Source organism: Pseudomonas sp. CC120222-01a (assembly GCF_003097235.1).
In the GTDB taxonomy this organism is placed as follows: Bacteria; Pseudomonadota; Gammaproteobacteria; order Pseudomonadales; family Pseudomonadaceae; genus Aquipseudomonas.
Map to the genome: position 1 here is coordinate 1 of NZ_QEQQ01000005.1, position 114,528 is coordinate 114,528.

Annotated in this window: 99 protein-coding genes, 1 tRNA gene and 1 pseudogene (1 of these 101 only partly in view); 61 read left to right on the top strand and 40 right to left on the bottom strand. The window is 63.0% G+C overall.

Annotated elements, in window-relative coordinates; genetic code table 11:
• Positions 1-305: pseudogene (locus N430_RS08430) on the top strand (IS4 family transposase); the annotation flags it as partial.
• A 65-nt stretch (positions 306-370) separates the two neighbouring features.
• Here N430_RS08430 and N430_RS08435 read toward each other — a convergent pair.
• Positions 371-973 carry a peroxiredoxin gene (locus tag N430_RS08435; RefSeq protein WP_027918971.1) on the bottom strand — a complete coding sequence of 201 codons (603 nt, stop codon included), beginning with the start codon at positions 971-973 and terminating at the stop codon, positions 371-373.
• A gap of 214 nt (positions 974-1,187) precedes the next feature.
• On the opposite strand from N430_RS08435, the gene N430_RS08445 reads away from it, so the two are divergent.
• Positions 1,188-1,409, top strand: a complete 222-nt coding sequence (locus tag N430_RS08445) for a bacterioferritin-associated ferredoxin (protein WP_027918972.1) — start codon at positions 1,188-1,190, stop codon at positions 1,407-1,409.
• Positions 1,410-1,610: 201 nt separating this feature from the next.
• Entirely contained in the window at positions 1,611-2,084 is a 474-nt protein-coding gene (gene bfr / locus N430_RS08450) for a bacterioferritin (RefSeq protein WP_003258014.1), read from the top strand.
• Positions 2,085-2,142: 58 nt separating this feature from the next.
• Here the strand turns inward: bfr and grxD are convergent, their stop codons facing one another.
• A complete protein-coding gene (grxD, locus tag N430_RS08455; RefSeq protein WP_016395685.1) occupies positions 2,143-2,478 on the bottom strand; it encodes a Grx4 family monothiol glutaredoxin in 336 nt (111 codons plus the stop codon).
• A 91-nt stretch (positions 2,479-2,569) separates the two neighbouring features.
• Positions 2,570-4,678 (bottom strand): molybdopterin oxidoreductase family protein, encoded by a 2,109-nt coding sequence (locus N430_RS08460; protein ID WP_110636248.1) that lies wholly within the window; start codon positions 4,676-4,678, stop codon positions 2,570-2,572.
• Between the two features lie 383 nt (positions 4,679-5,061).
• Between N430_RS08460 and argF the strand changes: the two genes are divergently transcribed.
• Both argF and N430_RS08470 read left to right on the top strand, forming a co-directional pair.
• Entirely contained in the window at positions 5,062-5,982 is a 921-nt protein-coding gene (gene argF, locus N430_RS08465; protein WP_060512706.1) for an ornithine carbamoyltransferase, read from the top strand.
• Entirely contained in the window at positions 5,979-7,088 is a 1,110-nt protein-coding gene (locus N430_RS08470) for an ABC transporter ATP-binding protein (RefSeq protein ID WP_110636245.1), read from the top strand. Before argF ends, N430_RS08470 begins: the two co-directional genes overlap by 4 nt.
• A 37-nt stretch (positions 7,089-7,125) precedes the next feature.
• On the opposite strand, the gene ybaK is transcribed toward N430_RS08470, so the two are convergent.
• Entirely contained in the window at positions 7,126-7,596 is a 471-nt protein-coding gene (gene ybaK / locus N430_RS08475; protein ID WP_110636234.1) for a Cys-tRNA(Pro) deacylase, read from the bottom strand.
• A gap of 302 nt (positions 7,597-7,898) precedes the next feature.
• On the opposite strand from ybaK, the gene N430_RS08480 reads away from it, so the two are divergent.
• The 4 genes from N430_RS08480 (at position 7,899) to glpD (ending at position 12,861) form a co-directional block, all read left to right on the top strand.
• Complete coding sequence (locus N430_RS08480) at positions 7,899-8,750, top strand: MIP/aquaporin family protein (RefSeq protein WP_110636231.1); 852 nt, start codon at positions 7,899-7,901, stop codon at positions 8,748-8,750.
• Positions 8,751-8,791: 41 nt separating this feature from the next.
• Positions 8,792-10,291, top strand: coding sequence for a glycerol kinase GlpK (gene glpK / locus N430_RS08485; protein ID WP_110636228.1), 1,500 nt, complete (start codon positions 8,792-8,794; stop codon positions 10,289-10,291).
• Between the two features lie 101 nt (positions 10,292-10,392).
• A complete protein-coding gene (gene glpR, locus N430_RS08490; protein WP_110636225.1) occupies positions 10,393-11,148 on the top strand; it encodes a DNA-binding transcriptional repressor GlpR in 756 nt (251 codons plus the stop codon).
• Positions 11,149-11,322: 174 nt separating this feature from the next.
• Positions 11,323-12,861 carry a glycerol-3-phosphate dehydrogenase gene (gene glpD / locus N430_RS08495; RefSeq protein WP_110636223.1) on the top strand — a complete coding sequence of 513 codons (1,539 nt, stop codon included), beginning with the start codon at positions 11,323-11,325 and terminating at the stop codon, positions 12,859-12,861.
• 20 nt (positions 12,862-12,881) lie between these two features.
• On the opposite strand, the gene N430_RS08500 is transcribed toward glpD, so the two are convergent.
• Complete coding sequence (locus N430_RS08500) at positions 12,882-17,000, bottom strand: NEL-type E3 ubiquitin ligase domain-containing protein (protein WP_110636220.1); 4,119 nt, start codon at positions 16,998-17,000, stop codon at positions 12,882-12,884.
• A 331-nt stretch (positions 17,001-17,331) separates the two neighbouring features.
• On the opposite strand from N430_RS08500, the gene N430_RS08505 reads away from it, so the two are divergent.
• From N430_RS08505 to N430_RS08530, 6 genes are all read left to right on the top strand, one after another.
• A complete protein-coding gene (locus N430_RS08505) occupies positions 17,332-18,249 on the top strand; it encodes a glutamate/aspartate ABC transporter substrate-binding protein (protein ID WP_110636217.1) in 918 nt (305 codons plus the stop codon).
• Between the two features lie 147 nt (positions 18,250-18,396).
• Positions 18,397-19,143 (top strand): amino acid ABC transporter permease, encoded by a 747-nt coding sequence (locus N430_RS08510; RefSeq protein ID WP_110636214.1) that lies wholly within the window; start codon positions 18,397-18,399, stop codon positions 19,141-19,143.
• Positions 19,144-19,815, top strand: coding sequence for an amino acid ABC transporter permease (locus N430_RS08515; RefSeq protein WP_110636211.1), 672 nt, complete (start codon positions 19,144-19,146; stop codon positions 19,813-19,815).
• Complete coding sequence (locus N430_RS08520; protein WP_103449395.1) at positions 19,812-20,546, top strand: amino acid ABC transporter ATP-binding protein; 735 nt, start codon at positions 19,812-19,814, stop codon at positions 20,544-20,546. Before N430_RS08515 ends, N430_RS08520 begins: the two co-directional genes overlap by 4 nt.
• 69 nt (positions 20,547-20,615) lie before the next feature.
• On the top strand, positions 20,616-22,520 hold the full coding sequence (locus N430_RS08525) for an ATP-binding protein (RefSeq protein ID WP_110636208.1): 1,905 nt from the start codon (positions 20,616-20,618) through the stop codon (positions 22,518-22,520).
• On the top strand, positions 22,517-23,845 hold the full coding sequence (locus N430_RS08530; protein ID WP_110636205.1) for a sigma-54 dependent transcriptional regulator: 1,329 nt from the start codon (positions 22,517-22,519) through the stop codon (positions 23,843-23,845). Before N430_RS08525 ends, N430_RS08530 begins: the two co-directional genes overlap by 4 nt.
• Positions 23,846-24,025: 180 nt before the next feature.
• Here the strand turns inward: N430_RS08530 and N430_RS08535 are convergent, their stop codons facing one another.
• Positions 24,026-25,021, bottom strand: coding sequence for an alpha/beta fold hydrolase (locus N430_RS08535; RefSeq protein WP_110636202.1), 996 nt, complete (start codon positions 25,019-25,021; stop codon positions 24,026-24,028).
• 197 nt (positions 25,022-25,218) lie between these two features.
• On the opposite strand from N430_RS08535, the gene metR reads away from it, so the two are divergent.
• Positions 25,219-26,136, top strand: a complete 918-nt coding sequence (gene metR / locus N430_RS08540) for a transcriptional regulator MetR (protein ID WP_060512723.1) — start codon at positions 25,219-25,221, stop codon at positions 26,134-26,136.
• On the opposite strand, the gene N430_RS08545 is transcribed toward metR, so the two are convergent.
• Positions 26,120-26,533: an NUDIX domain-containing protein gene (locus N430_RS08545; RefSeq protein WP_110636199.1), complete on the bottom strand. Its 414-nt coding sequence runs from the start codon at positions 26,531-26,533 to the stop codon at positions 26,120-26,122. The genes metR and N430_RS08545 overlap by 17 nt on opposite strands.
• Before the next feature lie 90 nt (positions 26,534-26,623).
• Between N430_RS08545 and N430_RS08550 the strand changes: the two genes are divergently transcribed.
• Complete coding sequence (locus tag N430_RS08550) at positions 26,624-30,922, top strand: DEAD/DEAH box helicase (RefSeq protein WP_110636195.1); 4,299 nt, start codon at positions 26,624-26,626, stop codon at positions 30,920-30,922.
• Positions 30,923-31,067: 145 nt separating this feature from the next.
• On the top strand, positions 31,068-32,687 hold the full coding sequence (locus N430_RS08555; protein ID WP_110636192.1) for an FMN-binding glutamate synthase family protein: 1,620 nt from the start codon (positions 31,068-31,070) through the stop codon (positions 32,685-32,687).
• On the opposite strand, the gene N430_RS08560 is transcribed toward N430_RS08555, so the two are convergent.
• The 3 genes from N430_RS08560 to N430_RS08570 are packed head-to-tail and all read right to left on the bottom strand — an operon-like array spanning position 32,666 to position 35,549.
• Positions 32,666-34,222, bottom strand: a complete 1,557-nt coding sequence (locus N430_RS08560; protein WP_110636189.1) for a glycosyltransferase family 39 protein — start codon at positions 34,220-34,222, stop codon at positions 32,666-32,668. The two genes, N430_RS08555 and N430_RS08560, sit on opposite strands and share 22 nt — an antisense overlap.
• Positions 34,219-35,184 (bottom strand): glycosyltransferase family 2 protein, encoded by a 966-nt coding sequence (locus tag N430_RS08565; RefSeq protein ID WP_110636186.1) that lies wholly within the window; start codon positions 35,182-35,184, stop codon positions 34,219-34,221. Before N430_RS08565 ends, N430_RS08560 begins: the two co-directional genes overlap by 4 nt.
• A complete protein-coding gene (locus N430_RS08570) occupies positions 35,169-35,549 on the bottom strand; it encodes a GtrA family protein (protein WP_110636184.1) in 381 nt (126 codons plus the stop codon). Before N430_RS08570 ends, N430_RS08565 begins: the two co-directional genes overlap by 16 nt.
• Positions 35,550-35,735: 186 nt before the next feature.
• Here N430_RS08570 and N430_RS08575 point away from each other — a divergent pair, with 186 nt between their 5' ends.
• Complete coding sequence (locus N430_RS08575; RefSeq protein ID WP_110636181.1) at positions 35,736-36,875, top strand: OpgC domain-containing protein; 1,140 nt, start codon at positions 35,736-35,738, stop codon at positions 36,873-36,875.
• A gap of 16 nt (positions 36,876-36,891) precedes the next feature.
• On the opposite strand, the gene N430_RS08580 is transcribed toward N430_RS08575, so the two are convergent.
• The gene (locus N430_RS08580; RefSeq protein WP_110636178.1) at positions 36,892-38,310 is read right to left on the bottom strand and encodes an amino acid permease; all 1,419 of its coding nucleotides are present in this window, start codon (positions 38,308-38,310) and stop codon (positions 36,892-36,894) included.
• Positions 38,311-38,700: 390 nt separating this feature from the next.
• Here N430_RS08580 and N430_RS08585 point away from each other — a divergent pair, with 390 nt between their 5' ends.
• From N430_RS08585 to N430_RS08595, 3 genes are all read left to right on the top strand, one after another.
• Positions 38,701-41,838, top strand: coding sequence for a transglycosylase domain-containing protein (locus N430_RS08585; RefSeq protein ID WP_110636175.1), 3,138 nt, complete (start codon positions 38,701-38,703; stop codon positions 41,836-41,838).
• An 86-nt stretch (positions 41,839-41,924) separates the two neighbouring features.
• Positions 41,925-42,470: a PadR family transcriptional regulator gene (locus N430_RS08590; protein WP_110636172.1), complete on the top strand. Its 546-nt coding sequence runs from the start codon at positions 41,925-41,927 to the stop codon at positions 42,468-42,470.
• Entirely contained in the window at positions 42,463-43,221 is a 759-nt protein-coding gene (locus N430_RS08595; protein ID WP_110636170.1) for a siderophore-interacting protein, read from the top strand. The genes N430_RS08590 and N430_RS08595 overlap by 8 nt, the downstream gene beginning before the upstream one ends.
• Positions 43,222-43,341: 120 nt before the next feature.
• On the opposite strand, the gene N430_RS08605 is transcribed toward N430_RS08595, so the two are convergent.
• Together N430_RS08605 and N430_RS08610 are read right to left on the bottom strand one after the other, a co-directional pair.
• On the bottom strand, positions 43,342-43,977 hold the full coding sequence (locus N430_RS08605) for a Pr6Pr family membrane protein (protein WP_110636164.1): 636 nt from the start codon (positions 43,975-43,977) through the stop codon (positions 43,342-43,344).
• Between the two features lies 1 nt (position 43,978).
• Positions 43,979-44,200 (bottom strand): VF530 family DNA-binding protein, encoded by a 222-nt coding sequence (locus N430_RS08610; protein WP_023378991.1) that lies wholly within the window; start codon positions 44,198-44,200, stop codon positions 43,979-43,981.
• Positions 44,201-44,365: 165 nt separating this feature from the next.
• On the opposite strand from N430_RS08610, the gene N430_RS08615 reads away from it, so the two are divergent.
• The 7 genes from N430_RS08615 (at position 44,366) to cmoB (ending at position 55,442) form a co-directional block, all read left to right on the top strand.
• The gene (locus N430_RS08615; protein WP_110636161.1) at positions 44,366-46,411 is read left to right on the top strand and encodes a TonB-dependent receptor; all 2,046 of its coding nucleotides are present in this window, start codon (positions 44,366-44,368) and stop codon (positions 46,409-46,411) included.
• A gap of 222 nt (positions 46,412-46,633) precedes the next feature.
• Entirely contained in the window at positions 46,634-47,980 is a 1,347-nt protein-coding gene (locus N430_RS08620) for a carbohydrate porin (protein WP_110636158.1), read from the top strand.
• Positions 47,981-48,022: 42 nt separating this feature from the next.
• Positions 48,023-50,434: a glucose/quinate/shikimate family membrane-bound PQQ-dependent dehydrogenase gene (locus N430_RS08625; RefSeq protein ID WP_110636155.1), complete on the top strand. Its 2,412-nt coding sequence runs from the start codon at positions 48,023-48,025 to the stop codon at positions 50,432-50,434.
• A 202-nt stretch (positions 50,435-50,636) separates the two neighbouring features.
• On the top strand, positions 50,637-53,057 hold the full coding sequence (gene lon, locus N430_RS08630) for an endopeptidase La (protein WP_110636152.1): 2,421 nt from the start codon (positions 50,637-50,639) through the stop codon (positions 53,055-53,057).
• 206 nt (positions 53,058-53,263) lie between these two features.
• Positions 53,264-53,656: a protease inhibitor I42 family protein gene (locus tag N430_RS08635; protein WP_110636148.1), complete on the top strand. Its 393-nt coding sequence runs from the start codon at positions 53,264-53,266 to the stop codon at positions 53,654-53,656.
• Between the two features lie 89 nt (positions 53,657-53,745).
• Positions 53,746-54,489: a carboxy-S-adenosyl-L-methionine synthase CmoA gene (cmoA, locus tag N430_RS08640; RefSeq protein ID WP_110636145.1), complete on the top strand. Its 744-nt coding sequence runs from the start codon at positions 53,746-53,748 to the stop codon at positions 54,487-54,489.
• Positions 54,486-55,442, top strand: a complete 957-nt coding sequence (gene cmoB / locus N430_RS08645; protein WP_110636142.1) for a tRNA 5-methoxyuridine(34)/uridine 5-oxyacetic acid(34) synthase CmoB — start codon at positions 54,486-54,488, stop codon at positions 55,440-55,442. Before cmoA ends, cmoB begins: the two co-directional genes overlap by 4 nt.
• Before the next feature lie 70 nt (positions 55,443-55,512).
• On the opposite strand, the gene N430_RS08650 is transcribed toward cmoB, so the two are convergent.
• Positions 55,513-55,716, bottom strand: a complete 204-nt coding sequence (locus N430_RS08650) for a hypothetical protein (protein ID WP_085675196.1) — start codon at positions 55,714-55,716, stop codon at positions 55,513-55,515.
• Between the two features lie 241 nt (positions 55,717-55,957).
• Between N430_RS08650 and N430_RS08655 the strand changes: the two genes are divergently transcribed.
• Together N430_RS08655 and N430_RS08660 are read left to right on the top strand one after the other, a co-directional pair.
• Positions 55,958-56,632, top strand: a complete 675-nt coding sequence (locus tag N430_RS08655) for a heavy metal response regulator transcription factor (RefSeq protein ID WP_110636140.1) — start codon at positions 55,958-55,960, stop codon at positions 56,630-56,632.
• Entirely contained in the window at positions 56,629-58,011 is a 1,383-nt protein-coding gene (locus N430_RS08660) for a heavy metal sensor histidine kinase (RefSeq protein ID WP_110636137.1), read from the top strand. The genes N430_RS08655 and N430_RS08660 overlap by 4 nt, the downstream gene beginning before the upstream one ends.
• A gap of 128 nt (positions 58,012-58,139) precedes the next feature.
• Here the strand turns inward: N430_RS08660 and pdxJ are convergent, their stop codons facing one another.
• From pdxJ to rpoE, 10 genes are all read right to left on the bottom strand, one after another.
• Positions 58,140-58,862: a pyridoxine 5'-phosphate synthase gene (pdxJ, locus tag N430_RS08670; protein ID WP_371922769.1), complete on the bottom strand. Its 723-nt coding sequence runs from the start codon at positions 58,860-58,862 to the stop codon at positions 58,140-58,142.
• Between the two features lie 61 nt (positions 58,863-58,923).
• The gene (gene recO / locus N430_RS08675; RefSeq protein WP_110636131.1) at positions 58,924-59,607 is read right to left on the bottom strand and encodes a DNA repair protein RecO; all 684 of its coding nucleotides are present in this window, start codon (positions 59,605-59,607) and stop codon (positions 58,924-58,926) included.
• 124 nt (positions 59,608-59,731) lie between these two features.
• The gene (gene era, locus N430_RS08680) at positions 59,732-60,634 is read right to left on the bottom strand and encodes a GTPase Era (protein WP_016498176.1); all 903 of its coding nucleotides are present in this window, start codon (positions 60,632-60,634) and stop codon (positions 59,732-59,734) included.
• Positions 60,627-61,316 carry a ribonuclease III gene (gene rnc, locus N430_RS08685; protein ID WP_060508426.1) on the bottom strand — a complete coding sequence of 230 codons (690 nt, stop codon included), beginning with the start codon at positions 61,314-61,316 and terminating at the stop codon, positions 60,627-60,629. Before rnc ends, era begins: the two co-directional genes overlap by 8 nt.
• Positions 61,317-61,477: 161 nt before the next feature.
• Positions 61,478-62,332: a signal peptidase I gene (lepB, locus tag N430_RS08690; RefSeq protein ID WP_103449369.1), complete on the bottom strand. Its 855-nt coding sequence runs from the start codon at positions 62,330-62,332 to the stop codon at positions 61,478-61,480.
• A 5-nt stretch (positions 62,333-62,337) separates the two neighbouring features.
• On the bottom strand, positions 62,338-64,137 hold the full coding sequence (gene lepA, locus N430_RS08695; RefSeq protein WP_110636128.1) for a translation elongation factor 4: 1,800 nt from the start codon (positions 64,135-64,137) through the stop codon (positions 62,338-62,340).
• Between the two features lie 182 nt (positions 64,138-64,319).
• Positions 64,320-65,756, bottom strand: coding sequence for a DegQ family serine endoprotease (locus N430_RS08700; protein WP_110636125.1), 1,437 nt, complete (start codon positions 65,754-65,756; stop codon positions 64,320-64,322).
• 187 nt (positions 65,757-65,943) lie between these two features.
• Complete coding sequence (locus tag N430_RS08705) at positions 65,944-66,906, bottom strand: MucB/RseB C-terminal domain-containing protein (protein ID WP_110636122.1); 963 nt, start codon at positions 66,904-66,906, stop codon at positions 65,944-65,946.
• A gap of 12 nt (positions 66,907-66,918) precedes the next feature.
• Positions 66,919-67,509, bottom strand: coding sequence for a sigma-E factor negative regulatory protein (locus tag N430_RS08710; protein WP_103449366.1), 591 nt, complete (start codon positions 67,507-67,509; stop codon positions 66,919-66,921).
• A gap of 31 nt (positions 67,510-67,540) precedes the next feature.
• Positions 67,541-68,122, bottom strand: coding sequence for an RNA polymerase sigma factor RpoE (gene rpoE / locus N430_RS08715; RefSeq protein ID WP_003252049.1), 582 nt, complete (start codon positions 68,120-68,122; stop codon positions 67,541-67,543).
• 435 nt (positions 68,123-68,557) lie between these two features.
• Here rpoE and nadB point away from each other — a divergent pair, with 435 nt between their 5' ends.
• Positions 68,558-70,162, top strand: coding sequence for an L-aspartate oxidase (gene nadB, locus N430_RS08720; protein ID WP_110636118.1), 1,605 nt, complete (start codon positions 68,558-68,560; stop codon positions 70,160-70,162).
• Here the strand turns inward: nadB and N430_RS08725 are convergent.
• Both N430_RS08725 and N430_RS08730 read right to left on the bottom strand, forming a co-directional pair.
• Positions 70,149-70,610 (bottom strand): protein YgfX, encoded by a 462-nt coding sequence (locus N430_RS08725; RefSeq protein ID WP_110636115.1) that lies wholly within the window; start codon positions 70,608-70,610, stop codon positions 70,149-70,151. The genes nadB and N430_RS08725 overlap by 14 nt on opposite strands.
• On the bottom strand, positions 70,594-70,848 hold the full coding sequence (locus N430_RS08730; protein WP_008094993.1) for a succinate dehydrogenase assembly factor 2: 255 nt from the start codon (positions 70,846-70,848) through the stop codon (positions 70,594-70,596). Before N430_RS08730 ends, N430_RS08725 begins: the two co-directional genes overlap by 17 nt.
• Positions 70,849-70,981: 133 nt before the next feature.
• Between N430_RS08730 and N430_RS08735 the strand changes: the two genes are divergently transcribed.
• Positions 70,982-71,923, top strand: a complete 942-nt coding sequence (locus N430_RS08735; protein ID WP_110636112.1) for a folate-binding protein YgfZ — start codon at positions 70,982-70,984, stop codon at positions 71,921-71,923.
• A gap of 31 nt (positions 71,924-71,954) precedes the next feature.
• Positions 71,955-72,761, top strand: a complete 807-nt coding sequence (locus tag N430_RS08740; RefSeq protein ID WP_110636109.1) for an HDOD domain-containing protein — start codon at positions 71,955-71,957, stop codon at positions 72,759-72,761.
• Between the two features lie 119 nt (positions 72,762-72,880).
• Here the strand turns inward: N430_RS08740 and N430_RS08745 are convergent, their stop codons facing one another.
• Positions 72,881-74,260 (bottom strand): sensor histidine kinase, encoded by a 1,380-nt coding sequence (locus N430_RS08745; protein WP_110636106.1) that lies wholly within the window; start codon positions 74,258-74,260, stop codon positions 72,881-72,883.
• Positions 74,253-74,924, bottom strand: a complete 672-nt coding sequence (locus N430_RS08750) for a response regulator (protein WP_110636103.1) — start codon at positions 74,922-74,924, stop codon at positions 74,253-74,255. Before N430_RS08750 ends, N430_RS08745 begins: the two co-directional genes overlap by 8 nt.
• 199 nt (positions 74,925-75,123) lie before the next feature.
• On the opposite strand from N430_RS08750, the gene N430_RS08755 reads away from it, so the two are divergent.
• The 5 genes from N430_RS08755 (at position 75,124) to N430_RS08780 (ending at position 80,578) form a co-directional block, all read left to right on the top strand.
• Positions 75,124-76,413, top strand: a complete 1,290-nt coding sequence (locus tag N430_RS08755; RefSeq protein WP_110636100.1) for an OprD family porin — start codon at positions 75,124-75,126, stop codon at positions 76,411-76,413.
• A gap of 44 nt (positions 76,414-76,457) precedes the next feature.
• Positions 76,458-77,438, top strand: a complete 981-nt coding sequence (locus tag N430_RS08760; RefSeq protein WP_110636096.1) for a tripartite tricarboxylate transporter substrate binding protein — start codon at positions 76,458-76,460, stop codon at positions 77,436-77,438.
• Positions 77,439-77,577: 139 nt separating this feature from the next.
• The gene (locus N430_RS08770) at positions 77,578-78,036 is read left to right on the top strand and encodes a tripartite tricarboxylate transporter TctB family protein (RefSeq protein ID WP_110636092.1); all 459 of its coding nucleotides are present in this window, start codon (positions 77,578-77,580) and stop codon (positions 78,034-78,036) included.
• Positions 78,037-78,039: 3 nt separating this feature from the next.
• A complete protein-coding gene (locus N430_RS08775) occupies positions 78,040-79,554 on the top strand; it encodes a tripartite tricarboxylate transporter permease (RefSeq protein WP_110636088.1) in 1,515 nt (504 codons plus the stop codon).
• The gene (locus N430_RS08780) at positions 79,547-80,578 is read left to right on the top strand and encodes an AbrB family transcriptional regulator (protein WP_110636084.1); all 1,032 of its coding nucleotides are present in this window, start codon (positions 79,547-79,549) and stop codon (positions 80,576-80,578) included. The genes N430_RS08775 and N430_RS08780 overlap by 8 nt, the downstream gene beginning before the upstream one ends.
• A 111-nt stretch (positions 80,579-80,689) precedes the next feature.
• Here the strand turns inward: N430_RS08780 and ung are convergent, their stop codons facing one another.
• Positions 80,690-81,382 carry a uracil-DNA glycosylase gene (ung, locus tag N430_RS08790; RefSeq protein WP_110636081.1) on the bottom strand — a complete coding sequence of 231 codons (693 nt, stop codon included), beginning with the start codon at positions 81,380-81,382 and terminating at the stop codon, positions 80,690-80,692.
• 126 nt (positions 81,383-81,508) lie between these two features.
• Between ung and N430_RS08795 the strand changes: the two genes are divergently transcribed.
• Positions 81,509-82,618, top strand: coding sequence for an enoyl-CoA hydratase/isomerase family protein (locus tag N430_RS08795; RefSeq protein ID WP_110636078.1), 1,110 nt, complete (start codon positions 81,509-81,511; stop codon positions 82,616-82,618).
• A gap of 5 nt (positions 82,619-82,623) precedes the next feature.
• Here the strand turns inward: N430_RS08795 and N430_RS08800 are convergent, their stop codons facing one another.
• On the bottom strand, positions 82,624-83,064 hold the full coding sequence (locus tag N430_RS08800; protein WP_110636073.1) for a hypothetical protein: 441 nt from the start codon (positions 83,062-83,064) through the stop codon (positions 82,624-82,626).
• A gap of 212 nt (positions 83,065-83,276) precedes the next feature.
• Between N430_RS08800 and N430_RS08805 the strand changes: the two genes are divergently transcribed.
• The 8 genes from N430_RS08805 (at position 83,277) to nadS (ending at position 89,777) form a co-directional block, all read left to right on the top strand.
• Positions 83,277-84,767: a sensor domain-containing diguanylate cyclase gene (locus N430_RS08805; RefSeq protein ID WP_110636070.1), complete on the top strand. Its 1,491-nt coding sequence runs from the start codon at positions 83,277-83,279 to the stop codon at positions 84,765-84,767.
• Positions 84,760-84,990 carry a cysteine-rich CWC family protein gene (locus tag N430_RS08810; protein WP_110636068.1) on the top strand — a complete coding sequence of 77 codons (231 nt, stop codon included), beginning with the start codon at positions 84,760-84,762 and terminating at the stop codon, positions 84,988-84,990. Before N430_RS08805 ends, N430_RS08810 begins: the two co-directional genes overlap by 8 nt.
• Before the next feature lie 30 nt (positions 84,991-85,020).
• Entirely contained in the window at positions 85,021-85,713 is a 693-nt protein-coding gene (locus N430_RS08815) for a pseudouridine synthase (protein WP_110636066.1), read from the top strand.
• A gap of 333 nt (positions 85,714-86,046) precedes the next feature.
• Complete coding sequence (locus N430_RS08820) at positions 86,047-86,934, top strand: alpha/beta fold hydrolase (protein WP_110636064.1); 888 nt, start codon at positions 86,047-86,049, stop codon at positions 86,932-86,934.
• 111 nt (positions 86,935-87,045) lie between these two features.
• Positions 87,046-87,119: transfer RNA gene (locus tag N430_RS08825), tRNA-Gly, on the top strand.
• Between the two features lie 200 nt (positions 87,120-87,319).
• Entirely contained in the window at positions 87,320-89,020 is a 1,701-nt protein-coding gene (locus N430_RS08830) for a SulP family inorganic anion transporter (RefSeq protein WP_110636061.1), read from the top strand.
• 152 nt (positions 89,021-89,172) lie between these two features.
• Positions 89,173-89,493 carry a type II toxin-antitoxin system RelE/ParE family toxin gene (locus N430_RS08835; RefSeq protein WP_110636059.1) on the top strand — a complete coding sequence of 107 codons (321 nt, stop codon included), beginning with the start codon at positions 89,173-89,175 and terminating at the stop codon, positions 89,491-89,493.
• Positions 89,490-89,777 carry a NadS family protein gene (nadS, locus tag N430_RS08840; RefSeq protein ID WP_110636057.1) on the top strand — a complete coding sequence of 96 codons (288 nt, stop codon included), beginning with the start codon at positions 89,490-89,492 and terminating at the stop codon, positions 89,775-89,777. The genes N430_RS08835 and nadS overlap by 4 nt, the downstream gene beginning before the upstream one ends.
• 1 nt (position 89,778) lies before the next feature.
• On the opposite strand, the gene N430_RS08845 is transcribed toward nadS, so the two are convergent.
• A complete protein-coding gene (locus N430_RS08845; protein WP_110636054.1) occupies positions 89,779-90,846 on the bottom strand; it encodes a glycerophosphodiester phosphodiesterase in 1,068 nt (355 codons plus the stop codon).
• A gap of 239 nt (positions 90,847-91,085) precedes the next feature.
• Between N430_RS08845 and N430_RS08850 the strand changes: the two genes are divergently transcribed.
• Positions 91,086-92,096: a DUF4917 family protein gene (locus N430_RS08850; protein WP_110636051.1), complete on the top strand. Its 1,011-nt coding sequence runs from the start codon at positions 91,086-91,088 to the stop codon at positions 92,094-92,096.
• A gap of 290 nt (positions 92,097-92,386) precedes the next feature.
• Positions 92,387-93,298, top strand: a complete 912-nt coding sequence (locus tag N430_RS08855; RefSeq protein ID WP_110636048.1) for an EamA family transporter — start codon at positions 92,387-92,389, stop codon at positions 93,296-93,298.
• Between the two features lie 17 nt (positions 93,299-93,315).
• Here the strand turns inward: N430_RS08855 and N430_RS08860 are convergent, their stop codons facing one another.
• Together N430_RS08860 and N430_RS08865 are read right to left on the bottom strand one after the other, a co-directional pair.
• Positions 93,316-94,530, bottom strand: coding sequence for an SAM-dependent methyltransferase (locus N430_RS08860; RefSeq protein ID WP_110636045.1), 1,215 nt, complete (start codon positions 94,528-94,530; stop codon positions 93,316-93,318).
• Between the two features lie 73 nt (positions 94,531-94,603).
• A complete protein-coding gene (locus tag N430_RS08865; RefSeq protein ID WP_110636042.1) occupies positions 94,604-95,221 on the bottom strand; it encodes a TPM domain-containing protein in 618 nt (205 codons plus the stop codon).
• A 187-nt stretch (positions 95,222-95,408) separates the two neighbouring features.
• Between N430_RS08865 and bglX the strand changes: the two genes are divergently transcribed.
• From bglX to N430_RS08885, 4 genes are all read left to right on the top strand, one after another.
• Positions 95,409-97,700 (top strand): beta-glucosidase BglX, encoded by a 2,292-nt coding sequence (bglX, locus tag N430_RS08870; protein ID WP_110636272.1) that lies wholly within the window; start codon positions 95,409-95,411, stop codon positions 97,698-97,700.
• Between the two features lie 145 nt (positions 97,701-97,845).
• The gene (locus tag N430_RS08875) at positions 97,846-99,603 is read left to right on the top strand and encodes an ATP-binding protein (RefSeq protein WP_110636039.1); all 1,758 of its coding nucleotides are present in this window, start codon (positions 97,846-97,848) and stop codon (positions 99,601-99,603) included.
• Positions 99,597-100,931 (top strand): sigma-54 dependent transcriptional regulator, encoded by a 1,335-nt coding sequence (locus tag N430_RS08880; protein ID WP_110636036.1) that lies wholly within the window; start codon positions 99,597-99,599, stop codon positions 100,929-100,931. The genes N430_RS08875 and N430_RS08880 overlap by 7 nt, the downstream gene beginning before the upstream one ends.
• Positions 100,932-101,187: 256 nt before the next feature.
• The gene (locus tag N430_RS08885) at positions 101,188-102,507 is read left to right on the top strand and encodes an MFS transporter (RefSeq protein ID WP_110636269.1); all 1,320 of its coding nucleotides are present in this window, start codon (positions 101,188-101,190) and stop codon (positions 102,505-102,507) included.
• A gap of 51 nt (positions 102,508-102,558) precedes the next feature.
• On the opposite strand, the gene N430_RS08890 is transcribed toward N430_RS08885, so the two are convergent.
• The gene (locus N430_RS08890) at positions 102,559-103,311 is read right to left on the bottom strand and encodes a hypothetical protein (RefSeq protein ID WP_110636033.1); all 753 of its coding nucleotides are present in this window, start codon (positions 103,309-103,311) and stop codon (positions 102,559-102,561) included.
• Positions 103,312-103,665: 354 nt separating this feature from the next.
• Here N430_RS08890 and N430_RS08895 point away from each other — a divergent pair, with 354 nt between their 5' ends.
• Together N430_RS08895 and N430_RS08900 are read left to right on the top strand one after the other, a co-directional pair.
• Positions 103,666-103,992, top strand: coding sequence for a hypothetical protein (locus N430_RS08895; protein WP_110636030.1), 327 nt, complete (start codon positions 103,666-103,668; stop codon positions 103,990-103,992).
• A gap of 102 nt (positions 103,993-104,094) precedes the next feature.
• Positions 104,095-104,700 (top strand): flavin reductase family protein, encoded by a 606-nt coding sequence (locus tag N430_RS08900; RefSeq protein ID WP_110636027.1) that lies wholly within the window; start codon positions 104,095-104,097, stop codon positions 104,698-104,700.
• Here N430_RS08900 and N430_RS08905 read toward each other — a convergent pair whose 3' ends face one another.
• Together N430_RS08905 and N430_RS08910 are read right to left on the bottom strand one after the other, a co-directional pair.
• Entirely contained in the window at positions 104,701-104,967 is a 267-nt protein-coding gene (locus N430_RS08905) for a hypothetical protein (protein ID WP_079226713.1), read from the bottom strand.
• 12 nt (positions 104,968-104,979) lie between these two features.
• A complete protein-coding gene (locus N430_RS08910; protein ID WP_103449332.1) occupies positions 104,980-105,273 on the bottom strand; it encodes a putative quinol monooxygenase in 294 nt (97 codons plus the stop codon).
• Between the two features lie 202 nt (positions 105,274-105,475).
• On the opposite strand from N430_RS08910, the gene N430_RS08915 reads away from it, so the two are divergent.
• Complete coding sequence (locus N430_RS08915; RefSeq protein ID WP_110636024.1) at positions 105,476-106,396, top strand: AraC family transcriptional regulator; 921 nt, start codon at positions 105,476-105,478, stop codon at positions 106,394-106,396.
• Positions 106,397-106,398: 2 nt separating this feature from the next.
• On the opposite strand, the gene N430_RS08920 is transcribed toward N430_RS08915, so the two are convergent.
• Positions 106,399-108,036: a 5-guanidino-2-oxopentanoate decarboxylase gene (locus N430_RS08920; protein ID WP_110636021.1), complete on the bottom strand. Its 1,638-nt coding sequence runs from the start codon at positions 108,034-108,036 to the stop codon at positions 106,399-106,401.
• A 129-nt stretch (positions 108,037-108,165) separates the two neighbouring features.
• Between N430_RS08920 and N430_RS08925 the strand changes: the two genes are divergently transcribed.
• Positions 108,166-109,041, top strand: coding sequence for a LysR substrate-binding domain-containing protein (locus tag N430_RS08925; RefSeq protein WP_110636019.1), 876 nt, complete (start codon positions 108,166-108,168; stop codon positions 109,039-109,041).
• 98 nt (positions 109,042-109,139) lie between these two features.
• On the opposite strand, the gene N430_RS08935 is transcribed toward N430_RS08925, so the two are convergent.
• Both N430_RS08935 and N430_RS08940 read right to left on the bottom strand, forming a co-directional pair.
• Complete coding sequence (locus N430_RS08935; protein WP_110636016.1) at positions 109,140-109,754, bottom strand: NAD(P)-dependent oxidoreductase; 615 nt, start codon at positions 109,752-109,754, stop codon at positions 109,140-109,142.
• 28 nt (positions 109,755-109,782) lie between these two features.
• Entirely contained in the window at positions 109,783-110,658 is an 876-nt protein-coding gene (locus tag N430_RS08940; protein WP_110636013.1) for an MBL fold metallo-hydrolase, read from the bottom strand.
• Positions 110,659-110,760: 102 nt separating this feature from the next.
• On the opposite strand from N430_RS08940, the gene N430_RS08945 reads away from it, so the two are divergent.
• On the top strand, positions 110,761-111,669 hold the full coding sequence (locus tag N430_RS08945) for a LysR family transcriptional regulator (protein WP_110636011.1): 909 nt from the start codon (positions 110,761-110,763) through the stop codon (positions 111,667-111,669).
• Positions 111,670-111,713: 44 nt separating this feature from the next.
• Positions 111,714-111,887, top strand: a complete 174-nt coding sequence (locus N430_RS29430) for a hypothetical protein (protein WP_165837344.1) — start codon at positions 111,714-111,716, stop codon at positions 111,885-111,887.
• Between the two features lie 19 nt (positions 111,888-111,906).
• Here the strand turns inward: N430_RS29430 and N430_RS08950 are convergent, their stop codons facing one another.
• On the bottom strand, positions 111,907-112,776 hold the full coding sequence (locus tag N430_RS08950) for an oxaloacetate decarboxylase (protein WP_110636008.1): 870 nt from the start codon (positions 112,774-112,776) through the stop codon (positions 111,907-111,909).
• Between the two features lie 354 nt (positions 112,777-113,130).
• Between N430_RS08950 and N430_RS08955 the strand changes: the two genes are divergently transcribed.
• Positions 113,131-114,528 carry the 5' portion of an MDR family MFS transporter gene (locus tag N430_RS08955; RefSeq protein ID WP_110636005.1) on the top strand. It continues 54 nt past the right edge of the window, so the window shows 1,398 of its 1,452 coding nt (coding positions 1-1,398); it begins with the start codon at positions 113,131-113,133; the stop codon falls past the right edge of the window.

The following is a 114,528-nucleotide window of genomic DNA, read 5'->3' on the forward strand; positions in this document are numbered from 1 at the left end:
CAGAGATGATTGCGCAAGAACTTTGGGGCGTGCTGCTGGGCTACAACCTGCTGCGCTATCAGATGGTTCAGATGTCGAGGCAGTGCCCAGGTGTTTATCCCTGCGAAATGAGTTTTACCGCCTGCAGCTGGGCAATCTTGGGCTTGCTGCATGGCACATCACTGAATCATCCCGGCAACCTGCCAGGATTTCTGGCGGACTTGCAGGCATCAGCAGCGCAGTATGTCCTACCTCATCGGCGACCTGATCGTTGGTTCCCCAGAGCAGTGAAGCAACGACCAGCAAAATACCCGACCCGAAAATGAAAATGCCAGTCAGCTTAACTGACTGGCATTAGCCACATGGGCCGGTTTTTTCATGCGCGTGGCAATTACAGCTTGCCAGCGTTCTCGCTCAGGTAAGCAGCAACGCCTTCTGGCGAAGCGGTCATGCCTTGGTCGCCTTTCTTCCAGTTGGCAGGGCAGACTTCGCCGTGCTCTTCGTGGAATTGCAGGGCGTCGACCAGACGCAGCAGCTCGTCCATGTTACGGCCCAGTGGCAGGTCGTTGACGATCTGCGAACGAACAACACCGTTGGTGTCGATCAGGAAGGCGCCACGGAAGGCTACGCCGCCTTCGGACTCGACGTCGTAGGCCTTGCAGATTTCGTGGGTGATGTCGGCCGCCAGGGTGTACTTGACCTGGCCGATACCGCCGGCGTTGACCGGGGTGTTACGCCATGCGTTGTGGGTGAAGTGCGAGTCGATCGAAACACCGATCACTTCAACGTTGCGCGCCTGGAAGTCAGGGATGCGGTTGTCCAGGGCGATCAGCTCGGACGGGCAGACGAAGGTGAAGTCCAGTGGGTAGAAGAACACCAGGCCGTACTTGCCCTTGATGGCCGAGGCCAGGTTGAAGCTGTCGACGATTTCGCCATTGCCCAGGACGGCTGGGACGGTGAAGTCGGGGGCTTGTTTGCCAACGAGTACGCTCATTGTAATCTCCTGATGAGGGTGAAGAACCGTTTGCCGGGCCAAGGCAGGCTTGCCCGACATCCAACAAAGGCCGACCATCATACACGGCTTGTGGTGACAGGCCGAATGCAACCGTCGGTCGCTCAAGCACGGCCCTTTCAGAAAGTCCTTTGACAAGCATTCTCATTAACATTAAGCTCCAACCCATCGACTCAACCCGCGATGGTCAGCCCTTATGTATGTGTGTCTTTGTGTCGGCGTCACCGACGGACAGATCCGCGATGCGATCTATGAAGGATGCTGCAGCTACAAGGAAGTCCGAGCGGCGACCAACGTCGCCAGCCAGTGTGGCAAATGTGCCTGTCTGGCCAAGCAGGTGGTCCGCGAGACCCTCACCGAATTGCAGGTGAGCCAGCACGCCGCCCTGCCCTATCCGGTGGAATTTACTGCTGCCTGATATTACAGAATTCGAAGAACCGGACCTCGTGTCCGGTTTTTTTATGCCTGAATATCAATAAGTTAGCGTTCCAACGCGGTTCACAAACATTCTTATTCCTATTAATTTTCACTTATTATTCAAACACTTAGGTTTGACAGCCCACAGTTACAGGCTCAAACTTCCCTGTATTGGCACACTTCTACAGGGCAGGAACCCGACATGAAAGGCGACGTAAGCGTCATCCAGCATCTCAACAAGATCCTCGGAAACGAGCTGGTCGCGATCAACCAGTACTTCCTGCACGCGCGCATGTATGAAGATTGGGGGCTGAACAAGCTCGGCAAACACGAGTACAAAGAATCCATCGACGAGATGAAGCACGCTGACAAGCTGATCAAGCGTATTCTCTTCCTCGAAGGCATCCCCAACGTTCAGGACCTGGGCAAGCTGCTGATTGGCGAGCACACCAAAGAGATGCTCGAGTGCGACCTGAAGATCGAACAGAAAGGCCTGGTCGACCTGAAAGCCGCCATCGCCCACTGCGAAACCGCCGGCGACTTCGGCTCGCGTGACATGCTCGAAGACATCCTCGAGTCCGAGGAAGAGCACATCGACTGGCTGGAAACCCAGCTGGGCCTGATCGACAAGATCGGCATCGAGAACTACCTGCAGTCGCAGATGGGCGAAGAATAAGATTCTCGCCCCATAAAAAAACCCGCCTTGAGCGGGTTTTTTTATGGCTGCCTGATGATCAGGCTTCGGAAGCCTTGGCCTTGGCGGCGGCGTCCTTGATCAGGGTCTGCAGCTCACCCTTCTCGAACATTTCCAGCATGATGTCGCTACCGCCAACCAGCTCGCCGGCTACCCACAGTTGCGGGAAGGTCGGCCAGTTGGCGTATTTTGGCAGGTTGGCGCGGATTTCCGGGTTCTGCAGGATGTCGACGTAAGCGAACTTCTCGCCGCAACCCATTACGGCCTGCGAGGCACGCGCGGAGAAGCCACACTGCGGGGCATTCGGCGAGCCTTTCATGTAAAGCAGAACGGTGTTGTTGGCAATCTGCTCTTTGATCGTTTCGATGATATCCATGTAGCACCTCGGCTGAACTTTCCGACGCGGTCGTCGGCACGGTGACGCATTGTATCGGAAAGCCGAGCAGCGTGCTCGGCCTTACCGATGCTCATGCGGCCTCGACCTGCACAGGCACGCCATTGAGCGCAGCATTACCGGAAACCGCGTCGCGCAGGCGCTCATCCGTTAGGTCGTTGGCACTGACACCCGCCTGCGCCTGGGCAACCTGCAGCTGCACACCCTGGCGACCATGGCCGAAGCCATGGGGCAGGCTGACCACCCCGGGCATCATGTCTTCACAGGCCAGCACTTCGACCTCCAGCGTGCCAGTGCGCGAACGGATACGCACTTGCTGGCCATCCTGTAACTGCCGGTTGTGCATGTCCTGCGGGTGCATCAGCAGTTGGTGGCGCGGCTTGCCTTTGACCAGGCGATGGAAGTTGTGCATCCAGGAATTGTTGCTGCGCACGTGTCGGCGACCGATCAGCAGCAGCTCGCCCGGCTCGGGAGGTGCCTGCAGGGCCAACCGCTGCAGGTCATCCAGCAGCACCTGCGGCGCCGCCTCGACGGTTTTGCTGGCGGTTGCCAGGCGCGTCGCCAGGTTGGCGCGCAGCGGCCCCAGGTCGAGCCCGTGGGGGTGCTCGTCCAGCACCGGCAGCGAGAGCTTCCAGGCGCTGGCTTCGCCATAGCGCCCCTTGCGCAGGGCCAGGTCGATCATCTGCGCTGGCGGCCAGGTCGGTTTCAGTTCCAGTTCGGCACGCTTGGCGAACGCCTGAGCCAGGCCGACAAAGATCTCCCAGTCATGCAAGGCGCCCTCGGGCTTGGCCAGGATAGCGCGATTGAAACGGGTCACATTGCGCACGGCCAGCAGGTTGAAGGTGCTGTCGTAATGGTCGTTTTCCAGCGCCGAGGTCGAAGGCAGGATCAGGTCGGCGTGGCGGGTGGTTTCATTGATATAGAGGTCGATGCTGAGCATGAACTCCAGCCCGTCCAGCGCCGCATCCAGCTGCCGACCATTGGGCGTGGACAGTACCGGATTGCCGGCAACCGTCACCAGGGCGCGCACCTGGCCCTCTCCCGGGGTCAGCATCTCCTCTGCCAGGGCCGCCACCGGCAGTTCGCCAGCGTACTCCGGCAAGCCCGAAACCCGGCTCTGCCAGGCATTGAAATGGCCACCTGACGTGGTCGCCACCAGATCGACCGCAGGCTCGGTACACAGCGCCCCACCCTCTCGATCAAGGTTGCCGGTCACCAGGTTGATCAGTTGCACCAGCCAGTGACACAGCGTGCCGAACGCCTGGGTCGAAACCCCCATGCGCCCATAGCAGACTGCCTTGTCTGCAGCAGCGAAGTCCCGCGCCAGTTGGCGTATCTGGGTGGCGGCAATGCCGCAGTGTGCACTCATCGCCTCTGCACTGAACGGCAAGATTGCCTCGCGCACGTGCTGCAGGCCGCTGATCGGCAAATGCGAACCTCGCGCGAGGTCTTCATCGAACAGGGTGTTCAGCAGGCCGCACAGCAACGCTGCATCACCTCCGGGCCGGATGAACAGATGGCGGTCGGCCATGGCGGCGGTTTCGCTGCGCCGGGGATCGACCACCACCAGATGCCCCCCTCGCCCGCGCAGGGCTTTCAGGCGCTTTTCCACGTCGGGCACGGTCATGATGCTGCCATTGGAGGCCAGCGGATTGCCGCCGAGGATCAGCATGAAGTCGGTATGGTCGATATCCGGGATCGGCAACAGCAGGCCGTGGCCGTACATCAAGTGGCTGGTCAGGTGCTGCGGCAGCTGGTCGACCGAGGTGGCGGAGAAGCGATTTCGGGTCTTGAGCAGGCCCAGGAAGTAATTGCTGTGGGTCATCAGCCCATAGTTGTGGACGCTGGGGTTGCCTTGATAGACCGCCACGGCATTACGCCCGTGGACCTGCTGAATTGCCCACAGCTTTTCGGCAGCCAAGGCAAAAGCCTCGTCCCAGCCGATCGGTTGCCAATCGCGCCCTACCCGTCGGTGGGGCTGGCGCAGGCGGTCCGGGTCGTTCTGGATGTCCTGCAGGGCCACCGCCTTGGGGCAGATATGACCCCGACTGAAAAGGTCCTCAGGGTCGCCCTTGATCGAGCTGATCAGCGCCCGCCCATCGTCTTCGTGGCTGACTTCAATGTTCAGGCCGCAGATCGCTTCACACAGGTGACAGGCACGGTGATGCAGGGTCTTGGTCATGGCCGCCTCTGCCTTGTTGTCGTAAGGAATCGTCGAGCAATGACTATGCGCTGCAGACCTTGCGCCGGCCAGCGCGCTTCGCAGCGTGAATCCCGCGACATCAGGCGCACGATTCGCGACAGCCATTTGCCAAATTGCCAGCAAGCCGTGTACAACCTTCTGTAGCAAATAAAAAACAGCACGGGCGCAAGGGATACGACACCCTTTGCAACACCTTAAGAACGAGCTGCTGTTTCCCCTCTTGGTTTCAGGCGACATTTAATTATAGTATTGCGCCTTTCCCCATTTCGTCCGCCCCGTGCGGCTTACGCCGCAGGTCACTCCCGTTGTCAAAAAAAACCATACGGTCGACCTGCATACCGTTGCAGATAAGGTAGTCAATCATGAGCGCTAGGCACTTTCTCTCCCTGCTGGATTTCACCACCGACGAATTGCTCGGTGTGATCCGCCGAGGCATCGAGCTGAAGGACCTGCGCAAGCGAGGCGTGCTGTTCGAGCCCCTGAAAAACCGCGTGCTGGGCATGATCTTCGAGAAGTCCTCGACCCGTACCCGCGTGTCGTTCGAAGCCGGCATGATCCAGCTCGGTGGCCAGGCGATCTTCCTCTCGCCACGGGACACCCAGCTGGGCCGTGGCGAGCCGATCGGTGACAGCGCCATCGTGCTGTCGAGCATGCTCGACGTGGTGATGATCCGTACCCACGCCCACAGCACCCTGACTGAATTTGCCGCCAAGTCCCGCGTGCCGGTGATCAACGCCTTGTCCGACGAGTCGCACCCGTGCCAGCTGCTGGCCGACATGCAGACCTTCCTCGAGCACCGCGGCTCGATCCAGGGCAAGACCGTGGCCTGGATCGGCGATGGCTTCAACATGTGCAACTCGTATATCGAAGCGGCCAAGCAGTTCGACTTCCAGCTGCGCATCGCCTGCCCGGAGGGCTATGAGCCCGATCCACGCTTCATGGCCCTGGGTGGCGACCACGTGCAGATCATCCGCGATCCGCAGGAAGCCGTGCGTGGTGCGCACCTGGTGACCACGGATGTCTGGACTTCCATGGGTCAGGAAGAGGAAACTGCACGGCGCCTGGCGCATTTCGCGCCTTACCAGGTCACCCGCGCACTGCTCGACCTGGCGGCACCCGACGCCCTGTTCATGCACTGCCTGCCCGCCCACCGGGGCGAGGAAATCAGCCATGACCTGCTCGACGACCCTCGTTCGGTCGCCTGGGACCAGGCTGAAAACCGCTTGCATGCACAGAAGGCCCTTCTCGAATTCCTTGTCGAACCGGCTTACCACCACGCATGAGTCAACCCTTACTGCTCAACCTGCGCAACCTCGCCTGCGGCTACGGCGAGCAGCGCATCGTCCAGAACCTCAACCTGCACCTGAACGCAGGCGACATCGGTTGCCTGCTGGGCTCGTCGGGTTGCGGCAAGACCACCACCCTGCGCGCCATCGCCGGTTTCGAGCCGGTGCACGAAGGTGAAATCCAGCTGGCCGGCGAGGTCATCTCCCGTGCCGGCTTCACCCTGGCCCCGGAAAAACGCCGGATCGGCATGGTGTTCCAGGACTACGCCCTGTTCCCGCACCTGACCGTTGCGCAGAACATCGCCTTCGGCATTGCCAAGCACCCGAACCAGGCCCAGGTGATCGAAGAGATGCTCGAACTGGTCAAGCTTGGCGGCCTCGGCGGGCGCTACCCGCACGAGCTGTCGGGTGGCCAGCAACAGCGTGTCGCCCTGGCGCGCGCGCTGGCGCCTGAGCCACAACTGCTGCTGCTCGACGAACCGTTCTCCAACCTCGACGTGGAACTGCGCCGGCGCCTCAGCCACGAAGTGCGCGACATCCTCAAGAGCCGCGGCACCAGTGCGATCCTGGTGACCCATGACCAGGAAGAGGCGTTTGCCGTCAGCGATCACGTCGGTGTGTTCAAGGAAGGCCGGCTGGAGCAGTGGGATACGCCTTACAACCTGTATCACGAACCGCAAACACCGTTCGTGGCCAGTTTCGTCGGCCAGGGTTACTTCATCCGTGGCCAGATGAGCAGCCACGAAGCGGTCAATACCGAACTGGGCGAGCTGCGTGGCAACCGTGCCTACACCATGGCGCCAGGCAGCTCGGTGGATGTGCTGTTGCGCCCCGATGACATCGTGTCAGCCCCGGGCAGCGCGCTGCAGGCGAACATCGTCGGCAAGAGCTTCCTCGGTGCATCGACGCTGTACCGTTTGCAGTTGCCCACTGGCAGCCAGCTCGAAGCGATCTTCCCGAGCCATATCGACCACCAGCTGGGTGAGCATGTGGGGATTGCGGTGAAGGCCGACCACCTGGTGCTGTTCCCGGTACCAGGCAGTGTCGCGACGCAGTCGGCGCGCCAGGAGAACGGGGTTCGCCGCTACAGCTCGGCGACCTGATTCAAGATTTTGGGGCCGCTGTGCGGCCCCAGCAATCTCAGCCTTTACCAATCCCGGCAAATTTGCCCTGGGTATGCTCGGCCAGTACCGCCGCCGCCAGCTCGACCTCCAGCCCTCGCCGTCCGGCGCTGACATGGATGGTTGCAAAATTCTGCGCCGAATCATCGATGAAGGTGCGCAGGCGCTTCTTCTGCCCCAAGGGGCTGATCCCGCCCACCAGATAGCCCGTCGCCCGCTGAGCCACTGCCGGGTCGGCCATTTCGCATTTTTTCACGCCAGCCGCATGGGCCAGTGCCTTGAGGTCCAGCGTCCCTACCACCGGCACCACCGCCACCAGCAACTCGCCCTTCTCGCTGCTCGCCAGCAAGGTCTTGAACACCTGCTGCGGTTCGAGCCCGAGCTTTTCCGCCGCCTCCAGCCCATATGACGCCGATTTCGGGTCATGTTCATAGCTGTGCACGCGATGTTCGGCGCGGGCTTTTTTCAACAGGTCGAGTGCGGGGGTCATGCAGTGCTCCGGTCTGGGACAGGTCGCGGCTACTTTAGGGCAATTCCTACATCGCAGCCAGCCAATGGCTGACGCAGCCCTCTACTACGGGCATCAGCCTTTGAAACAGGCGACCAAAACGTGACTACCCGTTCACTTTCGACCTTTGACATCAGCGTTTCTTGTCTATATTTTTTCGTTTCTGAATAAATGGTGCCCTTTTAAGGTGCACTTCTTAACACCCGCCTGGGGTCTATGGGGATAGACACCAGGCTTTGCTGTCGAGCGCTTAGCGCCTCACAACAAAAACAACGAGGTCAGACATGACGACTGCTCTACGCGAACCCACACTGTCCAGCCAATGCCTGGCCGAGTTTCTCGGCACCGCCTTGCTGATCTTCTTCGGTACCGGCTGCGTTGCCGCGCTCAAGGTCGCTGGCGCCAGCTTCGGGCTATGGGAAATCAGCATCATCTGGGGTGTCGGCGTGAGCATGGCGATCTACCTCACCGCTGGCATTTCCGGCGCGCACCTGAACCCGGCCGTGAGCATCGCGCTCACCCTGTTCGCCGGCTTCGACAAGCGCAAGCTGCCGTTCTACGCGCTTGCCCAGATCTGCGGAGCATTCTGCGGCGCCGCACTCGTTTACACGCTCTACAGCAACCTGTTCTTCGATTTCGAACAGGCCCACGCCATGCTGCGTGGCAGCACCGAAAGCCTGGAACTGGCTTCGGTCTTCTCGACGTATCCGCACCCGTCACTGTCCACTGGCCAGGCGTTCCTGGTCGAAGTGGTGATCACCGCGATCCTGATGGCGGTGATCATGGCCCTGACCGATGACAACAACGGCCTGCCGCGCGGCGCCATGGCGCCGTTGCTCATCGGCCTGCTGATTGCCGTGATCGGCAGTGCCATGGGCCCGCTGACCGGCTTTGCGATGAACCCGGCCCGCGATTTCGGGCCCAAATTGATGACTTTCCTGGCTGGCTGGGGCGAAATCGCCTTCACTGGCGGTCGGGACATTCCGTATTTCCTGGTTCCGGTGTTCGCACCGATCCTCGGCGCATGCCTGGGGGCTGCGACCTATCGCGGCCTGATCGCCCGCAACCTGCCGACGGCGCAAAGCGCAAGCGCCGAGACAACCGACAATCGCCAGGGCGATACTCAAGCCAACTGATGCTGACGCCCTGAACTCCTCTTTATGCAAGGCCTACGACCATGACAGACACCCAGGATAAGAACTACATCATCGCCCTGGACCAGGGCACCACCAGTTCGCGGGCGATCATCTTCGACCGCGATGCCAATGTGGTCGGTACCTCGCAGCGCGAGTTCGCCCAACACTACCCGCAAGCTGGCTGGGTCGAGCACGACCCGATGGAGATCTTCGCCACCCAGAGCGCGACCATGGTCGAGGCCCTGGCCCAGGCTGGCATCAGCCATGCGCAAGTTGCCGCGCTGGGCATCACCAACCAGCGTGAAACCACCGTGGTGTGGGACAAGGAAACCGGCCGCCCGGTGTATAACGCCATCGTCTGGCAGTGCCGCCGCAGCACCGAGATCTGCGCCCAGCTCAAGCGTGATGGCCATGAAGCGTACATTCGCGAAGCCACCGGCCTGGTCACCGACCCGTACTTCTCCGGCACCAAGCTGAAATGGATCCTCGACAATGTCGAAGGTGCCCGTGAACGCGCCGAGCGCGGCGAACTGCTGTTTGGCACCATCGATACCTGGCTGATCTGGAAGTTCTCCGGCGGCAAGGTGCATGTCACCGACTACACCAACGCCTCGCGCACGCTGATGTTCAACATCCACAGCCTGCAGTGGGACGAAAAGCTGCTTGAGATCCTCGGCATCCCGCGGCAGATGCTGCCTGAAGTGCGCCCGTCGTCGGAAGTGTACGGCCATACCAAGAGCGGCATCGCCATTGCCGGTATTGCCGGCGACCAGCAATCGGCGCTGTTCGGCCAGATGTGCGTGGAACCGGGCCAGGCCAAGAACACCTATGGCACCGGCTGCTTCCTGCTGATGAACACCGGCGACAAGGCCGTGAAGTCCTCCCACGGCCTGCTCACGACCATCGCCTGCGGCCCGCGTGGCGAGGTGGCCTATGCCCTGGAAGGCGCGGTCTTCAACGGTGGCTCCACCGTGCAGTGGCTGCGTGACGAGCTGAAGATCGTCAATGATGCCCTGGACACCGAGTACTTCGCCAGCAAGGTCAAGGACAGCAACGGGGTGTATCTGGTGCCAGCCTTCACCGGCCTGGGTGCACCGTACTGGGACCCGTATGCCCGTGGCGCGCTGTTCGGCCTGACCCGTGGCGTGAAAGTCGATCACATCATTCGCGCCGCACTGGAATCGATCGCCTACCAGACCCGCGACGTGCTCGACGCCATGCAGCAGGATTGCGGCGAACGTCTGTCGGAGCTGCGCGTTGACGGTGGCGCAGTGGCCAACAACTTCCTCATGCAGTTCCAGGCCGACATCCTCGGCACCTGCGTGGAGCGCCCGAAAATGCGTGAAACCACCGCCCTCGGCGCCGCCTACCTGGCAGGCCTGGCCTGTGGCTTCTGGAGCGGCCTGGAAGAGCTGCGCGACAAGGCGATCATCGAGCGCGAGTTCAGCCCGCAGCTGGATGAGGCGCAGAAAGAAAAACTGTATGCCGGCTGGAAGAAGGCCGTCGACCGCACCCGTGACTGGGAAGATCACGAGGCGTAACACACAAGGGGGCCGCGATGCGGCCCCCATCGTCTACTGGCCGTACTCCCCTTCCTACGGCATCATTGCAGAATTTGTCCGGCAGCCCCAAAGGACCGCCCATGAATCTGCCCCCACGCCAACAACAAATCCTCGAACTGGTGCGCGACCGCGGCTACGTCAGTATCGAAGAAATGGCGCAGCTGTTCGTCGTCACGCCGCAAACCATCCGCCGCGACATCAACCAGCTCGCCGAGCTCAACCTGCTGCGCCGCTACCACGGCGGTGCTGCCTATGATTCGAGCATCGAGAACACTGCCTATGCCATGCGCGCCGACCAGATGCGCGATGAAAAGCAACGCATCGCCGAAGCCGTGGCGCGGCAGATTCCCGACCATGCCTCACTGTTCATCAATATCGGCACGACTACGGAGTCGATTGCCCGGGCATTGCTCAACCACAACCACCTGAAGGTCATCACCAACAACCTGCATGTGGCTGCCATTTTGGCCGCCAAGGATGACTTCGAGGTCCTGGTAGCCGGCGGCACGGTGCGTCGTGACGGCGGCGTGGTGGGCCAGGCCAGCGTCGACTTCATCAATCAGTTCAAAGTGGATTTCGCCCTGGTGGGCATCAGCGGCATCGATGAAGACGGCAGCTTGCTCGATTTCGATTATCAGGAAGTGCGGGTTTCCCAGGCGATCATCGCCAATGCCCGCCAGGTTGTGCTTGCCGCCGACTCCAGCAAGTTCGGGCGCAACGCCATGGTGCGCCTGGGCTCGATCAGCCTGGTCGACTGCCTGGTGACCGACCAGGCACCTACACCTGCCCTCACCCAACTGCTGAACCAGTACAAGATCCGCCTCGAAGTGGTCTGAGCTTACGACGGGCCGTCAAAAGGCCCGTCATTTTCGTAAATGTTCACTTTATTGTCATCTGATCAGTTTTTTCTATAAAGACTGACTGGCGACCGGCTTTCTGTTGCGCTAGTATTTTCGAAAACGAACATCAATGTTCATATTCGATGTGAACAGCCTCAGGAGGCCTTGCCCGTGTCCCAGCCCGTTTCGTCCCAGCCCCCAGTCGCCGACTGCTACGACCTCGCCGTGATCGGCGGTGGCATCAATGGTGTGGGTATCGCTGCAGACGCCGCCGGGCGCGGCCTCAAGGTGTTCCTCTGCGAGAAGGACGACCTGGCGCAGCACACCTCGTCGGCCAGCAGCAAGCTGATCCATGGCGGCCTGCGCTACCTGGAACACTACGAATTCCGTTTGGTGCGTGAAGCGCTGGCCGAACGCGAAGTACTGCTGGCCAAGGCCCCGCACATCGTCAAACCGATGCGCTTCGTGCTACCGCACCGCCCGCACCTGCGCCCGGCGTGGATGATCCGCGCCGGCCTGTTCCTCTACGACCACCTGGGCAAACGCAAGCGCCTGGGTGCCTCCCGCAGCTTGCGCTTTGGCCCGGGCTACCCGCTCAAGCCGGCAATCACCCGCGGATTCGAATATGCCGACTGCGCTGTGGACGATGCCCGTCTGGTGGTGCTCAATGCCATGAGCGCCCGCGAAAACGGCGCACGCATCCACACCCACACCCGTTGCCTGCGCGCTGAGCGTGTGGACGGCCTTTGGCAGGTTGAACTGCAGCACGCCGATGGCAGCCTGCAGAGCATTCGCGCCCGCGCCCTGGTCAATGCCGCCGGCCCCTGGGTCGCCAGCTTCATCAAGGACGATCTCAAGCTCGATGCCCCTTATGGCATCCGCCTGATCCAGGGCAGCCACGTCATCGTGCCGCGTCTGTACGAGGGCGAACACGCCTACATCCTGCAGAACGAAGACCAGCGCATCGTCTTCTGCATTCCGTACCTGGAGCGCTTTACCCTGATCGGTACCACCGACCGCGAATACAGCGGCGACCCGGCCAAGGTGGCAATCACCGAGCAAGAAACAGACTACTTGCTGAAGGTGGTCAACGAACACTTCAACCATCAGCTGGTGCGCGACGATATCGTGCACACTTACTCTGGTGTCCGCCCACTGTGCAACGACGAGTCGGACAACCCGTCCGCCGTCACCCGGGACTACACCTTGGCGCTGTCGGCCAGCGAAGGCCAGGCACCCTTGCTCTCGGTGTTCGGCGGCAAGCTGACCACTTACCGCAAGCTGGCCGAATCGGCAATGGCCGAGCTCCAGCCGCACTTCCCGCACATGCGTGGCAGCTGGACGGCCAGTGCGCCATTGCCGGGTGGAGAAAACATGACCACCGTCCAGGCGTTGGTCGATGCTGTACTGGCGCGCTGCGGCTGGCTGCCGGTGGACATCGCTAAACGCTGGGCACTCACCTATGGCTACCGCGTATGGCAGTTGCTCGATGGCGTGCATGGGCCGCAAGACCTGGGCCAGGCGATTGGCGGTGGGCTGTTCGCGCGCGAGGTGGACTACCTGTGCGACCAGGAGTGGGCGTGCGGCGCCGACGATATCCTCTGGCGCCGCACCAAGCTGGGGCTGTTCACCAGCGCGGCTGAGCAACAGGTGTTGAAAGATTACCTGCAACAACGCGCGCGGCGTCAGGCTGACATCCAGGCAGCCTGACGCCGCCTGCCGGGTGGCGCTTAGCCCACGGATCGGCGGCGAGCCCAGGCTTCGGTGGTAAGGCTGCGCATCAACGCCATCTCATCGGCCTCATGCTCGTGCATCAACGCCTGGGTCCGTCGGGCGTAGTCGCTTTCCTGGCCCGTAGTGGCCTGTACCTCCAGCGATTCCATGCGCTCGTGGAAGGGCGCAGTCAGGGCCTGGAAGCGTTCTGGGTACGTTTCGCGCAGGTAGTTCTGCCAGAAGGGCCGCTGCACCAGCGCGTCGAGCATGGCCACCGACGTATCGGCCCTCAGCACGTCCAGCTCCGCATGGCTGAGGTCGGCGTGGCTCACGTGGGCGAACGAGGCGAAATGCATCCGGTCTGCTGATGCTGGCAGGTCCAGCACGGTTGCCAGCCGTGAGCGGTAGTAGAGCCGCGTTTCGATTTCGTCGACCTCGACCAGGCCCTCCGCGCGCAAGCGTTGCACGTGGCGTGCGGCAATCTCATCGAGCAGGTCCAACCGGTGCAGCTGGCGACCCAGGCGCAGGAAACGGGCCTCCCGCACGGCCACCGGAACGCCGTCGATGCCTTGGTAGGCCAAAATGCCCACCTCCATCTGGTTGAGCATCAACAACAAGCGGTCATCGCAGCTACGGGGCGCATCAGCCTCGCGGAACAGCTGCTCGCGCAAGGCTTCGTTGTGTTCACAGGCGTCGAGGATATGCCAGACACGCCGGCGATAATGCCGCGGATGCGCTTCGAAATCCTCGCCTTCGACGAAATCGGCGAGGAAACGGAATAGCCCTGCCGAGCCTGGCTCTTCGATCAGACGGTCCCATGTAGCTTCACGGCGCGCGCGCAACGTTTCGTCCCGGCTGGCCACCCATTCAGCGCGAGTCTCGACGTCCACCGCCTCGTGCGAATACGATGCTCCGCCCCGGGCGCTGGATTCGCTGACACCGCGTGCCTCGTCAAGGTAGGCTGCGCTGCTTTCGTTGAGCGGGTTCTCGTGCAGGTTGAGCCTTTGCAGACGCAGGCGTAAACCACGCATCTCGCGCTGCAGCTCGCTGATCCGGTTGTCGCGCAGGTCGATGTGCGCACGCAATGCGACCCGCTGGTGGATCACGGCCATATCCGCCTGCCCGGTAGACCGCAGCCGCACATCGCGCACGTGGGGCAAGGCCGTGAGGTCAGGCATGCCGTTGAGCGGGTTGTAGCTGAGGATCAGCGTATCCAGCAACTGCAACCTCGCCAGGTTGCCGCTTGCAGCTTCGTCCAGAATGATCTGGTTATTGCCCAGGTTAAGCCTTCTCAGCTGGGTAAGCCTTTCGATCCCTTCAGGCACGCGGCTCAGGCGATTGCCGCTAAGGTCGAGATCGACAACATTCGGAAATAACCTGAGGAATGACGCGTCGATGTCCAGCAGGTTCATGTTGCGCAACGCCAGCCGGCGGACATGGACGTAATCGATACCGGCCGGCAGGCTGGGCAGCGCATCGACATGCTCGCCATCGAGGGTCAGTTCGTACTGATCGTTACCGTCCACCAGCTTGCGCCGCCAGCTGCGGCGCAGCGTATCGGCGACACGGCGGCGGCGGATGGCGTCTATCGGTGTACGCCAATCGGCCTGCCATTGGCGCAGCACCTCACGCAGCTGGGTGAGCTGGCGCTGCAGCATCTGGTAATGGTCCCACAGGTTTTCACCGCGCTGGCGCACTGCCTCCATGTAGGCCTCGAGCTGCATTTCGCTCAGGGTCGGGAAGATCTGGTGAATGCCTCGCCGTATCGCCTGCCGACTGCTCTCGCCATCCCCACTGAGCCGATAGGCCAGGCGTCCATCGGCAAAACGCCGGGGTGGGCGCACGCCAGCGCCCCGCGGAACGAGCCCCATCAGCTTGGCCGCTTGCTCACGGTCGTTGGCGGCGCTCTCGAGCAACGTGTCGCGTAATTGCGACATCTGCAGGTCGATGTTGCCCAACGCCATCTTCTGGTCGTCGTCAAGACACTGCACCATCGCTTGCAGCAAGGAACCGGGGCTACCTGTACCGCTGTCTAGCGCATAGGCCTGGTCATGCTTGATGATCACTCTGGTCTCGCTCGCAGCCTCGCCTTGGCTTGCGCACAGCAACAGCCCATCGCGGCTACCGACGCGTAGTTCCACCCGTACCGAGTCGGGCCAGGGCGCCTTGCGTTCGATCAACCCGAAGATGAGCTTCTCGCCATCGGCATTGAGCATTTCCGGCAGCCGCACACCCAGGCAGGCCCGATCCACGCGACTATCGCGCACATACCAGCGTGCGCGCTCGGCCATCCCAAGCGGGATCCGCGACTCGGTGAGCAGTTGTTGCTGCACGGCCGAGCTGCTGTGATCGATGATTTCCTGGGCGCCGCGGGGCGTCAGACCGCTGAATGCCTTCATCAATTTGCCTTGCTCAGGGCTGGCTGGTTGGCGCGCCTGCTCCAGCGCCGGGCCGCGCAGCCCTGGTTGGGCGGCATGCAGCTCGAGAAGCTCGTGCATGTCCAGCAAGCGGGCGGGCGCTGCACCGCGCTCAAGGGCCAGGCGCCGCAGTTGGTCGGTCTGCAGGCCCGTGGCATCCAGCAATATACGAGCCCTGGACGAGAGCATATCGGCGAAATCCCAGCCCGGTAGCCCCTGGAGCATGACTAACGGGTTGCTTTCGCGAGGCAGGAAGTGAGGGTTACGCCTGAGCCTCACACTGCCTGCGGGTAGCACTTTCGGCTCCAGCTCGCCCACCCACGACACGCGCTTGACGCCGTGAAGCACGGCGCCCGTGGCACCTGCCAATGCCAGACCCTCGACCACATTGAAGACATGATCCAATGCGCCTTGTCGATCACCCAACTGCCAGTTCCGGTAGCCCTCGTAGACTTCGTCGAGCAGTTGCACGGCGCTCACCACCAGCAGCAGCTCACCCAACACGGGCACGAAAAGCGCAGCCAGGCCCAGCAGATCCAGCCCGGCAGCCTCCATCGCCTGCAAGCGCCTGTGCCTGCTCAAGCGGTCTTCATCGTCGGTAGGGACCGCGACGTAACGCGCATCATCGTAGAGCCTGGCTTGCACCTGAGCCTGGGCATGGCTGAACAGCTCGCCATCGACCGGCAGGTTGCGCCCGTCCAGCTCCAGCGGCTTTGCCGGTGCCGCAGCGGCCAGCGCGCGCGACAGTGCCGTGTCGAAACGCTGTCGATCCCGGGCCCTGACAAAGCGGCGAAGGTAGTTTCGCAGCGGCTTGTCGCTCATGCGTGTCGCCAGGTCGGCGTATACCTGTTCCCAGGCGTCGTAATGGCGCAGGCTTTTTTCCGGATCACCCGGCAACCACAGAATCACTTCATCGATGGCCGCATCCGGCGCAGGTCGCCATTCCAGGGCGATGACCCCGACCATGGGCGTACCCAACAGGTACAACTGGCGCGCTGACAGCGTGCCGCCCTGATAGGCGGGCAGCGGCGGTCGCTCGAGCAGCGGCAACAGGCGCTGCAGATCACGCTCGTCGAGCTGGCCCTTGATCCGAGCCTCGTACAACGCAGCCTTCATTTGTGTCCGCACGCCGTCCTGAAACAGCTGGTCAATGCCTTTGCGTGCCTGGTCGACCGGTTGGCCTCGCCCTGCCTTGGGCTGCAGTACGGTCTTGAGCAGCGCCTGGTACCGACCACCGATGTCCAGCGTGCGACACAGTTTCACGAAACGCTCGAAGCTCATCTTCAAGCGTGCCTTTTTGCCGTCGACCAGATACGCCTTGCGCAGTAGCCAGGGTTCGGCCTCATGCGCTTCGAAATTGTGCATCGCCGAAGCCAGCAGTGACTGGCGTGTGGTGTAGGTAACGGTCGGGTGATGAAACTTCTCCGCCGCCGAAGGCAGAGAGAACTCTTCCGTGACCACGGTGAATGCGTGCCGCGGATCGACGTGGCCCAGCCCGGACTCGGCCAGGGCTTTTTCCAGCAGCGGCGCGCCGAAGTCCTCGACGCTCGGTATGCGGCTCAACAGGTGCCGCAACTGGTCGGCAACTTGCTGCTGTTCACGCAATGCCTTGTGGTAGGCCTCGACATGCTGCGTCTGGGCAGTGGCAATCCAATCGGGCAAACGTCGTGCAATCAGATGATCGACCGAATCGGACGGGTAGATATCGGCAGAGGGCATGGTTGTCTCCTGGTCTGTAAAGAGACGCAGGACACCATGCGGCAGCGGGGCATTGTCGGTACTTATCACTGGGTACCCCCATTGCCCTTCATTCGGATTCCCGACTGCCAGGTACTCACTCGTTCGGAAATCCGGCAATTTTCAGTTACCTGGAAATTGTCATAAAAGCTTGATGCCCAGGCTTTTCGCGACGTTATGATCGACATCAGAGCTTGGCACGACTCATGCTCTACACTTGGTAGCCGAATGCAATCGCTTCTTGCGGTATTCGTTGAACGAAAGAGTCCGCCAACGGCTCCATAAAAAAAACAAACACGTCGAGGAAAATTTGATGCGTATCGTTCGTCATCTGTTGGGTGCAACCATCGCCGCCGCGATCATCGCTTCGCCAGCCATGGCCGAAGAACTGACCGGCACCCTGAAGAAGATCAAGGACTCGGGCACCATCACCCTGGGCCACCGCGACTCTTCCATTCCGTTTTCCTACCTGGCTGGCGGTCAAACGCCCGTGGGCTACTCCCATGACATCCAGCTGGCCGTGGTCGATGCCCTGAAGAAGCAACTGGGTACCGACATCAAGGTCAAGTACAACCTCGTTACCTCCCAGACCCGCATCCCGCTGGTGCAGAACGGCACCGTCGACCTTGAGTGCGGCTCCACCACCAACAACGTCGAGCGCCAGCAGCAAGTCGGCTTCTCGGTCGGTATCTTCGAAGTCGGTACCCGTCTGCTGACCAAGGTCAAGGACGGTCAGCCTGCCTACAAGGACTTCCCTGACCTGGCCGGCAAGAACGTGGTGACCACTGCAGGTACCACCTCCGAGCGCCTGCTCAAGGCCATGAACGCTGACAAGCAGATGAAGATGAACGTGATTTCCGCCAAGGACCACGGTGAAGCCTTCAACATGCTCGAAAGCGGCCGCGCGGTAGCCTTCATGATGGACGACGCCCTGCTCGCCGGCGAAATGGCCAAGGCCAAGAAGCCAAGCGACTGGGTCATTACCGGCACTCCACAGTCGTACGAAATCTACGGCTGCATGGTGCGCAAGGATGACGCAGCGTTCAAGAAAGCGGTCGATGACGCCATCGTGGCTTACTACAAATCGGGCGAAGTCACCAAGAGCTACGACAAGTGGTTCACCCAGCCGATCCCGCCAAAGGGCCTCAACCTGAACTTCCAGATGAGCGACGAGCTGAAGAAACTGATCGCCGAGCCGACCGACAAGGCCGCGGACGAGAAGAAGTCCTGATCCTCAGTCAAATAGTGGCCTGGTGCGCATCCGCACACGATTGAACCCACAGGCCACGCTTTAGTGTCTACCCTTTCATCCGAGGGCGTTCATCGCCCCCGGATGCTCGAAGGTGCCCGTGAAACAACCGTCTGAGGGGAAATCCCGATGAATTACAACTGGGACTGGGGCGTGTTCTTCAAGTCCACCGGCGTGGGCAGCGAGACCTATCTGGACTGGTACATCACCGGTCTGGGCTGGACCATCGCCATCGCCATCTCCGCCTGGATCATCGCATTGCTGCTGGGGTCGGTCCTCGGCGTCATGCGTACCGTGCCGAACCGTCTGGTATCGGGCATCGCCACCGCCTATGTGGAGCTGTTCCGCAACGTGCCGCTGCTGGTGCAGCTGTTTGTCTGGTACTTCCTGGTGCCGGACCTGCTGCCCGAAGGCCTGCAGGAATGGTTCAAGCAAGACCTCAACCCGACTACCTCGGCACTGATCAGCGTGGTCATCTGCCTGGGCCTGTTCACCGCCGCCCGCGTCTGCGAACAAGTACGCACCGGCATCCAGGCGCTGCCCCGCGGCCAGGAAGCCGCTGCCCGCGCCATGGGCTTCAGCCTGCCGCAGATCTACAATAACGTGCTGCTGCCGCAGGCCTACCGGATCATCATTCCGCCGCTCACCTCGGAATTCCTGAACGTGTTCAAGAACTCCTCGGTGGCCTCGCTGATCGGCCTGATGGAGCTGCTGGCGCAGACCAAGCAGACCGCCGAGTTCTCGGCCAACCTGTTCGAGGCCTTCACCCTGGCCACGCTGATCTACTTCACCCTGAACATGGGCCTGATGCTGCTGATGCGCATGGTCGAGAAGAAAGTCGCCGTGCCTGGCCTGATCTCCGTGGGGGGCAAGTAAATGGACATGGATTTCAGCGAAATCATCCCCGCCCTGCCGGCCCTGTGGGACGGCATGATCATGACCCTGCAACTGATGGTCATGGGCGTGGTCGGCGGTATCGTGCTCGGTACCATCCTGGCGCTGATGCGCCTGTCGTCGAGCAAGCTGCTGTCGCGTGTAGCCGGTGCCTACGTCAACTACTTCCGCTCGATCCCGCTGCTGCTGGTAATCACCTGGTTCTACCTGGCGGTGCCGTTCGTGCTGCGCTGGATCACCGGCGAGGACACCCCGGTGGGTGCCTTCACCTCGTGCGTGGTGGCGTTCATGATGTTCGAGGCCGCCTACTTCTGCGAAATCGTCCGCGCCGGTGTGCAGTCGATTTCCAAAGGCCAGATGGGCGCTGCCCAGGCCCTGGGCATGACCTACGGCCAGACCATGCGCCTGATCATCCTGCCCCAGGCCTTCCGCAAGATGACCCCGCTGCTGCTGCAGCAGAGCATCATCCTGTTCCAGGACACCTCGCTGGTGTACACCGTGGGCCTGGTGGACTTCCTCAACTCGGCACGTGCCAACGGCGACATCATCGGGCGCTCCCATGAGTTCCTGATCTTCGCCGGGGCCGTGTACTTCGTCATCAGCTTCTCCGCTTCGTGGCTGGTCAAGCGCCTGCAAAAAAGGATCACCGTATGATTTCCATCAAGAACGTCAACAAGTGGTACGGCGACTTCCAGGTGCTGACCGACTGCACCACTGAAGTGAAGAAGGGTGAAGTGGTGGTGGTCTGCGGCCCGTCCGGCTCGGGCAAGTCCACACTGATCAAGTGCGTCAACGCGCTGGAGCCGTTCCAGAAAGGCGACATCGTGGTCGATGGCACCTCGATCGCTGACCCCAAGACCAACCTGCCCAAGCTACGCTCGCGGGTCGGCATGGTGTTCCAGCATTTCGAGCTGTTCCCGCACCTGAGCATCACCGAGAACCTGACCATCGCCCAGCGCAAGGTGCTCGGCCGCAGCGAGGCGGAAGCGACCAAGAAGGGGCTGGCCCTGCTCGACCGCGTCGGCCTCAGTGCCCATGCCAAGAAGCACCCCGGCCAGCTTTCAGGCGGTCAGCAGCAGCGCGTGGCCATTGCCCGCGCGCTGTCGATGGACCCGATCGTCATGCTGTTCGACGAACCGACCTCGGCGCTGGACCCGGAGATGGTCAACGAGGTACTGGACGTGATGGTCGAGCTGGCCCACGAAGGCATGACCATGATGTGCGTGACCCACGAAATGGGCTTCGCCCGCAAAGTGGCCAACCGCGTGATCTTCATGGACAAGGGCAACATCATCGAGGACTGCCAGAAGGAAGACTTCTTCGGCAACCCGAGCGCACGCCACGAACGCACCCAGCACTTCCTCAGCAAAATCCTGCAACACTGATTCGGCAACAGCGGCACCGCTGCCCGGGTTCGCCCGGCAGTGGATGCTGGCCGTGACAAGGCCACTGTGATGAAATGCGACCCTTCGCTTCTTCTCCCTGCCAAGCCCGCCGTGAAATCCCGCCTGATTCGCCAATTGCTGCTGCCGCCCCTGATCATCCTGCTGATGGTCGGGCTGGGCATGGCCGGCTTCCTGATCAGCGAGAGCAATGGCATCCGCACCTTGAGCGAAAGCGGCGAGCGTGCGCTGGAACTGCATGCGCGCACGGTCGAGAGCGAGATCAGCAAGTACACCTACCTGCCGAGCCTGCTGGAGCTGGAAGACAGCGTCTCGCAGCTGCTCACCGACCCTGATGGCGCCAACCGGCAGACCGTCAACGAATACCTCGAAGGCCTGAACCGCCGCAGCCGCAGCCGGGCGATCTTCGTCCTCGACACCAACGGCCGGGTGCAGGCCAGCAGCAACTGGCGCGATGCCGACTCATTCCTCGGTGAAGACCTGTCATTCCGGGCCTATTTCCAGAGTGCCGTGCGCGGCGAACCGGGCCGCTTCTACGGGATCGGCAGCACCACCGGCGAGGCTGGCTATTACCTGGCCCACGGCCTGGAAGAACACGGCAAGATCATCGGCGTGGCGGTGATCAAGGTGCGTCTGGACACCCTCGAAGAACGCTGGCAGCGCGCCCGTCTGGAAGCCTTCGTCAGCGACGAGAACGGCATCATCATTCTCTCCAGCGACCCGGCGCGGCGCCTGAAATCGGTACGCCCGCTGACCCCGCAGATCAAGGAGCGTCTGGCGCGCAGCCTGCAGTACTACTGGTGGCCGCTGAACGAACTACAGCCGCTGGCCCGCGAAACCCTCGCCGATGGCGTGGAAAAACTGACCTTCCCGGCCAACGCCGAAACCGCCCAGGGCAAGCCCCACGAAGTGAGCTACCTGGCGCAGACCCGGCGCCTGGCCGACACGCCCTGGCACTTCACCCTGCTCACCCCACTGCAAGACCTGCGCCGCGAGTCCATGGTCCAGGGCATCCTGGTCGGCGTGGCGTTCGCCCTGCTGACCATCCTCGGCATCGCCTGGAACGAGCGGCGCAAGGTGGTGGCCACACGCCTGGCCGCCCGCGAGGCCCTGCAAGAAGCCAACAGCCAGCTGGAACGGCGCATCGCCGACCGCACCGCCGACCTGCGCGCCAGCAACGAACGGCTCAAGGGCCAGATCCGGGAACGCCGGCACGCCGAACAGACCCTGCGCCATGCCCAGGACGAACTGGTCCAGGCCGGCAAGCTCGCGGCGATCGGGCAAATGTCCACCAGCATCGCCCACGAGCTCAACCAGCCGCTGGCGGCGCTGCGGACCCTGTCTGGCAACACCGTGCGCTTCCTCGAGCGTGGCGCACTGGAAACCGCCAGCACCAACCTGCGCACCATGAACGACCTGATCGACCGCATGGGCCGCATCACCGCCAGCCTGCGCTCGTTCGCCCGGCGCGGTGACGACAGCGGCCAGGCGTCGCTGGCCAAGGCCGTGGAGGCGTCCTTGCAGGTACTGAGCAACCGCATTGCCGGCTGCCATCTGCAGTTGCACAATCAGTTCGACGACCAGCAGCTGGCCATCGACCAGACCCGCCTGGAGCAGATCCTGGTCAACCTGATCGGCAACGCCCTGGACGCCATGGCCACCCAGCCGCTGCCCGAGTTGTGGCTCGAAGGCGAGCTGCAAGGCGACAAGTACCGCCTGCGGGTGCGCGACAACGGCCACGGCATCGATGCCGAAACCCGCAAGCACCTGTTCGAACCTTTCTTCACCACCAAACCGGGCGAACACGGCCTGGGCCTGGGGCTGACCCTGTCGGCGAGCCTTGCCGCCGCCGCCAAGGGCAGCCTGAACGTCGAGCACCCCGCCACCGGCGGCACGGCCTTCGTCCTCGCCCTGCCCCTGGTCATGCCCCCCAGCGAATCGGCAGAGCAACCATGAACCAAGCGCCACTTACCGTCCTGATTGTCGAAGACGACCCGCATGTGCTGCTCGGCTGCCAGCAGGCCCTGGCCCTGGAAGACATCGCTTGCGAGGGCGTCGGCAGTGCCGAGCAGGCCCTGGAACGTATCGGCGATGACTTTGCCGGCATCGTTGTCAGTGATATCCGCCTGCCGGGCATCGATGGCCTGGAGCTGCTCAACCGCCTCAAGGCCCGCGACCGCAGCCTGCCGGTGGTGCTGATCACCGGCCACGGCGATATCGACATGGCGGTCGGTGCCATGCGCAACGGCGCATACGACTTCATGGAGAAGCCGTTCTCACCCGAGCGCCTGGTCGATGTGGTGCGCCGTGCGCTGGAACAGCGCGGGCTGTCACGCGAGGTGGTGGCCCTGCGCCGGCAACTGGCCGAACAGAGCAGCCTGGAGGGGCGAATCATCGGCCGCTCGGCGGCCATGGAGCACCTGCGCGAGCTGATCGCCAACGTCGCCGATACCTCGGCCAACGTGCTGATCGAAGGTGAAACCGGCACCGGCAAAGAGCTGGTCGCCCGCTGCCTGCACGACTTCAGCCGGCGCCAGGGCCAGCCGTTCGTGGCGCTGAACTGCGGCGGTTTGCCGGAAAACCTGTTCGAGAGCGAGATCTTTGGCCACGAAGCCAACGCCTTCACCGGTGCCGGCAAGCGCCGCATCGGCAAGATCGAACACGCCAATGGCGGCACGCTGTTCCTCGACGAAGTGGAAAGCATGCCGATCAACCTGCAGATCAAACTGCTGCGCGTGCTGCAGGAACGCACCCTGGAGCGCCTGGGCTCGAACCAGAGCATTGCGGTGGATTGCCGGGTGATTGCAGCCACCAAATCCGACCTCGATGCCCTTGGCCAGACCGGGCAGTTCCGCAGCGACCTTTACTACCGCCTGAACGTGGTGACCCTGGAGCTGCCGCCGCTGCGCGAGCGTAGGGAAGACATCCTGCAGCTGTTCGAACACTTCCTGCAGCAGTCGGCGCTGCGCTTCGACCGCGAAGCACCGACGCTGGACAGCCAGACCCTGTCGCGGTTGATGGCCCATGACTGGCCGGGCAACGTGCGCGAGTTGCGCAACGTGGCCGAGCGTTATGCCCTTGGGCTACCAGCGTTCAAGAAAGGCCCGAGCGGTGGCGCCAGCCAAGGGGTCGGGTTTGCCGAAGCGGTGGAGGCGTTCGAGCGCAACCTGCTCAGCGATGCCTTGCAGCGCACTGGCGGCAACCTCAGCCAGGCCAGCCAGGAACTGGGCATGGCCAAGACCACCCTGTTTGACAAGGTCAAGAAGTACGGGCTCGGCTGATCGGCACCCGTGAAAGCGGATACGGCCATTGTAGGAGCGGCCTTGTGTCGCGAAAGGGCTGCAAAGCAGCCCCGGCAATTTATGCATTGCGCAGAAATCCTGGGGCTGCTGCGCAGCCCTTTCGCGACACAAGGCCGCTCCTACAATGGCGTGCATCACCGCGAAGCAGACGATGCCGATTCAAAGCCCGGCGATATGGGTGACATCCTGCCGGTGCGATTGCAGGTAAGGTAGCACCGCCGCCAGCAAGGGTGCCTTGAATCGCTCCTGGAAGCGGTGCGCCAGCCCCGGAATCAATCGAAGCTGGCTCCCCTGGATATGCGCCGCCAGGTGCACGCCGTGCATCACCGGCAATAGCGGGTCGGCGGTGCCATGCACCACCAGCGTCGGCACCCGCAACTCATTCAGCAACTGCACCCGGCTCGGCTCGGCCAGAATCGCCATGATCTGGCGCTTCGCACCCTCCGGGTTGTACGCCCGGTCGTACGCCACCGCCGCCTGCTGCAGCAGCACCGCCCGATCGTCATGCACCTGCGGGCTGCCCAACGCAGCCAGCAGGTCAGCCTGCTGTTCAATGGCCACCTCACGAGTCGGCGCACTGCGCCGCGCCAGCAACTGCACCAAGGCCGGATCCGGCGCTGGCAGCCCTGCCGCCCCAGAACTGGACATGACCAGGGTCAGGCTGCGTACCCGCTCGGGCGCCATGGCGGCCAGGTGCTGGGCGATCATTCCGCCCATGCTCACACCCAACACATGAAACTGACGGATGCCCAGTGCATTCATCAACTGCAGGCCATCATTGGCCATGTCGGTCAGGGTATAAGGTGCCGATACCGGCAGGCCCAACTTGTAGCGCAACAGCTCGACCGTGAGGTTGGCCGAAGGCGGTAACTGGTTCCAGCGCGACAGGCCGACATCGCGGTTGTCATAGCGAATCACCCGAAAGCCCTGGCGGCACAACGCCTCGACCACATCGTCAGGCCAGTGGATGAGTTGCCCACCCAGGCCCATGACCAGCAGCAAGGCCGGATCACGCGGCGCGCCGACGCTCTGGTAGACCAGGCTCAGTTCACCGATTTCGGCACGTTGTACCGGCACATGGGCGTCGCAGCGCGTGTCGGCGAAACTTGCCGAAGCACTGAACAGCAGAAAGAAAAACAGCAGAAAAGCCCGCATGAAAGAAACACCAGAATGCAGATCCCCAGTAGAGCGCGAGTCTGATGAATTTAATTCGGGCGCGCTGCCACAGTTCAGTGACAGTTTGATGAACCCTGCCGAGCGGTGCGGCCTATCGTCCAGTCGACAGCCTGGGTCAACATGAGTGAAACTCAACTCATTCAACGTTTACTTTAAAAATATTCTCGGAGTCAGCTGTGCTGGAAATCCGCCATCTGAAAACCCTTCATGCCCTGCGCGAGGCCGACAGCCTGGTGGAGGCCGCCGAACGGCTGCACCTGACCCAGTCGGCGCTGTCGCACCAGTTCAAAGAACTTGAAGAGCGCCTGGGCCTGCCACTGTTCGTGCGCAAGACCAAGCCGATCCGCTTCACCAGCGCCGGCCTGCGCCTGCTGCAACTGGCCGATGCCACCCTGCCGCTGCTGCGCGGCGCCGAGCGCGACATTGCCCGCCTGGCCGGTGGTACTGCCGGGCGCCTGCACATGGCCATCGAATGCCACAGCTGCTTCCAGTGGCTGATGCCGACCATCGACCAGTTCCGCGATGCCTGGCCGGAAGTGGAGCTGGACCTGGCCTCGGGCTTTGCTTTCGCCCCGTTGCCGGCGCTGGCCCGTGGCGACCTCGACCTGGTAGTGACCTCCGACCCGCTGGACCTCGCCGGCATCACCTACGTGCCGCTGTTCACCTACGAAGCCATGCTCGCCGTGGCCAACCAGCACCCGCTAGCCAGCAAGCCGTACATGGTGCCCCAGGATTTGCTCGACCAGACGCTGATCACCTACCCGGTGGAACGCGACCGCCTGGATATCTTTACCCGCTTCCTGGAGCCGGCCGACATCGAGCCGGCCGCCGTGCGCACGTCCGAGCTGACGGTGATGATGATGCAATTGGTGGCCAGCGGCCGCGGCGTGTGCGGCATGCCGCACTGGGCGCTGCACGAGTACAGCTCGCGGGGCTATGTGAAGGGCAAGCGCCTGGGCGAGAAAGGCCTGTTCGCCACGCTGTATGCGGCGGTGCGCACCGACATGCTCGATGCCCCCTATATGCGCGACTTCCTGCTGACCGCCAAGGACACCTCGTTCGCCACCCTCGATGGCGTCAGCGCGGTACGCTGACGGCCTGGCGGTACAGCGGCAGGATCAGGTCGCGGGTCAGCGGTGCCAGCTCCAGGGTTGCTGCCTGGTCGGCGGCCAACCACACCACTTCCTCAATCTCCGCCGCCGGGGCTACGGCCTCGGCGCTGTCGACACGAAACAGCTCGGCCTGCACCTCGAAGCCCGGCTCGTTGGCGGCCGGCGCGCTGAACTGGCCCAGGTGCACAGCCTGGGCAGGGTCAATGCGCAGGCCCAGCTCTTCGAACAGTTCGCGCGCCAGTGCCTGAACGGGCGACTCCCCGGCATCGATCTTGCCACCGGGCTGCATGAATGCCTGGGTGCCACGCTTGCGCACCAGCAGGGTGCGGCCTTGCGGGTCGATCAACAGGGCGGCGGCGATGCGGATGATGTTGGGCATGGGTGGGCTCGCTGAAAAGGCGACAGTCTACAGAAGATCGACGACGAACGGCCCCTTGCCAAGCGGACGCCGACCCGCCATAACCAACGTATGAACCTGCCAGCCCACCAGCACCCGGTGCTCGAGCTGTTCCACCCGGCCGTCGGCACCTGGTTCCGCCGCCACTTCGCCACGGTCACCGATACCCAGGCCCGTGCCTGGCCGCTGATCCATGCCGGCCAATCGATGCTGCTTGCCGCGCCGACCGGTTCGGGCAAGACCTTGAGCGCCTTCCTGGCCGTGCTCGACGAACTGTTCCGCGGGGGCCTTGAGCAGGGCGGCGAGCTGCCTGCGCACACTCAGGTCGTCTACGTCTCGCCACTCAAGGCGCTGTCCAACGATATCAGCCTAAACCTGCAGGCGCCGCTCGAAGGCATCAGCCAGGCACTTCAGGATCAGGGTCTGAAAGCCCCATGCATCACCACAGCCGTGCGCACCGGCGATACGCCGCAGAAGGAACGTGCGGCAATGCGCAAACTGGCCCCTCATATCCTGGTGACCACGCCCGAATCGCTCTACGTATTGATGGGCTCGGCCTCTGGGCGCGAAGGCCTTGCCAGCGTGCACACCGTCATCGTCGACGAAATCCACGCCCTGGCAGGCAACAAGCGCGGCGCCCACCTGGCGCTGACCCTGGAACGCTTGCAGGCCCTGTGCGGGCGCCCGCTGCGGCGCATCGGCCTGTCCGCCACCCAGCGGCCAGTGGAGCGCGTGGCGCAGTTTCTGGTCGGTCAGCAACGCCCTTGCGCGATCGTCGACGTCGGCCATGCGCGCCAGCGCGACCTCGCCATTGAAGTGCCGCCGGTACCACTCGGCGCCGTCATGGCCACGGACGTCTGGGGCCTGGTTTATGACCGCCTGGCGGCCCTCGCCCGCGAACACCGCACCACGCTGGTGTTCGTCAATACCCGGCGCCTGGCCGAGCGCATCACTCGCCACCTCAGCGACCGCCTGGGCAAGGAAGCGGTGGCCGCCCACCATGGCAGCCTGGCCAAGGAGCTGCGCCTGGACGCCGAACAGCGCCTGAAAAACGGCCAACTGCAGGTACTGGTGGCCACCGCTTCGCTGGAGCTGGGTATCGACATTGGCGATGTCGACCTGGTCTGCCAGATCGAGTCGCCTGGCTCGATCGCCGCCTTCCTGCAGCGTGTCGGGCGCTCCGGGCACCAGGTCGATGGCATTCCCAAAGGGCGGCTGTTTGCGACCTCGCGAGACGACTTGATCGAATGCGCGGCCTTGCTCGACTGTATCCGCCTTGGCGAACTCGATGAACTGCACATCCCCAAGGCCCCGCTGGACGTGCTGGCCCAACAGATCGTCGCCGAGGCCAGCAACCAGGCCTGGCAGGAACAGGCGTTGTTCGACTGCCTGCGCCAGGCAACGCCCTACGCAGAGCTCGACCCAGCGCATTACCAATCGCTACTGCGCATGCTCGCCGAAGGCTACAACGGCCGCCAGGGCATCCGCAGCGCCTACCTGCACCGCGATGCAGTCAGTGGCACCTTGCGCGGCCGCCGGGGTAGCCAGCTGACGGCGCTGACCAGCGGCGGCACCATTCCCGACAATGCTGACTATGCGGTGCTGCTCGAGCCACAGGCGCTGAACATCGGCAGCGTCAACGAAGACTTCGCCGTGGAGAGCATCGCTGGCGATATCTTTCAGCTGGGCAATGCGTCCTACCGCATCCTGCGGGTCGAGCCAGGCCGGGTGCGGGTCGAGGATGCCCAGGGCCTGCCGCCCACCATCCCGTTCTGGCTTGGCGAAGCACCAGGGCGCAGCGATGAACTGTCCGCTGCGGTTGCCCGGCTGCAGGCACGCATCGATGAACAGCTGGTGCTGAACGACGGTGATCTTGCTGCGGTGCAGCAGTGGCTGCAGAGCGCACTCGATTTGAACGAAGCCAGCGCCAGCCAGTTGATCGACTACCTCGGTCGTGCCCACGAAGTGCTGGGTGCCCTGCCCTCGCAACAGACCTTGGTGATGGAACGCTTCTTCGACGAGTCCGGTGGCACCCAGCTGATCATCCATTCGCCCTATGGCAGCCGCATCAACCGTGCCTGGGGCCTGGCCCTGCGCAAGCGCTTCTGCCGCACCTTCAATTTCGAATTGCAGGCTGCGGCCAGCGAAGACGCCATCGTGCTGTCGCTGTCGACCAGCCACAGTTTCGAGCTGGATGAAGTGTGGCGCTACCTCAACAGCCGCAGCGCCGAACAGATCCTCATCCAGGCCCTGCTCGACGCCCCGCTGTTCGGCGTGCGCTGGCGCTGGAATGCGGGCGTGGCCATGGCCCTGCCGCGCTTCGTCGGCGGGCGCAAGGTGGCGCCGCAGATCCAGCGCATGAAGAGCGAAGACCTGATCGCTGCGGTGTTCCCCGACCAGATCGCCTGCCTGGAAAACATCGTCGGTGAACGGCAGGTCCCCGACCACCCACTGGTCGAGCAGACCCTCGATGACTGCCTGCACGAAGCCATGGACTGCGAGGGCTGGCTGGCGTTGTTGCGGCGCATGGAAAGCGGCCAGGTGCGCCTGCTGTGCCGCGACCTGCCAGCCCCCTCGCCGCTGGCCTCGGCCATTCTCAATGCCAGGCCATACGCCTTTCTTGATGACGCGCCGCTCGAAGAGCGGCGTACCCAGGCGGTGCTCAACAGGCGCTGGAATGAAATGCACAGGGGCGATGACCTCGGCGCGCTGGACGCCGATGCGATCACCGCCGTGCAGGCCGAGGCCTGGCCGCAGCCGGGCAACGCCGACGAGATGCACGAGGCACTGATGACCCTGGGCGCCATCAGCCATGACGAAGTCCAGGACAACCCGAGCTGGGAGCTGCTGCTGCGCCAACTGGCCAAGGCCGGACGGGCCATGCGCCTGATCGATGAAAGACTTTGGCTGGCACGCGAACGCCTGAACCTGCTGCAAACGCTGTATCCGGCTTCGCGCCAGGAACCCGCGCTGGAGGTACTGCCCAGCTTCGACCAGGCCATCGACCCGGACAGCGCACTGAGCGAACTGCTACGCACCCGCTTGAGCGGCTACGGCCCACTGAGCGTGGCACAGATTGCCGCACCTCTGGGCAAGCCTGCTGCTGAGGTCGAGCAGGCGCTGGCCCGCCTGGAAGCCGAAGGCTTCGTATTGCGCGGCCACTTCAGCCCAGGGGCGCTGGACCTGCAATGGTGTGAGCGCCACCTGCTGGCGCGCATCCATCGTTACACGGTGAAACGCCTGCGCCGGGAGATCGAGCCAGTCAGCCTGCAGGACTTCATGCGTTTTCTGTTCGACTGGCAGCACCTGGCCCCTGACGAGCGTTTGCGAGGCCCCCAAGCCGTGGCCGAAGTGCTGGGGCAGTTGCAGGGCTTCCCCAGTGCCGCCGGCGCCTGGGAGGCGGAACTGCTGCCTGCTCGAATCAAGGATTACAGCCCGCACTGGCTGGACGATGCCTGCCGCAGCGGGCAGTTTGCCTGGAGCCGCCTGGCGGCGACGTTGGCCAGCAATACCTTGTCGAGCACGCCGTTGGTGTTGCTGACGCGTGAGCACATGGGCCTATGGCGTAGCCTCGCCCCCGAGCCTGCCCGGGAAGCACTTGGCGGGCGGGCACAACGAGTACTTGAAGCGCTGCAGGCCCAAGGGGCGTTGTTCTTCGACGAACTGACCAGCGATGCCCACCTGCTGCCCAGCGAGCTGGAAGCGGCATTGCAGGAACTGGTGGGTGCCGGCCTGGTGGGCGCCGACAGTTTCACTGGCCTGCGCAGCCTGATTACCCCTGCCGCCAAGCGCAGCTCCCGCAACAGCCGGCGCGGCCACCCGCCGCTGTCGAGCAGTATGGCCCATGCCGGGCGCTGGGCCTTGTTGCGGCGGGGCGGCGGCACTGTCGACGAGTACCAACGCTTGGAGCATATTGCCCGCGCCCTGCTGCGGCGCTATGGGGTGATCTGCTGGCGGCTGCTGGAGCGGGAAAGCGATGTGCTACCACCCTGGCGCGAGCTGCTGCGTTGCTATCACCGCCTGGAAGCACGTGGCGAGATTCGTGGTGGGCGGTTCATTGCCGGGCTGGCAGGAGAGCAATTCGCCTTGCCGGAAGCGGTCGGGTTGCTGAGGCAAGTACGCCGACGCGCCTTGGATGCAGGCTTGGTGGTGGTGAGTGCGAGCGACCCGCTGAACCTGATCGGGACGCTGCTGCCTGGGGCGAAAGTGCCTGCGGTGGGTGGCAACCGGCTGCTGTATCGCGATGGTGTGCCGGTGGCTGTGCGGGTGGCTGGGAGGTACAGCTATCTGGTGGAGGGGTCGGCGCAGGAGCAAGCGAGCTGGAAGGATACATTGATGCGTACGCCGACAGGATTGCAGCGCTCGATCTGATAGGCGCTGCACATCTGTCGGCGAACACCCACGGACGAGAATGATTTTCGCTACCCCGATTTTGATTTGCACTGCCACACAAGTTGGCTATGGTCGGGGTTTGCCCCAGGCCCTGAGCCTGACCGCGCCATCGCAAGGATCCCGTATGAGCCTGTCACTTCTCAGCCGCTATGCCTTCTTCACCGCCTGCGTACTGTTCACCCTGGCGAGCCTGCCGTTCCTCCACCACGAATGGCTGTGGCCGTTCACCCTGGTCACCGGGGTACTCAGCCTGATCGGGGTGTTCGACCTGCTGCAACAACGCCACGCGGTACGCCGCAACTATCCGATCCTTGGCAACATCCGCTACCTGGTCGAGGCCATCCGCCCGGAAATCCGCCAGTATCTGCTGGAAGCCGACAGCGACGCCCTGCCCTTCTCCCGTGCCCAACGCTCGCTGGTGTACGCCCGGGCCAAGAACGAAGCCTCGGACAAACCCTTCGGCACCCTGATCGACGTCTACGAGTCGGGCTTCGAGTTCATCGGCCACTCCATGCGCCCGGCGCCACTGACCGACCCGGCAAGCTTCCGGGTCATCGTCGGCGGCCCGCAGTGCAGCCAGCCGTATTCGGCGTCGATCTTCAACATCTCGGCCATGAGCTTCGGCTCGCTCAGTGCCAACGCCATCCGCGCCCTGAACAAGGGTGCCAAGCTGGGCAACTTCCACCACGACACCGGCGAAGGCAGCATCAGCCCCTACCACCGCGAAAACGGTGGCGACCTGGTGTGGGAACTGGGCAGCGGCTACTTCGGCTGCCGCACCGCTGACGGCCGCTTCGACCCGGAACGCTTCGCCGCCCAGGCGCGCACGCCGCAGGTGCGGATGATCGAGATCAAGATGAGCCAGGGTGCCAAGCCCGGCCACGGCGGCATCCTGCCCAAGCACAAGGTGACCCAGGAAATTGCCGAAACCCGTGGCGTGCTGATGGGCGAGGACTGCATTTCGCCATCGCGCCACAGCGCCTTCTCCACCCCGATCGAGATGATGCATTTCATTGCCCAGCTGCGCGAGCTGTCCGGTGGCAAGCCGGTGGGGTTCAAGTTCTGCCTCGGCCACCCATGGGAGTTCATGGGCATCGCCAAGGCCATGCTGGAAACCGGCATCCTCCCCGACTTCATCGTGGTCGATGGCAAGGAAGGCGGCACCGGCGCCGCGCCAGTGGAGTTCACCGACCACATCGGCGTGCCGCTGCGTGAAGGTCTGCTGTTCGTGCACAACACCCTGGTCGGCCTGAACCTGCGCGACAAGATCAAGCTCGGCGCCAGCGGCAAGATCGTCAGCGCCTTCGACATCGCCAGCGTGCTGGCCATCGGCGCCGACTGGGCCAACTCGGCGCGCGGGTTCATGTTCGCCATTGGCTGCATCCAGTCGCAGAGCTGCCACACCAACAAGTGCCCGACCGGCGTAGCCACGCAAGACCCGTTGCGCCAACGCGCCCTGGTGGTGCCGGACAAGGCCCAGCGGGTGCTGAACTTCCACCACAACACCCTGCGTGCGCTGGCCGAGATGCTGGCCGCAGCGGGCCTTGAGCACCCCGCGCAGCTGGAGGCCAAGCACCTGGTACGACGCGTGTCGGCCACCGAGATCAAGCTGTTCTCGCAGATGCATGTGTTCCTCAAGCCTGGGGAACTACTGACCGGCGAGGTTAACGGGCAGTTCTATTCGCGTATGTGGCAGATGGCCCGGGCGGACAGCTTCGAACCTCATGGTGACGCTGCCGCTTGAGATGCCCTTGGGTTTGCCAAGACGTACAGCAATGCTTGAGCTTGCCCCTGCGCCAGCTTTTCTTTCAGGTTCCAGGTGTTGGGCAGACGCTGCCCGACACTTGAGTTTTCCCTGACGCCCACCCACCAGACCCTGCTGGATCTGGATGCGAGCGTATTCAGGTCAGAAATCAAAATCTGCTCTGATTTCGGATAGAACAATGATTTCCAGCCAAAGGTCGAAGCAAGCTGCCCTGAATTGTCGCCCTGTTCCCCGTTCTGATAAATCAGTACTTCACTGCCAGTCTTGTTGTAGTACTGAACGGTGTAATACCAGAACACATCATCAACCACGATCACGTCACCGGCTTGCCATTGCTGACTCAGTTTTTCAACGACGACATCCAGACGGATTTCTCGCCAGTCAGTCAAACCATTCAAGTTTTGCTCTTCATTGTACAAGCGGTGCAAGCCTACCCCTTGCCAGGCCAGACAAACCAGAAGCGCCAGTAACCAAACCCGCGACTGTGCTGCCAATCTGGCCAGGATCAATGCCACGAGGATTGCCATTCCATTGGCGGTGAAGGACAAGTAGCGAATCATGAATAACGAAGCGGCATAAGACCCGAGCCATGCCAGCAACAGCGGTACATAGCTCGTTGCGAAGATCAGGGTCACAGGTTTGCAGGGATGCCTGTCACTGGCCGCCATGCTGATGGAAGCGCCGACGATTACCAGTGGAATGAGCCAGAACAACCACCGCGAATAACCTTCCCCAGCGCCGAACGCAAAAAACAGCCAAAACGTCGAGGGTAGTGTTTGCAATGTGACTTCAGGTACCCAACTCACCCACGCGGTATGCCCTAGCTGACCCCAGAAGCTGGGTAACCAGGGCACATAAGCGAGCGCAATCGACACGTTGCAGATCCACCATGCCCTTGATTGGATCGGTTGCTTGCCCTGCTTACCATTGCAGAGCTGCAAGTACAGCCAGTGCGATACCACGGCCAACATTGAAAAATAGTGGCTATACAGCGCTGCTGTCATTAGCAGACCATAACCGACCAAGTAACGCAGACGCCACGGCTGCATGACCCAGTGCATCAACATCAGTGTCGCAGCCAACAGCAAAAATCCGGTGAGCGCGTACATGCGCACTTCCTGGCTATAACGTACCGCCACCGGAAGTAAAGCCAGCAGAATTCCTGCAATCAACGCAACGCTGCGCGTGGCCAAGAGTGTTGTCATTTTGATGGCTACCGCCACAGTAAGGCAGCCAAAAAAAACACTCATCCCTCGCACAGCCAGCAGACTGTTGCCGAATGCATCCATCCAGAAATGCAGCAAGAGGTAGTAGAGCGGCGGATGTACATCACGAGCGGTATGCAAAATGATCTGCGCAAGCGGCATGGCCGCTAGCGTCACGGAATAGGCCTCGTCCAACCAGAGCACCGGATGCGTTACGTGATAAAGACGCGCCATGCATGCCAGCCCGACGACCCCCATGCACGCCAGCAGCCAACCGGTTCGAGCAGCTTTGGCAGTTGGCATGTTCATCTCACTTCCTTGACGAAGGGCGCGCCGTCATTGGCTTCGGTCCGGCGGAGCACGCGCCTGATGACGTATCGGGGGCGGTGCTTGGACTCCATGTAGATTCGCCCGATGTACTCACCCAGCACGCCAATGCCGATCAGCTGTACACCGCCAAGGAACAGAATGGCGGTCATCAACGAGGGATAGCCCGGCACCGGGTTGCCAAACAGCCATTTGTCGATAACCTGGCAGGCCGCACTCAGTAGCGCGAGCAATGCGATTACACCGCCTACATAAGTCCAGAGTCGCAACGGCATGGTACTGAACGAGGTAATCCCATCCAGGGCCAGATTCCACAATTTCCAGCCATTGAAGCGACTCTTCCCTGCCATGCGCGAAGCGCGCTCATACTCGACCACCGCAGTCTTGAAGCCAGGCCACGACAGCATGCCTTTCATGAACAGTTGCTGTTCAGGCATCGACTTGATCACCTCCACGACCTTGCGATCGAGCAGGCGGAAATCACCCACGTTTTCCTCGATGCGAATCTGCGAAATGCAGTTGAGCAGGCAGTAGAACCCCGCAGCCGTGCATCGCTTCAAGTAACTGTCGCATGAACGGTCGCGACGTTTGGCGAGCACCACATCGAAGCCTGCCCGCCATTGTTCGATCAGCTTGGGAATCACTTCGACCGGGTCTTGCAGGTCGACGTCGATTGGAATGACGGCATCGCCACAGGCCTGTTCCAGCCCGGCGAACAGCGCGGCTTCCTTGCCGAAGTTGCGTGAAAGGTCGATGAGGGCAACATCAGGATCACCGGCGATCAGTTGGCGGATCTGTTTTTCGGTTTCATCCTGACTACCGTCATTGATGAAGATCAGCTCGACCTGATCAGCTTGGTTGACAAGCGCTCTTCGCACCGCGTCATAGAACGGCCTGATCGCCTGCTCTTCATTGAATACCGGCACGATCAGCGAAATATCCATCTACGCTTCTCCGTGAAGACCCATCGTGCAAACACAAAGCCCAGCAGCGCGCTGACCAGGCAGAACAGCCCGACGGTCAACGGCGGTGGCCAGCCTTGGCTGTCGGCGAGGTACCCCAGTGACGCACTGAGGCTGCCCATCCCCGCCACGAACACGCAGTAGCGCACGAGCGAAACGGGCACCCTGAAGGTGAACCAGGCATTGGCCATGAAGGAAAAGGACAGCGCAACGATGAATGCCAGCAGGTTGCTGAGGGCCTGGTCGTTGCCAGCCACCTGCAACGCGGCAAACACCGCTGCGTGAATAATGGTGTTGAAGATGCCCACGATCAGGTACTTGAGAAATGCCGGCATTCTGCGCTGCATGCGTCTTCGAGCCTTGCTTGACTGGCTTGTGCACAAAACTAGGTGAATTACTGCAAGGGAACTACTGACAAAAATGCCAGTTGACGGTGATGGCGTAGCGGCCATCAATCAACTTGGCAGAGGCGAAGGGAACCGCCTGGTGCACCAGACGATCTTCCTTCCCACCTCCAGAGCAGGGCACTGACCATGAACAACGGCCGCGACCTTCGCATCGACTTCTTCCGTGGCCTGGCGCTGGTGTTCATCTTCTGGGATCACATCCCCGACAACCCGCTGGGCAACTTCACCGTGCGCAATATCGGCTTCAGCGACGCGGCGGAGATCTTCGTGTTCCTTGCCGGCTACGCAGCAGTGCTGGCCTATGGCAAGGTCGCCCGGCGCGAAGGCTGGCTGGTGGCGAGCATGCGCATCCTGCGCCGGGTCTGGGTGTTGTACGTGGCGCATATCTTCCTGCTGGCGCTGCTGATGGGCATGGTGTTCGTCGCCAACCACCATGCCCAGCGGGACATGATCGAGGGCATGGGGCTGAGCTACTTCCTCCACGACCCGCAGCAAGCGCTGGTGGACGAACTGATGCTGCGTTTCAAGCCCAACCTGATGGACCCGCTGCCGCTGTACATCCTGTTGTTGCTGGGCTTGCCGCTGCTGCTGCCACTGTTGATGCAGCGTCTGGCGCTGGCTGTGGGCCTGTCGCTGGGGCTGTATGTACTGGTGCAGGTGTTCAAGTGGAACCTGCCGGCTCAGGCAGGTGGGGTCTGGTATTTCAACCCGTTTGCCTGGCAATTGCTGTTCGTGCTCGGTGGCGCAGCAGCGCTGCGTGGGCAGCGCACCGAAACGCAAACGCCCTTCCGGGTATGGCGCCAACCGCTGTTCGTGGCCGCAGCGGTCGTGGTGCTGGCCAGCGCGCTGATTACCCTGTCCTGGCGCTGGACGGCACTGCACGACGTACTGATCCCACGCTGGCTGGGCGAATGGCTGTACCCGATCGACAAGACCAATCTCTCACCGCTGCGGTTGGTGCAGTTCCTGGCGCTGGCTTACTGCACTGCCAAGCTGGTGCTCAGCGGCCCGTGGCTGCAAGGTTGGGTGGCGCGGCAGAGTTGCAGGATGGGGCGCTATTCGCTGGAGGTGTTCTGCCTGGGCGTGTTGCTGGCGCCGATGGCGGACATGTTCAATGCGATGGGTGGGGATCGCTGGCCGGTGCAGTTGCTGACCGCGCTGGGCGGGCTGCTGGCCATGCTGTTGCTGGCGGGGTGGCTGGAATGGAGCAAGCAGCTGGGGCAACCCAGAGAAGCGTGCGCAGTGGCGGGACAAGGGGCAGCCTAGCTGCCCCTCTTTCACATCAGGAAGCCGGGCTGACGATGCCCTGCTCCTGCTTTGGCGCAAGACGCAACGCGTAATACAGTACCGTCAGCAATACCAGGAACGCCGGGCCGATATACAGTGCCACGCGGGTATCCTCGAAGTACGCCATCAGGCCCACTACCAGCACCAGGAAGGCCAGGGCCAGGTAGGAACTCAGCGGCCACAGCCACATGCGGTATTTCAGCGTTTTTTGCTCGGCGGTCGACAGGCCAGCGCGGAACTTGATCTGCGCCAGCAGGATCATCACCCAGGTCCAGATCGCACCGAAGGTGGCAATCGAGGTCACCCAGACGAACACCTTTTCCGGCACCAGGTAGTTGGCCAGCACGCCCAGCAGCAGTGCACCGATCGACAGCAGCAGCGCATTGCGCGGCACGCCGCTCTTCGAGGTGCGGGCAAAGGCGGCCGGGGCCTGGCCGTTCTGCGCCAGGCTGTAGAGCATGCGCCCGGTGCTGAAGATGCCGCCGTTGCACGACGACAGCGCAGCGGTAATCACCACGAAGTTGATGATGCCGGCAGCCGTCTTGATGCCCAGACGCTCGAAGGTCATGACGAACGGGCTGCCCTGGCTGCCGATGCCATCCCACGGGTAGATCGACAGGATCACGAACAGGGCGCCTACGTAGAACAGCAGGATGCGCCAGAACACCGAGCCGATCGCCTGGGGGATGGTTTTCTGCGGGTTGCGTGCTTCGCCGGCGGTAAGGCCGATCATTTCCACGCCCAGGTAGGCGAACATCACCATCTGCAGCGACATCAGCACGCCGGTCACGCCGTTGGGCATGAAGCCGCCGTTGCTCCACAGGTTGGAGATGCCCACGGCGACGCCGTCATTGCCGAAGCCGAACGCGATCACGCCAATGCCACCCAGGACCATGGCGATGATGGTGACGATCTTGATCAGGGCGAACCAGAACTCGAACTCGCCGAACGCCTTGACCGCGATCAGGTTGACTGCGCCCATGCTGCCCAGCGCCATCAAGGCCCAGATCCAGCGTGGCACGTCGGGGAACCAGATGCCCATGTAGATGGCCACCGCGGTGATTTCCGCGACGCAGGTCACCAGCCACAGGAACCAGTAGTTCCAGCCGGTGAGAAAGCCTGCCAGCGGGCCAAGGTAGTCCTGGGCGTAACGGCTGAACGAGCCGGCGACCGGGTTGTGCACGGCCATCTCGCCGAGGGCGCGCATGATCACCAGGATTGCCAGGCCACCAATGATGTAGGAAAGCATGATCGCGGGGCCGGCCATTTCGATGGCTTTGGCCGAACCGAGGAAAAGACCGACGCCGATGCAGGCGCCCAGCGCCATCAGACGAATGTGCCGTTCGCCCAGCTCACGCTTGAGCGGGCCGCCCTCAGAGGGCTCGGCAGGGGCAGGATGGTTGCCGACTGGCATAGCAATACAACCTCATTTTGTTATTGGATTTGACCTTCGTGCAGCACCGGCCATGCCGATAGGCGTGGCGTTGGCTTGCCAGGCTGGCCTTGTGGGCCGGCCCGTGTGCCGGTCTAGAGCGGCCGGCGGGGCGAAGGGCCGAGCAGTATAGGAAGTCCGATACAGGAGTTTTCGCTGTATATACAGGAAAATTCAGCGAGTTTTTCGGAGGCTGCTGCACCACCCCCGCTTCCACTACCACCCTAACAACAACGCCACAGGAATAAACCCACACCAAAGCCGCATAGCCCTACACCGCTTTTCTCGGCTTCCTACAAATTTTTCACCTGTTCCCGCCAACGTCTAAGCTTCAGACAAGCAAGACGAAAATACCTGGCCGGATAGAAGACTATGGGCGCACTGTGGCAATCGGAACCAACCAGAACGGAAGCATCTGAAGCACCTCCGGCCAAGACGCCACAACCGCAGCCCCCACGTCAGCGCAGGCTCTGGTGGCGGTTGATTTTCCTGATCCTGCTGGTGGCACTGATCGCCATCGGTTTTGCCGCCTACGACGAGTTCCGCACCTCCAACCTGCAGTCGCGAGAATTCAGCAAGCTGGCCACCACCCTCACCTATTCGCTGCAGCCAGGGCCGAGCGATGCAATCATCTATCCGGGCGAAGGGCCGTTCGACAAACGCCTGGGCTACAGCGGGCTGGGCGAGTTCCTGCCACGCCTGCTGAAACGCGATTACCTGATCAGCGAGCAGGTACAGTTCTCACCGGCCCTGATGCGCTATGTCGATCATGGTCTGTTCGCCCCCTATATCGAGAAGATCCAGGCCGGCCTGTCGATCACCGACTGCCGGGGCGACACGCTGTACCAGTACAACTACCCGCAGCACCTGTACCCGGATTTCGCCTCCATCCCGCCGGTGATGGTCAACAGCCTGCTGTTCATCGAAAACCGCGACCTGCTCGATACCAAGGACGTGAAGAACAACCCGGCCGTGGACTGGCCGCGCTTTGCCAAGGCCGCCTACAGCCAGGTGGCCAAGTACCTGGCCCTGCCCGGCCAGTCGGCGGGTGGCAGCACCCTCGCCACCCAGTTGGAGAAGTACCGCCATTCGCCAGATGGCCTGACCGTCAATGGTGCCGAAAAGATCCGCCAGATGATCTCGGCCAGCGTACGTGCTTACCAGGGTGGCCCCGATACCAGCGAAGCGCGCCACCGGATCGTGCGTGACTACCTCAACAGCGTGCCACTGTCGGCCGTGCCCGGGCATGGCGAGGTGCATGGCATGGCCGAGGGCCTGCGGGTGTGGTACGGCGCCGACTTCGACCAGGTCAACCAGGCGCTGACCTCCACCGCCACCGACCCGGACAGCATGGCCGCACGCGGCCTGGCCCTGCGCCAGGTGCTGTCGCTGATGATCGCCCAGCGTCGCCCTTCGCATTACCTGTCCAAGGGCAGGGTCGAGCTGGCCGACCTCACCGACTCGCACATCCGCGTGCTGGCGGCTGCCAAGATCATCGATCAACCGCTGGCCGATGCGGCGCTGGCCAGCAAGGCGGTCTACCGCGACTGGGTCGCCCAGCCGACCATCGTGCCGATCATCACCAACAAGGGCATCAGCCTGGCCCGCAACCGTCTGGCGGCCATGCTCAACCGCCCGCTGTATGACCTCGACCGCCTCGACGTGTCAGCCACCAGTACCCTGCAGGCCGACCTGCAGCTGCAGGTCAGCCAGTACCTGAAAAACCTTGCCGACCCCGAATTCGCGGCGCAAATGGGCCTCATCGGCGAACGCCTGCTCACCTCCAAGACCACCGACCAGGTGAGCTACAGCTTCACCTTGTTCGAACGCACCGCCGATGGCTCGCGGGTGCGGGTGCAGACCGACAGCACCAACCAGCCTTTCGATATCAACGAAGGCAGCAAGCTGGAACTGGGCTCGACCGCCAAACTGCGAGTGCTCACGACGTATCTGGAAATCATCGCCGAACTGCACGACAAGTACGCAGGCAAGCCGGCAGCCGAATTGAAGAAAGTCGAGGTCGCCGAGCTCGACCGCATCACCCAGTGGTCGCTGGAATGGCTGGCACAGAACAGCAAGAACCAGAGCCTGGATGCCATGCTCGATGCGGCGCTGGAGCGCAAGTACTCGGCCAACACCGGCGAGGCCTTCTTCACCGGTGGCGGCATGCACGTGTTCAACAACTTCCGCAAGGAAGACAACAACCGCAACCCGACCCTCAAGGATGCCCTGCGCGAGTCGATCAACCTGCCGTTCATCCGCCTGATGCGCGACCTGGTGCGCTATGTCACCTACCAGCAGCCGTTCAACCGCGTGCCGCTGCTCAAGGACGACTCCGACCCGCGCCGCCAGGAATACCTGGCGCGCTTCGCCGACAAGGAAGGCACCAGCTACCTGATGCGCTTCTGGAAGAAGTACCAGCGCAAGACCTCGCAGCAGCGCCTGGACACCTTCCTCGACAGCATGCGCGCCACCCCGCAACGCCTGGCGGCGGTGCACCGTTACCTGTTCCCGGAAGCCGGCCAGGAAACCTTCAACGCCTTCGTCCGTGCCCACAGCAAGGATGACAAGATCGCCTTGGGCAAACTCACCGACGGCAAGCTGGCGGAGATGTACGAAGCCTACGGCCCCGGCAAGTACGACCTGCCCGACCAGGGCTACATCGCCAAGGTCCACCCACTGGACTTGTGGCTGCTGGGCTACCTGTTGAAGCACCCGAGCTCCACGCTCACCGAAATGGTCAATGCCAGCCATTTCGAACGCCAGGAAGTCTATAGCTGGCTGTTCAAGAGCCGGCACCAGGGTGCGCGTGACAGCCGCATCCGCACCATGGTCGAGATCGAGGCGTTCCTCGATATCCATGCACGCTGGAAACGCGTGGGCTACCCGTTCGATCACCTGGTGCCTTCGCTGGCCACTGCCATCGGCAGCTCCGGCGACCGCCCGGCCGCGCTGTCGGAGCTGGTCGGCATCATCCAGAACGACGGCGTGCGCCTGCCGACGCTGCGGATCGACACCCTGCATTTCGCTGCCAATACCCCCTACGAGACCAAGCTGGTCAGCGACCCGGACCGTGGCGTGCGAATTCTGCCGGTGGAAGTGGCGCGCGCACTGAAAGGTGCCATGTCACAGGTGGTGGATGCCGGTACCGCACGGCGCATCTCCGGCAGTTTCAAGCTCAATGACGGCACACCGCTGGTGATGGGTGGCAAGACCGGTACCGGCGACAACCGTATCGAAAGCTTCGGCGCCGGTGGCCGGCTGATCGGCTCGCGCTCGCTGAACCGCACCGCCACCTTCGTGTTCTTCCTCGGCGACAACCACTTCGGCACCCTGACCGCCTTCGTCCCTGGGCGCTCGGCGGAAGCCTTCAAGTTCACTTCGGCGCTACCGGTACAAGTGCTCAAGGGCATGGCGCCGATCCTGATGCCGTACTTGCAGCCAGGCAACCCGAACGAGTGCAAGCCACCCCAGGTGGCCGTGCATGGCAACGACTCATCTAAAACGTAGATGATAATCATCGGCATTTAGAGGCTTGTGTTTAGATATATCTTGAGTAATATCTTGCGATATATCGAAACACAGGGAGCCTCTAAATGCGTGACCATTCCGCACATGACCCTTTTGAACGCCGCCCCGCCCGCGGCGAGCGTGGCCCGCGGGTGTTCGCCCCGGGCGACCTCAAGCTGCTGATGCTGTCGATGCTGGCCGAGCAACCGGGCCACGGCTATGACCTGATCCGTCAGATCGAGAACCTGTTCGACGGCAGCTACACGCCGAGCCCCGGCGTGATCTACCCCACCCTCAATTTCCTCGAAGAAGCCGAACTGATCAGCGGCCAGGTGCACGGCAGCAAACGCCTGTACGCCATCACCGTCGCCGGCCGAAACGCACTGGCCGATCAGGCCGTCGCCCTGGATGGCGTGCGCATGCGCATCGAAGTCAGCAAGCGCGCCCTGCGTGGCCACGACCGCCCGCCAGAGATTCACGAAGCGGTCGGCAACCTGCGCCATGCCCTGCACATGCACAGTGGCCGCTGGACGCCGGAAGAAATCGAACGGGTGCGCAACCTGCTCAACGACACTGCCAAGGCCATCGCCTCCGGGCCGGCCGATCCTGTCAGGGAGAATCCCCATGAGTGACACGATTCACCGCGTCAACCACGAAATCCGCCAACGTCGCCTGCAAGTGCTGCGGGTCACCGACCTCACCCCGCGCATGCGCCGCATCACCCTCGGTGGCGCCGAACTGCAGGGCTTCACCAGCCTGGGCAGTGATGACCACATCAAATTGCTGTTCGCTGAAACAGCCGAGCAGCAGCAAGCCATCGACGCCCGCAACCTGGGCCGTGACGGCGGCGCCCGGCCGACCATGCGCGAGTACACGCCACGGCGTATCGACCTGGTGACCCACGAACTGGACATCGATTTCGTGCTGCACGGCGACGGCCCGGCTTCGACCTGGGCGGCCCAGGCGGCACCTGGGCAGACGCTGAACATCGCCGGGCCACGGGCTTCGATGGTGGTGCCGGATATCTTCGACAGCTACCTGCTGGTGGGTGACGAGACGGCGATCCCGGCGATTGGCCGGCGACTGGAAGAACTGCCGGCGGGGCGTCGGGTGCTGGCGGTGATTCAGATCGAGAATGAGCAGGAGCGCCAGCCCTTGCCGAGCGCGGCGCAGGTCGACGTTATCTGGGTCAAGCGGGATGAGGACCTGCTGGCGTTGCTCAAGGATCTGGCGTTGCCGGAAGGCAAGCTCTACAGCTGGGTGGCGCTGGAGAAGTCACTGACTCGGCTGGCCAAGGCATTGTTGCTGGAGAAAGGCGTGGCGGAAGATGCCTTGAAGGCCGCCGCTTACTGGCGTGCCGACGGGACTGCGGACGACGAGTGATCTGCTCTCTCCTGCACCGGCCTCTTCGCGGGCACGCCCGCTCCCACAGGTACTGCGCAAACCTTGAGGGCTGCAGTGTTCCTGTGGGAGCGGGCATGCCCGCGAAGAGGCCGGTACAGGTCAAGCCAATCTGTACCTTCCCCGCCATCGATCCAGCGCCAGCAACACCAGGCCAATCCCCCAGAACCCCGCCAACACCCCCAGGGCATTGAGCATCACCTGCCCATACCCCAGGCTCGCCACATCGATGAACGGGTAGGCATACGCCCCGATCTCACTCCCCCGCCACAGCGCATAAGCGAAATACACCGCCGGGTACAGCGCCCACACCATCAGGTGCCAGAGCCGCAGTCTGCCTTTGGGCACCTCGAACCACCAGTACAAGGCGAACAGCAGCGGCATCACATCGTGCAGCAGTTCATCCGCCAGCCACTGCCAGCCTTCTGGCTGCCACAGGTGGCGCAGCAGCACGCTGTAAGCCAACGCCACCAGCACGATGCTGGCCGCCACCGCAGAGCTCACCGATGGCGACAGAAACCAGCGCCTGGCTCCCGACTCCCGGCCAAAGGCCGCGTAGCTGAGCACCGTCGCCACCAGGGTATTGGTCAGCACCGTGAAGTAACCGAACACATTGATCAGCCCGCCAATCAGGCTGGCCTGCTCCTGCCAGCGCGCCAGCAGCACCAGGTAGACCTGCACCGTGAGGCCGAACCAGCCAAGCAACGCCATCGACGTCAGCCAGGGGCGCCGTGGCATGTCAGGCCTGGCGCTGCAGCTTCACGTACAACTGCTCGACCTTCTCCCGTGCCCAGGGCGTCTTGCGCAGGAAGGTCAGGCTCGACTTGATGCTCGGGTTGCTCTTGAAGCAGCGCACATCAACGCGTTCGGCCAGGCCCTGCCATTGGTAGTGCGCCACCAGTTCGGTGAGGATCTGTTCGAGGGTCTTGCCGTGCAGCGCGTTGTGTTGGGCTGTGCTCATGCCAGTGCTCCGTAGGAAAGATGCGCACCTTACACGAGTGTAGTGGCAGGTGGGATCGGTATTGCCTGCGGAAAAACCACTGGCCAGGGGCGAAACCTCTGTGCTGAAATAGTGATGTTATATTGTAACAACACAAAAGCATCTGCCAAGGAACGCCTCATCCCCATGCTGCACATCCCGCTCCGCCTCTCCCCCCTCGCTGTCGCCCTGTGGCTCGCCTCATCACCCAGCCAAGCCGTGGAACTGGAACCCCAGGTCATCACCGCCAATCCGCTGGGCAACCGTCAACTGGCTGCACCCAGCACCGTGCTTGAAGGTGACGACCTGCTGCAACAGCAACACGGCAGCCTCGGTGAAACCCTGAACAAGCAACCCGGTGTAGCCTCCACCTGGTTCGGCCCTGGCGCCAGCCGCCCGGTGATTCGCGGCCTGGACGGCGACCGTATTCGCATCCTGCGCAATGGCGTGGGTGCCCTGGATGCCTCGTCGCTGTCCTATGACCATGCCGTGCCGCTGGACCCAGTCACGGTCGAGCGCGTGGAAATCGTCCGCGGCCCGGCCGCCCTGCTCTACGGCGGCAATGCCATCGGCGGCGTGGTCAACACTTTCGACAATCGCATCCCCGACTCGCCGATCGAGGGCATCCACGGTGCTGGCGAACTGCGCTACGGCGGCGCCGACACCACCCGCAGCAGTGCCGGCAAGCTGGAAGCCGGAGACGGCACCTTTGCCCTGCACCTGGACGCCAATAGCCGTCAATTCAATGACCTGCGTATTCCCGGCTATGCGCAGAGCGCCAAGGTCCGTGACCCCGACGCGCCTGGCAGTCGCCACCGCCTGGAAAACAGCGACGGCCGCCAGGACGGTGGCGCGATCGGCGGTTCCTACAACTGGGAGCATGGCTATGCCGGCCTGTCCTACAGCCGCTACGACAGCAACTACGGCTCGGTGGCCGAGTCCGGCGTGCGCCTGGACATGAAGCAGGACCACTACGCCTTTGCCTCGGAACTGCGCGACCTGGACGGCCCGTTCAGCTCGGTCAAGGTCGATGCCGGCTACACCGACTACGAGCACAGCGAGATCGAAGAAGGCGAGGTACACACCACCTTCAAGAACAAGGGCTACGAAGCCCGCATCGAAGCCCGTCATCAGCCGCTCGGGCCGCTCGAAGGCGTGATTGGCGCACAGGTCAGCCGCAACGAGTTCTCGGCGCTGGGCGAGGAAGCCTTCGTCCCGCACACCGACACCGATAGCCTGGCGCTGTTCATGCTCGAGCAGTGGCAGGCCACCGAGCGCCTGAACCTGAGCCTGGGCGCTCGCCTGGAACACACCCGCGTCGACCCCGATGCCAAGGGCAACGAGAACTTCGTCGACGCCGACAGCGCCAGCAGCTTCAACGCCTTCAGCCTGTCCTCGGGCGCGGTGTACCAGCTCGACCCGATCTGGTCGCTGGCGGCCAACCTCGGCTACACCGAGCGCGCCCCGACGTTCTACGAGCTCTATGCCAATGGTGCCCACGTGGCCACCGGCGCGTATGAAGTCGGTGATGCCAGCCTGAACAAGGAAAAGGCCATTTCCGCCGACCTGGCCCTGCGCTTCGACAATGGCACCCACAAAGGCAGCGTCGGGGTGTTCTATAGCCACTTCCGCAACTACATCGGCCTGATCGGCACGGGTAACCTGCGTGAAGGCCATGATCACGACCATGACGAGGATGATCACGACCACGATCATGACGATGGCGGCTTCCCCGAGTACCAGTACCAGGGCGTGCGTGCGCGCTTCTACGGCATCGAGGCACAAGACCGCTGGAAGCTGCTCGAGAACCGCTATGGCAGCTTCGCGCTGGAGTTGTCCGGCGACTACACCCGGGCCAAGAACCTCGACAGCGGCGAGCCCTTGCCGCGCATTGCCCCGCTGCGGCTCAACAGCGGACTGGTGTGGGAACTGGACCGCTGGCAGGCACGGGTCGATGTGCAACATGCCGCATCGCAGCATCGCAAGCCTGAGAACGAGACCAGCACCGACGGCTACACCACGCTCGGGGCCAGCGTCGGCTACCGCTTCGACATCGGCCAGAGCCAGTGGCTGGCCTTCGTGCGCGGCGAGAACCTGACCGACCAGACCGTGCGCTATGCGAGTTCGATCCTGCGGGATATCGCGCCAGCGCCAGGACGCAGTGTGGAAGTGGGACTGCGGACCACCTTCTGAGCCATGTGGGGCTGCCAAGCAGCCCCTTTAATCAGCTGACTGTTACTGAATCAGCAACAATCAACTGCGACAATTTGTCTTTTTTTCTTACAACTTCCCCTATATCCTCCCCGCCGCAAGCTGAATCGCTTCACCCAGCATTCCCAATTGCCACTTACATCGAAGAGCCCGCTCCTCGGTGCGCTCGCCGTTTGCTCAATAATCAAAAGATAGCGCTATCTCATGTTCCAACTGCCCAAGACCCGCTACACCGGCTTTGCCCTCATTGCCCTCACCGCCAGCCTGCCGAATACGGCCAGCGCCAGCGAACCCTTCGCCAAAGACTCCCCATGGATGTTCGGCGACTGGGGTGGCACCCGTACCGAGCTGTTGGAAAAAGGCTACGACTTCACCCTCGGCTACACCGGCGAGATGGGCAGCAACCTGCACGGCGGCTACGACCACGACCGCACGGCACGCTACAGCGACCAGTTCACCTTCGGCAGCCACCTGGACCTGGAGAAGATCCTCGGCTGGAACGACACCGAGTTCCAGCTGACCGTCACCGAGCGCCACGGCGACAACATCAGCAATGACCGCATCAACGACCCACGGGTCGGCGGCTTCACCTCGGCCCAGGAAGTCTGGGGCCGTGGCGAAACCTGGCGGCTGACGCAAATGTGGATCAAGCAGAAATATTTCGACGGCGCCCTGGACGTGAAAGTCGGCCGTTTCGGCGAAGGCGAGGATTTCAACAGCTTCCCCTGCGACTTCCAGAACCTGGCCTTCTGCGGCTCGCAGGTGGGCAACTGGGTCGGCGGCATCTGGTACAACTGGCCGGTCAGCCAGTGGGCCATGCGCGTGCGCTACAACCTCAACCCTGAGTTGTACGCCCAGGTTGGCGTATATGAGCAGAACCCGTCCAACCTCGAATCCGGTAACGGTTTCAAGCTCAGCGGCAGCGGCACCCAGGGTGCGGTGATGCCGGTCGAACTGGTATGGACCCCACGTATCCAAGGCCTGAAAGGGGAATATCGCGCCGGCTACTACTACAGTAATGCCAAGGCACAGGATGTTCTCAAGGACAGCAACGGCCAGCCGGCCGCCCTCAGTGGCGCCGCTTACCGCAGCAGTTCGAGCAAGCACGGCATGTGGCTCGGGGCCCAGCAGCAGGTCACCTCGCTGGCGTCCGACCAGTCGCGCGGCCTGAGCCTGTTCGCCAACGCCACGGTGCACGACAAGAAGACCAATGTCATCGACAACTATGTTCAAGCTGGACTGGTTTACAAAGGCCCCTTCGATGCCCGCGCCAAGGACGACATCGGCTTCGCCCTCGCCCGCGTGCACGCCAACCCGGCCTACCGCAAGAACGCCCGCCAGGCCAATCAGGTGGCCGGCCTCGACGACTACGACAACCCGGGCTACCTGCCGGTGCAAGACACCGAGTACAGCGCCGAACTCTATTACGGCATTCACCTGGCCGACTGGCTCACGGTGCGCCCGAACCTGCAGTACATCCGCCATCCGGGCGGGGTGTCGCAGGTCGACAGCGCGCTGATCGGCGGCCTGAAGATTCAAAGCACGTTCTGACCACTTTCACACTGACCACCTTCACTAAAGGGAGAACCTACGATGAGCACTGACGGTGCCAACCAAGGAACCCGCTGGCTGCCACGCCTGATGGGCGTGCTGCTGTTGCTGATGGGCCTGGCCCTGCTGGCCGGCGGCATCAAGCTGAGCCAGCTGGGCGGATCGCTGTACTACCTGATTGCCGGTATCGGCTTTGCCCTGTCGGGCGCCCTGCTGCTGGCCAAGCGCCGTATTGCCCTGGGCCTGTATGGCCTGGTGCTGCTGGGCAGCACGGTCTGGGCCATGCTCGAAGTGGGCCTGGACTGGTGGCAACTGGTGCCGCGCCTGGCCATCTGGTTCGCCATCGGCGTGGTGCTGCTGCTGCCGTGGGCCCGCCGCCCGCTGACCGGCCCTGCCGCCAAGGCCAACACCGCGCTGCTCAGTGTTGCCGTGCTGGCTTCGGGCGCCTGCGCCCTGGGCAGCCAGTTCACCCACCCGGGTGAAGTGTTCGGCGAACTGGGCCGCGACAACAGCGAAATGGGCAGCGCCGCGCCGGCCATGCCGGATGGCGACTGGCAGGCCTATGGCCGCACCGAGCACGGCGACCGCTATTCGCCGCTGCGCCAGATCACCCCACAGAACGCCTACCGCCTTGAAGAAGCCTGGCGCATCCGCACCGGCGACCTGCCGACCGACAACGACCCGGTCGAGCTGACCAACGAAAACACCCCGCTGAAGGCCAACGGCATGCTCTATGCCTGCACCGCCCACAGCAAAGTGCTGGCCCTGGACCCGGACACTGGTGCCGAGATCTGGCGCTACGACCCGCAGATCAAGACCCCGGTCGGCACCTTCAAGGGCTTCGCCCACATGACCTGCCGCGGCGTCTCGTACTATGACGAGAACAGCTACGTCAGCCGCGACGGCAGCCCGGCTCCGAAGGTGTCCGACGCCGGCCAGGCCGTGGCCCAGGCCTGCCCACGCCGCCTCTACCTGCCGACCGCCGACGCCCGCCTGATCGCCATCAACGCCGACAACGGCAAGGTCTGCGAAGGCTTCGCCAACCAGGGCGCGATCGACCTGACCACCGGCATCGGCCCGTTCACTGCCGGTGGCTATTACTCTACCTCGCCGGTGGCGATCACCCGCAGCCTGGTGATCATCGGCGGCCATGTCACCGACAACGAGTCGACCAACGAACCGTCCGGCGTGATCCGCGCCTACGACGTGCACGACGGCCACCTGGTGTGGAACTGGGACAGCAACAACCCGGACGACACCAAGCCGCTGGCCCCGGGCAAGATGTACAGCCGCAACTCGGCCAACATGTGGTCGCTGGCCAGCGTCGACGAAGACCTGGGGATGGTCTACCTGCCGCTGGGCAACCAGACCCCTGACCAGTGGGGCGCCGACCGCACCCCGGGCGCCGAGAAGTACAGCGCCGGCGTGGTCGCCCTGGACCTGGCCACCGGCAAGGCCCGCTGGAACTACCAGTTCACCCACCACGACCTGTGGGACATGGACGTCGGCAGCCAGCCGACCCTGGTGCACCTGAAGACCAAGGACGACGTGAAGCCGGCGATCATCGTGCCGACCAAGCAGGGCAGCCTGTACGTGCTCGACCGCCGCGACGGCACGCCGATCGTGCCGATTCGCGAGATCCCGGTCCCGCAGGGCGCGGTCAAGGGTGACCACACCGCACCGACCCAGGCCCGCTCCGACCTCAACCTGCTGGGCCCTGAGCTGACCGAACAGGCCATGTGGGGCGCTACGCCGTTCGACCAGATGCTGTGCCGCATCCAGTTCCGCGAGCTGCGCTACGAAGGCCAATACACCCCGCCGTCCGAACAGGGCAGCCTGATCTACCCAGGCAACGTCGGCGTGTTCAACTGGGGCAGCGTGTCGGTCGACCCGGTGCGCCAACTGCTCTTCACTTCGCCCAACTACATGGCCTTCGTGTCGAAGATGGTGCCGCGCGAGCAGGTAGCCGCCGGCAGCAAGCGCGAAAGCGAGACCAGCGGTGTGCAGCCGAACACTGGCGCGCCGTACGCGGTGACCATGCACCCGTTCATGTCGCCGATCGGCATCCCGTGCCAGGCGCCCGCCTGGGGTTATGTGGCGGCCATCGACCTGTTCACCAACAAGGTGGTGTGGAAGCGCAAGAACGGCACTACCCGTGACAGCACCCCGGTGCCGATCGGCATGCCGGTGGGCGTACCGAGCATGGGCGGTTCGATCGTCACCGCCGGTGGCGTCGGCTTCCTCAGCGGCACCCTCGACCAGTTCCTGCGTGCCTATGACGTGAACAACGGCAAGGAACTGTGGAAGGCCCGCCTGCCAGCAGGTGGCCAGGCCACGCCGATGACCTATACCGGCAAGGACGGCAAGCAGTACGTGCTGATCGTCGCCGGCGGCCATGGCTCGCTGGGCACGAAAATGGGCGATTACATCATCGCTTACAAATTGGCTGAGTAAGCGCTGCTAGTCTGACATGCACGACCCTGTGGGAGCGGCCTTGTGTCGCGAAAGGGTCGCGCAGCGGCCCCATGATCTCTGCTGGTGCACAGATTTTGGGGCTGCTGCGCAGCCCTTTCGCGACACAAGGCCGCTCCCACACCATTGAAACCCATCCCCCCCCGCCCCATCTAAGCACCATAGTCATTCACGCAGGTGCCCCATGAGCGACCAGCAGGATTTCCCGGAACAACCCGACGAACACAGCGCAATCGAACAGCCCGACACCCAGGCCCATGCCGGCCACGCCCTCGCCCTGCCCGGCCAGCAGCTGCCGGACAAGGTCTACGTGATCCCGATCCACAACCGCCCGTTCTTCCCCGCGCAAGTGCTGCCGGTGATCGTCAACGAAGAGCCCTGGGCCGAAACCCTCGACCTGGTAGCCAAGACCGAACACCACTCGCTGGCACTGTTCTTCATGGACACCCCGCCGGAAGACCACCGCCATTTCGACACCTCGGCCCTGCCGGAGTACGGCACCCTGGTCAAGGTGCACCATGCCAGCCGCGAAAACGGCAAATTGCAGTTCGTCGCCCAGGGCCTGACCCGGGTGCGCATCCGCACCTGGCTCAAGCACCATCGCCCACCGTACCTGGTCGAAGTCGAGTACCCGCGCCAGCCGGCCGAGCCGACCGACGAGGTCAAGGCCTACGGCATGGCGCTGATCAATGCGATCAAGGAACTGCTGCCGCTCAACCCGCTGTACAGCGAAGAACTGAAGAACTACCTCAACCGCTTCAGCCCCAACGACCCGTCGCCACTCACCGACTTCGCCGCCGCGCTCACCTCCGCCACCGGCAACCAGCTGCAGGAAGTGCTCGACTGCGTGCCCATGCTCAAGCGCATGGAGAAGGTCCTGCCGATGCTGCGCAAGGAGGTCGAGGTCGCGCGCCTGCAGAACGAGATTTCCGCCGAGGTCAACCGGCAGATCGGTGAGCACCAGCGCGAGTTCTTCCTCAAGGAACAGCTCAAAGTCATCCAGCAGGAGCTGGGCCTGACCAAGGACGACCGCAGCGCCGACCTCGAACAGTTCGAGCAGCGCCTGGCCGGCAAGACCTTGCCCGAGCAGGCGAAAAAACGCATCGACGAAGAAATGGGCAAGCTGGCCATCCTCGAGACCGGCTCGCCCGAATACGCCGTCACCCGCAATTACCTGGAATGGGCCACCGCCCTGCCCTGGGGCGTGTATGGCAAGGACAAGCTCGACCTCAAGCATGCGCGCAAGGTGCTCGACCAGCACCACGCCGGCCTGGATGACATCAAGGAGCGCATTCTCGAGTTCCTCGCCGTCGGCGCCTGGAAGGGTGAGATCAGCGGCTCGATCGTGCTGCTGGTGGGCCCGCCCGGGGTGGGCAAGACCAGCATCGGCAAGTCCATTGCCGAATCCCTTGGCCGGCCGTTCTACCGCTTCAGCGTCGGCGGCATGCGCGACGAGGCCGAGATCAAGGGCCACCGCCGCACTTACATCGGCGCCCAGCCGGGCAAGCTGGTGCAGGCGTTGAAGGAAGTCGAAGTGATGAACCCGGTGATCATGCTCGACGAGATCGACAAGATGGGCCAGAGCTACCAGGGCGACCCGGCCTCGGCGCTACTGGAAACCCTCGACCCGGAGCAGAACGTCGATTTCCTCGACCACTACCTGGACCTGCGCCTGGACCTGTCCAAGGTGCTGTTCGTGTGTACTGCCAACACCCTCGACTCGATCCCCGGGCCGCTGCTCGACCGTATGGAAGTGATCCGCCTGTCCGGCTACATCACCGAAGAGAAGCTGGCCATCGCCAAGCGCCACCTGTGGCCCAAGCAGCTGGAAAAGGCCGGTGTGGCCAAGACCAGCCTGAGCATCAGCGACAGCGCCCTGCGCACAGTGATCGAAGGCTATGCCCGTGAAGCGGGCGTGCGCCAACTGGAAAAACAGTTGGGCAAGCTGGTGCGCAAGGCCGTGGTCAAGCTGCTGGAAGACCCGGACGCCAAGCTCAAGATCGGCAACAAGGACCTGGAGCCCGCCCTGGGTATGCCGGTGTTCCGCAGCGAGCAGGTGCTGGCCGGCAAAGGCGTGATTACTGGCCTTGCCTGGACCAGCATGGGCGGCGCGACCCTGCCGATCGAGGCCACCCACATCCACAGCCTCAACCGCGGGCTAAAGCTCACCGGGCAGTTGGGTGACGTGATGAAGGAGTCGGCGGAGATCGCCTACAGCTACATCAGCTCGAACCTGAAGCAGTTCGGTGGCACTCCTGGCTATTTCAACGAAGCCTTCATCCACTTGCACGTACCCGAGGGCGCCACGCCCAAGGATGGCCCCAGTGCCGGGGTGACCATGGCCAGCGCCCTGCTGTCCCTGGCCCGTGACCAGGCGCCGAAAAAGGGGGTGGCCATGACCGGCGAACTGACCCTGACCGGCCAGGTGCTGCCAATTGGCGGCGTGCGCGAGAAGGTGATCGCGGCGCGGCGGCAGAAGATCTTCGAACTGATCCTGCCCGAGCCAAATCGCGGTGACTACGACGAGCTGCCGGACTACCTGCGTGAAGGCCTGACCGTGCATTTCGCCAAGCGCTTCGCTGACGTGGCCAAAGTCTTGTTCTGACCTGCTGACTCGCTCATTGTGGGAGCGGCCTTGTGTCGCGAAAGGGCCGCAAAGCGGCCCCGGGATTACAGCACTGGTGCATCAATTGCCAGGGCTGCTGCGCAGCCCTTTCGCGACACAAGGCCGCTCCCACACTGACCGAGTCAAACACACCCTCACGCGTAACATCGGGTATCCTCAGGCCATCGCCAGTCTTCGGAGCCACCATGACCGCCCCTCGTCTGCTCGTTCCCCTGAGCCTCGCCCTGCTTGCCGCCTGCGCCCAGCAGCCAAAGCAAACCGTCGAACTGGACGCCGAGAGCGAATGCCCCAAGCGCCTGCAAGTCGGCCAGAGCCTCACCCTGACTTTGCCTAGCAACCCCACCACCGGCTACCGCTGGCTGGTGCAGAACCCTGCATCCAACGTGCTGCAAAGCCTGGGCCCCGAGGTCTACAGTGCCCCCGAGGACGCCGGTATCGTCGGCAGTTCGGGCATCTCGACCTGGCGCTACCAGGCCCGCACCGCCGGTGAGGGTCACCTGGTGCTGGTCTACCAGCAGCCCTGGGCGCCGGAAGTACGCCCGGTACAGACCTTCGATTGCGCCATCCGGGTCAACTAAACGCAAAGCGCTGGTCAGCCAACCATGCATCCACGCCGCGGTTTGGCTAGAATGCCGGCCCTGCATATCGCCAGCCGCCTGGATTCACCGTGAGCAAACAGCCCGACCGCCTTTTCGCCCAACCTCTGGAGCAAGTCCCCGACTTCGTGTTCAACGAAGACGTGGTGCGCGTGTTCCCGGACATGATCAAGCGCTCGGTGCCCGGTTACCCGACCATTGTCGAGAACCTTGGCGTGCTGGCCGCGCGCTTCGCCCAGCCGAACACCGCGCTGTATGACCTGGGCGCCTCCCTGGGTGCCGTCACCCAGTCGCTGCGCCGCCATGTGCGCAGCGACGGCTGCCGGGTGATCGCAGTGGACAACTCCGCCGCGATGGTCGAGCGTTGCCGCCAGTACCTCACCGCCCAGGACTCGATGTTCCAGGAACTGCTGCCGGTCGACGTGCTGGAGGCCGACATCCTCACCCTGCCCTTCGAACCGGCCTCGGTGGTGGCAATGAACTTCACCCTGCAGTTCATTGCCCCTGAACAACGCCTGGCGTTGCTTGGCCAGATCCGCCAGGCACTGCTGCCAGGCGGCGCGCTGATCCTCTCCGAGAAACTGCGATTCGCCGATGACGAAGAGCAGACCCTGCTCAATGAACTGCACCTGGACTTCAAACGCGCCAATGGCTACAGCGAACTGGAAATCGCCCAGAAGCGCAGCGCCATCGAGAACGTGATGAAGCCCGACACCCTTCAAGCCCACAAGGAACGCCTGCACGCGGCCGGCTTCACCAAAGTGGTGCCGTGGTTCCAATGCCTCAATTTTGCCTCGCTGATAGCCCTGCCATGATCGATCTGTCCCCCCTCGTCCGCCGCCTGGCGGGCACGCCCCTGGCTTCCTGGTCCCAGGGTCTGCAAGCACAACTGCAAGCCAAGCTGGAAAAAGGCCATGGCGACCTCGACCGCTGGCGCGGCGCGCTCGACGCGCTGCCGGCCCTGCAGCCCAGCGAAATCGACCTGGCTGACGGCTTGCGCCTGGATTGCGAATGCGATGACGCCACCCGTGCGCAGATGCGCCAGGCGCTGATGGGCCTGTCGCCCTGGCGCAAGGGGCCATTCGATCTGTTTGGCGTGCATGTCGACACCGAATGGCGCTCGGACTGGAAGTGGTCGCGGGTCGGCCCGCACCTGGACCTCAAGGGCAAGCGCGTGCTCGATGTCGGCTGCGGCAACGGCTACTACCAGTGGCGCATGCTCGGTGCCGGCGCCGACATGGTCATCGGCGTAGACCCCAACTGGCTGTTCTTCTGCCAGTTCCAGGCCGTTCAGCAATACCTGCCTGAACTGCCCGCCTGGCACCTGCCGTTCGCCCTGGAAGAGCTGCCGGCTAACCTCGAAGGTTTCGACACCGTGTTCTCCATGGGCGTGTTCTACCACCGCCGCTCGCCCATCGAGCACCTGCTGGCGCTCAAGGACTGCCTGGTCAAAGGCGGCGAGCTGGTGCTGGAAACCCTGGTGATCGAGGGCGACGAAAACCAGGTACTGGTGCCCGAAGACCGTTACGCGCAGATGCGCAACGTCTGGTACCTGCCGTCGGTACCGGCCCTGGAGCGCTGGTTGCGCCGTGCCGGTTTCACTGACGTGCGCTGCGTGGATGTGAGCGTCACCAGCATCGAGGAACAGCGCAGCACCGAATGGATGCGCTACCAGTCGCTGGGCGATTTCCTCGACCCGAACGACCACAGCAAGACCATCGAAGGCCTGCCTGCACCGCGCCGCGCCACCCTGCTGGCGCGCAAATAAAAAAGGCGTCCTTGTGGACGCCCAAATCACACCTGTGCCGGGGAGCATGACCGGCACAGCTGCTGTTGCCTCAGTCCTTGGCCACCTCGCGGGCCTTCTCCTGCGCCTTGCGCTCGCGCTCGGCGATGGCCTGTTGCTTGTCGCCGTGCAGGCGCTCCTGATCCTGGCGAAACGCTTGCCAGAACTGCTGGGAACGTTCGGCGCCGCCTTCGGCGTAGACACTGGCGCTGCCCAGGGCGAGGGTCGCCAGCAGCAGGTATTTGGTCAGGTTCATCGTGCTTGCCTCGTTGATAACCGATCAGACAGGGCAAGCGTACCCAGGGGCAGCTAACGCCAAGGTGAGGCGGGCATTACAGTCTTGCAATGTGGCCCTGGCAGACAGCCAGATAACGCCAGGATTACAAATCCGTCATCTACGCCGACGGGCGATTCGCATGCCGTAACATCCTGCCGCTTGACCCTGAAGCCCCTACAGGCTTGAGAATCCTGCCCTTTCCAGCACACCGAGCCCGCCCATGCGCCTACTGATCATCGAGGACGAACTGCGTACCGCCGACTACCTGCAACAAGGCCTGCGTGAAAACGGCTACGTGGTCGACTGCGCCCACACTGGCACCGACGGCCTGCACCTGGCGCGCCAGCAGCCCTACGACCTGATCATCCTCGACGTCAACCTGCCCGAGCTGGACGGCTGGACGGTGCTGCAGCGCCTGCGCGCCGAATCGGCCACGCGGATCATGATGCTGACGGCCCATGGTCGCCTGGCAGACCGGGTCAAAGGCCTGGACCTGGGCGCCGATGACTACCTGCTCAAACCTTTCGAATTCCCCGAGTTGCTGGCGCGTATTCGCAGCCTGCTGCGCCGTAACGACCAGCAACTGCAACCAAGCACTCTGCGCGTCGCCGACCTGGAGCTGGACCCCGGCCGCCACCGCGCCTACCGTGCCGGCAAGCGCATCGACCTGACCGCCAAGGAGTTCGCCCTGCTCCACCTGCTGATGCGCCAGAGCGGCGAGGTGCTGTCCCGCACGCAGATCATCTCGCTGGTGTGGGACATGAATTTCGATTGCGACACCAATGTGGTCGAAGTTTCCATCCGCCGCCTGCGGGCGAAGATCGACGACCCGTTCGACGACAAGCTGATCCATACCTTGCGTGGCGTCGGCTACGTGCTCGAGGCGCGCGTGTGAAGCACGCCAGCCTGTCACTGCGCCTGGGCCTGAGCGTGACCCTGATGGGCGCCGCCCTGGTGTTGCTGCTCGCCTGCCTGGCGGTGTTCGCCCTCGACCACGAACTGGACAGCCGCGCCCGCAAGGACCTGGCGCGCAAGATGCTGCAGGTGGAACACAACCTGCGGGTCGATCTGCGCAGCGAAGACCTTGGCAGCCGCGCCCATCCGTTGCTCGACCTGGTGATGGGCCACGACAACCTCAGCCTCAGCGTGCTGGCCCTTGAGGGCCGCCACCCACACCTGCTCAGCCTCGGCCCTGCACTTGAGTCCCGGGTTGGCGAACTGCATACCGATGCACGGCTGAACTACCACGAATGGCGTGACAGCAACGGCAACCAGATCCTCACCGTCACCCGGCAGATGCGCCTGCGCGACGACACCCCGGTGCGGGTGATGATGTCGCTCAACCGCGCCGACGACCATGCCCTGCTCCAGGCCTATCTGCATTCCACCCTGCTGGCCCTGCCACTGCTATTGCTGCTGATCGGCGCCGGGGCCTGGTGGCTCGTGCAACGGGGCCTGAAGCCATTGCGCCACTTCCGCCGCATCGCCGGGCAGGTCTCTGCCCAAGACCTGCAACATCGCTTGCCCGCGACCGGATTGCCGCTGGAGCTGGCGGAGCTGGCGCGCAGTATCAACGTGATGCTCGACCGCCTGGACCAGGGTGTGCGCCAGTTGTCGCAGTTTTCCGACGACCTGGCCCACGAACTGCGTACACCGCTAAGCAACCTGATGGGCAAGGCCCAGGTCACCCTGGCCCGCGAGCGTGATAGCGCGAACTACCGGGAAGTGCTGGAAGACAGCGTCGAAGAGTTGACCCGGCTCAACCGCATCATCAACGACATGCTGTTCCTCGCCCAGGTCAGCCAGCCACAGGCGCAGGTGGCACTCAAGCCACTGGCATTGGCGGAGGAAGCGGTGCAGGTAAGCGAGCTGTTTGCCTTCAGTGCCGAGCTGAAGGGTATCGAGCTGCGCTTGCAGGGCTGGGGCACGGCTTTGGCAGACCGTTTGATGTTCCAGCGGGCGCTGTCGAACCTGTTGAGCAATGCCATTCGCCATGGGCCAGAAGGACAGGCGGTGAAGCTGGGCATCGAGCGCCAAGGCAGCGAGGTACGGGTGTGGGTGGAGAACCAGGGGCCGGGGATTGCCGAAGCGCATTGGCCGCAGTTGTTTGAGCGCTTTTACCGTGTGGGGTCCGGGCGTTCGCGGCTGGAAGGAGGGACGGGGTTGGGGTTGGCGATCGTGAAGTCGATCATGCAACTGCATGGGGGGCGGGTCGAGGTGAGCAGCAACCTTTCAGGGCCGACCCGGTTTAGCCTGGTGTTTCGGGCTGAGTAACGGTTTACCTGCACCGGCCCTTTCGCGGGCAAGCCCGCTCCCACAGGTACTCGGCAGGCCTTGAGGCTTGCGCATTACCAGTGGGAGCGGGCTTGCCCGCGAAGAGGCCGGTACAGGTAGCCAATCAATCAGCGCGAAGCCGCGACGATCAGCGCTTTCATCTCGGCCACGGCAGCCTTGAAGCCGACGAACAGCGCATGCGCGACCAAGGCATGGCCGATGTTCAGTTCATTGATGCCCTTGATCGCCGCCACCGCCTCGACGTTGTGGTAATGCAGACCATGACCAGCATTGACGATCAGCCCCTGACCCACGCCAAACGCCACGCCATCGACGATGCGCTGCAGCTCCTCGGCCACTTCGGTCGGTGTTTCGGCATCGGCATATCGCCCGGTGTGCAACTCGATGGCCGGCGCACCAACGCGGCGCGAAGCCTCGATCTGCCGCTCGTCGGCATCGATGAACAGCGACACTTCAGCACCGGTACGCGACAGGCGCTCGACCGCTGCCTTGATCCGCGCTTCCTGGCCGGCCACGTCCAGGCCACCTTCGGTGGTCAGCTCCTGGCGGGTTTCGGGAACCAGGCAGATATGCGCCGGGCGGATCTTTTCGGCAAAGGCCATCATCTCTTCGGTGATGCCCATTTCGAAGTTCATGCGCGTCTGCAGCACATCCTTGAGCACCACCACGTCGCGCTCCTGGATATGCCGGCGGTCTTCACGCAGGTGCACAGTGATGCCGTCGGCGCCTGCTTCCTCGGCATCCAGCGCAGCCTTGACCGGGTCCGGGTAGCGGGTGCCGCGGGCCTGGCGCAGGGTCGCCACGTGGTCGATGTTGACGCCAAGAAGCATGCGGTTGCTGTGAGTCACGAAAGGCTCTCCTGAAGTTTGAGCCACACAGCATACGACGTGCTCAGCGCTTGCGAAACAGTTCCCGGCTGACCAGCGGTTTTGGCCCCAGGTGAACCGCCAGTGCCTGGCGCATCAGGCGCTTGGCCGCCAGCAAGGCGCCGGGGGCATCCCAGTCGGCCTGGGCCAGGGCCAGCAGCTCGGTGCCGTTGAACAGACCAGGTTGGGCCAGGTACACGCGCTCGAGGCCGGCATCGACCCGCAGGCGGTACAGGCCGTCCGCTTCGATCGGGTCGTCGTTGACGTCGTGACTGAGGGAAAAGGTGTAGCCCAGGTCCTCCAGCAGCCGCCACTCGAAGGAGCGCAACAGGGGTTCCAGCGGCCTTCCCTCGGCCAGCGCCTGCAAGGTCAGGGCGTAATGCTCGAACAGTTCGGGCTGCGGTGCCTCGGCCGGCAGCAGGCGCATGAGCAATTCATTGAGATAGAGGCCGCTGAACAGCGCGTCGCCATGCAGCCAGGCGGCAATGCCGACGGTGTCCAGGCGCCTGACGTTCTTCAACTCACCTTTGCCGAACAGCTCCACTTCCAGCGGAACGAACGGCCGCACCAGGCTGCCACCCTTGCCGCGCGCACGGCGCAGTACCGCACGCAGGCGGCCCTGGGGCGTGAAGAAGTCCACCAGAGCACTGGTTTCCTTGTAGGCGCGGCTGTGCAGGACGTAGGCCGGCTGGCCGACAGTTTGATCCATGTGCGATCTCTACTAGTCACAAACAACTGTGGGAGCGGGTTTACCCGCGAATGCGGTGGTGAATCCACTGACGCATTCGCGGGTAAACCCGCTCCCACAGAGTCACCTGAGCAGTCAGGTAGACTTACAGGTCGCCGTAGCCCAGCGAACGCAGGGCGCGCTCGTCGTCGGACCAGCCGCCTTTGACCTTGACCCAGAGGTTGAGCATGACCTTGGAGTCGAACAGCACTTCCATGTCCTTGCGTGCTTCGGAGCCAATGCGCTTGATGCGCTCGCCCTTGTCGCCAATGATGATCTTCTTCTGGCCATCACGCTCGACCAGGATCAGTGCATGGATGTGCAGCACATGGCCCTGCTGCTTGAACTCTTCGATTTCCACGGTGATCTGGTACGGCAGCTCGGCACCCAGCTGGCGCATGATCTTCTCGCGCACCAGTTCGGCGGCGAGGAAACGGCTGCTGCGGTCGGTGATCTGATCTTCCGGGAAGAAGTGGTCGTTTTCCGGCAGGTGCTTGGCGATCTGGGCTTCCAGCGCTTCCAGGTTGTGGCCCTGCTGCGCGGAAATCGGCATCACTTCGGCATTCGGCAGTTGTTCCTGCAGCCACTGCAGGTGCGGGATCAACTCGGCCTTCTCTTCCATGCGGTCGGTCTTGTTGACCGCAATGATCAGCGGGCCGGTGACGTACTGCACACGCTCCAGCACCAGCTGGTCCTCGTCGGTCCACTTGGTGCGGTCGACGACGAAAATCACCACGTCGACATCCTTCAGAGCCGCCGAGGCGTTGCGGTTCATGTAGCGGTTCAAGGCCTTGTCGTTGGCCTTGTGCATGCCCGGGGTGTCGACGTAGATCGCCTGCACGTCACCCTCGGTCTTGATGCCGAGCATGTTGTGGCGGGTGGTCTGCGGCTTGCGCGAGGTGATCGCCAGCTTCTGCCCGAGGATGTGGTTGAGCAAGGTCGACTTGCCCACGTTCGGGCGGCCGACGATGGCCACGTAACCGCAGCGGGTCGGATTGTTATCAGTCATTACCATTCTCCACGCCCAGGGCGATCAATGCAGCAGCAGCGGCGACCTGCTCGGCGATACGCCGGCTGACGCCCTGGCCACGGCTCTTGTTGTTCAGCAGCACCACTTCGCATTCGACGAAGAAGGTACGGCAGTGCGGTTCGCCCTGGATGTCGACCACCTCGTAACGCGGCAGCTCACAGCTGCGCGATTGCAGGAACTCCTGCAGGCGGGTTTTCGGGTCCTTGTTGGTGTCGACCAGGGTCAGGCCTTCGAACTCGTCGGTCAGCCAGGCGAGGACACGCTCGCGCGCGGTCTGCATGTCCGCGTCCAGGTAGATGGCGCCGATCAGCGCCTCCAGGGCGTCAGCCAGGATCGACTCACGGCGGAAGCCGCCGCTCTTGAGCTCACCCGAGCCCAGGCGCAGGTAGTCGCCCAGGTCGAAACCACGGGCCAGGCGGGCCAGGGTCTCGCCCTTGACCAGGCGGGCGCGCAGACGCGACAGCTGGCCTTCGCGGGCCTGCGGGAAGCGCTCGAACAGCGCCTCGCCGGCGACGAAGTTGAGAATGGCGTCACCGAGGAACTCCAGGCGCTCGTTGTTGCGCCCGGCATAGCTGCGGTGAGTCAGGGCCAGCAGCATCTGCTCCTGATCCTTGAAGGTGTAGCCGAGCTTGCGCTCGAGACGGGCAAGGGAAGCAGTCATGCAGCCACCCGTTGGTTGTTCAACGCGTTGTTCAAATCAACATCCTGAAAGACTGTTTGGCTGTGGTCCGTCGCGGCGAGCGGCGAATCTCTCGTTCCCTGAGAACACAGCCTATGTCAGAAATGCATTCGGCGCTGTCTGCAGGACAGCGCCGAAGGGTATCAATGGATCAGGCCGACCCGCGACAGGTTGGGCAAGTGGCTGAGCTTGGGCTCTGGCCAGCTCATCCACACCGCGAAGGCCTTGCCGACGATGTTCCGGTCCGGAACCATGCCGTGCAGCTCTTTAGGGATTTTCGGGTCATCCCAGTAGCGGCTGTCGTTTGAGTTGTCGCGGTTGTCGCCCATCATGAAGTAATGGCCGGCCGGCACGGTCCATTGCTGGTCCGGCGGCATGCGATAACGGGTCATCTCCTTGCGGATCAGGTGCTCGGCTTCACCGAGCTTTTCCTTGTACAGCTCGGCGCTGCCCAGGGTACCTGGCTCGGCACCGACCAGCTGCTCGGCAATCGGCTGGCCGTTGACGAACAGCCGCTTGTCGTTGGTGTAGCTGATCTTGTCGCCCGGCAGGCCGACCACACGCTTGATGTAGTTGACGTTCGGGTCGCTCGGGTAGCGGAACACCATCACATCGCCGCGTTGCGGGTCACCCACCTCGATGACCTTCTTGTCGATCACCGGCAGGCGAATGCCATAGGAGAACTTGTTCACCAGGATGAAATCGCCCACTTCCAGGGTCGGTTTCATCGACCCCGAAGGGATCTGGAACGGTTCGACCAGGAACGAGCGCAGCACCAGCACGATGAACAGCACCGGGAAGAACGACTTGCCGTACTCAACCAGCAGCGGCTCTTTGTTCAGGCGCTCGACCACCGCCATTTCTGGTTGGGTGACGCTGCCCTGGTAGTTGGCGATCGCTGCCCGCCGGCGCGGGGCCAGGAACAGCAGATCGATCAAACCCAGCAGACCGCAGACGAAGACGGCGATGACTAGCAACAGCGGGAAATTTAGCGACATAGGACCTAGCTATCCAACCTGAGCACGGCGAGGAAGGCTTCCTGTGGAATCTCCACGTTGCCCACCTGTTTCATGCGTTTCTTACCGGCCTTCTGCTTCTCAAGCAGTTTCTTCTTACGGCTGACGTCACCACCGTAGCACTTGGCCAGTACGTTCTTTCTGAGCGCCTTGACGGTTGTCCGCGCAATGATCTGGCCGCCAATGGCTGCCTGGATCGCCACGTCGAACATCTGCCGAGGGATCAGCTCCTTCATCTTCTCGGTCAACGCACGGCCTTTGTAGGCCGCGTTGTCGCGGTGCACGATCAAGGCCAGGGCATCGACCTTGTCGCCGTTGATCAGTACGTCCAGCTTGACCAGGTTGGCCGACTGGTAGCGATCGAAATGATAGTCCAGCGAAGCATAGCCGCGGCTGGTCGACTTCAGGCGGTCGAAGAAGTCCAGGACCACTTCGTTCATCGGCATGTCATAGCGCACCTGCACCTGGCTGCCGAGGAACTGCATGTCGCGCTGTACGCCACGCTTCTCGATGCACAGGGTGATGACGTTGCCCAGGTGCTCCTGCGGAACCAGGATGGTCGCGGTGACGATCGGCTCGCGGAAATCGGCCACGGCCGAGACATCTGGCAGCTTCGACGGGTTGTCGACGACGATGGTTTCGCCGGTCTTCAATTCGAGCTCGTAGATCACGCTTGGCGCGGTGGTGATCAGGTCCAGGTCGTATTCGCGCTCCAGGCGCTCCTGGATGATTTCCATGTGCAGCATGCCGAGGAAGCCGCAACGGAAGCCGAAGCCCAGGGCGTCGGAGCTTTCCGGCATGTACTGCAGCGACGAGTCGTTGAGGGTCAGCTTCTGCAGGGCGTCGCGGAAGTCCTCGAAATCGTCGGAGCTGACCGGGAACAGGCCGGCGTACACCTGTGGCTGGATCTTCTTGAAGCCTGGCAGCACTTCGACTTCGGGGGTCGCGGACAGGGTCAGGGTGTCACCGACCGGCGCACCGTGAATGTCCTTGATGCTGGCGATGATGAAACCCACTTCGCCGGCTTTCAGGTCTGCAGTCTGGGTATGCTTCGGGGTGAACACACCGACGCTGTCGACCAGGTGCACCTTGCCGGTGGACTTGACCAGGATCTTGTCGCCTTTCTTGACGCGGCCGTGGCGCACACGCACCAACGAGACTACGCCCAGGTAGTTGTCGAACCAGGAGTCGATGATCAGCGCCTGCAGTGGCGCCTCGATATCGCCTTCCGGCGCGGGGATGGTCTGCACCAGGCGCTCGAGCACCTCGTCCACGCCCATGCCGCTCTTGGCGCTGCAGGCCACGGCGTCGGTGGCGTCGATGCCGATGATCTTCTCGATCTCGTCCTTCACGCGGTCCGGATCGGCCTGGGGCAGGTCCATCTTGTTCAGGACCGGCATGACTTCCAGGCCCTGCTCGATGGCGGTGTAGCAGTTGGCCACGGACTGGGCTTCGACGCCCTGGCCGGCGTCCACCACCAGCAGCGCACCTTCACAGGCCGCCAGCGAACGCGAAACTTCGTAGGTGAAGTCGACGTGACCGGGGGTGTCAATGAAGTTCAGCTGGTAGACCTTGCCGTCTTGCGCCTTGTAGTTGAGCGTGACGCTGTGGGCCTTGATGGTGATACCGCGTTCGCGCTCCAGGTCCATGGAGTCCAGTACCTGGGCCTCCATTTCGCGCGCCGACAGGCCACCGCACATTTGAATGAAACGGTCGGCCAGCGTCGACTTGCCATGGTCGATGTGGGCGATGATGGAGAAATTGCGGATATGACTCAAATCACTCACGGGTCAACACTCGGAAAAGGCTGCGAGCCGGACGCCCGCCGAAAAATAGCCGGGAATTGTACCTTAAGCTGCTGGGATATGGGAGATTCCTCTATCGGACTGTACACAGCATTCGTCCCCGCAATTGTGAACTTTCATGAAAAAGGGCAGCCGAAGCTGCCCTTTCCTACCCCTGAGCCCGCTTATTCAGCGAGTTTGAAGGTGATGAAGCTGGCACGCCCCTGACGCAGTACGCGCATCGACACCGAACGGTTCTTCGGCAGGTCCTTGGCAATTTCGGTGAACTGCTTGGCCGACGCGACCGCCTGGTTGTTCAGGTGGCTGATCACGTCGCCCGGGCGCAGCCCGATCATCGCGGCCGGGCCGTCCTGGACTTCCTTGATGACCACGCCACCCTTGAGCTCCAGGGTCTTCTTCTGCTCGGCGGTCAGGTCCGATACCGACACGCCCAGGCGGTTGCTGTTGCGCTCGGCGCCGCCTTCAGGGCCAGCACCGGCACCGATGTCGGCATCGTCATCCGGCATTGGGCCGACCGCGACGTCGAGGGTCTGGCGCTTGCCGTTGCGGATGATTTCGAGCTTGGCTTTCTCGCCGTCCTTCAGGCTGCCGACCAGGTGCGGCAGGTCGGCCGACATGACGATCGGCTGGCCGTTCATGCTCAGGATCACGTCACCCACCTGCAGGCCGCCCTTGGCTGCCGGGCCGTTTTCCAGTACTTGCGCCACCAGGGCACCGGCCGGCTTGTCGAGGCCGAACGATTCAGCCAGGTCCTTGTTGACCTCCTGGATCACCACGCCCAGCCAGCCACGGCTGACCTTGCCGTCTTTCTTCAGCTGGTTGGAGACATCGATGGCCACGTCGATCGGGATGGCGAAGGACAAGCCCATGAAACCACCGGAACGGGTGAAGATCTGCGAGTTGATACCCACCACTTCGCCCTTCATGTTGAACAGCGGGCCACCGGAGTTACCCGGGTTGATGGCCACGTCGGTCTGGATGAACGGCACATAGGTGTCGTTGGGCAGCGTCCGGCCCTTGGCGCTGACGATACCTTTGGTCACCGAGTGGTCGAAGCCGAACGGTGAACCGATGGCCAGCACCCACTCACCGACCTTGAGCTTCTCCGAGTCACCCAGCTTGACGGTCGGCAGGTTCTTGCCCTCGACCTTGAGCAGGGCCACGTCGGTGCGCGGGTCAGTGCCGATCAGCTTGGCCTGCAGCTCGCTGCGGTCCGACAGGCGGACGATGATCTCGTCGGCATCGGCAACCACGTGATTGTTGGTCAGTACATAACCATCGCTGGAAATGATGAAGCCCGACCCCAGCGACATGGCCTCGCGCTGGCGGTCACCGCGTGGCGAACGCGGCTGTTGCGGCATGTTGCGTTCGAAGAACTCGCGGAACATCGGCGGCAGGCCTTCGAGGTCCGGCATCTGCCCGGAAGCGACACGGTCCGGCAGCTTCTGCTTGGTGCTGATGTTGACCACGGCCGGCGAGGCCTGCTCGACCAGGGTGGTGAAGTCCGGCAGGGCTTCATCGGCCTGGGCGCTGAGCACCTGGCCGAGCATCAGCACGGCGGCGAACATCGTTAGGTAGGATTTCAAGCGTGGTATTGACATACGGCTCCCGTCACAACGAGCGGTAGTTGGAAATAGCCCTGCACAAAGCAGCAAAGGCCAGGCTCCTAGAAGCCTGACCTATAGAAAATTTGCCGAAGGATTGCAAATGACAATGCTTTAATTTCATTTCAGCCGTGTGTCCCTTGGCCTGTGCATTGCCCTTGGTTCGGCCCGCAAAAGCGCGCCATCACTGGCGCGCCTGGGCATCCTGAGGGCGCATCGACAGCGCGATACGTTCTGCCGTACCCAGCGGAATTTCGCCGACCACGGTGACCTGCACCTTGCCCTTGGGTGTATTCAGCCGGCGTGAAACGGCCGAGGTCGGGCCAAGCTGGGTGCGCACATCGGCACCGGCATCGTCCTTCACCGGCTCGAGGAACACCGAGAATCGGGCCAGACCATCGTCATACATCAGGCTACTGATCGAGCTGTTGCGCTCAGGATCGCGGCGCACCGTACTGTTGATCAACTCGAACCCTGGCGGCAGCCAGTCCGAACGCCAACCGGCAACCGCTTCGCTGGTGGTACTGGCCACCCGCTCGACCGGCTTGCATGCCGCACTGGCTTGCAGTTCCTGGTCGGTAGGTACGTCGGTGTCCAGGCGGGTCATCTGGAAGCGTTCGAGCAACTGCCCCTTGTCATTGAGCATCAATGAACGTAGCGGCAGGCCGGTACGGCGGTCCAGATGGAGTTCGAATGCGTAGCGGTGCTGGTCACGCGGTGTCAGCGTGACAATCACGGCGTCGCGGTCGGCGACCCGGGACTTGCCAGCCACGCTGAGGTCGTACCAGCTCATCAGCTTGAGGGGATCGAGCGAACGCTGTGCAGAATCGGGAGGGTTACCTACCCCGCTCGCCAAGGCACCACTGACGCACTGCACCTTGCCATCCACGCGCACGATTTCCTGGGCGGTACCATCGAGCTGCAGAAGCCGCTCGCTGACCTTGCCGTCCTGAACGCGATGCCAGATATCGTGGGAAGAAAAGCTGCCGTTACGTTCGTAGACGAAGGAGCCCTGGTAACTCTGCTTCTGCTCGGCCTGTGCCAGCTTGTTCAACCATTCACTCGCCTCGGGCGAGGAGTTGGCTGCCAACGCTGGCACCGTCATGCAGCTGCCTATCAGCAGCGACAGGAGAGGTAGCGCGCGCATGATCCTCCTTACTTAGCGGTTTTCCAGGCTGGCGGCGCGGGCATACGGCAGGGCAGTTTCAGTGCCCTTGAGCGCGGATTCCTGCGCGTGCTGGCGCAGATAGCCTGGCAGACGCTGATCCCAGCCGGCCTGGTTCTGCAGCACGCCGTTGGCCATCGGCCCGGTCGGTTGCTCACTGCTTTCACTATAGCCTGCCAAAACCGCAGGGCCCTGACTTTGTGGCATGGTCAGGCCTTGCTGTGCAGGCTGCTGGGCAGCCAGTTCGGCACCGGTGATCTCGTCCTGGTTGTACATGCGTACGCCGGCCAGCACCGCTACGGTGACCGAGGCAGCCACGGCCAGGCGGCCAATGCTGCGCCATGGGCCCTGCTTGACCTTGGCCGGCACGGCCTCGTCAGCCAGCGCGGCGGAGACCGCCGAGGCGATATCCAGCTTGGGCAGCAGCAGTTCCTTGTGCATCGCTGCGCGGGCTACCTGGTAACGCGACCAGGTGGCACGGGTTTCGGCATCGTCGACGGCGTTCAACACCCGACGCAATTCCAGTTCGTCCGCTTCGTTATCCATCACCGCGGACAGCGATTCCTGCAAAGCTTCACGACTCATGGCGGTTCCTCTCTTGGCTGTCGCCGCTGTCTCAGGTTTCCTGCAACAACGGCTGCAGGGCTTTATCTATGGCCTCCCGAGCGCGGAAGATTCGAGAGCGCACGGTACCCACCGGACATTGCATGACACTGGCAATGTCTTCGTAACTCAACCCGTCGAACTCACGCAGCGTCAGTGCCGTGCGCAGATCTTCGGGCAGTTGCTGGATGGTGCGATGGACAGTGCCTTCGATTTCATCCCGCAACAACGAGCGCTCTGGGGACTCGAGATCCTTGAGACCATGATCGCCGTCGTAAAACTCCGCATCCTCGGAGCTCACATCGCTGTCTGGCGGCCGTCTTCCACGGGACACCAGGTAGTTCTTCGCCGTGTTGATGGCGATGCGGTACAGCCAGGTATAAAACGCACTGTCACCGCGGAAATTGCCAAGCGCACGGTAGGCCTTGATAAAGGCTTCCTGTGCTACATCCTGGGCCTCGTGGGTGTCGTGAACGAACCGCACGATCAACCCTAGAATCTTGTGCTGATACTTCAGCACCAACAGATCGAACGCTCGCCTGTCTCCGCGCTGCACGCGCTCGACAAGCTGCTGATCCTCTTCCTGGGTTAGCATGAACACTCCTCAGTGAACTCGAAGGAGCGTTGCCACAGCCTTTGTTCAGGCTTGCAACCATAGACTCGGGCTTTGCGCAAAAGTTCTCCCCTCCAAGCAAGTTTCCTGCGGCCCTTGGTCGGCTCGCACGGAAGACGCGGCGCGGTCACGGCCCGCTGCGTCGATAATCAGGTTTCGAATACGCAGGTGTCAGCCCGAATAGAGCTGCCGCCCCGCGTCGCCGCGGCAAATGGTGGCGTGCGGACAGCCTTCATAGGATTTCCGGCCGTGTCGGAAAGTTCCCACAAAGATTGACGCGACGCCCTACATGGCATGGAAATTGGCTACCGCAGGCTGCTATAAAGGCAGCCCGGCCAGTATTCACGATAGTTTCACATTGCCATCTGCACGTGACTATTGTGCCGCGCCCTTTCCAAAGATTACTAGTGTCCCGACATGAGCCAACAATTCCAACATGATGTCCTGGTGATCGGCAGCGGCGCAGCCGGTCTCAGCCTGGCACTTAACCTTCCCGGCCATTTGCGCATTGCCGTGCTGAGCAAGGGCGACCTGGCCAATGGTTCGACCTTCTGGGCCCAAGGCGGGGTCGCTGCCGTACTCGACGATACCGACACCGTGCAGTCGCATGTCGAGGACACCCTCAATGCCGGCGGTGGCCTGTGCGACGAAGAGGCTGTGCGCTTTACCGTCGAGCACAGCCGCGAAGCCATCGAATGGCTGATCGAACAAGGTGTACCGTTTACCCGCGACGAGCACTACAGCGTCGATGACGGCGGTTTCGAGTTCCACTTGACCCGCGAAGGCGGCCACAGTCACCGACGCATCATCCATGCCGCCGACGCCACCGGCGCGGCCATTTTTACCACCCTGCTCGAACAGGCGCGCAAACGCCCGAACATCGAGCTGCTGGAGCAGCGCGTGGCGGTCGACCTGATCACCGAGCGCCGCCTGGGCCTGGCAGGTGATCGCTGCCTGGGTGCCTACGTGCTGAACCGCAACAGCGGCGAAGTCGACACCTTCGGCGCGCGCTTCACCGTGCTGGCCACAGGGGGCGCAGCCAAGGTCTACCTCTATACCAGCAACCCCGACGGCGCCTGCGGCGATGGCATCGCCATGGCCTGGCGCGCCGGCTGTCGGGTGGCGAACCTGGAGTTCAACCAGTTCCACCCGACCTGCCTGTATCACCCCCAGGCCAAGAGTTTCCTGATCACCGAAGCCTTGCGTGGCGAAGGCGCATTGTTGCGCCTGCCCAACGGCGAGCGCTTCATGCCTCGCTTCGACCCGCGCGAAGAACTGGCACCGCGCGATATCGTCGCCCGCGCCATCGACCATGAGATGAAGCGACTGGGCGTGGACTGTGTCTACCTGGACATCACCCACAAGCCGGCCGACTTCATCAAGAGCCACTTCCCGACGGTGTATGAACGCTGCCTGGCCTTTGGCATCGACATCACCCGCCAGCCGATCCCGGTGGTTCCGGCGGCCCACTACACCTGTGGCGGGGTCATGGTCGACGATCGCGGCCATACCGATGTGCCCGGCCTGTACGCCATTGGCGAAACCAGCTTCACCGGCCTGCACGGCGCCAACCGCATGGCCAGCAACTCGTTGCTGGAGTGCTTCGTCTATGGCCGTGCCGCTGCGGCGGACATCCAGGCACACCTGGATCAGATCGCCATGCCCAGGGCCCTGCCCTGCTGGGACGCCAGCCAGGTCACCGATTCGGACGAAGACGTGATCATCGCGCACAACTGGGACGAGTTGCGCCGCTTCATGTGGGACTACGTGGGCATCGTGCGCACCAGCAAGCGCCTGCAGCGCGCCGAGCATCGCGTGCGCCTGCTGCTCGACGAGATCGACGAGTTCTACAGCAACTACAAGGTCAGCCGCGACCTGATCGAACTGCGCAACCTGGCCCAGGTGGCGGAGCTGATGATTCGCTCGGCGATGCAGCGCAAGGAAAGCCGTGGGCTGCATTACACCCTGGATTACCCGGGAATGCTGCCAGAGGCCAAGGACACCATCCTCAGCCCGATCTGAAACAGCTGTCGAACCTTCGACGGCTGAACTTCAGCCGCACCCGCAAACGCCGGTGCTGGTCAGGCCCCAAGGCATCCCGAGGCACGCACTGGCTCTCACCGAGCCAGTGCCCTGCCCTGACGAAGCGCAACACCACCAAGCCCGGCACCGCCACGCTGTCCCGACACAAGCGCACCGGCTGCCAGCCGAGCGCCCGGCTGAACACGCGCCAGCCCGATGCGTCACGGCGCAAACCGGTCACGGCATGGGAATCAGTCAGCAGAATACGGCGGGGAATCGCCCAGCACGCGTGGGCAATACAAGCGACAAGAACACAAAGACCAAGCCACCAGGGCAGCGCGCTCAGCCACAAGACCAGTAGCGCCAGCACCTGGCAACCCAGGTAGGCCGCCAGCAACAGGCGCGAGCCCTGCCAGCGGCACTCGAAACACTCACTTGGGCTGGACACGATCCAGAATGATGCGGACCATGCGCTGCAGCTCCGGGTCTTCCGACTCGGTACGCTCCATGAACCAGCCGAACATGTCCTGATCTTCACAGCTCAACAGGCGGACATAAAGTTCGCGGTCGGCTTCGCTCAGGGTCGGATAGACCTCCTGGGTGAATGGCACCAGCAGTACGTCCAGTTCCAGCATGCCGCGGCGGCTGTGCCAGAAAAGCCGGTTGAGTTCAGTTTGTTCGACCATGGGGCCCTCCTCGAATGGTCGCGCAGTATACCGCGCAGTGAACGAAGCGACACAGGGCGTTGGTCTAGTCACCTACCTATTTTGTTACTGGCGTTCTATGATGGCCGCCAGTCTTTAGCCACCGCGATGACCCATGGCCGATTCCGCTTTCTTCAGCCCCCTGTCCCACGAGGGCATCCTCGCCGTCCGCGGCTCCGACGCCGGCAAGTTCCTGCAGGGCCAGCTGACCTGCAACATCAACTACCTCAGCCTCGAGCATGCCAGCCTCGGCGCCCGCTGCATGGTCAAGGGGCGCATGCAGTCGAGCTTCCGCATCCTGCCCGAGGGCAATGGTTACCTGCTGGCCATGGCCAGCGAGCTGCTGGAGCTGCAACTGGCCGACCTGAAGAAGTACGCCGTGTTTTCCAAGGCCACGCTCACTGACGAGAGCGCAGCCTGGGCACGCTTCGGCCTGCAAGGTGGCAGCGCCGCCCTGCAGGCATTGGGGCTGGACGTTCCGGCAGCAGCGGGTAGCACCGTTCGCCGTGATGGCCTGATCGCCATTGCCGTCTCCGCCGACCGCGCCGAACTCTGGGTACCTGCCGAGCAGGCCGACAGTATTCGCCAACAGCTGGCAGCCACGTTGCCGGAAGGCAGCCTCAATGACTGGCTGCTGGGGCAAGTGCGCGCCGGCATCGGCCAGGTCATGGGCCCCACCCGCGAGCTGTTCATCCCGCAGATGATCAACCTGCAGGCCGTCGATGGCGTGAGCTTCAAGAAAGGCTGCTACACCGGCCAGGAAATCGTCGCGCGCATGCAATACCTGGGCAAGCTCAAGCGCCGCCAGTACCGGCTGGCGCTCGAACAGCAGGATGTTCCGGCCCCCGGTAGCGAAATTTTCTCACCGACCCATGGTTCGTCAGTTGGCGAAGTGGTGTTGGCCGCCAGCACCGGCCAGGGCTGCGAGCTGCTTGCCGTGCTCAGCGCCGAGTCGGTAGAGGACGACAACCTGCACCTGGGCAGCCTCGAAGGCCCGCGCCTGCAGGTGCTGAGCCTGCCGTACGAGCTGGACCGCGACCAGGAAATCCAGCGCTGAACAGTGCACCACCCTTGCCGTTGAGACGTTAATGAACAAGCTGGCCGAGATGGTTCAAGCGCAGTTGCTCGCAGCCATCGACAACGATGACCTGGTCCTGCCAACCCTGCCCGAGGTAGCCCTGAGCATTCGCGAGGCCGCCGAAGACAGCGAGATCAGCGTTGCCGCCCTGAGCAAGGTGATCGGCCGTGACGCCGCCCTGTCGGCGCGCCTGATCAAGGTGGTCAACAGCCCGCTGCTGCGCGCAGCGGTCGAAGTCACCGACCTGCATACGGCCATTACTCGCCTGGGCATCAACTACAGCTGTAACCTGGCGATCGGCCTGGTGATCGAACAGATCTTCCATGCCCGCTCGTCGGCAGTTGAGCAAAAGTTGCGCGACATCTGGTCGAACAGCCTTGAAGTTGCGGGCATCAGCTATGAAATCTGCCGCCGCTTCACTCAACTGAAACCCGACCAGGCAACGCTCGGTGGGCTGGTCAACCAGATCGGCGCGCTACCGGTGCTGATTTACGCCGAAGAACACAACGAGCTGCTTTCCGACCCGGTCTGCCTGCACTATGTGATCGAGCAGATCCAGCCAGTGCTGGGGGACAAGATTCTCTCTTCGTGGGAGTTTCCCGAGCAGTTGGTCAACCTGCCGAGCCAGGTGCAGGACCTGGACCGGCGCACCGACAAGGTCGACTACATCGATGTGGTGCAGATCGCCAAGTGCCTCAGCCAGCGCACGCGCAGCCGGCCGTTGGCGGCGTTGCCGGCTTATCGGCACCTTGGGTTGCCATTTGGTACCGAGCTGGAGATTGCCGAGTTGCTGGAAGCGCGGAGCATGTTGCGCTGATTTGCACTGCCTGCACTGGCCTCTTCGCGGGCAAGCCCGCAAGTACAGCGCAACCCCAAGGCCAGTGATGTTCCTGTGGGAGCGGGCTTGCCCGCGAAAGGGTCGGTACAGGCAAAAGATCAGTCGGCGATGAAACTCACCCGCACTTTCAACCCGCCCTTCTCGCCATCATGCAGACTGATCTGTGCCAGATGCGCCCTGCAGATCTCCCCCACAATGGCCAACCCCAGCCCGCTACCCTGCACACCTCTTCGATAAAAGCGCTCGAACACCCGCTCACGCTCTTCTTCAGGAATACCTGGCCCATCATCCTCGACCTCCAGCACCGCCGGCGCCAGCACCCGCAGGATCACATTGCCGCCCACCGGGGTATGCGCCAGCGCATTGTCCACCAGGTTACTGAGCAGCTCGTTGAGCAGCGTTGGTTCCCCCTTCAACCACACCGCCGACTCGGCCTCCAGGGCCAAGGCTACACCCCGGTTGTAGGCCAATGGCGCCATGGCCATGCCCAGTTCACGGGCCAGCTGGCTCAGGTCCAGGCGCTGGGCCCCGCCTTCGGCAATCGCACGGGCACCGTTCTCGACCCGTGCCAGTGACAGCAATTGATTGGCCAGATGGGTCAGGCGATCGGTGCCTTGCGCCGCCGACTCCAGGGTCTGCCGCCATTCTTCGGGCTGCTGCGAGCGCAACCCCAGTTCGACCCGCGCCTTCAGCGCCGCCAGCGGCGTGCGCAGCTCGTGGGCTGCCTCGGCAATGAACTGTGCCTGACGCTCGAACTGCCCGCGCAAGCGCTCGGTGAAGTGGTTCAAGGCGCGCACCAGTGGGCCCAGCTCACGCTGCACCTGCACCACCGGCAACGCCCGCAGGTCATCCGGCTGACGCTCTTCCACCGCTGTGCGCAGGCGCTCCAGGGGGCGTAGCGCCGCGCTGATCGCGAACCACACCATGACCAGCGCACCCAGCGCCAGCATGCCCAGGCGCAGCAAGGTGTCGGCCATCAGCCCACGGGCCATGCGCACCCGTGCCTCTTCGGTCTCGGCCACGCGGATTTCCGCCATGCCGTTCATGTTCGGCTCGCTCACCGCCTTCAGCAGGCTGACCACGCGTACATCCTGGCCGAGGTAGGTGGCGTCGTAGAAGCGCGCCAGTGCCGGATAGTCATCGGTACGCGGCGTGCCGGGCGGAGGTGGCGGCAGTCGCTCGTAACCGGAAATCAGCTGCTGGTTGATGTCCAGCACCTGATAGTAGATGCGCCCGGCGCTGTCGTAGGCGAAAGTGTCCAGCGCCACGTAGGGCACATCGGCGCTGAGGCTGCCGTCACGCTGGGACAGCCCGGCGGCAATGGTCCGCGCCGACGCCAGCAAGGTGCGGTCATAGGCGGTATCGGCCGCTTCGCGACCGTTCCAGTAAGCACTCAGGCCGCTGGCCAGCATCAGCACCACCAGCAGCAGTGCCAGGTTGCCCAGCAGCCGCCCGCGCAAGCTGCCGTTGTCACGCATCGCGGTGCTCGAGCAGGTAACCCAGACCACGGAAGGTGACGATGGCGACCGAGTGGCCATCGAGCTTCTTGCGCAGGCGATGGATGTAGATTTCGATGGCGTCGGGGCTGGCCTCTTCATCCAGACCGAATACCTGGGCGGCCAGCTGCTCCTTGCTCATCACCCGGCCTGGGCGGGCGATCAACGCCTCCAGCACGCTCTGTTCGCGCGAGGTCAAGGTCAGGTTGTCCTCGCCGAGGCTGAAGCGCCGGGTGTCCAGGTCGTAGACCAGTGGCCCGCAGCGCTGCTGACGCTCACCACCCAGCACGCTGCGCCTGAGCAAGGCCTTCACCCGCGCTTCCAGCTCGGTCAGCTCGAAGGGTTTGGCCAGGTAATCATCGGCGCCGAGGTTCAGGCCATGCACACGGTCCTTCACATCGCTGCGCGCGGTCAACATCAGCACCGGCAGGGTCTTGCCACGACCGCGCAGGCGCGCCAGGACCTCGAAACCGTCCATGCGCGGCAGGCCCACGTCGAGCACGGCAACGGCGTATTCCTCGCTGGCCAGGGCCAGGTCGGCAGCCACGCCATCGTGCAATACATCCACGGTCAGGCCGTGGCTTTTCAGGGCCTGGGCCACGCTTTCGGCCAGTTGCAGATGGTCTTCGACCAGCAGCACACGCATCGGATTCTCCCTGCTCGGGTGGGGCGGTGGCGCGGAGTGTACCGCTGTCGGTAAGCCTGTGAAGCCCCCCGAAACAAACCTTTCACGCTGAAAGGTTAGCGAAAGGTTCATTGCCTAGCATCGCACCACGGTCGCCCCACGCGCCGAAAAAAGCACCAGCAAGGTGCAACGAATAAGAACAAAAAACGGAGTCATCCCGATGCTGTCATCGCAGCTTAAGGCGTTTGCGCCTAGCCGTTCCCTGTCCGCACGCCCTTCTACCATCGCCAGTGCCCTTGCACTTGCCGGTGTCGCCCCGCTGAGCCAGGCCGCCTTCTTCGAAGACAGCACGGCAACCTTCGAAACCCGCAACATGTACTTCAACCGCGACTTCCGCGACGGCACCAGCGCACAGCAATCCAAGCGCGACGAGTGGGCCCAGGGCTTCATGCTCAACTTCGAGTCCGGCTATACCGATGGCACCGTGGGCTTCGGCCTGGATGCGCTGGGCATGATGGGCATCAAGCTCGACTCCAGCCCCGACCGCACCGACACCGGCCTGCTGCCGACCCACGATGACGGCAAGGCTGCCGACGAGTATTCCAAGCTCGGCCTGACCGGCAAGGTCAAAGTGTCGAAGACCGAACTGAAGATCGGCACCCTGATCCCGGAACTGCCGACCCTGCAGCCCAACGACGGCCGCATCCTGCCGCAGACCTTCGAAGGCGGCCTGCTGACTTCGCAGGAAATCAAGGGCCTGACCTTCACCGGCGGGCGCCTGGACAAGGCCAAGGACCGCAACGACACCAACTGGGAAGACCTGGCCCTCAACAACAAGAATGGCCGCTTCGGTGGCACGTTCAGCGCCGACAACCTCGACCTGGCCGGCCTGGACTACAAGTTCACCGATCGCATCACCGGCAGCTACCACTTCGCCCAGCTCGACGATATCTACCGCCAGCACTTCATCGGCATGCTCGCCACCCATCCCTGGGGCCCAGGCACCTTCGGCGCCGACGTGCGCCTGGCGATCAGCGACGATGCCGGCGCGGCCAAGGCCGGGCGCATCGACAACACCACCTTCAACACGATGCTCAGCTACAGCCTGGGCGGGCACAAGGTCAGCGCGGCCTGGCAGCAGCTTTCCGGCGACAGCGCCTTCCCCTACGTCGATGGCGCCGACCCGTACCTGGTCAACTTCGTCCAGATCAACGACTTCGCCGGTGCCGACGAACGCTCGTGGCAAGCGCGCTACGACTACAACTTCGCCGCCCTCGGCGTCCCCGGCCTGACCTTCATGACCCGCTACATCAACGGCGACAACGTCAGCCGCGCCGCCGGTGGCGAGGGCAAGGAGTGGGAACGCAACACCGAACTCAAGTACGTGGTACAAAGCGGCCCGTTGAAGAACGTCGCCGTGCGCCTGCGCAACGCCACCTTCCGCTCCAACTTTGCCCGCGACGCGGACGAAGTGCGGTTGCTGGTGAGCTACAGCGTCGCGCTGTGGTAACCCCCTGCGGTAACCCATAACAACAATGCTCACGGAGACATTCGATGACCTTTTCACTGCGCCGCCTCGTCCTCGCCACCGGCTGCCTGCTGCTGGCCGGCAATGCCCTCGCCGCCGAACCGAAACGCCCTGAATGCATCGCCCCGGCCTCGCCCGGCGGTGGTTTCGACCTGACCTGCAAGCTGGTGCAAAGCGCCCTGGTGCAGGAGAAGATCCTCAGCAAGCCGATGCGCGTGACCTACATGCCCGGCGGTGTCGGTGCAGTGGCGTACAACGCCGTGGTCGCCCAGCGCCCGGCCGACGCCGGCACCCTGGTGGCCTGGTCCAGTGGCTCGCTGTTGAACCTGGCCCAGGGCAAGTTCGGTCGCTTCGACGAGAACGCGGTGAAGTGGCTGGCCGCGGTCGGCACCAGCTACGGTGCCATCGCGGTGAAGAGTGATTCGCCCTACAAGACCCTCGACGATCTGGTTGCCGCACTGAAGAAAGACCCGAGCAAGGTGGTGATCGGCTCCGGCGGCACCGTCGGCAGCCAGGACTGGATGCAGACCGCACTGATCGCCAAGGCCGCCGGTATCAACCCGCGCGACCTGCGCTACGTGGCCCTGGAAGGCGGCGGCGAAATCGCTACCGCGCTGCTGGGCGGGCACATCCAGGTTGGCTCCACCGACATCTCCGACTCCATGCCGCACATCCAGAGCGGCAACATGCGCATCCTCGCGGTGTTCTCGGAAAACCGCCTGGACGAGCCAGAAATGAAGGACATCCCCACCGCCAAGGAACAGGGCTACGACATCGTCTGGCCGGTGGTGCGCGGTTTCTACCTCGGGCCGAAGGTGAGCGACGAAGAGTACGCCTGGTGGAAGGAATCGTTCGACAAGATGCTGGCCTCGGAAGACTTCGCCAAGCTGCGTGACCAGCGCGAGCTGTTCCCGTTCGCCATGACCGGCGCTGAGCTGGACGGCTACGTGAAGAAGCAGGTGACTGAGTACAAGGCACTGGCCAAGGAATTCGGCCTGATCCAGTAAGCCTCTCAGGCCCCTTCACCGATCCCTGTGGGAGCGGGCGTGCCCGCGAACACCGGCAGCGCCGGTGTCATGCTCCGCGGTGCTTGCTTCGCGGGCAAGCCCGCTCCCACAGGGCCCGCGATTCAACGAGGATTTCCCAATGATCCTGCAACGCATCTTCGCCCTGGCCCTGCTGGCGGTGTGCGCCGCCCTGGCCGTGATGGCCTGGCCCTACCAGGCCGCGTTTTCCTACGAACCGGTCGGCCCGCGTGCCTACCCACTGCTGATGCTCGGCCTGATGAGCCTGGCCCTGCTGTACCTGGCGATCCGCCCCACGCCGATCGTGCGCAAGGACGATGAACCTGAACTGGACCGCGAAACCCTGATCAAGATCACCGCCTGCGTCGGCTTGCTGATCATCTTCGCCGCCACCTTCGAAGCCCTGGGCTTCATCCTCAGCGCCGTCCTGGTCGGCATCCCCATGGCCCGCCTGTACGGCGGCCGCTGGTTGCACAGCACCCTCGTGGTGGTGGGCATGAGCGTGTTCCTCTACTGGCTGTTCGACCGCGTCATGGACGTGCCCCTGCCCCTCGGCCTGCTGAGCGTACTGGAGAACTGACACATGGATACCTTGAGCTACCTGGGCCAGGGCTTCGGCGTCGCCCTGTCCCCTTACAACCTGGTCACCGCCCTGTCGGGCACGCTGATCGGCACCGTGGTCGGCCTGCTGCCGGGCCTGGGCCCGATCAACGGCGTGGCCCTGCTGATCCCGATCGCCTTCGCCCTCGGCCTGCCTCCGGAGTCGGCGCTGATCCTCCTGGCCGCGGTCTACCTGGGCTGCGAATACGGCGGCCGGATCAGCTCGATCCTGCTGAACATCCCGGGCGAAGCCTCGACCGTGATGACCACCCTCGACGGCTACCCGATGGCGCGCCAAGGCCTGGCCGGCGTGGCCCTGTCGCTGTCGGCCTGGAGTTCGTTCATTGGCGCGTTCATCGCCACCTGCGGCATGGTGCTGTTCGCCCCGCTGCTGGCGAAATGGGCAATTGCCTTCGGCCCGGCGGAATATTTCGTGCTGATGGTGTTCGCCATCGTCGCCCTCGGCGGCATGACCGGTGACAAGCCACTGAAGACCTTCATTGCCGCACTGATCGGCCTGTTCCTGTCGGCAGTCGGTATCGATGCCAACAGCGGCGTATATCGCTTCACTGGCGACAGCGTGCACCTGGCCGACGGTATCCAGTTCGTGGTGCTGGTACTGGGCCTGTTCTCCGTCAGCGAAATCCTGCTGTTGCTGGAAAAGACCCACCATGGCCACGAGGCAGTCAAGGCCACCGGGCGCATGCTATTCAACCTCAAGGAAGCAGCCTCGGTGTTCGTGGTCAACATCCGCTGCGGCCTGCTGGGCTTCATCATGGGTGTGCTGCCGGGCGCCGGCGCCACGCTGGCAAGTGCCGTGGCCTATATGACCGAAAAGCGCCTGGCCGGTGAAAAAGGCAAGTTCGGCAAAGGTGATGCCCGTGGCCTGGCGGCCCCGGAAACCGCCATCGGTGCTTCCTGCTGCGGCGCTCTGGTGCCGATGCTGACCCTCGGCGTACCCGGCTCGGGCACCACCGCGGTGATGATTGGCGCGCTGACCCTGTACAACATCACCCCGGGCCCACTGCTGTTCGAACAGCAGCCAGACATCGTCTGGGGCCTGATCGCCTCGCTGTTCATCGCCAACATCATGCTGGTGATCCTGAACATCCCGATGATCCGCATCTTCACCCGCATCCTGGCCGTGCCGAACTGGGCACTGGTGCCGGTGATCGCGATCATCACCGCGATCGGCGTGTACGCGGTGCATGCCACTACCTTCGACCTGTTCCTGATGGTCGGCATCGGCATCATGGGCTACATCCTGCGCAAGCTGGACTTCCCGCTGTCGCCGATCCTGCTCGGTTTCATCCTCGGTGGCCTGATGGAGCAGAACCTGCGCCGGGCGCTGTCGATTTCCAACGGTGAGCTGGGCATCCTCTGGTCGAGCCCGATCAGCCTGTCGGTGTGGGTGCTGACCCTCTGCATGCTGACCCTGCCGCTGCTGCGCAGCTGGCGCAAGCGCAGCCTGCAGCGCCGGGCCATGGCTGATGCCTGACCGGTCACTGCCGCTGTTTGTCGCAACCGGGCTGGTCGGCCTTGCGGGCGGTTTTGCCGCCAGCAAGGTCGGCTGGCCTTTGCCGTGGATGGTCGGCGCGTTGCTGGCGATCATCCTGGTGCGCTGCCTGACGCCCTGGCAGCTGTCGGAAATCCCCAATGGCCGCAAGTGCGGGCAATGCATCATCGGCATCGGTATCGGCCTGCACTTCACCCCGGCGGTGATCGAGCAGGTCGCCAGCCACTTCGCGCTGATCATCTTCGGCGCGCTGTTCACCACGCTTTCCAGCGTGATCAGCGTGTGGCTGCTGCGGCGCACTGGTGAAGACCGTGCGACGGCATTTTTCGCCAGCATGCCTGGTGGCTCGGGGGAGATGGTCAACCTTGGCGCACGCAATGGCGCGGTACTCAGCCAGGTGGCCGCGGCGCAGAGCCTGCGCGTGTTGGCCGTGGTGCTGTGCGTGCCGGCGCTGTTCAAGTTCCTGCTCGGTGACGGCGTACCGCTGAATCACGCCGGCAGTGTCAGCTGGGGCTGGCTGGCGCTGATCGTGCCGTTGGGCGTGGCGGTGGGCTTTGCCTGGCAGCGCCTGCGCCAGCCCAACCCGTGGCTGTTCGGGCCGTTGTTGGTCGCCGCGTCGGTGAGCCTGGCGGGCAACCTGCAGATCGCCTTGCCCAACGGTGCCAGCCAGATCGGCCAGTGGCTGATCGGCAGCGGCCTGGCCTGCCATTTCAACCGCGCGTTCTTCCGCCGCGCGCCGTCCTTCCTCGGGCGCACGCTGCTGGCCACGGGACTGTGCATGGCGATTGCCGGTAGCGCAGCTTGGGTGTTGAGCGTAATGACCGAGCTGGACTTGCGATCGCTGACCTTGGGGATGATGCCCGGTGGCATCGCCGAGATGAGCCTGACAGCCGAAACCCTGCAGCTATCGGTACCGCTGGTGACGGCGTTGCAGGTGGTGCGGTTGATACTGGTGCTGTTTCTGGCGGAGCCGTTATTCCGACTTTGGAACACCAACCCTCAGTAATTGCGTCGCCTTCTTCGCGGGCAAGCCCGCTCCCACAGGTACTGCACAGTCCTTGAGGTCTGCGCTATCCCTGTGGGAGCAGGCTTGCCCGCGAAGAAGGCAACGCGGTTTTCAGAGTGGCGGCAGTGCCCAGTTGATCGGCGCCATGCCACGCTGTTCGAGGAAGCTGTTGGTGCGGCTGAAGTGTCCGCAGCCGAGGAACCCGCGATAGGCCGACAGCGGCGACGGGTGCACCGACTTGAGCACCAGGTGCTTGGTGCCATCGATCAGTTTCTGCTTGCTCTGCGCATGCGCCCCCCACAGCAGGAACACCACGTTCGGGCACTGCTCGCTGACCACCTGGATGATCCGGTCGGTGAAGAACTCCCAGCCCTTCTTCGCATGCGAGGCTGCATTGGCGCGCTCGACGGTCATGGTCGTGTTGAGCAGCAGCACGCCCTGCTCGGCCCAGCTTTGCAGGTAGCCGTGGCCAGGGATCGGGATGTTCAGGTCGCGCTGCAGCTCTTTATAGATGTTGACCAGCGACGGTGGCGCCGGCACGCCCGGCTGTACCGAGAAGCACAGGCCGTGGGCCTGGCCCGGGCCGTGGTACGGGTCCTGGCCGAGGATCACCACCTTGACCTGCTCCAGCGGCGTGGAATTGAGCGCATTGAAGATCAGCGGCCCCGGCGGGTAGATCTCCTTGCCAGCCGCGTGCTCCTGGCGCAGGAACTCACGCAGCTGGTGCATGTAGGGCTGGTCGAACTCGGCGCGCAGTGCAGCCTTCCAGCTGGGTTCGAGTTTGATGCGATCGTCTTCAGTCATGGGGCCATCCGTAAACAATGGCGCGACACTAGGTAAGCCACTTGCCCTTGTCAATCGATCCGACCGACGACCGGCATGATCGGCGATGCGGGCCATACTTGGGGGATGACTTGCGCGAGGTAGTCCATGGCCATTCATTGCGAGGTACTCACCGGCGCCGATGGCGCCCGAATCGGCATCGCCACCCTCGATGCCCCCAAGGCGCTCAATGCCCTCAACCTGCCGATGATCGAAGTGCTGGGCGAACAGCTGCACGGCTGGGCCAGCGACCCTGGCGTCGTCTGCGTGCTGTTGCGCGGTAACGGTGCCAAGGCTTTTTGTGCCGGCGGTGATGTGCGGGCGCTGGCCCAGGCCTGCCTTGCCCACCCCGGCAGCATACCGCCGCTGGCCGCCACCTTCTTTGCCGCCGAATACCGCCTCGACTACCTCTTGCATACCTACCCGAAGCCCTTGCTGTGCTGGGGCCACGGGCATGTGCTGGGCGGCGGCATGGGGTTGCTGCAGGGCGCCGGTGTGCGCATCGTCACCCCAAGCAGCCGGCTGGCCATGCCGGAAATCAGCATCGGCCTGTACCCGGACGTAGGCGCCAGCTGGTTTCTCGCCCGCCTGCCCGGCAAGCTTGGCTTGTTCCTCGGGCTGACCGGGGCACCGATCAATGCCCGTGATGCCCTTGACCTGGGCCTGGCGGATCGTTTCTTTGGGGAAGAACAGCAAGAGGCATTGGTCGAAGAGCTGCTGCAACTGAACTGGCAGGAGCAGACCGGCCTGCAGCTGAACAGCCTGCTCAAGGCCGAACAGCATCGCGCCTGGGCCGAGCTGCCTGCGGCGCAATGGCTGCCACGGCGCCAGGTGATCGACGAACTGCTGGATGTGGCAGACCCGGCAGCGGCCTGGCGGGCACTGGAAGGCCTCAAGCATCATACTGATCCGCTGTTGGCCGAGGCCGGCCAACGCCTGCATGAAGGTTGCCCGCTAACCGCGCACCTGGTCTGGGAACAGATCCACCGCGCCCGGCACCTGTCGCTGGCCCAGGTGTTCCAGATGGAATACAGCATGAGCCTCAACTGCTGCCGGCATCCTGAATTCAGTGAAGGTGTGCGAGCGCGCCTGCTGGACAAGGACAACCAGCCGCGCTGGCACTGGCCGGATGTGGCGCAGGTGCCAGCGGCTGTGGTCGAGGCGCATTTCGCCAAGGTGTGGGAAGGGCGGCATCCGTTGGCCGACCTGGGATCATGACCCCCTCAGCGCTGCCAGTTGTGGTCGCCACCCCGCCCACGATCCGACTGGCCGTCGTTATCGCCGCGGTTATTGGAATGCCAGCGATCATGCTGGTAACGCTGGCTGCCATCGCGATAGTCATTGCGGTCGCGATCGCGGCCATAGTCATTGCGCTGGCGATTGCCATAATCGTAGCGCGGGTTGCCGTGCCACTGGTTCATCCCAGGCTGTGGGCCAGGCCGATAATACGGGGCAGGTGCCGGCCGGTAGTAACGGGGCGCCGGCTGGTAGTAATAGCGCGGCTGCGGGGTTACATAGTAGCGGTCATAGCGGTAATAACCCGGCGTCACGTAGCGATCGGTCGAGTAGTATTCAGTGCGTGAATAGCCGCCACCGTCGTAGTACGGCGCACAGGCGGACGTCATCAGACCCAACAGGGCGATCAACAGAATTCGATAGGACATGGCGGCCTCCTGGACCGCTGAGGTGCCCGAACAGCGGCGCTGGCGAGCGTCGACTAAAACGTGTTCATCGACAATGAATCAGACAACGGCGCCAAGGTGCAGTGCCATTTCAGCAACAAATTGATACACGTCGAAATAACCTTTAAAAACATGCAGTCATTTGCCTGCCATCTCACTAGAATGAGCGCCTCGGCACACATCACGGGAAGATCATGCCTTCACGCTCCGCCCTGTTTTCACAGCGCTCGCTGATCCTCGCCCTGCTGCTGTTGCTGACCTGCGGCTTCCTCGCCACATCGCTGATCAGCTATTTCGCCTCGCGCAGCGCGATTCGCGACGGCATCGTCAATACCGAGCTGCCGCTGACCTCCGATACCGTCTATTCGGAAATCCAGAAAGACCTGATCCGCCCGGTGCTGATCGCCTCGATGATGGCCCAGGACACCTTCCTGCGCGACTGGGTGCTGGCGGGTGAACAGGACACCCAGCGCATCACTCGCTTTCTCGGCGAGGTCATGGGCAAGCAGGACACCTTCACCTCGTTCCTCGTCTCCGACCGCACCCTCACTTACTACCAGGCCAAGGGCGTGCTCAAACACGTGGTGCCGAACACCTGGCGCGACGCCTGGTACTTCCGCCTGCGCGAGATGAAAACGCCGTATGAGATCAACGTCGACCTGGACATGGCCAACCAGGACAACCTGACGGTGTTCATCAACTACCCGGTGCTGGACTATCAGCAGCGCTTCATCGGCGCCACCGGCGTGGGCCTGAGCGTGGACGCGGTGATCAAGCTGATCGACAAGTATCAGCGCCGCTATCAGCGCTCGGTGTTCTTCACCGACGCCAAGGGCAAGGTCATTCTGACCGGCTCGGAGGGTGGCCCGCATGGGCTGAAGGTGGGGCAACCCTTGTCCGATAATGCCGACCTGAGCGATTTGCTGGCGCAGCGCCCGACGCCCACCGAGGGCAGCCACGAATACAAGGACAGCAGAGGTCACAGCCACTTCCTCAATGTGCGGCAACTGCCCGAACTGGGTTGGTACCTGCTGGTCGACAAACGCGAGACCGGCGCCCTGGACCCGATTCGCCACTCGCTGTACCTGAACCTGGTGATCTGCGCGATGATCACCCTGGTGGTGCTGTCGCTGCTCAATGGCATGCTCAGGCGACACCAGGCCAGCACCGAGGCGCTGGCGACCCTCGACAGCCTGACCGGGCTGCCCAACCGGCGCAGCTTCGACCTGCTGGCCGCCCAGGCCCTGCAGGAAGCCCAGCGCGATTGCGCACCGCTGGTCGCCTTGCTGATCGACCTCGATCACTTCAAGGTGCTCAACGATACCCATGGCCACCTGGCAGGCGACGAAGTGCTGCGTCAGTTCGCCAACGTGCTGCAGGGTAGCCTGCGCCAGTCGGATATACTCTGCCGCTGGGGCGGTGAGGAATTCATCGTGCTGCTGCGGGAAGCCGAAGGCCGGCAGGCCATCGACGTGGCGGAAAAGATCCGCCGTCGTACCGAGCAACTGACCTTCAGCTACGAAGATCAACCCTTGCGCCTGACCACCAGTATCGGCCTCAGCGCCTTGCAGCCGGGCGACGCCCTGCACGCCCTGCTGACCCGCGCCGACCGTGCGCTTTATCGTGCCAAGCAGGCCGGCCGCAACCGCGTCTGCAGTGAAACACCCGGAACGGAACATGAATGACAGCCAGCACTGCCCCGCCTGTGGCGCCCTCAACCAGTGCAGCCTGGCCGACCCGCGCAGTGCCACCCAGGCCTGCTGGTGCTATGGCGTGACCATCGACCCCGCCGTGCTCCAGGCCCTGCCTGCCGAACTGCGCGACAAGGCTTGCCTGTGCCCGCGCTGCGCCGCCGTGCAAGACCAGCTTGCGGGTGATCCAGCAGCGACCATCGGTGAAAACCGCTAAACTTCGCGCCTCCTTTTACTGCCTGCCACCATGCGCCTAGACCGCTTCCTCGCCAACCTGCCCTGCTACAACCGTCAGCAAGTCCGCTTGCTGCTGGTGCAGCGCCGTGTGCGCCTGGACGGCGAAATGGTCAGCGATCCCAAAGCAGAAGTCCGCGAATTCAGCCGTGTCGAAGTCGACGATCAACTGCTGCAGGCCGGCCGCCCCGCGCGCTACCTGATGCTGCACAAGCCCACTGGCTGCGTCAGCGCCACGCAAGACCCGCAGCACCGCACCGTGCTCGACCTGCTGCCCAGCGAATTGCGCGACGACCTGCACATCGCCGGGCGCCTGGACTTCAACACCACCGGCCTGATTATCCTGACCAACGATGGCCAGTGGTCGCGGCGCCTGACCCAGCCGGCCACCAAGCTGCCCAAGCATTACCTGGTGGAAACCGAAGACGAGATCGGCGCGCACTATGTCGCCAAGTTCAGCGAAGGGTTCTATTTCGCCTTCGAAGACCTGACCACCCTGCCCGCCCGACTCGACATCCTCGGCCCGCGTCAGGCACGGCTGGCAATCGTCGAAGGGCGCTATCACCAGGTCAAGCGCATGTTCGGCCATTTCGACAACAGGGTGGTCGGCCTGCATCGCGAAAGCATGGGGGCGATCCGCCTCGATCCAGGCCTGCAACCCGGCGAATTCAGGGCCCTGACGGCGGATGAAATCGCCTCGGTCTGAATGCCGTAATACAGGCATACGACCGCTGAGCGGCCCGAGTCACAAATTTGCGCAAACGGCACTTGCGGGATCCCCGACCCACTGCTTGACTCCTAACTCGTCAGTCCGCGAGTGACCAATCAGTCACGCCTGCAGTTCATGACACCTTTTGCCGGCCACCCAAAGCCCTGATGCCTTGGGGCACGGCAGATTGCCCGCCACAACAATATCGTCGACACGTGTGCCAAGGATCGACACAGGGCCCCCCGTTTTATTCAGGCGAATGCCTACCTGTCATAAAGAACGTGCACCCTAGGTGACGCGATTACCCTTTTTGCGCCAGGAGTCGATGACATGAGGCCAGAAATCGCTGTACTTGATATCCAAGGTCAGTATCGGGTTTACACGGAGTTCTATCGCGCGGATGCGGCCGAGAAGACGATCATACTGATCAATGGGTCGCTGGCCACCACGGCCTCGTTCGCCCAGACGGTGCGTAACCTGCACCCGCAATTCAACGTTGTGCTGTACGACCAGCCGTATGCCGGCAAGTCCAAGCCGCACAACCGCCAGGAGCGGCTGATCAGCAAGGAAGACGAGGCGCAAATCCTCCTTGAACTGATCGAGCGCTTCCAGTGCGACCACGTCATGTCCTTCTCCTGGGGCGGTGCCTGCACCCTGCTGGCGCTGGCGCACCAGCCGCGGCTGGTGAAGAAGGCGGTGGTCAGCTCGTTCTCGCCGGTGATCAACGAACCGATGCGCGACTACCTTGAGCGTGGTTGCAAGTACCTGGCCGCCTGTGATCGCTACCAGGTCGGCAACCTGGTCAATGACACCATCGGCAAGCACCTGCCATCACTGTTCAAGCGCTTCAACTATCGGCATGTCAGCAGCCTGGACAGCCACGAGTATGCGCAGATGCACTTCCATATCAATGAAGTGCTGCAGCGTGACCTGCAGCGGGCACTGAACGGCGCACGCAACATCGACATCCCGGTGCTGTTCATCAACGGCGACCGCGACGAATACACCACCGTCGAAGATGCCCGCGAGTTCGGCAAGCATGTGGGCAACAGCCAGTTCAGCGTGATCCGCGACGCGGGCCACTTCCTCGACATGGAAAACAAGGCAGCCTGTGAAGACACCCGCAACGTCATGCTCGGTTTCCTCAAGCCGACCGTGCGCGAGTCCCGTCAACGCGGTAACCCATATATCCAGGGGCAGCATGCATTGGCCATCTGAGCGCATCGGCGTCCCGTACCCCACACCCGCAGGCCATGGGGCGCCGACAAGCTTTTTTATAACTTGGGCTTCTAATTCGAGGAGGGTTCTGGTAAAAAGTCCAGCGCAGACGCGGGTATAGTTTAGTGGCAAAACGAAAGCTTCCCAAGCTTTAGTTGAGGGTTCGATTCCCTCTACCCGCTCCACACATTGCATTCCCCCGCATGGCGTTCCAGCAACGTCATCGCTGTCAAAAGGAGCCCACGGCTCCTTTTTTCGTTTCTGCCCTTTCATTGATATGGCCCATGGCCGCGTTCGACGCCTTCGTCTTCAATTCGCTTGCAAGCGAAACGGCTTGGGGCGCATATGCTTCATGGATCCGTGAAACATTTCGAAAGGACGACGCATGTTTCTCTCCCGCTGGCTCCCCGGCCTTGCCAACCTGTTGCACTACCGCCGCGAATGGTTCCATGCCGACCTGCAGGCCGGGTTGTCGGTGGCCGCGATCCAGATCCCCATCGCCATCGCCTACGCCCAGATCGTCGGCCTGCCGCCGCAGTACGGCCTGTACGCCTGCGTGCTGCCGATGATGATCTACGCCCTGATCGGCAGCTCGCGGCAATTGATGGTCGGCCCCGACGCCGCCACCTGCGCCATGATCGCTGGCGCCGTGGCGCCGCTGGCCATGGGCGCCCCACAGCGCATCGCCGAACTCGCGGTGATCGTCACCGTGCTGGTCGGGGTGATGCTGATTGTCGCCGGTGTGGCGCGCGCCGGGTTCATCGCCAGCTTCTTCTCGCGCCCGATCCTGATCGGTTACCTCAACGGTATCGGCTTGAGCCTGATTGCCGGGCAACTGTCAAAGGTCGTGGGGTTCAAGATCGAGGGGGACGGGTTCATCCTGAGCGTGGTGAATTTCTTCCAGCGCCTGAACGAAATCCACTGGATGACCCTGGCTATCGGCCTGGCCGGGCTGGCACTGCTGATCGTGCTGCCGCGCCGCTACCCTCGCCTACCGGCGGCCCTGGTGACCGTGGCAGTTTTCACCCTGCTGGTCGGCCTGCTCGGCCTGGACCGTTTCGGCGTCGCCATCCTCGGGCCGGTGCCGTCCGGCATCCCCAAGCTCGCCTGGCCCCACAGCAACCTGGATGAAACCAAGAGCCTGCTGCGCGATGCCTTGGGTATCGCCACCGTGAGCTTCTGCAGCGCCATGCTTACCGCGCGCAGCTTCGCCGCACGGCACGGCTATGCGATCAACGCCAACCATGAGTTCGTCGCCCTTGGCGTGAGCAACCTGGCCGCTGGCATTTCCCAGGGCTTTGCCATCAGCGGTGCCGACTCGCGCACGGCGGTCAATGACATGGTCGGTGGCAAGAGCCAGCTGGTCGGCATTATCGCGGCGCTGGTCATCGCCCTGATCCTGCTGTTCTTCACCGCACCAATGGCGTGGATCCCGCAGGCGGTGCTGGGGGCAGTGCTGCTGATGGCAGGCTGGGGCCTGATCGACATCAAGTCGCTGGGCAGGATCAGACGCCTGAGCCGCTTCGAGTTCTGGCTGTGCCTGCTGACCACGGTCGGCGTGCTCGGCCTGGGCGTATTGCCGGGCATCGTGTTTGCCGTGACCCTGGCGATCCTGCGCCTGCTCTACACCATCTACCAACCCACCGACGCCGTGCTCGGCTGGCTGCCGGGCACCGAAGGCCAGGTCGACATCCGCAAGCACAAGGACGCTCGCACCGTGCCGGGCCTTGTGGTGTACCGCTTCGACGACGCAATCCTGTTCTTCAACGCCGACTACTTCAAGATGCGCCTGCTCGAAGCCGTGCAAAGTCAGGCCCAGCCCCAGGCGGTACTGTTCGATGCGGAAGCGGTGAGCAGCATCGACGTCAGCGGCATTGCCGCCCTGCGCGAGGTGCGCGACACCCTGACAGCGCAAGGCATCCACTTCGCCATCGCCCGTGCCCGCGGCACCTTCCTGCGCATGCTGGTGCGCTCGGGGATGGCGCGGGAGATGGAAGAAAAGTTGCTGTTTGGCTCGGTTAGGGCCGGAATTCGGGCTTATCGGGTTTGGCGGAACAGGAATCGCAAGGCGCCAGTGGTTAATTAGAGAATCGGACTACACCGGAGTCGGAAGAGGACGACCTGCTAGCCAATGCACCATCCGCTAGCCTCGTTATCCCACGCAAAATAAGCGCTGGGATTTCTTTCTTCTCGTAGCGTCGGGCAACCAGCGACTACGCCAATGGCGCACATCCTGCTATGCTCTTCATTGAAACGCCCGTGTTCACCAAACGAGTGAAAGCGCTGCTTGAGGACGACACCTATCGACTCCTTCAAGTCAAACTGATGAGCACTCCCGATGCGGGTGACTTGATCGAAGGTACGGGTGGCCTACGCAAGCTTCGCGTTGCCGCCAGCGGTCACGGGAAGCGTGGTGGAGCCCGGGTCATCTATTACCACTTCAACTCAGACTCACAGATTGCCATGCTCTACATCTTTCCGAAAAATGAGCATTCCGACTTGTCCAGCGAGCAACGCAAGGCACTAAAGAACATCATCGAATACTGGAGGCGTACATGAGCAAGTTTTTTGAAGAGCTGATGGAAAGCGTTCAGCAGATGGATGAAATCGTTCAAGGTAAGCGTTTGCCCTCGCGAGTCATCGAGATAGATGCACTGCAGGTCAGAAGCATCCGCAAAACCACGGGTCTGTCTCAAGTGCGTTTCGCCGAGATGATCGATGTTCAGGTCGCCACACTAAGGAACTGGGAGCAAGGGCGCAGAGAACCTACCGGGCCAGCCAAGGCTTTGCTACGTGCCATACGCAACGACCCTGACCATGTCCTCAGGGCACTTGCCCATTGATTCAGTACCCCAAACGCTTCAACAGAACCGCCTCGCTTTCTGCCGGGCGCTGATAAGCGCGCAAAAGCTCCCCCGCCCGATTGGTGAAGATTCCGTCGACACCGGCCTTCATGGCCTTGTCAAAATCGATCCGGTCATCGAGTGTGTAGACGTGTACCAACAACCCGCGCTCGTGATTGGCCTGGTTCATCCATGGCTGGATCAGGTCGCTGTAGCTCTGCTCGCCCAGATGAGTGCGCGTGGCTGACGGGCCGGTACCGATTGCACCCTCCTGCCTTGCATGGTCGAGCCAGCGCAGGAACTCCGCCTTGTCCTTGGGCTGTTGGCGCGCATAGAAAGCGGCCTTGTCCTGCTCGCCTGACTGGGCGAAATCCTGCCCGGATGCTGATGCGATGCCACTGTTGCCCACCCACAACAAGAGGATCTTCGGCACCTGCGGCATCGCTTCGTGCAGCAACTTGAGGCTGTTGCGGTCGAACGTCTGCAACACGACCCGCCCCGGCCGATCGAGCCAGCCACGGGCTTCGAGGCGTGCCTTCAGGTCTTTCTCAATGCCGGGAAACTGGTTGGGCACCTTGGTTTCGATATACAGCCCGGGGTGGCGGTCGGGGTTGCCTTCGGCGATGTCGATGACTTCGTCCAGCGTCAGGATCGGCAACTTTTCAAACGACGGACGGGCACGCTTCGGGTAGGCCTGGTTGAACCAGCTGCCGGCATCCAGCGACTTCAGCTCAGCCAGGGTGAAAGCACTGACCGGGCTCTTCGCACGCTCGGGAAATCGCTCGGCGACATTGCTGGTGCGCGACAACTGATCATCGTGGACCACCACCAGCACGCCATCGCGGGTGCGTTGCAGGTCGAGTTCCAGGTAATCGGCGCCCAGCTCGCGGGCCAGCAGGTAGGCAGGCGTGGTGGATTCAGGGGCATCGTAGGAAGCGCCGCGATGAGCGATCACGGCCGGGTAAGGAATGCCTTGGGCAGCGGCCAAGGTCTTGCCATCAGTGGCTGAAGCCAGTGCAGCCGAGAACAGCGTGCTCAGGGCCAGGGTGCGGAGCAGCGGGTTGCGCATGGAGAAGTCCTCTTTCGTCCTGCGGGTCTTGTGCTGCCTGTTCTGGCCTCTTCGCGGGCAAGCTCGCTCCCACAGGTACACCACTGCCCTGAAGCAAACGGTAATCCTGTGGGAGCGGGCTTGCCCGCGAAGAGGCCAGAACAGGCAATACAAGGCGGTAATGTAAGCCCCAACCCTCGCACACCTTGCGTGACATGCTAAAGTCCCCGCCGTTTCCCGCACCACCGAACGGACCGCACATGCCAGCTCTCGACGCCCGCCTCGCCTCTTGGCCAGACCTCAACCAGCGCCACCCGTGCACAGCCCTGCTGCTGGGCAACGGCGCCAGTCGCGCGCTTTGGAAACCGTTCGGCTACTTCTCGCTATACGAGGAAGCCCAGCGCGCCGGGCGCAAGAAAGGCCTGGCGATCAGTGACCAAGCCCTGTTCAAGTCGCTGGGCACCGAGCTGTTCGAGCCGGTACTGAGCACCCTCAACCATACCGTGCGCGCCAACGCCGCCCTGGCCATCAATTCCACCGCGCCGCTGAACCGCTACTACTCGATCAAGGAAGGCCTGATCCACGCCATCCGCACCCTGCACCTGCCCTGGCCGCTGGTGCCAGCCGCTACCCTGGCGTCGATCAACCTGGCCTTGCGCGAATACCGCAGCGTCTATACCAGCAACTACGACCTCATCCTGCCCTGGGCCGTGCAGCACAATCCGCAGGGCTTCGCCACGCTGTTCGACGATCAAGGGTTCTTCGACATACGCCGCACCCGCAGCGAAGGCACCCGCGTACTGCACCTGCATGGCGGCCTGCACCTGCTCAAACTGCCCGACGGCAGCACCCGCCAGCGCAGCGCCGACAGCGCCGAATTGCTGGACGGCTTTGCCGTGAACATTCCAGGTGAAGTGCCGTTGTTCGTTAACGAAGACCGCAGCGACGAAAAACTGCGCGCCATCCGCAACTCCGACTACCTCGCCTGGGGGTTGGGTCAACTGGCGCAGGAAAGCCAGGGCGTATGCCTGTTCGGGCAGCATCTGGACGGCACTGACCGGCACCTGGTCGACGCCATTCGCCAGGCACGACCGGCGCATCTGTCGATTGCCATCCGGCCGTTGAGTGAGGCTTCGGTGATCAACCAGAAGCAGCATTTTGTCGAGCGGTTCGGGGATATGACCGGGACGGCGCTGCACTTCTTCGATGCCAGTACGCATCCGTTGGGGTTGGAGGGGTTGGCGATCGAAGTGCCGTCGGTAAAGCGCTGAATCTAAACAGCATGGTAGCCATTGCGATGTACTGAAATACCGCACATGGGAATAGATCAGTTTGATTCAGCTCTTAGCGCGCTATGCTTGAGTTCCACCTGGCCGTCGGGCTGTTCGAAAAAATAAGCAAGCTGAAAATTCCTACAAACTCTTCAGAGTCATCCGTAATCCATATCTGAAATAACATGACAAGTCCAAAAAAACATTGAAACCATCACGTTCCCGAGGTTCTATCCACTCACGAGACGGCGCACACCCTTCCCTTCGAGTTGATACCTCAGGAAAACATCATGAGCTGGCTATACCTATCGCTAATGGCTCCACTGCTATGGAGCCTGTCCAACATGATCGACAAGTTTGCGATCAACAACATCACATCCAACTACATCTCCTTTATCTTCCTGCTAAGCATTGGAAATGTATTTTTCGCCTTCGTTATTTATGCAGCACTGGAACCAACTGATATAGCCTTCGCTACCGCATGCCTCAACATACTTTCAGGCCTTGCCATATTCCTCCAGTATTTTGCCTATAGCTATTCGCTGGAAGACATGGATGTATCAGTCGTGATACCGATTCACCAATCGGAGCCACTCTTCGTTCTGGTTGCCACAGCACTGCTCTTTAACGCCATCCCGACATACTGGCAGGCGGGCGGCTTTTTCCTGATAACAGGAGGTATCCTTTTGCTATGTGCATCGGGCAAGACACTCGATGGGTTGGGTCAAAGAAAGCATATCCTAATGATTTTGGTTTCCGCCTTCTTTGGTGCAGCATCAACGGTTATCTCAGACGAGATACTGAAGGTAAAAAGCCTGGAGTCCGTACTGTTTTTGAATTTCCTTGGCTATGCGCTCGGCGGGCTGTTACTTCTGCTTATACCTTACTGCCGAAAGCTGATCACCCATGATCTGAGGCAGTTAAGCCTCAAGCAGTTTGGCATCTTTGGGCTCACCAACAGCTTTGATGTGGGGGGCTATATATTTTTCATGGCTGCACTTGCAGCAGGCGGTGGTGCTGCACTGGTGTCCGTCGTCGTCAGCATACATCCGTTATTTGTTCTGCTGTTTGGGTACATTGCCACACGTTACTTTCCAACTTTTTTGCGAGAGGACATTGCACCAACCAGCGTTTTACGCAAGATCACTTCGATCATGGTGATCGTGGCCGGCGTCGCCGTCATATCGATGCATGATGGCTGAAAAGGGAATTGGGGTAATCAGATCAGCTTATCCGCCCGCAACAACGTCTCCAGGCAATGCTCCTGCACCCCATAAAACGCCTTGAGCTGCTCGATCTTCTCCAGCAATGCAGCGTTATCCCCCGCCTGCCGGCGCTTCACCGCAAGAATCATCTTGTTCTTGTTGGTGTGCTCCAGGGAGATGAACTCGAACACCTTGGTTTCATAACCGCAGGCTTCCAGATACAGCGCTCGCAGGCTGTCGGTGAGCATCTCGGCCTGCTGCCCCAGGTGCAGCCCGTACTGCAGCATCGGTTGCAGCAGCCCCGGGCTGTGCAGTTGCGGGCGGATCTGTTTGTGGCAGCACGGCGAGCACATGATGATCGCGGCATTGCAGCGGATGCCGGTGTGGATCGCGTAGTCAGTGGCGATGTCACAGGCGTGCAGGGCAATCATCACCTCGATGGCCTCGGGCACCACACTGCGCACGTCGCCGCACTGGAACTCCAGGCCTGGGTGCTCGAGGCGCTGCGCAGCGGCATTGCACAGGTCGACCATGTCCTGGCGCAGCTCCACCCCGGTCACCTGCGCTTCTCGCGCCAGGGTGTTGCGCAGGTAATCATGCATGGCGAAGGTCAGGTAACCCTTGCCCGAGCCGAAGTCGGCTACCCGCAGGGTCTGTTCGGCCGGTACCGGGGCATTGGCCAGGGCGTGGTCGAAGACTTCGATGAACTTGTTGATCTGCTTCCACTTGCGCGACATCGACGGGATCAGCGCGCCCTGGGCATCGGTCACGCCCAGGTCGCGCAGGAATGGCCGCGACAGCTCCAGGTAGCGCTTCTTCTCGCGGTCATGGCCGGTGCTGGCTACTGCCTCACGTGGCGCCTGCGCGCCATGGCGCTGGAGCATCGGCTTGCCCTTCTTGCTGAAGGTCAGCTGCACTTCGCCGTCGGCATCGAACAGGTGGGCATTGCGGAAGCTCTCCGGCAGCAGTTCGGCGACCAGCGCCTGGGCCTGATCCAGCGGCAGGTTGCGGGTGATGTCGCGGGTCTGGTGGCGGTAGACCAGCGACAGCTGGGCCTGCCCCTTCACCAGCAGCGGCTTGGCGATGATGCGCTGCAGGGTCTGATCGGCACCGACATGGCGCGCCAGCACCAGCTTGACCAGGGTGTTGCCGTGCAGGGCGGCACTCAGCAGGTCGAGGAACTGGGCGCGCGCATCCGGCGCGGAAGAAGCGGAAGTACTGGCGGACATGGAAAGCGGGTGCCTCGGATAACAGGGGGCGCGTTGCGCAATGCCGCGCATTCTACACCCTACGCCTGCCAGTTCAGTCGAGAATCACCAGACGGTTGGGCAGTTCGTTGCGCGCATGGGTGCGTGGCACGTGTTCGCACAGCAACTCACCGCACGCCTCGATGCACTCGACAAAGCCCTGCAAGGTCCGCCCCTGGCGAACCTGCTCGGCGAAACGCGCAACCAACACGGCGCGGGCCTGGGCATCGAGATGGTGATCGATGCCTTGGTCGACGAGGATTTCCACATGTCGCTCGGCCTCGGCGACAAAGATCAGCACCCCTGTGGCACCTTCCGTGCCCTGCAGGTTCTGTTCGCGAAACTGCTGGCGCGCCAGGCTCGAAGCGCGCCAGCGGCGCAAGGCCGCGGGGATCAGCATGGTCGCCAGGCGCGGGCTGCGCAGCAGCAGGCACAGGCCAATGAACAGCAGCATGTTGGCAATCAGCAGCCCTCGTATGCCGGGCCAGCCCAGCAACCACTGCAGCAGGCCAGGCACGGCCAGCGCCAGCACGGCGGCCCAGAACAGTGGTAGATAGGCATAGTCATCGGCGCGGCGCGCCAGCACGGTCACCAGTTGCGCATCGGTGCGTCGCTCGACCCGGGCGATGGCCTCGGCCACCTGGCGGCGTTCGTATTCGTTGAGGGGGGTCATGCCTTCGCTCTCTTCAGCGTTCTTATAGTTGTTGTCCCGGCATTCGGGGCTTCGTCCGCGGCCGACATATTCAGGCATAATCCGCCGCTGGAAGCATTACCCGCGAATCGTACAACAATAGCCGCCTGAAAACTTCGGCCGAGCGCGTATCACCGTGGATACGGCAAAGGCCTCGACAATGGAATTGATGATGAAACTGTCTTTGCTGGGCCTGGCCATGGGCCTTGCCAGCCAGGCGGCCCTTGCCGCCCCTACCGCCCCGCCCCTGCAGGACAAGCAGGCGTTCATCGACCATCTGATCAGCCAGATGACCGAAGCCGAGAAGATCGGCCAGCTGCGCCTGATCAGCATCGGCCCGGAAATGCCTCGCGAGAAGATCCGCGAAGAAATCGCCGCCGGTCGCATTGGTGGCACGTTCAACTCGCGCACCGCCCCCGAGAACCGGCCGATGCAGGACGCCGCCATGCGCAGCCGCCTGAAGATCCCGATGTTCTTCGCCTACGACACCATCCACGGCGAGCGCACCATCTTCCCGATCGGCCTGGGCCTGGCCGCCAGCTGGGACATGGACGCCATCGCCAAGGTCGGCCGCACCTCGGCCATCGAAGCCTCGGCCGACGCCCTGGACATGACCTTCGCGCCGATGGTCGACATCGCCCGCGACCCACGCTGGGGCCGCACCAGCGAAGGCTTCGGCGAAGACACCTACCTGACCTCGAAGATCGGCCAAGTGATGGTCCGCTCGTTCCAGGGCAGCAGCCCGGCCAACCCCGACAGCATCATGGCCATCGTCAAGCACTTCGCACTGTATGGCGCGGTGGAAGGCGGGCGCGACTACAACACGGTCGATATGAGCCTGCCGAAGATGTACAACGACTACCTGCCGCCCTACCGCGCCGCGCTCGACGCCGGTGCCGGCGGGGTGATGGTGGCGCTCAACTCGATCAACGGCGTGCCGGCCACCTCCAACACCTGGCTGATGAACGACCTGTTGCGCAAAGAGTGGGGCTTCAAGGGCGTGACCATCAGCGACCACGGCGCCATTCAGGAGCTGATCCGCCACGGTGTCGCCCGTGACGGTCGCGAAGCCGCCAAGCTGGCGATCAAGGCCGGCATCGACATGAGCATGAACGACACCCTGTACGGCGAAGAGCTGCCAGGGCTGCTGAAGTCCGGCGAAGTGACCCAGCACGAGCTGAACCAGGCCGTGCGCGAGGTGCTCGGTGCCAAGTACGAAATGGGCCTGTTCAAGGACCCTTACGTGCGCATCGGCAAGGCCGAAACCGACCTGAAAGACTACTACGCCGACGACCGCCTGCACCGCGACGCCGCCCGTGACGTGGCACGCCGCAGCCTGGTGCTGCTGGAAAACCGCAACCAGACCCTGCCGTTGAAAAAGGCCGGCACCATCGCCCTGGTCGGCCCGCTGGCCGATGCCCCGATCGACATGATGGGCAGCTGGGCCGCCGACGGTAAGCCGATGCACTCGGTCACCGTGCGCGAAGGCCTGCGCCGTGCGATCGAGGGCAAGGCCAAGCTGGTGTACGCCAAAGGCTCCAACGTCACCGGCGACAAGGCGATCCTCGACTACCTGAACTTCCTCAACTTCGATGCCCCTGAAATCGTCGATGACCCGCGCCCTGCAGCCGTGTTGATCGATGAAGCGGTCAAGGCCGCCAAGCAGTCCGATGTGGTGGTGGCCGTGGTCGGTGAGTCCCGTGGCATGTCCCACGAGTCGTCAAGCCGCACCACCCTGGAAATCCCGGCCAGCCAGCGCGAGCTGATCAAGGCCCTGAAGGCCACCGGCAAACCGTTGGTCCTGGTGCTGATGAACGGCCGCCCGCTGTCGATCAGCTGGGAGCGTGAGCAGGCCGATGCCATCCTCGAAACCTGGTTCTCCGGCACCGAAGGCGGCAACGCCATCGCCGATGTGCTGTTCGGCGACTACAACCCTTCGGGCAAGCTGGCGATCACCTTCCCGCGTTCGGTCGGGCAGATCCCGATGTACTACAACCACACCCGTATCGGCCGGCCGTTCACCCCAGGCAAGCCGGGCAACTACACCTCGCAGTACTTCGAAGAGCCCAACGGCCCGCTGTACCCGTTCGGCTATGGCCTGAGCTACAGCAGCTTCGAGCTGTCGGGCCTGACCCTGTCGAACAAGGACCTCAAGCGTGGCGACACCCTGGAAGCCAAGGTGACGGTGAAGAACACCGGCAAGCTTGACGGCGAGACGGTGGTACAGCTGTACCTGCAGGATGTTTCGGCGTCGATGAGCCGCCCGGTCAAGGAACTGAAGAACTTCCAGAAACTGATGCTCAAGGCCGGTGAGTCGCGGACCTTGACCTTCCGCATCAACGAGGAAGACCTGAAGTTCTACAATGGCCAGCTGCAACGGGTGGCCGAGCCTGGCGAGTTCAACGTCCAGGTCGGGCTGGATTCCGAGGCAGTGCAACAAAAGAGTTTCGAACTGCTGTAACTGAAAGGTTGCCTGTACCGGCCCTTTCGCGGGCTCGCCCGCTCCCACTGGTACTGCACAAGTCCATCGGGCTGTGAGTATCCTGTGGGAGCGGGCAAGCCCGCGAAAGGGCCAGGCCTGATATCCCTGAATCCGGATCCGCCCCATGCCCTTTTCCTTTCGCGCCCTGCGTCTGGGGCTGATCACCCTGCTGATCGTACTCGGCACCGCGCTCAGTGCCGGCTGGGCCATGCACCAGGCCAAGCGCCAAGCCATGGAGGACGACGCCCGCCGCGCCAGCCAGCAGCTGGTGCTGTACGCCAACGCCCTGCACACCCTGATCGATCGCTACCGCGCCCTGCCCGCCGTGCTGGCGCTGGACCCGGAACTGATCGAGGCCCTGCGCGGCCCGGTCAGCGAACAAACGCAGCACGCACTGAACCTCAAGCTCGAACGCATCAACGGCGCCGCCAACTCCTCGACCCTGGAGCTGCTCGACCGCACCGGGCTGGCCGTAGCCGCCAGCAACTGGCGCCTGCCGACCACCTATGTGGGCTCCAACTATGGTTTTCGCCCCTACTTCAAGCAGACCCGCAGCCAGGGCAGTGGCCGCTTCTACGCAGTGGGTGTAACCAGTGGCGTGCCGGGCTATTTCCTGGCCAGCGCGGTCAGCGACGAGCACGGGCGCTTCCTCGGCGCCATGGTGGTCAAGCTTGAGTTCCCCGAGCTTGAACGCGAGTGGCGCCAAGGCAACGACATCCTGCTGGTCAGTGATGCCCGCGGGATTACCTTCATCGCCAACCAGGACGGTTGGCGCTACCGCGAGCTGAAACCGCTCAGCGGCGCCGATCGCGCCGAGCTTGGCGAGACCCGCCAATACGACAAACAGCCGCTGGTGCCGCTACAGCACCAGATACTGACCCGCTTCGCCAGCAACAGTCACCTGAGCCGCGTGCAGGGCCCCGATGGCGCCGTCGAATACCTCTGGGAAAGCCTGCCGCTGGAGGGCGAGGACTGGACCTTGCACCTGCTGCGCAAGCCCCAGGTCGAAGCCGCCGGCCGCAACGCTGCTCTGGGCGCCGCCGCCGTGTGGCTGAGCCTGGTGTTCGCCGCACTGTTCGTCAGCCAGCGCCTGCGCCTGGCCCGCCTGCGCCAGCGCAGCCGCGAAGAGCTCAAGCGCCAGGTCGAGGAACGCACCCGCGAGCTGCGCACCGCCCAGGAAGGCCTGGTGCAGTCGGCCAAGCTGGCTGCCCTGGGGCAGATGTCGGCGGCCATGGCCCACGAGATCAACCAGCCGCTGACCACCCAGCGCATGCAACTGGAAACCCTGCGCCTGCTGCTCGACCACGGCCGTTACGACGATGCGCGCAAGGCCCTCGAGCCGTTGGAGCAGATGCTCACGCGCATGGCCGCGCTGACCAGCCACCTGAAGACCTTCGCCCGCAACAGCCCGGTCGGCCTGCGCGAGCGCCTCGACCTGGCCACCGTGGTCGACCAGGCCCTGCACCTGCTGGACACCCGCATTCGCAGTGAGGAAGTCGAGGTGGCCCTTTACCTGGCACGCCCGGCCTGGGTCCGGGGCGATGCGATCCGCCTCGAACAGGTATTGATCAACCTGCTGCGCAACGCCCTGGACGCCATGCTCGACAAACGCTACAAGCGCCTGGAGGTTCGCATCGAACCGGACGCTGAACAATGGCGCCTGAGCGTGCTGGACTCCGGCGGCGGCATTGCCGAAGCGGACCTGGCCAAGGTCTTCGACCCGTTCTTCACCACCAAGCCGGTGGGCGAAGGCCTGGGCCTGGGCCTGGCCATTTCCTATGGCATCATCGTCGAAGCCGGCGGCCAGCTGCACGCCGAGAACCTGCCGGGCGGCGCCCGCTTGAGCCTGACCCTGCCCCGTGACCTGGAGCCTGTATGTTGAATTCGGTGATCGTCGTCGATGATGAAGCCAGCATCCGCACTGCGGTCGAGCAATGGCTGAGCCTGTCGGGCTTCAGCGTGCAACTGTTCGCGCGCGCCGAAGACTGCCTGGCCCAGCTGCCCGCGCACTTTGCCGGGGTGATCATCAGCGACGTAAGCATGCCAGGCATGGGTGGCCTGCAACTGCTCGAACGCCTGCAGGCGGATGACCCGGACCTGCCGGTGATCCTGCTGACCGGCCATGGCGATGTGCCGATGGCGGTCGAGGCCATGCGCAACGGCGCCTACGACTTCCTCGAAAAGCCCTTCACCCCGCAGCACTTGCTGGGCAGCCTGCGCCGCGCCCTGGAGAAACGCCAGCTGGTCCTGGAGAACCGCCGTCTGCATGAACAGGCTGACCTCAAGTCGCGCCTGGAAACGACCCTGCTCGGCATGTCGCAAGGATTGCAGCAGCTACGCAGGCAAGTGCTGGACCTGGCCAACCTGCCAGTGAACGTGCTGATCCGCGGCGAAACCGGCAGCGGCAAGGAGCGCGTGGCGCGATGCCTGCACGACTTTGGCCCGCGTGCCGACAAGCCGTTCGTCGCACTCAACTGTGCGGCCATCCCTGAAGCACTGTTCGAAGCCGAACTGTTCGGTCACGAAAGCGGTGCCTTCACCGGCGCCCAGGGCAAACGCATCGGCAAGTTGGAATACGCCAACGGCGGTACGCTGTTCCTCGACGAGATCGAGAGCATGCCGCTGGCCCAGCAGGCCAAGCTGTTGCGGGTGATCCAGGAGCAGAAGCTGGAGCGACTGGGGGCCAACCAGAGTATCAGTGTCGACCTGCGCATCATTGCCGCCACCAAACCCGACTTGCTCGAAGAGGCTCGCGCCGGGCGTTTTCGCGAGGATTTGGCCTATCGCCTGAACGTGGCGGAACTGCGCCTGGCGCCGTTGCGTGAACGGCGTGAGGACATCCCGCTGCTGTTCGAGCATTTCGCCCGTGCGGCCGCGACCAAGCTGGGGCGCACGGCGCCAGCATTGAGCGGCGTGCAACTGGCGCAGCTGCTGTCCCATGACTGGCCGGGCAATGTGCGTGAGCTCGCCAATGCCGCAGAGCGGCATGCCCTGGGGTTGGGCTCGCCGAACATCGAAGTGGCGCCTGCCGGGCAGTCGTTGGGTGAGCAGATGGAAGCGTTCGAGGCGCAGTGCCTGCGCGCGGCCTTGCGCCAGCATGCTGGGGAGATCAAGGCGGTGATGGAAGCCTTGCAGCTGCCTCGGCGCACCCTGAACGAAAAGATGCAGCGCCACGGTTTGGTCCGCGAGGCATTCGTCGAGCGTGAATAGGCGGAAATCCGCTTATCGACGGATCTTGATAGGCGAAAATCCGCTTATTCCAGTGAGATTTCGGGGCTGCTGTGCCGCCCTTCGCGGGCACGCCCGCTCCCACAGAGAACTGCGCCGCGCCAGGTAACACGCGGTTCCCGTGACGCTGCAACGCCCCCATTTGGATCGTTACGCACCCATTTGGCACACCTTCTGCAATTGCCCTGGCAAGCTGCGCTTCGGCGCGCTCCACAAAAACAACGAGAAGGTATCCCTGATGGATAACGCCACCTCCCTGCCAGCCGGGGCGGCCGTCACGCCCGCCGCTGAAAAAACCACCGCCAGCCGCCTCAAGTCGATCTTCAGTGGTTCCATCGGCAACATGGTCGAATGGTACGACTGGTACGTCTACGCCGCATTCTCGCTGTACTTCGCCAAGGCCTTCTTCCCTGCCGGCGACTCAACCGCCCAATTGCTCAACACCGCCGCGATCTTCGCCGTGGGCTTCCTGATGCGCCCGATCGGTGGCTGGCTGATGGGTCTGTACGCCGACCGCAAGGGCCGCAAGGCCGCGCTGATGGCTTCGGTGCTGCTGATGTGCGCCGGCTCCCTGGTGATCGCCCTGACCCCAGGCTATGAAACCATCGGCGTCGCCGCGCCGGTCCTGCTGGTCATCGCACGCCTGATGCAGGGCCTGTCGGTGGGCGGCGAATACGGCACCTCGGCCACCTACCTCAGCGAAATGGCCAGCAAGGACCGCCGTGGCTTCTTCTCCAGCTTCCAGTACGTGACGCTGATTTCCGGCCAGCTCATCGCCCTGGCAGTACTGATCATCCTGCAGCAGACCCTGACCACCGAGCAGCTGTACGCCTGGGGCTGGCGTGTACCCTTCGTGATCGGCGCACTGTGCGCGGTGGTTGCCCTGTACCTGCGCCGCGGCATGGAAGAAACCGCCTCTTTCACCAAGAAGGAAAAGGCCAAGGAAAGCCTGATGCGCACCCTCATGCGCCACCCCAAGGAGTTGATGACCGTGGTCGGCCTGACCATGGGCGGCACCCTGGCCTTCTACACCTACACCACCTACATGCAGAAGTACCTGGTCAACACGGTGGGCATGAGCATCAGCGATTCGACCACCATCTCGGCGGCCACGCTGTTCCTGTTCATGTGCCTGCAGCCGGTGATCGGTGGCCTGTCCGACAAGATCGGCCGTCGCCCGATCCTGATCGCCTTCGGCGTGCTCGGCACCCTGTTCACCGTACCGATCCTCAGCACCCTGCACACCATCCAGACCTGGTGGGGCGCGTTCTTCCTGATCATGGCGGCGCTGATCATCGTCAGCGGCTACACCTCGATCAACGCGGTGGTGAAGGCCGAGCTGTTCCCTACCGAAATCCGCGCCCTGGGCGTCGGCCTGCCGTACGCATTGACCGTGTCGATCTTCGGCGGCACCGCCGAGTACGTGGCCCTGTGGTTCAAGAGCGTCGGCATGGAAAGCGGCTTTTACTGGTACGTCACGGCGTGTATCGCCTGCTCACTGCTGGTGTATGCGACCATGAAGGACACCAAGCAGCATTCGCGGATTACCACTGACTGAAGGTGATACCGCCTGAAAGAAGGGCGCCCTATCAAGGGCGCCCTTTTTGCTTCAGGACATCTCCAGCACCTGACGCGGTTCACGTTTCTGGTACCAGCTCGCCATCAGCACCAGCACCAGCAGCACGCCCCCCAGCACAGCGGAAGAGCCGATGGTACCGAAGTCCAGCCCGCCCTTCTCGTGCGGCTTGGTCAGGACGTCGCCAAGGGTCGCGCCGAACGGACGGGTCAGCACGAAGGCCACCCAGAACAGCACCACACCCGGGATGCGCGTCCAGTAGCGGGCCAGTACCACCAGGGCGATGGCGCTGCCGACCAGCAGTGCTCCACCGGCAAAGCCCAGACCCGAGTCGTCCGCCAGGTAGTCACCCAACGCGGTACCCAAGGTGTTGGAGAACAGGATGGCGATCCAGTAATAGATTTCACCGGTACGGTTCTTGATGCGGGTGACGTCAAGCGGGTTGCCGCTCAGGCGCCAGACCAGGAAGGTCAGCAGCAGGATGCCGATCAGGATTGCCGAACCTGCGGCATAGCCCAGGCCCAGGGTGCGGTCCATGAAGTCGGACATGGTGGTGCCGGCCGTGCTGGTGGACAGGATCACCAGCCAATACAGCATCGGGTGATAGCGGCGCGAAAACAGCTGACCAAGCAAGGTCACCAGGAACACGCTGATCAGCACCATCGAGCTGACGGCATAGCCAACGTTGAGGGTCATCGACAGCAGATCACCGGCCGTTTCGCCAAGGGTGGTGGCGCAGATCTTCATGACCCAGAAGGCCAGGGTGATTTGCGGAAGTTTGTTCATTGTTTGCCGCTCCGGAATTGAGTGCGGCGATGGTGCTGAGCAAGGCCTGAAAAATCGGTTGGCGATATATGAAAAAAGCGTCATACGCTGTTACAAATTAAGATTTTTCGTTCTTAACCCCCGATTAATCCCACCCCGTCAATCTGCAACGGCTGGCGAAGCATTGCGCTCGCCTTGGGTTTGAAGCACCTCACCCAAAGGCATCATCACTCGCCGATTTACGCAGCGTGCGTCCGAATATATCTATTAATTCGATTTTTAGACGCTATTTTTTGCGCTTTTTAATCAAATTAATCGGAGTAGCATTAAACCCATAGAAACAAACAACCTCTCGCACCCAAAGGAGCAACGACCATGAAAAGCAAACTGATCCTCACCCTGGCCCTCTCGGTATTCGCTGCTGGCGCATTCGCCGAAGATGGTTTTGACCGCACCAACGCCCACACTTTCGCCGCCGCTCAAACTCAATCGGCCAGCTATGCAGAAGACGGCTTCGACCACACTGGCGCTCAGCGCTTCGCCGAAGATGGCTTCGATCACACCGGCGCCCAACGCTTCGCCGAAGATGGTTTCGACCACACCGGCGCCCAACGCTTCGCTGAAGATGGCTTCGACCACACCAACGCCCAACGCTTCGCCGAAGACGGCTTCGACCGCACCAACGCCCACCGCCTCAGCTGATCCCTGTTGCGCGCTACCAGCCCGGCCTCGCGCCGGGCTTGATCATTTTCAGGCGGACAAAGGCTTGGCACACTAGGCACCTCGTTCCCAGGATGCTGGCAGATGTACTACTACGAACCCGCCAAAGGCCACGGCCTGCCCCACGACCCGTTCAACGCCATCGTCGGCCCGCGCCCGATCGGCTGGATTTCCTCGCAGAGCCAGGACGGCCAGCTGAACCTCGCGCCGTACAGCTTCTTCAACGCCTTCAACTACATTCCACCAATCATCGGTTTCTGCAGCGTCGGGCGCAAAGACAGCCTGAACAACATCGAGCAGACCGGCGAATTCGTCTGGAACCTGGCGACTCGGCCACTGGCCGAGCAGATGAACCAGAGCTGCGCGGCCGTCGCCGCCGATGTCAACGAATTCGAACTGAGCGGCCTGACTGCGGTGCCATCGAATATCGTCAAGGTGCCACGCGTAGGCGAAACGCCGGTGGCCTTCGAGTGCAAGGTGAGCCAGATCGTCCAGCTCAAGCGCGCCGATCAGGCACTGGTGCCCAGCTGGCTGATTCTGGGTGAGGTGGTGGCGGTGCACATTGCCGAGCACCTGCTGAAGAACGGCATCTACGATACCGCTGCCGCCGAGCCGATCCTGCGTGGCGGTGGCCCGGCGGATTACTTCGAGTTGGGCAACCTGTTCAAGATGGCTCGCCCACAGGCCTGATCACCAGATCAGTTCGCCTTCCTCGCCCACGCCCTGCAGGCGTGCAAGCTCGGCGCAGGCGGCTTCGTCAGCCGCCATGGCGCTTTTGAACACTTGCTCGTCGAGTACCTTGTGGAAACGCGGCGCGCCGCCCATGCCCAGGGCCTTGACCGCGATGGCGGCGTTATAGCCACCGCCTTCCACCGGGACCATCGCCGAAACCGCTTCGAAATGCGGGAATTCTCTACGTGCCATGTTGCCATCCGCCTGTTGATCGAGGGGCGGCATTCTAACCGTGTTTCAATCGAAGGTATGCAGGTCGAGGCTGCTGACGACCTGCGCCTGAACCAGCTCGCCAAACACATTGAGGGTGGGCGAGGCGAAGTAGCCACTCATCGCCTGTTGATCCTGCCAACTGCCGCTGAGCAGCCACAGGTCGGCGTCGGCCTGGGAACGCTGCACGGTGAAGCTCAGGCAGCCCGGGGTGCGCAAGGACGGCTCCAGCAAGTCGCGCAGGCGGGCGCCGAGTTCTGCGGAGCGACCGCTGCTGGCACGGATGAAGGCCAGATGGGTGACCGGTTGTCGTAGGGTCATTGCACGATCTCCTTGAAGCAGGCGGGCGGATAAACCAGGCTGCCAAGGTTAGGGGCTGGCGCGCGCGACGCGTTAGGCCATTACTGCTCACCGATTGCCTGATCCTGCAGCGCGGCAGGATCAGGCAATCGACGTGCAGCTTTCGACTAGCGCCTGCCATTGCCCAAACCTATGCTGCGTCGGTCAGCAGAGGAAAGCCATCATGACTACCGCCCCGTCCATCGACCCGACCCTGGAAGTGCAACGCCAGGAACTGGCCGCGTTGATCCGCAAGCACGCTGGCGAGCCCCATGGTCCCGCCTCGGCCATCGACGACCTGTATCTGGTGCGCTACACCGAAAACGTCCGTTCGGTGCCGACCTTGGCTCAACCGGCGCTGTGCATCCTGGCGCAGGGCAGCAAAAGCCTGTTCCTCGGCGACGAACAATACGCCTACGACCCGTTGCACTACATGGTGGTATCGGTGACCTTGCCGCTGAGCGGCGTCAAGCTGGACGCCAGCCCGGAAAACCCGAGCCTGGGCATTCGCATGGACCTCGACCCGGCCGAAATCAGCCAGCTGATCGCCGAGAGCGGGCCGATGCTGGTGCCCAATCTGCCCTCCGGCCGTGGCCTGTATGTGGAACGCACCGACCCGCAACTGCTCGACGCGCTGCTGCGGCTGGTCCGCTTGCTGGATTCACCGCGCGACATCGGCATGCTGGCGCCGCTGATTCGTCGCGAGATTCTCTACCGCCTGCTGCGTGGGCCGCAGGGTTATCGTCTGTACGAAATCGCCCTGGCCAACAGCCAGACCCACCGGGTGTGCCAGGCCATCACCTGGCTCAACCAGAACTACCAACAGCCGCTGCGCATCGAGGACCTGGCCCGTGAGGTCAACCTCAGTACCTCGACCTTGCATCACCGCTTCAAGGCCGTGACCTCCATGAGCCCGCTGCAGTACCAGAAGCAACTGCGCCTGCAGGAGGCGCGGCGGCTGATGCTCAACGACGGCCTGGAAGCGGCGGTGGCGGGCTATCGGGTGGGGTATGAAAGCCCGTCACAGTTCAGCCGCGAGTACAGCCGGCTGTATGGCGCACCGCCGATTCGTGATGTGGCGAGGTTGCGCGCCAGCGCGGGTTGATATCAGCCCGCGACCGCTGCCTGCCACTGGTTCTGATCGACCTGGATCAGCGTCGGCCCCTTGCGCTCCACCGCCCTTGCCAGCGCAGCTTGCAGTTGCTCGACATCGGCCACATGCTCGGCATCGGCGCCCAACGCCCGCGCCACGCCGATGAAATCCGGGGTATGAATGTCCACCCCGACCGGCTCGATCGCCCGGTTGACCATGTACTTCTTGATCTCCTCGTAACCCTGGTTATTCCACAGCAGCACGATCATCGGCACCTGCGCCTCTACCGCGCTGGCCAGTTCCGGCAGGGTGAACTGCATGCCGCCATCGCCAATCAGGCAGACCGCTGGCGCACGCTCAGCCGCTTGCTCGGCGCTGCCCAACCAGGCGCCCATCGCCGCTGGCAACGCATAGCCCAAAGTGCCGTAGCCGGTCGAAGCATTGAACCAGCGGCGCGGCTGATCCATGTCCAGGGTCAGGTTGCCGGTGTATACCGGCTGGGTCGAGTCACCGACCAGAATGGCGTTGGGCAGGCTTTGCAGAATGCTGCTCAGCAGGCGTGTCTGGCTCAGCGTCGGCTGGTCCCAGCCCGTTGCCAACGCGTCGCGCAGGCGCTGCGCGCGGGCAACGCCCCAGCCCTCGGCACGCACCGGTGCGGGAAGCTGACGCAAGGCCTCAAGCAGGGATTGCGCGGCCAGTTCGGCATCCGCCACCAGCGCCAGCTCCGGCAGGTAGTTGCGCACGGTCTGGTCCGGGTCGATGTCGATGCGCAGCAGGCTGCCGGGAATCTTGAAACCGCCCTTGAAGGTCACGTCATAGTCGGTCTCGGCCAGTTCAGTGCCGATCGCCAGCACCACATCGGCCTCTTCCACCAGCTCACGGGTGACGACCAGCGATTGGGTCGAACCGATCTGCAGCGGGTGGCTGGCTGGCAGCAGGCCTTTGGCATTGATGGTCAATGCCACCGGTGCCTGCAAGTGCTCAGCCAGCAGCGCCAACGGTGCAGCCGCAGCCAGTGCGCCACCACCGGCCAGGATCAGCGGTCGGCGGGCATTGGCCAGGCGTTCGGCCATGGCGGATACGGCCTGGGGAGCGGCACCTGCGCGGGCACTGCGCACAGGGCGGCCGGGCAGCAGGTGGTCGGCGGGCTCGACCAGCACGTCCAGCGGGATCTCGATATGCACCGGGCGCGGGCGGGCGCCATCGAACACGGCAAAGGCGCGAGCCAGCACCTGCGGCAGGTCATCGGCGCTCATCAGCGTCTGCGAGAACGCCGCCACACCCGACACCAGCGCTGCCTGGTTCGGCAGTTCGTGCAGCTTGCCGCGGCCACCGCCCAGCTGATCGCGCGACTGCACACTGGAGATCACCAGCATCGGGATCGAATCGGCATAGGCCTGGCCCATGGCGGTGGTGATGTTGGTCATGCCGGGGCCGGTGATGATGAAGCACACGCCTGGCTTGCCACGGGTACGCGCATAGCCATCAGCCATGAATCCGGCGCCCTGCTCGTGGCGCGGGGTGATATGGCGGATCGACGAGCGCGCCAGACCACGGTAGAGCTCCACGGTATGTACGCCGGGAATGCCGAAGACATGGTCCACGCCATAGCCTTCAAGGAGTTTGACCAATACTTCGCCGCAGGTTGCCATGGGGTTTCACCTAAGATCTTGTTGGGGAGAATCTTGTTGCAATCTGCGCCCATTGGACCCAAGGCAGCGCTACCGCCACAATGCAAAAAAACACATACTAGCCATGTCCTGTAATCATGGCTCAGCGCAATGAAACGGTTACCGCCCCTGCCCGCCCTGCACACCTTTCTGGTCACCGCGCAGCACTGCAATTTCACCCGTGCCGCACAGCAGCTGCATATCACCCAGGGCGCCGTCAGCCGGCAGATTGCCGGGCTCGAGGAGCACCTGGGCTACGCCTTGTTCCAGCGCCAGGCTCGCGGCCTGAGCCTGACCCGCGAAGGCCAGGACTGGCTGCCTCGGGTGCAGCAGATCTTCGGCCTTATCGAACAAGGCGTGCGCGAAGTGGGCGGGCGCAGCGCCACCTTGCAGCTCAAGGCACCGACCTGCGTGATGCGCTGGCTGCTGCCGCGGCTGATGGAGTGGCAGGCACTGCGGCCCGACGTGCCGGTCGAGTTGACCACCACGGTGCAGCACGGGGTGGACTTTCGCCGTGAGGGGTTCGATGCCGCCGTGGTCTATGGCGCTGCGCCGAACCATGGGCTGCGGGTGCGCAAGCTGTTCGACGAGCAACTGACACCGGTGTGTGCGCCTTCGCTGTTGAACGGGGCGGTGCCCCTGCAACAGATCCAGGATCTGGCCCGGCACATGCTGCTGCATCCATCACGGGATGAACATGACTGGCGGCTGTGGCTGCAGGCAGCAGGCGTGGTGCTGGAAGCACAGGGGCCCAAGCAGCATTTCGAAACGCTGGACATGGCGATGGCCATGGCATCGCAGGGAACCGGGGTGGCGATTGGTGATTGGGCGCTGATCGGTGATGACTTGCGCGGGGGGCGGCTGTGCATGCCGTTTGCGCTGAAGGTGCAGACCGGTAAAGGGTATTACCTGGTGAGCCACCCCAAGAGCCATCCGCCAGGCTTGGTGGAATTGTTTGATTGGCTGGAAAGCCGAGCCAGTCAATGAGGGCCTATTCGCGGGCGCGCCCGCTCCCACAGGTTCGGCACAAGGCTTGAAACCTGTGCAGTACCTGTGGGAGCGGGCATGCCCGCGAAGCAGGCGACTCAGTAACCGACGGTGAAGCGCTGGCGCGAGTGCGCCGGTTTCTCCAGCTCATCGAGCATGGCAATGGCAAAGTCGGCAAAGGTGATCGTGCTTTTGCCATCCGCACCAATCAGCAGATGGTCCTTGCCCAGTTTGTAGTGCCCGCTGCGCTCGCCTTCGACGAACTCCGCCGAGGGCGAGAGGAAGGTCCAGTCCAGTGTCGGCTCCTGACGCAGCGCATCGAGAAAACGCACCCCGGCACTGGCCTCGGCCTTGTAGGCCTCCGGGAAGTCCGGGCTGTCGATCACGCGGTGCCCGGAAGGCAGCAGCAGGCTGCCTGCGCCGCCCACCACCAACAGGCGCTTGACCCCGGCACGCTTGACCGGCTCGATGATGGCCTGGGGCTCGAGGGTCGAGAAATGCGCTGCACTGAGCACCGCGTCGACACCTGCGACCGCCTGCTGCAGGGCTGCACTGTCCTTGGCATCCAATGCCTGGGTGGTTACACCTTCGCGCCCCTGTAGCCTCGATGGATCACGGGCAATGGCCACCACACTGTGGCCACGACGCAGGGCTTCTTCCAGCAACTGGCTGCCGGCACGGCCGGTGGCGCCAATGATTGCGATCTTGCTCATCGAAAATGCTCCTGTCAGTTGAACGGAATTACCACTTCATTTCGCCCTTGGCGACCTTCGCGCCGAGCTCCAGCGAACTCTCATCGGCAAGCGCGGGATAGCGCTGTTTCATCGCCTCAATCAACGCGCCGCTATCCTTCGCCCTGGCCGCTTCGGCATCGAACGCGCGGATGTAGCCCGCCGTGAAGCGCACGGCGTCGAGTGAGTGGTCGCTCTGGCCCAGGTAATGGCCAGGCACCACCGTACGCGGTGCCAAGGTCTCGATCTTCGCCAGGGTCGCAAGCCAGTCGGCGTGGGACTTGGCCGTCTGGGTGTCGGCCATCCACACATGGATGTTCTGCGCAACCACGACACCGCCGACCACAGCCCTGATCGACGGAATCCAGACGAAACTGCGATCCGGTTGCGGGCCATCCAGGCCGACGACCTCCAGCGACTGCCCTTCCAGCATCAGGGTGTGGCCGTGCAGCACCTGCGGTAGCACCAGCCGCGCCGGTTTGTCCGCGCCCATCTGCGGCCCCCAGTAGGCCAGCTTGGCGTCCATGGTCTGGCGGATATGGGCCAGCGTGGCTGCCGAGGCGAACACCTTGGCGTCGGGGAAGGCCTGGGTCACGGTATCGAGCCCGAAGTAGTAATCCGGGTCACCGTGGCTGATGTAGATGGTGGTCAGGCGTTTGCCGCTGGCTTGCAGGCGCTGCACCAACTGCTCGGCCTGGGCCTTGCCGAACTGGGCATCGACCAGGATGGCCTCTTTCTCGCCGCTGACGATCACCGAACTGACCGGGAAAATGGCCTGATGCCCCGGGTTGTATACCTCGAGCTGCAACGGCTCGGCAGCCAGTGCCGGGCCGGCCAGGGTGATGCAGGCCAGCAGCAGGCCACGCAAGGGGGTGAAGAACGACATGGTAATTCCTGCGGGATGAACGATGGGCAACAGCTTAGTTGCCCGATCCATGACAAAAAATGCGATGCTCAGACATAGTTTGTTTCTAAAATCGGGCAAATCATGGACCGTCTCAACGCCATGCGCGTTTTCGTCACCGTCGTCGATCTGGGCAGCCAGTCCGCAGCGGCGGACCACCTGCAGCTGTCGCGGCCTGTGGTGTCGCGCTACCTGGCCGAGCTGGAGGAGTGGGTCGGCGCACGGCTGATGCAGCGCACCACGCGCAAGCTCAGCCTGACTGCTGCCGGCCAGGAAACCCTGCCCCGCTGCCGGCAGTTGCTGGAACTGGCCGGCGACCTGCAGGCTGCGGTGCAACAACCGCAAGATGCGCCTAAGGGTGCCCTGCGCATCAGCGTCAGTACGTCGTTTGGCCAGGCGCAGCTGGCCGATGCGGTCGCCGAGTATGTGCGGCGCTACCCAGGCGTGAAGGTTGAACTGCAGATGCTCGATCGCACGGTCAATCTGGTGGACGAGCGTATCGACCTGGCAATCCGTACCAGCAACGATCTGGACCCGAACCTGATTGCCAGGCGCCTGACCGTATGCCGCTCGGTGATCTGTGCAACGCCCGCCTACCTGCGCGAGCACGGCACGCCGCAGCGGGTCGAGGAACTGAGCCAGCACAACTGCCTGACCCATGCCTATTTTGGCCATAGCCTCTGGCATTTCGAGGTGGGCGGCCAACAGATTGCCGTGCCGGTGCAAGGCAACATCAGCGCCAACGAGGTCATGACACTGCAGAACGCGACACTGGCAGGTGCCGGCATCGCCATGCTGCCAACCTACCAGGCGGCCACGGCACTGCGCAGCGGCGCCCTGGTACGGCTGCTGCCTGAAGCGCGGCCACGGGAGCTGAACCTGAACGCGGTCTACACCTCGCGCAAGCATATGCCGGCGACCTTGCGCAGCATGCTGGATTTTCTGGTGCAACGGTTCAAAGACGAACCGGAGTGGGACCGGGATTTGTATTGACTATGCTTAGAGTGTCACCTGTGCAGTAACAGGAGGTGAGCACCATGGGCATCAAGTCCAGAAGAGTCGCCATGGTCATGGCCCTGACGGCGGTTGCAGCGCTGTATGGCTCGGCCTGCTGGCGCGCCGAACTGCTGCGCAGCCAGCCCAGTGCGGCCAACCGTTGCGAGCAGGAACACTGCGTGCCCCACACCGCAACCTTGAGTGCCGTCCGTTAGTTGATTGGCGCCATGCCAATCACTCCTCGACGCTCATGTACTCCTTGGCCCAGCGGATGTAATCCTCGGGCTGGGTGTAGGTGTGCGAGAGCTCGGTGGCGCTGAGGTTCTCGGACTTGTTCTGCTGGCCACGCTGCAGGCGCAGGCAGTCGTAGGTGGCCTTGATCGCGGCGAAGTAGGCGGCATGGCCGTCGACCACGATACGCACGCCCAGGCGAGCGAGTCGCTCGTCGTCACGCAGGTTGGGGTTGGCGTAGGTCACCAGCATCAGCGGCACGGTCAAGTGCTCGGCGATCTTTTCCAGCTGATCGAAATCCTTCACCCCGACCATGCAGATACCGTCGGCACCGGCCTTCTGGTAGCTCTGGGTGCGGACGATGATTTCCTCGGTGGTGAGCACGCCGGCATTGGTCCGGGCGATGATCGACAGCGACGAGTCGACGCGCGCTTCCAGCGCCGCACGGATCTTGCCGACGCCCTCCTCGACCGAGATCAGGTCGGTGGACTTGCGCCCGAACTGGGCAGGCAACAGGGTGTCTTCGATGGTCAGCGCAGCCACGCCGGCGCGCTCCAGTTCGATGACCGTGCGCATGACGTTGAGCGCGTTGCCGTAACCGTGGTCGGCATCGGCCAGCACCGGCAGTTGCGCCACGCGGCCAATGCGGGTGGCCTGCTCGACGAACTCGCTCAAGGTGATCAGGGCGAAGTCCGGTGCGGCCAGCACCTGCAACGAAGCCACCGAACCGCCGAGGATGCCGACTTCAAAGCCCAGGTCGGCAGCGATGCGTGCCGACATCGGATCGAACACGGAGGCGGTGTGATAGCAGGAACCTGAAGCGAGCAGCTCGCGGAAGGCAAAACGCAGATCTTGATGGGAAGCCTTGGGCATGATCACTCCGCTTATATATGTAGAAATTGAACGGTTGCTACCGACCCCTGAATCGGGTCTACCTGACCTGTTCCAACCGTCGCCATCTGGGCGGTCATGCTCGACATGCAGGCAGAGGAATAAAAGGTGTGGGAGACAGCGGCGTACAAACCCTGCGGCATAATGTTGCACCAGGCTGGTGCAGGCCGCGGCTTACAGCCCCTGTGGCATACCAACGATATCACGCGGCCATGCAGCGCTGGATGAATGCGCCAATGCCGATCTTGCATAGGCGATGCAGATAGTACATAGGAAGCTACCTAACTCGGGTTACAATCCCGCTATTCGCGTCGCCCTTTCAGACAAGGTACCTCCGTGACTGCCGCCCTGCCCCCGACCGTCCTGCGCAACGTGTTGACCGCCCTGATGCTGGCGATCTTCCTCGGTGCCCTCGACCAGACCATCGTCGCCGTCTCCCTGCCGGCCATCTCGGCCCAGTTCAACGATGTCGGTCTGCTGGCCTGGGTGATTTCCGGCTACATGGTGGCGATGACCGTGGCCGTGCCGATCTACGGCAAGCTCGGCGACCTGTATGGCCGGCGACGCATGATCCTCACCGGTATCAGCCTGTTCACCCTGGCCTCGATCGCCTGCGCCCTGGCCCAGGACATGCAGCAACTGGTCATGGCGCGCGTGCTGCAAGGCATTGGTGCCGGCGGCATGGTCTCGGTGAGCCAGGCGATCATCGGCGACTTCGTGCCTCCGCGCGAACGCGGCCGATACCAGGGCTACTTCAGCAGCATGTACGCCGTGGCGAGTGTGGCCGGGCCAGTGCTCGGCGGCTGGCTGACCGAGTACCTGTCCTGGCGCTGGGTGTTCTGGATCAACCTGCCGCTGGGCCTGGTCGCACTGTGGGCGATCCGCCGCGCCCTGGCCGGGATGCCGGTGCAGCACCGTCAGGCTCGGGTCGATTACCTCGGCGCGGTGCTGATGATCCTCGGCCTGGGCAGTCTGCTGCTGGGCATCACCCTGGTCGGCCAAGGCCAGGCGTGGAGCGCACCCGCGGTGCTGACCCTGTTCGCCTGCGCCTTGCTTGGCCTGAGCCTGTTCATTGGCCATGAGTGGCGCTGCCAGGAACCGCTGCTGCCCATGGGCCTGTTCGGCAACCGGGTGGCCGTGCTGTGCTGGGGGGTGATCTTCTTTGCCAGCTTCCAGTCGATTTCACTGACCATGCTGATACCGCTGCGCTACCAGGGCATCACTGGCGCCGGTGCCGACAGCGCCGCGCTGCACCTGCTGCCGCTGGTCACGGGCCTGCCCATGGGCGCCTACACCGGTGGCCGCATGACCAGCCGCACCGGGCGCTTCAAACCACAGATTCTGGCGGGTGCCGTGCTGATGCCCGTGGCGATCTTCGCCATGGCCATCACCCCACCACAGTCTGGCCTGCTCAGTGCCGTGTTCATGCTGCTGACCGGCATTGCCTGTGGCCTGCAGTTCCCGACCTCGCTGGTGGGCACGCAGAGTGCAGTGGAAAGCAAGGATATCGGCGTGGCCACCAGTACCACCAACCTGTTCCGCTCACTCGGCGGGGCCATGGGTGTGGCGTGCATGTCCAGCTTGTTGCTGGCGCTGTTGCAACAAGGTGGTTTCGAATTACTGGGCAACCCGCTACTGGGGAGCCTGAAGGCAGGTGAAGCGGATCCGCACACGCAGATGAAACTGCTGGAGACGTTCCGCCAGTTGTTGCTGGGCAGTGCGGGAGTTGCCTTG

Excerpts from the sequence above, each read along its gene's own strand:
- N430_RS08435 (WP_027918971.1), bottom strand. The coding sequence starts at position 973 with ATGAGCGTACTCGTTGGCAAACAAGCCCCCGACTTCACCGTCCCAGCC.
- N430_RS08445 (WP_027918972.1), top strand. The coding sequence starts at position 1,188 with ATGTATGTGTGTCTTTGTGTCGGCGTCACCGACGGACAGATCCGCGAT.
- bfr (WP_003258014.1), top strand. The coding sequence starts at position 1,611 with ATGAAAGGCGACGTAAGCGTCATCCAGCATCTCAACAAGATCCTCGGA.
- grxD (WP_016395685.1), bottom strand. The coding sequence starts at position 2,478 with ATGGATATCATCGAAACGATCAAAGAGCAGATTGCCAACAACACCGTT.
- N430_RS08460 (WP_110636248.1), bottom strand. The coding sequence starts at position 4,678 with ATGACCAAGACCCTGCATCACCGTGCCTGTCACCTGTGTGAAGCGATC.
- argF (WP_060512706.1), top strand. The coding sequence starts at position 5,062 with ATGAGCGCTAGGCACTTTCTCTCCCTGCTGGATTTCACCACCGACGAA.
- N430_RS08470 (WP_110636245.1), top strand. The coding sequence starts at position 5,979 with ATGAGTCAACCCTTACTGCTCAACCTGCGCAACCTCGCCTGCGGCTAC.
- ybaK (WP_110636234.1), bottom strand. The coding sequence starts at position 7,596 with ATGACCCCCGCACTCGACCTGTTGAAAAAAGCCCGCGCCGAACATCGC.
- N430_RS08480 (WP_110636231.1), top strand. The coding sequence starts at position 7,899 with ATGACGACTGCTCTACGCGAACCCACACTGTCCAGCCAATGCCTGGCC.
- glpK (WP_110636228.1), top strand. The coding sequence starts at position 8,792 with ATGACAGACACCCAGGATAAGAACTACATCATCGCCCTGGACCAGGGC.
- glpR (WP_110636225.1), top strand. The coding sequence starts at position 10,393 with ATGAATCTGCCCCCACGCCAACAACAAATCCTCGAACTGGTGCGCGAC.
- N430_RS08500 (WP_110636220.1), bottom strand. The coding sequence starts at position 17,000 with ATGCCCTCTGCCGATATCTACCCGTCCGATTCGGTCGATCATCTGATT.
- N430_RS08505 (WP_110636217.1), top strand. The coding sequence starts at position 17,332 with ATGCGTATCGTTCGTCATCTGTTGGGTGCAACCATCGCCGCCGCGATC.
- N430_RS08510 (WP_110636214.1), top strand. The coding sequence starts at position 18,397 with ATGAATTACAACTGGGACTGGGGCGTGTTCTTCAAGTCCACCGGCGTG.
- N430_RS08515 (WP_110636211.1), top strand. The coding sequence starts at position 19,144 with ATGGACATGGATTTCAGCGAAATCATCCCCGCCCTGCCGGCCCTGTGG.
- N430_RS08520 (WP_103449395.1), top strand. The coding sequence starts at position 19,812 with ATGATTTCCATCAAGAACGTCAACAAGTGGTACGGCGACTTCCAGGTG.
- N430_RS08525 (WP_110636208.1), top strand. The coding sequence starts at position 20,616 with ATGAAATGCGACCCTTCGCTTCTTCTCCCTGCCAAGCCCGCCGTGAAA.
- N430_RS08530 (WP_110636205.1), top strand. The coding sequence starts at position 22,517 with ATGAACCAAGCGCCACTTACCGTCCTGATTGTCGAAGACGACCCGCAT.
- N430_RS08535 (WP_110636202.1), bottom strand. The coding sequence starts at position 25,021 with ATGCGGGCTTTTCTGCTGTTTTTCTTTCTGCTGTTCAGTGCTTCGGCA.
- N430_RS08545 (WP_110636199.1), bottom strand. The coding sequence starts at position 26,533 with ATGCCCAACATCATCCGCATCGCCGCCGCCCTGTTGATCGACCCGCAA.
- N430_RS08550 (WP_110636195.1), top strand. The coding sequence starts at position 26,624 with ATGAACCTGCCAGCCCACCAGCACCCGGTGCTCGAGCTGTTCCACCCG.
- N430_RS08555 (WP_110636192.1), top strand. The coding sequence starts at position 31,068 with ATGAGCCTGTCACTTCTCAGCCGCTATGCCTTCTTCACCGCCTGCGTA.
- N430_RS08560 (WP_110636189.1), bottom strand. The coding sequence starts at position 34,222 with ATGAACATGCCAACTGCCAAAGCTGCTCGAACCGGTTGGCTGCTGGCG.
- N430_RS08565 (WP_110636186.1), bottom strand. The coding sequence starts at position 35,184 with ATGGATATTTCGCTGATCGTGCCGGTATTCAATGAAGAGCAGGCGATC.
- N430_RS08570 (WP_110636184.1), bottom strand. The coding sequence starts at position 35,549 with ATGCAGCGCAGAATGCCGGCATTTCTCAAGTACCTGATCGTGGGCATC.
- N430_RS08575 (WP_110636181.1), top strand. The coding sequence starts at position 35,736 with ATGAACAACGGCCGCGACCTTCGCATCGACTTCTTCCGTGGCCTGGCG.
- N430_RS08580 (WP_110636178.1), bottom strand. The coding sequence starts at position 38,310 with ATGCCAGTCGGCAACCATCCTGCCCCTGCCGAGCCCTCTGAGGGCGGC.
- N430_RS08585 (WP_110636175.1), top strand. The coding sequence starts at position 38,701 with ATGGGCGCACTGTGGCAATCGGAACCAACCAGAACGGAAGCATCTGAA.
- N430_RS08590 (WP_110636172.1), top strand. The coding sequence starts at position 41,925 with ATGCGTGACCATTCCGCACATGACCCTTTTGAACGCCGCCCCGCCCGC.
- N430_RS08595 (WP_110636170.1), top strand. The coding sequence starts at position 42,463 with ATGAGTGACACGATTCACCGCGTCAACCACGAAATCCGCCAACGTCGC.
- N430_RS08605 (WP_110636164.1), bottom strand. The coding sequence starts at position 43,977 with ATGCCACGGCGCCCCTGGCTGACGTCGATGGCGTTGCTTGGCTGGTTC.
- N430_RS08610 (WP_023378991.1), bottom strand. The coding sequence starts at position 44,200 with ATGAGCACAGCCCAACACAACGCGCTGCACGGCAAGACCCTCGAACAG.
- N430_RS08615 (WP_110636161.1), top strand. The coding sequence starts at position 44,366 with ATGCTGCACATCCCGCTCCGCCTCTCCCCCCTCGCTGTCGCCCTGTGG.
- N430_RS08620 (WP_110636158.1), top strand. The coding sequence starts at position 46,634 with ATGTTCCAACTGCCCAAGACCCGCTACACCGGCTTTGCCCTCATTGCC.
- N430_RS08625 (WP_110636155.1), top strand. The coding sequence starts at position 48,023 with ATGAGCACTGACGGTGCCAACCAAGGAACCCGCTGGCTGCCACGCCTG.
- lon (WP_110636152.1), top strand. The coding sequence starts at position 50,637 with ATGAGCGACCAGCAGGATTTCCCGGAACAACCCGACGAACACAGCGCA.
- N430_RS08635 (WP_110636148.1), top strand. The coding sequence starts at position 53,264 with ATGACCGCCCCTCGTCTGCTCGTTCCCCTGAGCCTCGCCCTGCTTGCC.
- cmoB (WP_110636142.1), top strand. The coding sequence starts at position 54,486 with ATGATCGATCTGTCCCCCCTCGTCCGCCGCCTGGCGGGCACGCCCCTG.
- N430_RS08650 (WP_085675196.1), bottom strand. The coding sequence starts at position 55,716 with ATGAACCTGACCAAATACCTGCTGCTGGCGACCCTCGCCCTGGGCAGC.
- N430_RS08655 (WP_110636140.1), top strand. The coding sequence starts at position 55,958 with ATGCGCCTACTGATCATCGAGGACGAACTGCGTACCGCCGACTACCTG.
- pdxJ (WP_371922769.1), bottom strand. The coding sequence starts at position 58,862 with ATGCTTCTTGGCGTCAACATCGACCACGTGGCGACCCTGCGCCAGGCC.
- recO (WP_110636131.1), bottom strand. The coding sequence starts at position 59,607 with ATGGATCAAACTGTCGGCCAGCCGGCCTACGTCCTGCACAGCCGCGCC.
- era (WP_016498176.1), bottom strand. The coding sequence starts at position 60,634 with ATGACTGATAACAATCCGACCCGCTGCGGTTACGTGGCCATCGTCGGC.
- rnc (WP_060508426.1), bottom strand. The coding sequence starts at position 61,316 with ATGACTGCTTCCCTTGCCCGTCTCGAGCGCAAGCTCGGCTACACCTTC.
- lepB (WP_103449369.1), bottom strand. The coding sequence starts at position 62,332 with ATGTCGCTAAATTTCCCGCTGTTGCTAGTCATCGCCGTCTTCGTCTGC.
- N430_RS08700 (WP_110636125.1), bottom strand. The coding sequence starts at position 65,756 with ATGTCAATACCACGCTTGAAATCCTACCTAACGATGTTCGCCGCCGTG.
- N430_RS08705 (WP_110636122.1), bottom strand. The coding sequence starts at position 66,906 with ATGCGCGCGCTACCTCTCCTGTCGCTGCTGATAGGCAGCTGCATGACG.
- N430_RS08710 (WP_103449366.1), bottom strand. The coding sequence starts at position 67,509 with ATGAGTCGTGAAGCTTTGCAGGAATCGCTGTCCGCGGTGATGGATAAC.
- rpoE (WP_003252049.1), bottom strand. The coding sequence starts at position 68,122 with ATGCTAACCCAGGAAGAGGATCAGCAGCTTGTCGAGCGCGTGCAGCGC.
- nadB (WP_110636118.1), top strand. The coding sequence starts at position 68,558 with ATGAGCCAACAATTCCAACATGATGTCCTGGTGATCGGCAGCGGCGCA.
- N430_RS08730 (WP_008094993.1), bottom strand. The coding sequence starts at position 70,848 with ATGGTCGAACAAACTGAACTCAACCGGCTTTTCTGGCACAGCCGCCGC.
- N430_RS08735 (WP_110636112.1), top strand. The coding sequence starts at position 70,982 with ATGGCCGATTCCGCTTTCTTCAGCCCCCTGTCCCACGAGGGCATCCTC.
- N430_RS08740 (WP_110636109.1), top strand. The coding sequence starts at position 71,955 with ATGAACAAGCTGGCCGAGATGGTTCAAGCGCAGTTGCTCGCAGCCATC.
- N430_RS08745 (WP_110636106.1), bottom strand. The coding sequence starts at position 74,260 with ATGCGTGACAACGGCAGCTTGCGCGGGCGGCTGCTGGGCAACCTGGCA.
- N430_RS08750 (WP_110636103.1), bottom strand. The coding sequence starts at position 74,924 with ATGCGTGTGCTGCTGGTCGAAGACCATCTGCAACTGGCCGAAAGCGTG.
- N430_RS08755 (WP_110636100.1), top strand. The coding sequence starts at position 75,124 with ATGCTGTCATCGCAGCTTAAGGCGTTTGCGCCTAGCCGTTCCCTGTCC.
- N430_RS08760 (WP_110636096.1), top strand. The coding sequence starts at position 76,458 with ATGACCTTTTCACTGCGCCGCCTCGTCCTCGCCACCGGCTGCCTGCTG.
- N430_RS08770 (WP_110636092.1), top strand. The coding sequence starts at position 77,578 with ATGATCCTGCAACGCATCTTCGCCCTGGCCCTGCTGGCGGTGTGCGCC.
- N430_RS08775 (WP_110636088.1), top strand. The coding sequence starts at position 78,040 with ATGGATACCTTGAGCTACCTGGGCCAGGGCTTCGGCGTCGCCCTGTCC.
- N430_RS08780 (WP_110636084.1), top strand. The coding sequence starts at position 79,547 with ATGCCTGACCGGTCACTGCCGCTGTTTGTCGCAACCGGGCTGGTCGGC.
- ung (WP_110636081.1), bottom strand. The coding sequence starts at position 81,382 with ATGACTGAAGACGATCGCATCAAACTCGAACCCAGCTGGAAGGCTGCA.
- N430_RS08795 (WP_110636078.1), top strand. The coding sequence starts at position 81,509 with ATGGCCATTCATTGCGAGGTACTCACCGGCGCCGATGGCGCCCGAATC.
- N430_RS08800 (WP_110636073.1), bottom strand. The coding sequence starts at position 83,064 with ATGTCCTATCGAATTCTGTTGATCGCCCTGTTGGGTCTGATGACGTCC.
- N430_RS08805 (WP_110636070.1), top strand. The coding sequence starts at position 83,277 with ATGCCTTCACGCTCCGCCCTGTTTTCACAGCGCTCGCTGATCCTCGCC.
- N430_RS08810 (WP_110636068.1), top strand. The coding sequence starts at position 84,760 with ATGAATGACAGCCAGCACTGCCCCGCCTGTGGCGCCCTCAACCAGTGC.
- N430_RS08815 (WP_110636066.1), top strand. The coding sequence starts at position 85,021 with ATGCGCCTAGACCGCTTCCTCGCCAACCTGCCCTGCTACAACCGTCAG.
- N430_RS08820 (WP_110636064.1), top strand. The coding sequence starts at position 86,047 with ATGAGGCCAGAAATCGCTGTACTTGATATCCAAGGTCAGTATCGGGTT.
- N430_RS08830 (WP_110636061.1), top strand. The coding sequence starts at position 87,320 with ATGTTTCTCTCCCGCTGGCTCCCCGGCCTTGCCAACCTGTTGCACTAC.
- N430_RS08835 (WP_110636059.1), top strand. The coding sequence starts at position 89,173 with ATGCTCTTCATTGAAACGCCCGTGTTCACCAAACGAGTGAAAGCGCTG.
- nadS (WP_110636057.1), top strand. The coding sequence starts at position 89,490 with ATGAGCAAGTTTTTTGAAGAGCTGATGGAAAGCGTTCAGCAGATGGAT.
- N430_RS08845 (WP_110636054.1), bottom strand. The coding sequence starts at position 90,846 with ATGCGCAACCCGCTGCTCCGCACCCTGGCCCTGAGCACGCTGTTCTCG.
- N430_RS08850 (WP_110636051.1), top strand. The coding sequence starts at position 91,086 with ATGCCAGCTCTCGACGCCCGCCTCGCCTCTTGGCCAGACCTCAACCAG.
- N430_RS08855 (WP_110636048.1), top strand. The coding sequence starts at position 92,387 with ATGAGCTGGCTATACCTATCGCTAATGGCTCCACTGCTATGGAGCCTG.
- N430_RS08860 (WP_110636045.1), bottom strand. The coding sequence starts at position 94,530 with ATGTCCGCCAGTACTTCCGCTTCTTCCGCGCCGGATGCGCGCGCCCAG.
- N430_RS08865 (WP_110636042.1), bottom strand. The coding sequence starts at position 95,221 with ATGACCCCCCTCAACGAATACGAACGCCGCCAGGTGGCCGAGGCCATC.
- bglX (WP_110636272.1), top strand. The coding sequence starts at position 95,409 with ATGATGAAACTGTCTTTGCTGGGCCTGGCCATGGGCCTTGCCAGCCAG.
- N430_RS08875 (WP_110636039.1), top strand. The coding sequence starts at position 97,846 with ATGCCCTTTTCCTTTCGCGCCCTGCGTCTGGGGCTGATCACCCTGCTG.
- N430_RS08880 (WP_110636036.1), top strand. The coding sequence starts at position 99,597 with ATGTTGAATTCGGTGATCGTCGTCGATGATGAAGCCAGCATCCGCACT.
- N430_RS08885 (WP_110636269.1), top strand. The coding sequence starts at position 101,188 with ATGGATAACGCCACCTCCCTGCCAGCCGGGGCGGCCGTCACGCCCGCC.
- N430_RS08890 (WP_110636033.1), bottom strand. The coding sequence starts at position 103,311 with ATGAACAAACTTCCGCAAATCACCCTGGCCTTCTGGGTCATGAAGATC.
- N430_RS08895 (WP_110636030.1), top strand. The coding sequence starts at position 103,666 with ATGAAAAGCAAACTGATCCTCACCCTGGCCCTCTCGGTATTCGCTGCT.
- N430_RS08900 (WP_110636027.1), top strand. The coding sequence starts at position 104,095 with ATGTACTACTACGAACCCGCCAAAGGCCACGGCCTGCCCCACGACCCG.
- N430_RS08905 (WP_079226713.1), bottom strand. The coding sequence starts at position 104,967 with ATGCCGCCCCTCGATCAACAGGCGGATGGCAACATGGCACGTAGAGAA.
- N430_RS08910 (WP_103449332.1), bottom strand. The coding sequence starts at position 105,273 with ATGACCCTACGACAACCGGTCACCCATCTGGCCTTCATCCGTGCCAGC.
- N430_RS08915 (WP_110636024.1), top strand. The coding sequence starts at position 105,476 with ATGACTACCGCCCCGTCCATCGACCCGACCCTGGAAGTGCAACGCCAG.
- N430_RS08920 (WP_110636021.1), bottom strand. The coding sequence starts at position 108,036 with ATGGCAACCTGCGGCGAAGTATTGGTCAAACTCCTTGAAGGCTATGGC.
- N430_RS08925 (WP_110636019.1), top strand. The coding sequence starts at position 108,166 with ATGAAACGGTTACCGCCCCTGCCCGCCCTGCACACCTTTCTGGTCACC.
- N430_RS08935 (WP_110636016.1), bottom strand. The coding sequence starts at position 109,754 with ATGAGCAAGATCGCAATCATTGGCGCCACCGGCCGTGCCGGCAGCCAG.
- N430_RS08940 (WP_110636013.1), bottom strand. The coding sequence starts at position 110,658 with ATGTCGTTCTTCACCCCCTTGCGTGGCCTGCTGCTGGCCTGCATCACC.
- N430_RS08945 (WP_110636011.1), top strand. The coding sequence starts at position 110,761 with ATGGACCGTCTCAACGCCATGCGCGTTTTCGTCACCGTCGTCGATCTG.
- N430_RS29430 (WP_165837344.1), top strand. The coding sequence starts at position 111,714 with ATGGGCATCAAGTCCAGAAGAGTCGCCATGGTCATGGCCCTGACGGCG.
- N430_RS08950 (WP_110636008.1), bottom strand. The coding sequence starts at position 112,776 with ATGCCCAAGGCTTCCCATCAAGATCTGCGTTTTGCCTTCCGCGAGCTG.